Here is a 111,116-nt window from a genome sequence, read left to right as displayed (position 1 = left end):
AGGCGACGCTGCTGTTCTCCTCGGCAAAAATATGTTTGCAGGCCTTAAGATCGTTCAGCCACTTCGCGGTGGAGGGCCACATGGCACGGGCCCGCTCGGCGCGGCGTTTACCCAGATGAAGCTCACCGAAAGAAAGATAGGCAATAATTCCCACCAGCGGGAGAATGTAAATGATCAGAAGCCAGGCCATGGCAGAGGGTACGGCTCTGCGCTTCATCAGGATGCGTAATGTCACACCCGCGATTAACAGCCAGTATCCCAAAATGACCAGCCAACTCACCACGGTGTAGAAGGTTGTCATAGGTAAAAAAATCCTTTTGAAAGCGTATTGTTATGAGTGTACGCATCAGGATTCATCTGGCAAATAAAAACGCCAGGTAAAAGCGCTGGTTTGCTGCCGGGTTGGGTTTATAATGGCGACTCTGTAAGTTAAAGAGTTGTAGACATGAAGCGCAGTAGAACAGAAGTAGGGCGCTGGCGCATGTTGCGACAGGTGAGTCGTCGCAAGGCTCGTTGGCTGGAAGCACAATCCCGCCGCAATATGCGTATTCACGCCATCAGAAAATGTGGATTGACCAGGCACCGCAATGCGTTGCTGTTCGCAGTCCAGGATATCTGAAACCATGAGGGCACCGTAACGGGTGCCCGCTGATTTTATAGCGACTGATTTTTTAGGAATAGCGTATTTGCAGCGATATTCCTGTTGTGTTTAGCAAAAGGAGGGAGAAGTGTTTGCGGAGTTTGGCGTACTGAATTTCTGGACGTATGTTGTCGGCGCATTTTTTATCGTGCTGGTGCCAGGGCCGAATACCCTGTTTGTGCTAAAAACCGGGATCGGTCACGGCGTTAAAAAAGGGTATCTTGCCGCCACGGGCGTATTTATCGGCGATGCGGTTCTGATGTTTCTGGCCTGGGCGGGCGTCGCGGCATTAATCCAGACCACGCCGGTACTGTTTAATATCGTGCGCTATCTTGGGGCTTTCTATCTGCTCTGGCTGGGGGGCAAAATGCTCTGGTCAGTGGTGAACCGCCAGAAAAACGCGCATGAGAGCGGCCCCGAACCGGCCAGTATGATCATGAAACGTTCGCTGGTATTAAGCCTGACCAATCCCAAAGCGATTCTGTTCTACGTATCGTTCTTCGTTCAGTTCATTGACGTGAATGCGCAGAGCACCGGCACTTCTTTCCTGATCCTCGCGACGACGCTGGAATTAATAAGCTTTATGTATATGAGCTTCCTGATCTTCTCAGGCGCGTTTGTAACGCGTTATCTGAAAACGAAAAAGAAACTGGCAAAGCTGGGGAACGGGCTGATAGGGCTGCTGTTTGTCGGGTTTGCGGCGAGGCTAGCGTCGCTGCATTGATGGTTTGAAAGGCTCCTGAGGGAGCCTTTTTAATGTCTGGCGTAACTGGAAAGCCGCGCCAGACAAGGCTTCACGTTTTACTACTAGCAGTCAAAAGCCATAAAAAGCGGCTAGGGTGTGGACACATTGTGGACACTCTGACCACCATTTGCACCCTTCAACGGGTTAAGCGAAATCGCGTCCTGCAGGTACTGAGGAGCGAAGTGCGCATAGACCATTGTCTGCGCAATTTTCGTATGACCTAAGATCCTCTGCAGTGTAATGATGTTGCCTCCGTTAATCATAAAGTGCGTGGCGAAAGAGTGTCGTAGCGCATGTGTTGCTTGTCCCGCCGGTAAATCGGGCTTAACCTCTTTGAGGGTTCGCCTGAAGTCAGCATAACTGGCCTCAGGAAACAGAAAGCCTCGTGTTTTGCCGACTACGTAAGCCGCAACATCATCAGAGATCGGGACCGTGCGCGGTGTGTTGGTTTTCGTCTTAACGAAAGACACCCGGTTATGAATCACGTTCTCCGCCTTTAACCGTGCCGCTTCTCCCCATCTTGCCCCGGTACTCAAACACAAAACCGCAATTTTACGATTATCACCTGAGAGCGCTGCTAGTAAGGCGTCAATTTCTTCAAGAGTGAGATAGCCCGTTTCGGCTGTCTGCTCTTTCAGTTTTTTGAATCCCCTGAATGGATGCTCACCGTTATACAGTTCTGACTCAATCAGGGTTGTAAACATCCCACCTAGCGTGATCAGGTCGCGGTTGATGGTGGTTGGCTTAATACCTTCACCCCGGCGTTGAGCACAATATTGCGTTATCAGGCTCTTGGTGATCTGGAAAGCGCACGGATTTCCGGTCATCGTTTCGAAACGCTCAATTTTCCTGAGATAAGATTGACCGTGTTCCTCATGTTTACCTTTCAGCTTCCACCACAACTCTTTCAGTTCCGACAATTGGCGTTTGTCCGTTGGTTTTGAAAGCCATTCCTTTGAGTGATGGTTATATTGAGTATGCTTTTCAAAAGCCATCGCCTCGCTTTTCTTGTCGAACTTCCGACGGATGCGTTTTCCGTTACGCCCAGCCGGTCTAATGTCCACTTCATATCGACCATCATCGAGCTTTTTAACAGACATAAAGCCTCCCGATGATGTTACTGCGTACTTCAATTTCCTGATTTAGATAACAAAAACTCACAGTGCATTTTCTGCACAAATAAGCCCCGTAGATGGTTAGCCAGTTTTCTGGTCTGAGTGGGGTGACGTTGTTGTCTGCTGCCCAAAGTGCGCGAGAGCCGGTGCAATTTGCCCAGCTTCAGGTGTTATTTGATCGGCCATGAACCACAACGTGTACTTTGTGAACCGGGGGTGTTGCAGGATTTTCATGATTTGCTCAACTCCGGGCTTTTTGTCTCCGGACTCATAACCAGCAAGAGAGCTATAGGCTATTCCTGTTAACTCACTGAATTGCCTCTTATTTAATCTCTCTGATTCTCTAATCAGCTTTATCTTCTCAAATACCGGGGTTGACATAGTTACTCCTATGGAAGAATATTGCCCCTATCGGGACGTTTTACTCTTATTGGGTTATCTAGTGAGAGCAATTAAAGCCCATTAAGAGCAATTAATCACACTAAAGGAGAATCGTAGCAGATGAACAACCAGCTTGTAAGTAGAACAGATGCGGTTCCATACCAGGAATTCGCGCGCCTTATTGGTAAAACACCTGCAGCCGTTAAAGGCATGATTGAAAAGGGCAAGCTGCCTGTAGTCGAGATGACTGATCCACAGTCAACTAGTGGACGCGCAGGGGAATATTGGGTTTACCTGCCAGCTTGGAACAAGGGCATGAAGATGGCCTATGACAGCCGCCCGAAGGAAATTAGAGATGGTTGGCTGATGTGGCTCGGATTAGGTGAGCCAGTATGAAGAATGAACCTCGCTGTATCGCACAGCTGCTTCGAAGAGAAAGTCCTAAACCTACCAACTTCACTATCACTCACGGTCGTGGACGTAAGGGCATCATCATCCGAACCCGAAAGCCGGGCGTTATCGAGAAGCTTCGTCGCCTGGTCAAAAAGAGAGGACTGTGGTTATGACGGTAATGACACTTGATGTGATCCAGAAACAACCAACAGCGCTTCGTGGTCTGGTCTGCAAGTATCTGGCTCAGCCTCGCTGGCAAGACACTTGCGATTTTTACAATCAGATGATGGAACGGGAGCGTCTTACGGTTTGTTTCCACGCTCAATTAAAACAGCGTCACTCTGTCATGCGCTTAGAGGAAATGACCGAAGCCGATCGTGAGCGTCTTGTTTGCGCGCTTGATGAATTGAGAAATGCATTCACCCGGTATCGCCAACTTGGCACGTCAAAAGCAACTTTCATCAGCCGCCTGACCGTCAGCCAAAGACGCTCATTGTTTCTTCATGCGGGACTGACAGAGCAGGAATTTATGATGCCGCACTGGCGTTTGAATGAGGAGGACTGTTATTGGCGTGACAAACTTTTCCGCGCTCTGCGAGAGTTGTTCAGCCTTTTTGAGTACGCACCAACCATTTTAACCTCAGTAAAACCTGAGCAGTATTTACATTAATTAATCTGGATTCGTTTTATTACGCGCCTTACAGCGTGGGGACTCCTTTTGTCCGGAGATAGGCAAATGCAAAAACAAAATACAGCGCAGCGGGGGATGTATTCGGCACATCTGGCGCAGGCAGTAAGCGAGGCACAGCGCGACACGGCGACCCGTTTCTCTTCTCAGTTTGACGGACTTATCGCGTACATCAGTAAGTCAGAACTTAATCGCACCGAGATTATCGAGTTATTAGGGCAGGAGTCGGAAAAGTTAAACAACTCAATTTTCGGTAGAGCTGGCTAACCACTTTTAACAGGAAGCAAAAATGAGCATACGCATCGAGATTAATAACCAATACGTCATCACTAGTGACCGCTATCAATTCATTTTGCAGGAAAAAAAGACCGTTACATCCGGGAAGAATGAAGGTAAGGAATGGTTGGACGTTGTGGGTTACTACCCAACTATCCCTAAGCTTATCTCAGGCTTGGTTTTGCATGATCTTTTGACCAGCGATCTTACCGGCTTCTCAGCTTTGGAAGCTCGGATTGAACGCATGGGGAAGCAATGTCTGGACGCTTTTAAATAATATGTCCAACGAACCTCGGGGGCGTGTTGCCCCCTCGCCACCACCACCATTTTTGAAGGGCGCCAGTGATTCATTCGTTGGTGCTTATCCCTGGAATAACGTCACCAAAGAGGCCATTGGCCGCGACAGACCCCTTACACGTGCCGAACTCCGTCAGGTGCAAGGTGTTTTAAACCGGATTGACCGTCTGCCGTTTTTCCTGCAAACGCTGTTTACATCGCGTTATAACTTCATCCGCCGTAAAAAGAGCCCTTTAGGTGGGCTGTATTTCCTTAAAAACACGTTTGAGCGCAAGCTGCTGCCACGTCTTGAGCGTGTTAATGAGCTGTGCGGGATGAATGAAACCGCCTCGATTGGGTTTCTGTCCGAGCGCGACCAGTATGCGCGCTTACCAGATATGAATGACAAAGAGCTCAGGAAATTTGCGGCCAGAATTGCCTCTCAGCTCTGGAGCAAATACGAGGAGTTAAGCGACGCATGGGCGGAGGCTTACGGCGGGAAAGAGACACTTTTCACCGATGAAGCTCAGTCGCACCTATACGGGCAAGTGGCCGGTATTGCTCGCGCATTTAACATCACCCCGATGTTCTGGAAAAAATACCGTAAGGGTCAGATGACGATCCGCATGGCATTTTCCGCTATTTCACGACTGATTAAAGACGAGTGGTGGGTCAACCAGCTCAAGGCGCAGCGGATGCGCTGGCGCGAGGCGCTGTTCATCGCAGCAGGTGAGGTCAACAAAGACCGTTCACCTTACGCAAGCAAAATAGCGATCCGCGATGTTCACGCGCGCCGTCTGGCTAATCTCGAATACCTGAAATCCTGTGAGCTGGAAAACAAAATCACCGGCGAACGTATTGACCTCATAAGCAAGGTCATGGGGAGTATTTCGAACCCTGAAATACGTCGTATGGAGCTGATGAATACTATCGCCGGGATTGAACGCTACGCGACCAGCGTTGGTGACGTGGGAATGTTTATCACGTTGACCACGCCATCGAAGTATCACCCGACCCGTCAGGTTGGCAAAGTTGAAAGCAAAACGGTGCAGCTCAATCACGGCTGGAACGAAACAGCATTCACACCCAAAGACGGCCAGCGCTATCTGTGCCGAATCTGGAGCCTGATGCGTACAGCTTTCAAAGATAACGATTTAGAGGTTTACGGGATGCGCGTTGTCGAACCGCACCATGACGGCACGCCACACTGGCACATGATGCTGTTTTGCAAACCCGGTCAGCGTAAAGCCATTAACGAAATTATGCGTCGTTATGCCCTCAAAGAGGACGGACACGAAAAGGGCGCGGCAAAACAGCGCTTTGAGTCACGCCATCTTAATCAGGGCGGAGCGGCGGGTTATATCGCTAAATACATTGCAAAAAATATCGACGGTTACGCGCTCGACGGCCAGCTCGATAATGACACCGGCAAGCCTCTAAAAGACACGGCCGCAGCCGTCACCGCATGGGCGTCAACATGGCGCATCCCTCAGTTTAAACCGATTGGTCTCCCGACGATGGGCGCTTACCGCGAACTGCGCAAACTGCCACGTGGGGTGAGTATTGCCTGCGAGTTTGACGACAGGGTCGAGGCTGCGCGAGCTGCTGCAGATGAGGGTGACTTTGAGCGGTACATCATCGCGCAGGGTGGGGCAAACATGCCGCGTGATGCTCAGGCCGTCAGGGTCGCCCGTAAGGTGACGGATGAGGTTAACGAGTACGAGGAAGATATCGAGAGGGTGGTCGGTATTTATGCCCCTCATCTCGGGACTGACCGTGTCCATGTAACCCGTACAGCCGAATGGCGTATCGTTCCAAAGGTTTTGGCCGTTGAGCCTTTGACCTTAAAAAGCGGCTCTGCCGCGCCTCGGAGTCCTGTCAATAACTGTGGAAAGCACACCGGCGATGGCGATCCAGTTATGACCCCCACACCGTCTGAGCAAGCCGCAGCGGTGTTAAATCTAATTGATCGTGGGGTTATCGGCTGGAATGAGCCGGACGTGGTGAAGGTGCTTAACGGGGCGTTAAAAGCTGGCACACCGCGCAGAAATCGCCAGCAAAGAAGCAATACGCCGCTCAAAACCAGTGAACAAGCGCCATCAGCTAGGATGACAAAATCCGAAAGGGGTCGCGTCGCAAAAATTCGTTTCGATTTAGCTCAGAAGGGCATTACCCCGGAACGGTGGGAGCTCGATGCGCTGGCGCGTGGGGCAGCGGTGATTTATGGCGAAAAAAAATTCAAATACGCGGCTGCTGACGGGTGGCCGGGGTTTTCAATGCAAGAGGAGTGTAATGAGGGGCAACCACGGCGGATATAGCGACATCAGTAATCCAAAATCATATGCATTCACACCGGTAAACATGCCTAAATGTCGGCCACCATGGCAACCTAAAAACAGCACCGGTTCTTAAACTCGCATTCAGTGCCGGTGGTGTTGAATAACGAGCCCGGCGAGGCGTTAGCATTTCGTCTGCATACCTGCTAAAAATAGTGTATGTATATACAGTGTTTTTTGTGGGGGGCTATGGCGGGTCATGACTTGAATTTTCAAGTGGTCTATCGGGGTCAGACCTTAGAGTATTACCGTCCCGGAGGGTGGGTTTTCTTTCAGCGGCCCAAAGAGTGCGGCGGCGGGTACTGGTTAGGGCGCACTTATGATGGCGTTTTTATGATTGAGTACGAGCGACCGGTATCACTAAATGATGGTATGGATTTTCTGGCCTCAATGAAAAAAGCCGAGGCAAAAAGCGAGGAATTTGACCCGAATTATTCGCTTTTTTAACTGCGCGTGTATCAGGGGCAGAAGTCTGTATTTGCCTTTGATTTCAGGTTGTTGTAGGTAATCTCACAGTATCAGTAAGCTTGTTATCCTTGGTTATGCACAACTGGAGGTCCTCGTGATGAAGTTGAAGGTAAGAAGATGTTTATCGTTGGCATAATTGGAGCGAGAGCCTCTAGGAGCTAGACTGAGCTCATCACGTTGGCTTTTCACTGATTAAGTGAAAGTGATAAGATGAATTTTGTCTGTGAGAAATATTAAGGTTGGTTATATGTATATATATAAAAATGAAATCCTTTCAACGATGGAAAAGGATGAAGGATTTGAAGTTATTAAAGAGTATGATGATGGCGATGATGCTCAAGGAGGAGTCTTAGTTAAGTGGAAAGGCTTTGCGTTTTATATATCGTTTAATGATAAGTTAGCTTTAAATATAAAAAATAATAGTGATGCAGATGATGAGAGGATTTATAGGTCCACTGCCTATGATTTTCAAATTACATTTGTGATGGCTGCGAAAGACTTAAAGGGTGACTCGGTAGCTAAGTATAAAATTGCAAATTTTGCAAATATGAAAACTGACTTGGGGGCGGTTTATATTTATAGGGAAGATGCAGGTGTGTTTGAGGTTGCTGTCAGAAATACAGGTATTGTAAGGTATAAAACTGAAGATCATATCAGGTCTGTTGTTATTAGAATGATTTTGACAGGTTCAATTGCCGTTCAGGAGTTAACCGGGATCATCAATAGTTATATGGATGCTCCTAATGCCTTTTTGGATAGCTGCAAAGGTATTAGTTAATGAAAAAGCACACATTAACTGTTTTTATTTTGACTTTGTTTTTTAATATAATTATTTCTTTTTTGATTGGAGTTAAGTACAAGGCTGCTCTTGAGGCTTATTTGTCATCCTCTATCTACTATCAAATCGTTGTTTTTATTTCTTTGACCATTCCGCTTGCTATTTCAGCAGTGTATGGATGGGTGGCGAAAATGATTCTCATGTGGAGATTTAGCAGATTCAAGAAGAAGGAAATTGATGTTTCAAAACTTGACGAGGAAACGAAGGGTATGTATCAAGCTATGGTTAGCCAAGACATCCCTACAAAAGCACAGGTAAAAGATATGTTCCATGCTTTGAATGATCAATTTAAATAACATTATATTTGTACGTCCTTACAATCTGGTCGTTGTGCATGCATAAGATGCATTTTTTTGCATGCATAACGCTGATATACAATTGCTATCTAACACCTGTACTGGCATGGCTTTAGGCTTCTGATGCATCTGCATTAAAAGCGACCCATTAAGCGGGCAGGCGAGGCGGGGATAGCACTGCGCGCCAGACGTGGTGACGGGATTTATTTTGCGCGTCTGTGCGCGTCGTGGTGGCGTGCTGTGATGTGAAGTCGGTCAAGGTGGTGTCGGGGCGCTTGCGTCGCATGTGCGGCGTCTGGCTTGCTCTGAGGATGTGCCGCCCGGAGGCGGCATTTTGGGCGGGTTTAGTCGGTCTCGATGCTGTAATCCTTAAAGCGGATCACCTCCATCCCTAACCAATCGTTAATCTCTTTAAACCGCTCCTGCAGCGGCGTGAGCTCGTTACGCACAAATACCCGCGCCACCTTCTCGATATCGCCCATTGAGCCGATATTCTCGGGTTTGCCGCCCATTAGCTGGAAAGGTACGCGGTGCGCATCGAGCAGGTCGGCGGCGCTTACCTTTTTGATATTGAAGAAATCATCCTTTGTGGCGACTTCACTCAACGGCACGATCTTGATGCCATCCGGTTTTCCGTTCGGAGCATAGAAAAACAGGTTTTTAAAATTACCGAGCCCTTTCGAGTCCCTCATTGCGGAGCGCAGCGACTCAACGTCAGTGCTGCTCTGCGCCGCGTCGGTCACGTACATGATGTAACCCGCGTGCGCGCCGTTCTGGTAATACTTGCGACGAAACAGCGTGGCGGATTCATTCAGCCAGGCTGAATTTAGCGCGCTCAGGTATTCCGGCATCCCGTAGAGCTCCTGATTGATATCGGGCTCCAGCAAATGGCACACCGAGCCGGGCGCGAACTGGTGCGGGTGCGTGAAGTCCGACACGTACCAGTAAACGCCCTCCTCGACGCCACGGCGGGTGTATTTGGCCGGGGAGGTTTCCAGCTTAAATAGCTGGCCGGTGACGCTCATGCGTTTTTCAAGATAGCCGTTGGCAAAGACCAGATAATCGAGCACAAGGCGGCTGAAATCCTGACGTGAAAGCAACGGATGCGGGATGTAGGTACTCGACAGAATGTTGCGCTTCACGTAAATCGGGGAGCTGTGGTGCACGGCGGCGCGGAGGCTTTTCGCCAGCCCGGAGAAGTTGACCGGCGGCTCGTACCATTTGCCGTTGTTGATGCACTCGACATAGTCGAGGATATCGCGGCGATCCAGAACCGGTGACGGCTCGCCAAAGGTGAACGCCTCCATTTTCTGCGGTGCGCTGGCGGTCATGTTGGTCTGTTTTGGCTGTTTATTTTGGCGTTTTTTCATCTTAGTTAATGTCCAGAATTGAGCTTGATTGCATACCGCTACCTGCGGAAAGCGGCTCGTTTAACAGGGCGTGCATGGTCGCCCACGCGATATCCGCGTGGCTGGCTTCCTCACTGCGGCTGGCTTCATAGGTGGCGCTGCGGCCACTGCTGGTCATGGTTTTGCGGATAGCCATAAATGACTGAGTGATGTCGGTCGCACCGGCGTCATATTCCAGACACCCGCGTCGGATAGTGTCTTTCGCTTTAAGCACCATTGCGGTTTTCATTTCCGGCGTGTAGCGGATGGCGCGCGCTGCCGGGAAGAATGAGCGCACGAGCTGGTAAACACCCTGGCCGATGCCGGTCGCATCGATACCGATATAGTCGACGGTGTATTTTTCGGTGAGCGAGCGGATGGCCTCGGCCTGCGCGGCAAAGTCCATGCCTTTCCACTGGTGGCGCTCAAGGATGCGGAACTTGCCCCCGGCAACCAGCGGCGGAGCCAGTACCGCACAGCCTGCGCTGTCGCCGGTGTGTGACGGGTCATAACCAATCCAGACCGGACGCCAGTTAAACGGACGGTCGGCAAACGGTTCGAAGTCCTCCCATTCTTCCATCGCATCGACCATGCAGCGCTGCAGCTCCTCGAACGGGAATACCGACGCCTTATCGTCGACGAACTCGCACATAAACAGGTTACGGAAGTCATCCGCGCTGTTTTCCTGCTTAAGCTGGTCGAGATTAAACAGGGTGCAGCCCCCGGCGAGCGCGTCCTCGATGGTGACTATCTGCCGCCACTGGCCGTCACCGCACAGCATGCCACCGGCAAGCGCCTGATGGCTGATATCGATGTCGACACGTTCGTCGCGGTTGCTGCGGCCACGGTTAAACAGCTCGCCTGACCAGAACGGGTAAGCGCCGTGCGCCAGCGTCGACGGGGTCGAAAAATAGGTGGTGCGCAGGTGTGACTGCGAGGCCATGCCCGAGGCGACTTTGCGCAGCTTCTGGAAATTGGGGATCCAGAAAATTTCATCGACGTACAGGTCGCCGTTGTGGCTCTGCGCGGTGTTGGAATTGGTCCCGAGGAAAATCAGCTCTGCGCCGTTGTTGCCGATGACAATCGGGTCGCCTGACAGGTCAACGTCGACCAGACGCGCAAAGGCGATGATGTACTTACGGAATACGTAAGCCTGCGTTTTACTGGCTGATAAAAATATCTGGTTTTGCCCGGTTTTAAGGGCGCGCAGGAGCGACTCGCGTGCAAAGTAGAACGTCGCGCCAATCTGTCGGGATTTCAGGATATGACGGATGCGATGCTCTAACCCGGCTTTGTGCCACCTGAGCTGATAGTCAAACGACTGGTCGAAGAAAATCTCTTCCAGCTTCTCGATTGCCTCGTCGCTGAAATAATTGCGTTTTGCCTTTTTGCGATCCCCTTTGTTGCGGCTGGCAATGTTGGGATTTAAATCCACCTCGTTTCCGGTCTGGCCGTAGCGGTTTACGCGCGCGAGGCGCTCCATCTGGCGCGACAGAAAATCAGCGACTTTAAAGTCATGCGCCGTCATGTCGGGCTTGGCGTATATCTGGATGAGTCGCGCCTCTAACGTCGATTCCACGCGGTTAATCGGCGCGGTTTCCTCCCATCCATCACGCTGTTTCCAGCTTTGCACCGTCGGGCGCTTGAGCTGCAGCATGTCGCAGATTTGCGGCACGGCGAACCCCTGCCAGTACAACAGCCGCGCCTGTCGTCGAGGGTCATTGAGCAGTGAAAGGTCAGTTGAAATGGTCATGCTTACCTCGTTTTGATGTCACGAGGCAAGGCTAAGGAAATGGCCGTGTATTATCGCTAAACCCTTGTTGTGTAGGATCTAATCGGATCGTAAGCGGTGGCTGATACGGGTCAGAGTCGGGAAACTAACCCCGACCCGAAAACCCAACATCAGGACACCTGAACAATGGCAAAGAAAGTTTCTAAATGGTTTCGCATCGGCGTCGAGGGTGACACCTGCGACGGCCGCGTCATCAGCGGCGATGATATTCAGGATATGGCCGACACGTTCGACCCGCGCGTCTACGGCTGCCGCATTAACCTCGAACATATCCGGGGGCTGATGCCTGACAGCGCGTTTAAACGTTATGGCGATGTGATCGAGCTTAAGGCGGAGATTATCAGCGATGGCTCTGCGCTCGATGGCAAAAAGGCGCTGTTTGGCAAAATCCAGCCGCTCGATGAGCTGGTCAGCATGGTTAAGGCCGGGCAGAAGGTTTACACCTCCATGGAGATCCGCCCGAACTTTGCCAACAGTGGCAAGTGCTATCTGGTTGGCCTCGCCGTCACCGATGACCCGGCAAGCCTCGGCACGGAATACCTCGAATTCTGCAGCCGCGCCGCGCAGAACCCGCTAGCCGGTAAAAAAGACCAGCCGGACGACGTTTTTTCTGTGGCCTCACTGGCTGAACTGGAGTTTGAGGACGTTCCCGACACCATGCTCAACAGTCTGACCGATAAGGTGAGAGCCATTTTTGGCCGTAAGCAGGCCAGCGATGACGCCCGTTTCGCTGATGTGCATGAGGCTGTCACCACCGTCACCGAGCTGGTGCAAACCAACCTCACCGCCACCGACCAGCGCGTCACTGAGCTGGAAACCGAACTGGCGAAGCTTAAGCAGGACGTGACCAGCAAGGCCGATGAAAGCGCGCAGGCGTTTAATGACCTCAAAAACTCCCTCGATAGCACCGAAAGCCAGCGACAGCCGCGCCGCGAGCGTTCAAAAGGCGGCACGGGCGACGAGCTGCTGACCAACTGCTGATAACCCGCCGGGCGTGCAACCCGGCCTGATACCTATTACCCGAACAGGAATAACCATGCGTAAAGATACCCGCTTCAAATTCAATGCCTACCTGTCCCGCGTTGCGGAGCTGAACGGCGTTTCCACCGATGACGTGGCGAAGAAATTCACCGTCGAGCCGTCGGTCACGCAAACTCTGATGACCACCCTGCAGATGTCATCCGCGTTTCTGACCAAAATCAACATCGTGCCGGTCGACGAGCTGAAAGGCGAAAAAGTCGGGGTTGGCGTTAACGGTACGATTGCCAGCACTGCCGACACCACCGGTGACGACGAGCGTAAAACCGCTGATTTCACCGCGCTGGAGTCTAACAAATACGAGTGCGCGCAGATTAACTTTGACTTCCATATCCGCTACAAACAGCTCGACCTGTGGGCGCGATTCCAGGACTTCCAGACCCGTATCCGCGACGCGATTATCAAGCGTCAGTCGCTCGATTTCATCATGGCCGGTTTCAACGGCATCGAGCGCGCGGCGACGTCTGACCGTGCGAAAAACCCTATGCTGCAGGACGTGGCGACCGGCTGGCTGCAGAAGTACCGCAATGAAGCGCCAGCGCGCGTGATGTCAAAAATTACCGACGAGGAAGGGGTGGTAATTTCTGAAGTGATCCGCGTGGGTAAAAACGGCGACTATGCGAACCTCGACGCGCTGGTCATGGATGCCACCGGCAATCTGATTGACGAGATTTATCAGGATGACCCGGAGCTGGTTGTCATCACCGGGCGTAAGCTGATGGCGGATAAATATTTCCCTATCGTTAACAAAGAGCAGGCAAACACCGAGTCGCTGGCCGCTGACATCATCATCAGCCAGAAGCGAATCGGCAACCTGCCAGCTGTGCGCGTGCCGTACTTCCCGGCTAATGCCCTGATGGTGACGCGCCTCGACAACCTGTCGATTTACTTCATGGATGACGCACACCGCCGCGCCATCATCGAAGAGCCGAAAAAAGACCGCGTCGAAAACTACGAGTCAATGAATATCGACTACGTGGTCGAGGCTTACGCCGCCGGGTGCCTGATTGAAAACATCACGCTCGGTGACTTCACCGCACCTGCTGCACCGGAAGGCGGGGAGTAAGCCATGACGAGTCCCGCAGCGCGTCACATGATGCGGGTCTCGGCCTCTGAAACTGCGCAGCGGGCTGCAGTCCCGCTGCGTAATGCAACTGCCTATGAGCAGATGCTCGTTAAGCTGGCCGCAGACAACCGCACGCTAAAACAAATCAGTTCAAAAGAGCGTAAAGCCGCGAAAAAACGCGAGCTGCTGCCGTTCTATCTGCCGTGGGTGGCTGGCGTCCTCGACAGTGGTAAAGGGGCGCAGGATGACATCGTCATGACGGTCATGCTGTGGCGTCTCGATGCTGACGATATCGCCGGGGCGCTGGAGATAGCCCGTTACGCCATGACCTACGGCCTCACCATGCCGGTCGGTCGCCGTCCGACGCCGTGCCTGCTGGCCGAAGAGGTCACGCTCGCCGCGCAGCGCCTGCTCGCTGCTAAACAGCCGGTCGAACTGGCAAACCTGCTCGACACCATTGCGCTGACGGAGCGCGCGGATATGCCCGATATCGTGCGTGCGAAGCTGCACAAAATAACCGGCTACGTGCTGCGTGAGGCGAAGCAACTGCCGGAGGCGCTGGCGCACCTGCAGCGTGCGATCCAGTTAGAAAGCACTATCGGAGTGAAAAAGGATATCGAGCAGTTAGCGCGTCAGCTCAGGCCAAAACCTGAACCCGCCCCGAAAACCCAAAAGACTAAACCGCGCACGCGCAAACCTGCCGCTAAACCGGCGGCACGGCGCGGGCGTCCACCAAAGGCGGCAAAAGCCGCAGGTTAACCGAGCGCTCCCCGAGCCGGGCGGCACGCCGTTCAATGCGGGTATTCCTTACCCTGACTGCGAACGGCGTCCACCGCCCACCTATTACCCGAGGTTGTCATGACGACGCTGATTATTGAGCCAAAACAAGAGCCGCAGGATGTGCCGGGCGTGGTGATACCGCCACCGGGCGTGAGCGAGCCGGTAATCAAAAACACCCCGTTTTTTCCTGACGTGGATCCGAAGCGCGTGCGGGAGGAAATGCGGTTAGAACAGATCGTTTCCCCCGTGCGCCTGCGCCGGGCGATTAAGACCGCCATCGCGGAGACGAATGCGGAGCTGGGCGAATGGCGCGAGCGTCAGCTCGAAGCCGGTCACGCCACGCTGGCGGATGTCCCGACCGACCAGCTCGACGGCGAGAGCGTGCGCGTTTTCCACTATTTCAACGCCGTGTGTGCCATGACGACCGCCACGCTCTATGAGCGCTTTCGCGGCGTGGATGCGACCGCCAAAGGTGACAAAAAGGCCGACAGTATCGACAGCACTATCGATGAGATGTGGCGGGATATGCGCTGGTCAGTGGCGCGTATCCAGGACAAAGCGCGCTGCATTGTGGGGCAAATCTGATGAAAGCGTATGCGCTGCAGGGCGACACCCTTGACGCGATTTGCGCCCGGAATTACGGGCGAACTGAGGGCGTAGTCGAAACCGTCTTAGAAGCGAATCCCGGTCTGTCCGAGCTCGGCGTCATTCTGCCGCACGGCACGGCAATTGAGTTGCCCGAGACCGACAGCGCGGCCAGAACAGAAACGGTGAATCTATGGGACTGAGCATGGAAAAAATCACCACGTTTATCGCCTACTGGCTGGCCGTTGCGCTGGCGTATCTCGGGGCAATGTCACCCGAAAAGATGGCGCTTTACGTGGGCGGCGGATGCGCCATTTTTACCGCGCTGACGAACTACTGGTTTAAGCGCAAAACCTATCGCTATCTGACGTCACTCGGACTCGATAAGGGGGCTATTCGTGAAATCAATCGTTAAACGTTGCAGTGTGGCCGCAGTGCTGGCGCTGGCGGCGCTAATGCCTGACTTTCGACTGCTTAACACCTCGCCCGAGGGGCTGGCGCTGATTGCCGACCTCGAAGGTTGTCGCCTGACGCCTTACCAGTGCAGCGCGGGAGTGTGGACGTCAGGCATCGGCCACACTGCAGGCGTCGTCCCGAAAGGGGAAATCACCGAACGGCAGGCGGCGGCGAACCTCGTCGCGGATGTGCTGAACGTCGAGAAACGTCTCGCGGTCTGCGCGCCGGTGGAAATGCCGCAGCACGTTTACGACGCGCTGGTCAGCTTCTCATTCAACGTGGGAACCGGCGCGGCCTGCCGCTCAACGCTGGTCTCGTACATCAAGCGCCAGCAATGGCCGCAGGCGTGCGATCAGCTAACCCGCTGGGTTTACGTGAATGGCGAGGTTAACAAAGGGCTGGAAAACCGCCGCGCGCGTGAGCGTGCTTACTGCATCAGGGGAATTCAATGAAAGTGATGTTGTTTTTACTGGCCGCGCTGATGGCGGTTGTGCTGTGGCAACGCCACGAAAACGGCAACCTGACGCGCTCCTTTGAACGGGCGAACAAGGTCGCCACCGAACAAAAAAACGTAATCGGGATGCTGACAAATCAACTTTCCGTTTCGCAGGGGATTGCCAGGCGAAATGAAACCGCGCAGGTCAATTTACGCGGTGAACTGATTGCCGCCGGTGCGATGGCTGTGCGGCGCGAAGAGACTATAACGAGGCTGTTAAATGAGAATGAAACGTTGCGCCGCTGGTATAGCGACAGGCTGCCTGATGTTGTGCGCAGGCTGCACACCCGCGCCGGTTGCACCTCCGCCGGTCATTGTTTACAGCGCCTGCCCGAAGGTGAGCTATTGCCCGATGCCGGAAAGCGACCCGGCCACTAATGGCGACCTGAGCGCCGATATTCGCAGGCTTGAGCACGCGCTCGCCGCCTGCGCGCTACAGGTTGAAACCGTCAAAGACTGTCAGGATAAACTCAATGAAGAAAACACGCAGCCTGCGAGAAGCGCTGATTAAAGCCGTTCCGCAACTGGAAACGAACCCCGAAATGATGCGCATCTTTGCCGATGAGGGCAATATCGATGCGCGTCTCGCGGCCTCGCTGTCGCATGAGAAAATTTATACCCTGAATGTGATCGTGTGTGACTTTGTCGGCGACCCTGACCTGATTTTCGTGCCAGTGGCCGCGTGGCTCAGGGAAAACCAGCCGGATATCTGCACGCTCGATGACGGCCGCAAAAAGGGCTACCGTTTCCAGATGGATTTAAACGACGGAGACAGTGTCGATATTAGCATCAGCCTGCAGCTCACCGAGCGTACCCTCATCAAAGAGGAAAACGGCGCGCTGCACGTTAGCTATGCCCCTGAGCCGCCGCTGCCGGAGCCCGTCACCCGGCCAAAAGAGCTCTATATCAACGGCGAACTGGTGAGCAAATGGGATGAGTGAATTTAAGCCCTTTGACGACAGGCTCAATGGTCTTATTGCTGCCCTGTCACCGGCAGCGCGCCGGAAGCTGGCCGGGGAGATTGCAAAGGCGCTGCGCAAATCGCAACAGCAACGCATCAAACAGCAAAAAGCCCCAGACGGCTCGCCGTATCAGGCGCGAAAGCGTCAGCCTCTCAGGGCTAAGACCGGGCGCATTAAACAGGCGATGTTTCAGAAGCTTCGCACGAGCCGGTACATGAAAGCCACTGGCCGAGAAAACAGTGCGGTGGTGGAATTTACCGACAAAGTGCAACGCATCGCACGCGTCCATCAATACGGACTCAAAGACCAGCCAAACGCTCATTCTAAGGACGTACAATACCCGGGGCGTCAGTTGATGGGGTTTAGGATTGACGACGTAAAAAAAGTAGAAATTTTGTTAATAAAATATCTTAGTTGACTAATATTGGGTCTTGAAGGGGAGTTATAATTTTGTTAACCGCGTTTCGCGGTATTGACTCTATCCTTTTATATAGTATTGTGTCATCTGGCGTTGCGGTACCCGCAAGATAAAGGAGCCAGACCTTTTTTCTGGCACCGGTGATTTATTTCATGTCTGGGTTCAGTCAGAGCGCGAGTGTACCGCCAACGCCTATTTCCCTCTGCCCGGTTCGTAAACAGTATAAAACCAAAGCCTGGTTTTAGCAGTTGCATTTCCTTCGCTTGTTTTAAATTTTACCTCTCTTTTTAGAACAACCATTACTTCTGTTGATGTCCGATGCTTTAAAATAATTTTGGCCGTTAAACCTACAAAGTCAATGATTGAGGTGTAGCCATCCTTTCTATTATCATAAACCCTCGTTGGAGTTAGCATTCTCCACCTGGAAACTTCATTGATTATTCTGGCTGCAATTGGTAACAACCCAAAACTAGCTTCAATTCTTGTAATTGGTCGACCTTTTCGTGTTATATGACTCCATCCTGTTCTGTTAATTAAAATGTCTCCGAAGTAAGGGTTTTTTGCCCCTGCATTTTTCCATTGCTGGTAAAATTTTATTGCTCTATATTTTAGCGAGTCGTTTAAATTCCCTGGAAGGGTTGCGGGAATTACCCCTTTTAACGAGTCATTATTTCTAAAGTCTAAAACTGGTTTTTCAGCGTAATTTTTTGACACTTTTGCTAAACGCCTTAGTGGCCCTTGGCATTCCTTTGATTTAGCCAGACGGTTTTTTACAGGAATAGTAATTACAGAACTCTCTTTTGGATTGTATGTATCCTGAAGTTTCAAGTCAGCCCAGTAGGTGTGTGACGGTTCATCGTCATCATCCAGATTAACATGGATTAAAATGCAAGGAATAGGTGATATTTGCCATATTTCTTTTTTTTGCTCAAGTTTGTTGATTTTTATTTTAATTATGTCTTTATCTTTTTTCGTAATAAAGCTACTCCCTGTTTTGATTTGAACGTGAATCACTCCTCCAGTGAAGTTCCAGGACTGCTTGCTTTTATTGTTAGGTTCGGCTGGATCAGTCTTTTTTGTGCGGATGTATAGTAATCCGTCGAAACCGTCATCATTTTCTTGAGAAATAGGCTGAAATCCCCATCCCCATTTCGTGAAGATGCTTGTTATAAAGTTAACACCAATTGAGCCGATTCTATTGCTTTCAGATGTCATATACCATCCTAACAGAATTGATTAAAGTTTGTTTTGAAATGTCGTAAGTAAGGAATTTGATACTTTTCATTCGTTAGTTCGTGCGCGTTAAATATAGAGGCTTATACACGAAACATATCTTGCCTATAAGATACACTGTTCTTTGGTGATCTCAAAAGTGATTTTTATATCTATGCCCTCTAAATGGATACATTCTATCTTATTCACTATTACTAAGTATGTATCCCATAAATGCCGAGTAAGCTTTCAGTAGTTGGGTTGCTTAAGGTTTGCTGCGGTTGTCCCAATCATCGCAGAACTAGTCTCAATTGCCGCCGGTCTTGCCCGGCGGCATCCTTTCCCCATGAATAATTTAAATTCTCTGCAGGAAATCGCCCGCGCGATCCGCAACCTTATCCGCACAGGCATTGTGACCAACGTTAACCTTGATGAGGGGTTGTGTCGTGTCCAGACCGGCGGCATGCAAACCGCCTGGCTTAACTGGCTCACCTGTCGCGCCGGTCGCTCTCGCGTGTGGTGGGCTCCCTCGGTCGGTGAGCAGGTGTTATTGCTGGCCATCGGTGGCGAGCTCGATACGGCCTTTGTGCTGCCGGGCATTTTCTCTGACGACCATCCCGCGCCGTCAGCGTCACCTGATGCGCTTCATGTGTCCTTTCCAGACGGGGCGGTTATCGAGTACGAGCCCGAAAGCGGCGCGCTCACCGTGTCCGGTATCAAAACCGCCGACGTCACCGCGTCGGATTCCATTACGGCCACCGTGCCGGTAGTGCTGGTGAAAGCCGAAACCCGCATCACACTCGACACACCCGAGGTGGTATGCACCAACAAGCTGACAACCGGCACGCTCGAAGTGAAGAACGGCGGGACTATGTCCGGGAACATCGAGCACACCGGCGGGACACTGAAATCAAACGGCGTGCAGGTGGATAGCCACGCGCACGGCAACGTACAGAGCGGCGGAAGCTGGACTAAGGGGACGCAATGACGGTGCGTTATCTGGGAATGAACAGCCAGACCGGCCTCAGTATCTCTGAGGTCGAGCATATCAGGCAAAGCGTGCGTGACATTCTGGTCACGCCGATAGGCTCGCGCGTCATGCGCCGTGAATACGGCTCGCTCCTGTCGGCTCTGATTGACCAGCCGCAGACCCCGGCTCTGCGCCTGCAGATTATGGCCGCGTGCTATTCCGCGATCCAGAAATGGGAGTCCCGCGTCAGCCTGACAAGCATCACCTTTGAGCGGTCGGAGAATGACGGCGGGCTGTATGTCGACATCACCGGCACGCGCGCGGCTAACGGCCAGCCCTTTTCCCTCACCATTCCACTGAGTTAAACGCTATGGCAATTGTTGACCTGAACCAGCTCGCCGCGCCTGATGTCGTGGAAGTATTGGACTATGAGAGCATCCTGAGCGAACGCAAGGCAACGCTCGTCTCGTTATATCCCGAAGAGCAACAGGAGGCCGTCGCGCGCACCCTGACGCTCGAATCAGAGCCGATTGTTAAGCTGCTGCAGGAAAACGCCTACCGGGAAGTTATCTGGCGACAGCGCGTCAACGAGGCCGCGCGTGCGGTCATGCTGGCCTACGCTGCTGACAGCGACCTCGACCAGATAGGCGGAAATTACAACGTTGAGCGCCTCGTCATCACACCTGCAGACGACACGACGTTTCCGCCCACGCCAGCCGTTATGGAGTCGGACACCGACTACCGCCTGCGTATTCAACAGGCTTTTGAGGGGTTGAGTACCGCCGGGTCAACCGGCGCATATCAGTTTCATGGCCGCAGCGCTGACGGGCGTGTCGCAGATATTTCCGTCATCAGTCCCGAGCCTGCGTGTGTGACCGTGTCTGTGCTGTCGCGTGAAAATAACGGCGTGGCCTCTGACGAGCTGCTCGCCATTGTGCGCACTGCGCTTAACGACGAGGACGTCCGGCCGGTTGCCGACCGCGTGACCGTGCAGTCAGCAAAAATTGTCGACTATAAAATCACCGCGTCGCTTTACCTTTATCCCGGTCCCGAAAGCGAGCCGGTGCTCAGTGCGGCAAAAGCAAAGCTGCAGGCGTATATAACCTCGCAGCATCGCCTCGGGCGTGACATCCGTAAATCTGCAATCTATGCAGCGCTCCACGTCGAAGGTGTGCAGCGCGTCGAGCTGGCTGCGCCGGTGGCCGACATCGTGCTCGATGACACGCAGGCGTCATGGTGCAGCGAGTACAGCGTCACCATAGGGGGCAATGATGAATGACACCCGCCTGTTGCCGGTGGGCTCCTCGCCGCTTGAGGTTGCCGCCGCGCGCGCCTGCGCTGAAATCGAAAACACCCCCGTTCCCCTGCGCCGTCTCTGGAGCCCTGACGACTGCCCGGCAAACCTGCTGCCGTGGCTGGCGTGGGCGTTTTCCGTTGACCGCTGGGATGAGAGCTGGCCGGAGGACACAAAGCGGGAAGTGATCCGCGCGGCGTGGTTTATCCACGCACACAAGGGGACGATTGGCGCAGTGCGCCGCGTGGTGGAGCCGCTCGGCTATCTGATTAACGTCTCTGAGTGGTGGGAGACAAACGACCCGCCCGGCACGTTTCGCCTCGATATCGGCGTGCTGGAGACCGGCATCACCGAGGAAATGTATTACGAAATGGAGCGGCTTATCGCCGATGCAAAGCCAGCCAGCCGCCATTTAATCGGCCTCAATATTATTCAGGACATCCCCGGCTACCTCTACACCGGCGCTCTGTCCTATGACGGCGACATCATCACGGTTTACCCCGGATAAGTGAGAGCACAATGACAGTGAAATACAAAACAGTCATCACCAAAGCCGGTGCAATCAAACTGGCTGCAGCGACCCTCCCGAACGGGAAAAAGGTGAACCTGACGGCGATGGCCGTGGGTGACGGTGGCGGCACGCTGCCGGTGCCTGACCCGAACCAGACAAAACTCGTCAAAGAGGTCTGGCGTCACGCGCTGAACAAAATCAGCCAGGACAAAAAGAATAAAAATTACGTCGTGGCGGAGCTGCTTATCCCGCCGGAGACCGGCGGTTTCTGGATGCGCGAACTCGGGCTCTATGATGACACCGGCACGCTGATAGCGGTCGGCAATATGGCCGAAAGCTACAAGCCAGCGCTGGCGGAGGGGTCAGGCCGCGCACAGACCGTGCGTATGGTTATCATGGTGAGCGACATCGAGTCAGTGGAGCTGACGATTGATACCTCAACGGTGATGGCAACGCAGGACTACGTCGACGACAAAATTGCGGAGCATGAGCAGTCCCGCCGCCATCCTGACGCCACGCTCACCGCAAAGGGTTTTACTCAGCTCAGCAGCGCGACCGACAGCGCGTCTGAGAGGGTCGCAGCGACGCCGAAAGCGGTTAAGGCGGCGTATGACCTTGCGAAAGGTAAATACACGGCGCAGGACGCCACCACGGCGCAAAAGGGTATCGTCCAACTCAGCAGCGCGACCGACAGCACGTCTGAGAGCGTCGCAGCGACGCCGAAAGCGGTTAAGGCAGCGTATGACCTTGCGAAAGGTAAATATTCGGCTCAGGACGCCACCACGGCGCAAAAGGGCATCGTTCAGCTCAGCAGCGCGACCGACAGTACGTCGGAGGCGCTGGCGGCGACACCGAAAGCAGTTAAGGCTGCGTTTGATGCCGCTAAGTCTGCTAATCAAAATGCTGAAGGTCGCGTGCCAAAGGGTGCTGGCCTGAATACCTATGCTGAATCATTTGCCGATGTTGCTGTTGATTTGAGGACGCGAAGCGGCTTTTTTAACGGCTCCTCTGTAAAAAATGGCATGCCCGGCGGACATACGTGGAAGCAATACATCAACGCCGCACACTCTAATACTCAGGGCTATAACACCGTCATTGGGATTGATTTTGATGGCAATGTTATTGGTTTTGCCGCTGTTACGGCAGGCGTTTTTAAGGGCTGGAAACTTATTCATCATGATGGATATAACAATTACCCGGTAGGTGCGCCTATTCCGTGGCCGTCTGATACGGTGCCAGCCGGTTACGCCATCATGGCCGGTCAGGCGTTTGATAAATCTGCATATCCACTTCTGGCGGCGGCATTTCCTTCAGGAGTCATCCCGGATATGCGCAGCTGGACGATTAAGGGGAAACCCGCCAGCGGTCGCGCAGTGCTGTCACAGGAGCTGGACGGCGTTAAGTCGCACACCCACGGCGCATCGGCTTCATCAACCGATCTCGGCACGAAAAATACCAGCGCTTTTGACTACGGGACGAAAACGACCAGCGCCTTTGACCACGGAACAAAGTCATCAAACAGCACGGGTGCACACACGCACAGTGTTTCCGGTACAGCAGCAAGCGCGGGTGCTCATAACCACTCCGTCCCTGTGTGGGTTGGCAGCGGGGGGGCTGGTGCTGGCCGATATGTGGATCGTAATGAGTTTAATAACGCACAGAACAACAATCCAAATGGTCCGCCAACAACAACTTCGGGCGCTCATACCCATACCGTTTCAGGAACGGCGGCCAGCGCTGGCGCACATGCGCATACGGTAGCTGTAGGCGCTCACACGCATACGGTGGCTGTCGGTTCGCACACTCACTCGGTTGTTATGGGGGCGCACACACACACCATCACCGTTGCCGCCGCCGGTAACGCAGAGAACACCGTCAAAAACATTGCTTATAACTACATTGTGAGGCTTGCATAATGGCTTTTAAATTCTCAGAAAAAGACCGAACTATCCGAATTTATAACCTCCGCGCAGACACCCGGGAGTTTATTGGCGCGGGTGATGCCTATATACCGGCGAATACGGGTCTACCGGCAGACTGCACCAATATTGCACCCCCCGACGTGCCGGAGGGAAAGGTCGCCGTATTCAACGGAACAACGTGGGCGCTTGTCGAGGACTACCGAAATCAAACGCTCTACAGCAAAGAAACAGGCGAGCGCGTTTATATCGCCGCGCCCGGTGCTTTACCTGCCGATGTGACGACCATTGCCCCTGACGGAAACTTTATGCGCTGGGGTGGCGAAAGCTGGGAGAAAGACATGGAGGCAGAACGCGCCGCAGCGGTGTTATTTGCGGAAGGTGAAAAAAAACGGCTGATGCAGGAAGCTACGCTCACGATTGAAACATTACAGGATGCTGTCGATTTGGGGGAGGCGAGCGAGAACGAGGTCAGCATGTTGACGGTGTGGAAAAAGTACCGTGTTTATCTTAGCCGGGTTTCCCCTGATGCCGCGCCGGATATTGAATGGCCTGCACTCCCGGTGTGAAAGGTTTCTGACAGATATAAAAAACCCGCGTTAAGCGGGTTTAGTCATAGGGGCATTCTTCATAGTCATTTTCTGCTTCATCACCGGCAAACAGTCTGAGCCAGCAAAAGCCAAAGAGACACCATGCAGTCAGACTACCAACAATACAGAGTAAAATCGTCATTCTCGCTCCCTCGTTAATGGCGCAACGATAGCGACAATATCCCTTCATTGATAATGGTTATCGGCGATCAATTTCCCCCGATTGATCGCTGAAAACGATCAATCATCTTTCCCGCACGCCCCGACCGCTCGCTGACCGTTGTGCTGTCACTCCTCCAACGGCATTACGTTTCGCACGCCTCTTACACATCAGAAAATAGTTGCACCCCTTAACCACGGAGTTAAACGGATGAGCGACTATCATCACGGCGTCGAGGTCATCGAGATTAACGATGGCACTCGCACCATTTCCACCGTCTCGACGGCCATCATCGGCATGGTCTGCACGGCCAGCGATGCTGACGAAAAGACATTTCCACTCAATGAGCCGGTGCTGATTACCAGCGTGCAAAACGCCATCGGTAAAGCCGGTAAACTTGGCACCCTGTCAAAATCCCTGCAGGCCATTGCCGACCAGTGCAAGCCGGTCGTTGTGGTTGTGCGCGTTGCCGAAGGTATCGACGACCCGGATAACCCGGAGGCGGCGCAGAAAGAGACCATTTCCAACATCATCGGCACCACCGACGAAAACGGCAAATACACCGGGCTTAAGGCGCTGCTGGCTGCAAAAACCGTGACCGGCGTTAAGCCGCGCATTCTCGGCGTGCCGGGGCTGGATTCTCAGGAAGTGGCGACTGCGCTCGCGGCGATCTGTCAGAGCCTGCGCGGGTTTGGCTATATCAGCGCGTGGGGCTGCAAGACCATTTCTGAAGCCATTGCCTACCGCGAGAATTTCAGCCAGCGCGAGCTGATGGTCATTCACCCTGATTTTCTGGCATGGGACACCACGGCGAACGATACCGATATTGCATGGGCGACCGCCCGCGCGCTCGGCCTGCGTGCCAAAATCGACCAGGAGACCGGCTGGCACAAAACGCTGTCTAACGTCGGCGTGAATGGCGTCACCGGCGTCAGCGCCTCGGTCTCGTGGGATTTGCAGGAGAAAGCCACCGACGCAAACCTGCTTAATCAGGCCGGAGTCACCACGCTTATTCGTAACGACGGCTTTAAATTCTGGGGCAACCGTACCTGCTCAGATGACCCGCTTTTCCTGTTTGAGAACTACACCCGCACGGCGCAGGTGCTTGCCGACACGATGGCGGAGGCGCACGCGTGGGCGATTGATAAACCCGTCACCGCGACGCTTATCCGCGACATCGTCGCCGGTATGAATGCGAAATTCCGCGAGCTGAAAAACAATGGTTATATCGTTGACGGCTCCTGCTGGTACGACCCGGAGTCAAACAGCGTGGAATCGCTCAAGGCGGGGAAACTGTACATCGATTACGACTACACCCCCATCCCGCCGCTGGAAAACCTGACCCTGCGCCAGCGCATCACCGATACCTATCTGGCGAACCTGTCAGACTCGGTCAACAGCTAAGGAGCTCAGAGCATGGCGTTACCACGCAAACTGAAATACCTGAACATGTTTAACGACGGTCTCAGCTACATGGGCGTCGTTGAATCCGTCACCCTGCCAAAGCTGACCCGTAAGCTTGAGAAATATCGCGGCGGCGGGATGCCGGGCTCGGTGTCGATTGACCTCGGCCTAGATGACGACGCGTTGTCACTTGAGTGGACGCTCGGCGGTCTGCCTGATATCGAGCTGTGGGCGCAGTACGCGTCACCGGGCGCGGATAGCGTGCCGCTGCGTTTTACCGGCTCATACCAGCGCGATGACACCGGCGCAATTTCTGCCGTTGAGGTGGTCATGCGTGGCCGTCACAAAGAGTATGACGGCGGCGAAAACAAACAGGGCGAAAGCGGTACGACCAAAATCTCGACCGAGTGTACTTACTACCAGCTCACGATTGACGGCAAAGAGGTCATCGAGATTGACGTCATCAACATGGTGATGAAAGTCGACGGCGTCGACCGTCTGGCGGAACACCGTAAGGCCATCGGCCTGTAACCCCTTAACCGGTCAGTCAGGCTGGCCGGTCAGTTAACTTTGACGAGACCAACATCATGGAAAACATCAACGAAACAGAAAACTCAAACATTGTGATCCTCGATAACCCCATCATGCGCGGTGAGCAGAAAATCGAGCAGGTGACCGTCACAAAACCCAACGCGGGAACCCTGCGCGGTGTGAGTCTGGCCTCTCTGGCAAACTCTGACGTCGATGCGCTGATTAAGGTGCTGCCGCGCATGACGTACCCGGCGCTCACCGAGCATGAGGTCATGCGTCTGGAAGCGTCAGACCTGATTTTGTTCGCCGGTAAGGTGGTCGGTTTTTTGTCGCCATCTTCGGCTCGCTGACGTTCCCCGATAACCTTTCGGTCGATGACCTGATGGCGGATATCGCGGTGATTTTTCACTGGCCGCCATCAGAGCTTTATTCCCTGAGCGTGACCGAGCTCATCACATGGCGCGATAAGGCGCTGCAGCGAAGCGGAAACCACCATGAGCAATAACGTCAGACTTGAGGTGCTGCTTAACGCAGTAGACCGGGCAAGCCGACCGCTCAAAGCTATCCAGAACGCCAGTAAATCCCTTGCTGGCGATATCCGCACTTCTCAAAACACCCTGCGCGATCTGAATGCGCAGGCGTCCCGAATTGACGGATTCAGGAAAGCGAGCGCACAGCTTGCCGTAACCGGTCAGTCGCTTAACAAAGCGAAACAGGAGGCCGCAGCGCTGGCCGTCCAGTTTAAAAACACCGAAAACCCCACTAACGCGCAGGCGCGCGCGATGGAGGCGGCAAAGAAATCCGCCGCTGACCTGCAGCTCAAATATAACGGGCTCAGCCAGTCGGTACAGCGCCAGCGCACCGAGCTCGCGCAGGCTGGCATAAACACCCGCACGCTGTCGGCGGATGAGCGCCGTCTGAAATCCAGCATCAGCGAAACAACCGCGCAGCTTAACCGGCAACGTGATGCACTGGCGCGCGTCAGTCAGCAACAGGCCAGACTCAGCGCGGTAAAAAGCCGCTATGAATCCGGGCAACAGCTCGCCGCCGGTGCGCGTAATGCCGGGATGGTGGGCGTCGGGGTGGCGACCGCCGGGCTTTATGGTGCGTCACGCTTTATTGCGCCGGGTATCGGTTTTGATAAGCAGATGTCAGGCACGCAGGCGATCCTCGGGCTCGATAAGGGCGACGATAAGCTCGCGGCCATTCGTCAACAGGCGCGTGATATCGGCGCGACAACCGCCTTTTCGCCGGGTGATGTAGCGCGCACGCAGACCACGCTCGCACGCTCGGGCTATAACGCCGATGACGTGCTGGCTGCGACCGGTTCGACCGTAAACCTGAGCCTCGCGGCCGACGTGGATATCGCAGAAGCCGCCGACATTATCACTAACATGCAGTCGGCATTTAACCTGCCTACCACGGAGATTGAGCGCGTCGCGGATGTGATGACGAAAGGCTTTACGTCATCAAACACCGGCCTCGTCGAGCTGGGCGAGGCGATGAAATATGTCGCGCCAATTGCTGAGGCTGCAGGTGCGAGCATCGAAGACACGACCGCCATGCTCGGCATTCTGGCGGATAACGGGATTAAAGGCTCGATGGCCGGGACGGGGGCTAGTGCCATATTCAACCGCCTGCAGGCTCCAATGGGGAAGGCCGTTGAGGCCATTTCAGAATTAGGCGTGAAAACCCGAGACTCAAAAGGGAACATGCTGCCGGTCGAGAAAATCCTTAAAGATATTCACAAGTCCTTTGCGAAAAACAAGCTCGGTACGGCGGAGCAGGGCGAATATCTGAAAGTCATCTTTGGTGAGGAGGCCATGAAGGGGGCGATTAAACTCGTCGCCGCTGCCGGTGATGGCTCGCTCGATAACAAGCGCCAGCAAATCCGCGACTCAAAAGGCACGACCGAGCGCATTGCGAAAATACAAACGGATAATCTCGACGGCGATCTGAAAAACCTGCAGTCAGCATGGGAAGACCTGCAGATTGAGGTTTTCGAAAAAGAAGATTCAGCACTGCGCCGCCTGACGGTTTCCGCGACAAACTGGCTCGGCAAGGTGGCTGCATGGGCTAAAGCGAATCCAGAACTGACGCAAACCCTGTTTAACCTTGTCGCCGGTGGTCTGGCGCTGGTTGGGGTGCTCGGCGGGATTGGTCTGATTGCATGGCCTGTCATCGCAGGAATAAACGCGATTATCGCTGCTGCTGGCATGCTGAGCGTCGTTTTCACTACTGCCGGAAGTGCCATTGTCGCGGCATTAGGGGCAATCAGTCTGCCGGTGGTCGCGGTGGTCGCTGCCGTGGTGGCCGGTGCGCTGCTCATCCGTAAATACTGGGAACCCATCAGCGTATTCTTCTCGGGTGTGGTAGAGGGATTAAAATCGGCCTTTGCGCCGGTGGCGGAAATCTTCTCGCCGCTCGCGCCGGTGTTTGATTCCATCATCGAAAAACTGCGCGGGGTCTGGCAGTGGTTCACTAACCTGATAGCGCCGGTTAAGGCAACGCAGGAGACGCTCGACAGCTGCAAAAATGCGGGGGTGTTGTTCGGTAAGGCACTGGCCGACGCGCTGATGTTACCGCTCAATAGTTTTAACAAACTGCGCGGCGGCGTTAACTGGTTACTTGAGAAACTCGGGGTTATCAATAAAGAGTCGAGCGACCTTGACCAGAAAGCCGCAAAAGCCAATGCCGCAACGGGTTCAGTTAAAGAGTCCAGTATCAGACCAACCCCGTTGTTTGGCGATTCTCAGTGGTATCACCCGGTGCCGGCTCCTGCCGGAAAGACCTATGTTGACCAGAGCAAACCTGAATATCACATCACTTTACAGGGGGGCGTCGCCCCGGGCAGTGACCTCGACCGCCAGCTCAGGGAGGCCGTCGATAAACTCGACCGGGAAAACCGTGCGCGTCAGCGCTCAAGTATGCGTCACGATGGATGAGGGCTAAAGCATGTTAATGGTTTTAGGTTTATTTGTGTTTGAGCGCCGCACGCTGCCGCATCAGTCGATGCAGTATTCGAAGGACTACCGCTGGGCGTCTAACGACCGCATCGGCAAACCACCGGCCTATCAGTTTCTCGGGGAGGGGGAAACCTCGCGCACGCTTTCGGGCGTGCTGTTCCCCGAAATCACCGGCGGTCGCCTCTCACTGACCGCCATCGAGCTGATGGCCGACGAAGGCAGGGCGTGGCCGCTGATTGACGGAACCGGCATGATCCACGGCATGTATGTCATCGATAAAGTGACCCACACGCACAGCGAATTATTCAGCGACGGCGCGGCCAGAAAAATCGAGTTTAGCCTCTCGCTGAAACGGGTCGATGAGTCGCTCGCGGCGATTTACGGCGACCTGAAAACGCAGGCCGACAATCTGGTGACATCTGCCGGTAACTGGCTGGGAGGGCTGGCGGGATGATTACGGGTATGAATATTCAGGCCGGTACAAAGATTGCCCCGGCGTTTATGCTCAAGCATGATAACGAAGATATTACGCAGGATTTCAGCGACAGGCTAATCAGCCTGACCATGACGGACAATCGCGGATTCGAGGCCGACCAGCTCGATATCGAGCTCGATGATACCGACGGGCAAATCGCTATGCCTCCGCGCGGCGCAACGTTAACGCTGTGGCTGGGCTGGCAGGATAGCGCCCTGATAAAAAAAGGCACCTTTACGGTAGATGAAATCGAGCACCGTGGCGCGCCAGATACGCTGACTATCCGGGGGCGCAGCGCTGATTTTCGCGGGTCGCTGAACTCACGCCGGGAACAGTCATGGCACGACACCACGCTCGGCGTCATTGTTGAGACTATCGCAGCGCGCAATAAGCTTGAGGCCAGCGTGGCCGATACGCTGAAAGCGATCCCTGTCCATCATATTGACCAGACCCAGGAATCCGACGCGGTGTTTCTGTCCCGTCTGGCTGACCTTAACGGTGCGGCGGTTTCGGTAAAAGCGGGAAAACTTCTGCTACTGAAAGCCGGTAGCGGCAGGACGGCCAGCGGCAAGCCCATCCCGCAGTTGACGATCGAACGCGGCGACGGCGACCGTCATCAATTTGCGATTGCTGACCGGGAAGCCTACACCGGCGTAACGGCAAAATGGCTGCACACCAAAGACCCGAAACCGCAAAAGCAAAAGGTGAAGCTCAAACGCAAGCCAAAGGTACAGCACCTGCGCGCGCTGCAGCATCCGAAAGCGACCAAAACCACTGCAAAGGTAAAAGCCAAAAAAGAGCAGGAAGCCCGCGAGGGTGAGTATATGGCCGGTGAGTCTGACAACGTGCTGGAGCTGACAACCATCTACGCGACAAAGGCGCAGGCCATGCGCGCCGCTCAGGCAAAGTGGGACAAGCTGCAGCGCGGCGTCGCGGAGTTTTCAATCTCGCTGGCTATTGGCCGCGCCGATTTATTTCCTGAAACGCCGATAGCGGTGAAAGGCTTTAAGCGCGTTATAGACGAGCAGACTTGGATAATCAGCCGGGTGGTGCATAACCTTAACGGGAACGGCTACACGACGGGCTTAGAGCTTGAGGTAAAGGTTTCGGATGTGGAGTATGAAAGCGAAGAGATTACACAATAAATGTTGTTTATGTGTTTGATATATATGGTTTTAATGGTTAAAATTGATGCATCAATCACGCTCTGAGGTGCTCGCCATGTTTCACTGTCCAAAATGCCATTACGCCGCCCACGCTCGCACTAGTCGCTATTTTTCCGATACGACAAAAGAGCGTTATCATCAGTGCACAAACATCAACTGCAGTTGCACGTTCGTCACCACTGAGACGATCGAGCGGTTTATTGTTTCACCAGGTGAAATAGTGCCGGCGCCGCCTCATCCGACATCGTCAGGTCAGCATCAAATGCAGTGGATTTAAAACGATAGTCGCAGCATGATAGATACTGATTTGTGTTACCAATGATAATAATTCATGTGGTATATTGCATATCACATGAAGTTACTCAATCATTAATCTTTAGTTAATATCTATCGTCAGTATAAGGAATTCGACTTGAAATTAATTCATCTGAAAATTGATAAATTATTTGGACTTCTGGATTATGAGATTCCGCTAGATCATCATGAGATTACTATGCTTACAGGTCCTAATGGGTATGGTAAGACGATGATTTTGAAGATTATAAATAGCATCATTACTAACGAATTAAACATATTTTGTAAACTAAAATTTGGTTCTGTTAAAATTGATTATCAAGGTGGTTCTGTTTATATTGCGCAAGATGCTAAGAAAGATACTTTGATATTGAATCATCTGGATAATCACTCGGGGAAAACTATCACTGAGAAGCTCAAATTAGAAAAAGCTGAGCCTAGTATGGAGGAGGTTTTCTATATACGTTGGAATGGAGGGGAAGCAAAACCGAAACAAAAAACCCAACCTGATAAACCACTAGTTTCCAAACTATTAAGTGCGATTACATCGAGTGAAGACGTTTCCTTTATTTGTGCTGACCGATTACAGGTCAAGGCTGATGATGAAACTGTAATCGATTTATGTGCAAGAAAATTAAAAGATTTAATGGAAAGTGCTCAAGATGATTCTGCTGAATTATCTCAAAGATTGGATGCAACATTTCCAATTCGATTGTTTGATCGTTTAGAACAACAAAAGCGATTTTCATCAGAGAATATTCAAGCACGTTTAAATGGTATTCAAGATAAACGTCGCCATTATATGAGATATGGTCTTATTCAGGGTGAGAATGACCTCATGCCTGAAAAAAGCACAAGCCTCTATAGCAGTAATGAATATTTAGGTGTTTTAGATCTTTATATTGAAGATGCGCTCGGGAAATTATCTCCGTTCCAGATGTTACATCAAAAAATTGATCTATTTGAAACAATATTGCATGAAAAGATCTTGGCATTTAAAAAAGTGATGATCGATAGAGAGGATGGTTTTTATTTCGAAAGTTTAAACGGCGATTCGATTGACCGAAATATGCTTTCATCAGGTGAACAGAACCAAGTGGTACTTTTATTTAATCTTATTTTCGATCTGGTTTCTCAAAAAGTAATCCTAATTGATGAGCCTGAGATATCGCTGCATGTTGCTTGGCAACAAACTTTCTTGGATTCGCTTAAAAAAATACAAAAAATAAATCAATATGAGAAAGTGATTATCGCTACACATTCTCCTCAGGTTATCAGTAAAAATTGGGATCTGACCTATGATCTTTATGAGATGATTAAAAATAAGGATGGAAAGCAACAATCTTCAGAAGGTAATGAATGATGATATCGTTACGTGATGCCCTTAGCGAGGATAATTGGCTTAGTGGTGTGAGGTTAATGTTTAATAATGAAATGCATCGTCATAGCATACTAATTGTTGTAGAAGGGATTACTGATATAAGATTTTTCAATACCTATCGGTTAGACAATCGATTGATATATGAATCTCCAGAAAATGGTAAAAGAGAAGTTATATCTGCAGTAAATGAGTTGCGACAAGCTGGGAATGATGCTGTTTACGGCGTGTGTGATGCTGATTTTGATGGATTGAGTGGAATAACTTATGAAGGGGTATTTTATACAGATGCCCATGATTTAGAAATGATGCTAGTTAAAGGCGGCGTAGTTGATAAGTTTATAATGTCGCACACGAAGCGTAAGCTTGTTCAAGGTGATTTAGCAGAATCATTCTGCCGTAAGGTTAAAGAAAATATTCTTTGTGTATGCTATCGTGTCGGCTTGTTGAAGTGGTACAGCTATCTTACTCGCAGTAATCTAATTTTCAAGGGAATGAATTTTAGAGATTTTATTACCATAAATGGCAGTGATGTGATTATAGATGAAATTGCCTTCGTGCGTCATATCTTGACTAAGAATAGAGCTTATGCCGGGTTAAGTGAGTATGAATTGCACAATGAAATGCGTAAACTGGAAATAATGTCACCAGAGCATTTTTCAATATGTAATGGTCATGATTTTACTAGTATTCTTAAGCTGTTATATGAAACAGATCTTTCTGTAAACAAAAATATGCGATTGGATGAAATAGACGGTTACATGCGCCTGAGTTATGATCAACCTACATTTAGAACAACGAATTTACATTCTTCATTGAAAAATCTCTTACGGTTGCATTGATTTTATGTTGATAACTAGTAATAAAAACAAAACTTAGTACCCTCTTGCATGACTGCAGAAACACTCAAGGTACACTTAGCCAACATATAAGTATTAGCCCCGAAAATTCGGGGCTTTTAGTATCGATGTGGTCAACATGTGGACGCGACCTGAAATAAATCCTTTTATTTCATTGTTTTGAGGCGTTTTAAAAAGCTCCTGAGGGAGCCTTTTTTATTATGTTTGACAACCCCTCATTGGTTAGTTGTATAGTGCAACTAAATGATGAGGGCACAACATGCACAGCGAAACCCCGGTAGTCAGTGTTATTCGACGTTCCTCGCGCCTGATGGTGCGGGAGTTAGGTTTTATGGCCTCGACCCTGGCCTCAACGAATTACTCACCGTCGGCCGTCCATACTCTGGTCGAAATAGCCCTACGCAAAGAGATGACGGCGAGTCAGCTGGTGCAGCTGCTGGGTCTGGATAAATCCAGCGTCAGCCGGATGCTGGCTCGCCTGATTGCCGCGGGCGAACTCGAGGAAGTGACTTCACCTGAAGATGCGAGAGCGAAGAGCCTCAGGCTGACCGCGAAAGGTCATGAGACGGTCAGTAAAATTAATACCTTTAGCAACGAGCGCGTGGTCTCAGCAATAAAGAGTCTTGCTCCTGTCCAGCAGCAGACCATCTCTGAAGGACTCTCCCTTTATGCCAACGCGCTGCTGGCGTGCCGTGAGACGGGTAGCGACACGCGGCCCGACGAGCTCTCGATACTGGAGGGATATATTCCCGGTATGATTGGCCGTGTCGCGGAGATGCACGGGGTCTATTACGCGCGCGAGCACCATTTTGGCCGCTTTTTTGAGGCTAAAGTGGCTACGGGAGTTGCGGAATTTAGTGACCGCCTGGATAAGCCATGCAACCAGATCTGGCTGGCAGTGATGAACGGCAGGATAGTGGGGTCAGTGGCGATAGACGGCGAGGATTTAGCGCCAGGTGAAGCCCATCTGCGCTGGTTTATTCTCGACGATGGCTGCCGGGGACACGGGGTGGGGAAAAAGCTGCTGACCGAAGCTATGCGCTTTTGCGACAGCGCTGGTTTCTCTGCCGTGCATCTCTGGACATTCAATAAGCTGAGCGCCGCACGGCGTTTATACGAATCGTTTGGATTTACGCTCGTCAAGGAGTGGGAGGGCGATCAGTGGGGAACCCTTATAACGGAGCAGCAGTTTACCCGGCGCAGAGACGCGTAACCTCTACTATAAAAAAGGCTCCTTTCGGAGCCGCTTTGGTATCAGAACACTTTCTTATACGGTCGAACCGTTACTTTCGCATACACACCTGCGGCAACATACGGATCTGCGTCAGCCCATGCCTGAGCGCTTTCCTGAGATTCAAACTCAGCAATCACTGTGGAACCGGCAAAACCGGCGGCGCCAGGATCGTTGCTGTCTACTGCAGGCATTGGGCCGGCGGTCAGTAAACGGCCTTCATCCTGGAGCAGCTGCAAACGTGCCAGATGCGCAGGGCGCACAGACTGGCGTTTTTCGAGCGAATCAGCAACATCTTCAGAGTAAATCACGTAAAACACGGCGAAGCTCCTTAACCGGTAAAAGTGTCAGTTACGTTATGTGAAAGGGCAAACGACTGCAATGTAAAATAAAAACAATGTTAATACCCTGATCTGAATGCGCCTTTTTTGGCCTCTCATGCGCTAAAGTTGCGCCAGAACAAAGTGTCTTATTGAATATGATTGCTATTTGCATTTAAAATCAGTGTTCGGTTTTTTAACGTTGATGATTATGACTTCGATGACCCTTGATTTACCTCGCCGCTTCCCCTGGCCGACGTTGCTTTCTGTCGTGATTCACGGTGCTGTTGTGGCGGGTTTGCTGTATACCTCGGTTCATCAGGTTATTGAAATGCCCGCGCCCGCGCAGCCGATTTCGGTGACGATGGTATCGCCAGCGGATCTCGAACCGCCGCAGGCTGCACCTCAGCCACCGCAGCCGGTGGCTGAACCTGAGCCAGAGCCCGAGCCTGTTCCGCCGCCACCGAAGGAAGCGCCGGTGGTGATCCACAAGCCTGAACCGAAGCCAAAACCTAAGCCGAAGCCAAAACCGGTGAAGAAGGTCGAGGAGCGTCCGAAACGCGAGGAACGTCCGGTTGAACCACGTGCGACCCAGACGGTCGAGAATGCGGCGCCTTCGCGTCCGGTGATGAATAACACCGCAACCGCGCCTAAGCCGACAGTCAGTGCCCCTGCGGGCCCGCGCGCGCTGAGTCGCAACCAGCCTCAGTATCCGGCGCGGGCGCAGGCCTTACGTATTGAAGGCCGCGTACGGGTTAAATTTGACGTCACTGCCGATGGCCGCGTGGATAACGTGGAAATCTTGTCCGCTCAGCCTTCCAATATGTTTGAGCGCGAAGTGAAATCGGCGATGCGCAGATGGCGCTATGAAGCCGGAAAACCGGGCAGCGGACTGATTGTGAATATTGTTTTCCGCCTGAACGGCGGGGCGCAGATGGAATAAAAAAAGCCTCCTGATGGAGGCTTTTTTTTGCCTGTCAATCAGGCCTGCGGAAGTTGACGAGGTTTTCCCTCGCTATCCACCGCAACATAAATAAACAGCGCTTCGGTGGCCTTATAACGCTGCCCAATGGGTTCCGAAGAGACTTTCTTAACCCACACTTCGATGTTGATTGAAATAGAGGTGTTGCCGCGTTTGACGCAGCGCGCGTAGCAGCAAACCACATCTCCCACCGCAACCGGGCGCAGGAAGGTCATGCCGTCCACTCGCACAGTCACCACGCGCCCGTGGGCAATCTCTTTAGCCAGAATTGCGCCGCCCATATCCATCTGCGACATCAGCCAGCCGCCAAAAATATCGCCATTGGCATTTGTGTCAGCGGGCATTGCCAGTGTGCGTAAAACCAGTTCGCCCTGCGGGGCGTTAGTTGTTGTCATTGTTTTAACTCGTAACGGAAGACTTCAGGCGGGATGCTACTATGATTTCACAGCGGAGAGAATAGACCAGAACGCCTGTCATAGACGTTCTGGTCAGTCATTAATCAGTGCTTGTCGTCTTGCGGCATGTGGCGATAGATGTATACGCCGCTTAACAGCGTGAAGATAAGCGTCAGCGCGGTCAGGCCGAAGACCTTAAAGTTGACCCAGATATTCTGCGGCAGCCAGAAGGCAATATAGATATTGGCAAGACCACAGAGAATAAAGAAGACCGCCCAGGCGATATTCAGACGGGACCAAACTTCCTGAGGCAGCGTCAGCTCTTTGCCCAGCATGCGCTGGATCAGCGGCTTTTTCATGACCCACTGGCTAATTAACAATGCGCCCGCAAACAGCGCGTAAATAACGGTCACTTTCCACTTAATAAATTCATCGTTGTGGAAGAACAGAGTCAGCCCGCCGAATACGGCGACCAGGACGAACGTTATCAGCGCCATCTTTTCGACTTTGCGATAGCGCACCCAGCTGTAGATGAGTACAACAGCGGTCGCAACGATCAGCGCAGTGGTCGCGGCATAAATATCGTACAGCTTATAAAAAGCAAAAAAGACCACGAGCGGTAAAAAATCAAGAAACTGCTTCATTCTATGATTCCATCTTCTGAGCGGGGCGGGAGGCAGCGATGCCACCCGCCTCAGGATTACTGACGAATTAACATATACAGGCGGAACAGATAGACCAGCAGTACCGCTGAAATCAGATTGCTCAGCGTATTCGCCACTACCGCACCAACGTTCGGCGTTAATACCGCAAAATTCGGTGCAAACAACAGCAGGAGCGTTTTGGCGAGCAGCCAGCCGATCACGGCGGGAGCCACCAGACGCATATTCGCCCATGCCAGTCTGATGCTGCTGCGCATCGCGGTAAAAATCCCCATTTTATCCTGCACCACCATCACAGGCGCAAATGAGAGCACGATAGCCAGTAATACGCCCGGCACCACGACCAGCATAATCCCCATTTGCACCAGCATGGTGGTTAAAAAGATCAGAATAAACAGCTTAGGTAAGACTGGCGCACTCGCACCAATCGCCCGTAAGGCGCTGACCCGGTGACCCGCCGATACCAGCTGAATCATCAGCAAAACGCCGCCCGCCAGAACCGCATTACCAATCAGGCCTGAGAACGTGGATGCGGCAGACGCCCGCAGCAGAATTTGCTGCTGCTCCGGCGTCATGTTTTGCACCAGTTCAAACAGCCCCACGCTTCCGGCAAGGTGGTCACCCTGGCTCAGGCTGGCAATCTGTTCTTCACTCGGTGAGAAGGCATGGCCCAGCACCACCGTGATAAAGGCACATAGCAACGCGATCAGTAAAAAGGTTATGAACTGATTGCGGAAAAAGTTTCCCGTGTCACGGTAGACAGACTTCGCCGTGATAGACATGCACTCTCCTTGAGTATTGCAGGTGTTAATTAGCCGGCAATTGTACACCGGATGCACCTGCTGTGGCAGCATCAAGGCTTGTATGGAAAAGCATATCTTTGTAAAGCGGCGGTAATCCAACGCGCGCCCGGGCGCGATTACAGGCTTCGTTGACCTGCCCATCTTCCCCCGACATGGCAAATTCCCGGCACGGGCTGGGCCGATCCTCATAAATGGAACATCGGGTAGAGACCCCTGGCTCACCCTGTAGCGCGACGCAGCGGGCCTGCTTTTGGTTTGTGCCGCTCATGCAGCGCAGAAAGGGCGTTAACGGCTCAGTAAGATGAACCGGAACGGTACCGCCGCCATCGCTGGCTTCGGCCCAGTAGAAAGAGACTCGAAAATACGCACAACAGGCTCCGCACGTCATGCACGGGTTGATATCACTCATGGCACACCTGCAAAAGAAGAACGCATCAAATCAACTTGTTAGAGCGATAAATTATCCAGCCGTCAGAGGAAGAGCAAGAGGGGAAAAAGGGAAAATTTTGTAACCGTGAAATGCCAAAAATTGACATGGAAACAACTTATCGCTTTTGGATGCGTAACAAAAAATTAATCCAGATCAATGAATGTTAAGTTACTGGTTTTAATGTGATCTGTAACAGATCACTTATTACTCATTTGTGAGTATATTCTCATCCGCGATTAAAACCACAACGATGGAGCGGATATGAAAAAATTAGCGGTGGCAGCCCTTGTATTAAGCAGTCTCTCTGGCGGCGCGTATGCGCATGAAGCAGGCGAATTCTTTATTCGTGCCGGTTCGGCTACGGTTCGCCCGACTGAAGGATCGGATAACGTGCTGGGTATGGGCGGTTTTAACGTCAGTAATAACACCCAGTTAGGGTTAACGTTCACCTATATGGCGACGGAAAACGTTGGTGTTGAGCTTCTGGCTGCAACGCCGTTCCGTCATCGCGTGGGTCTGGGCGCAACCGGTGATATCGCTACGGTTCACCATTTACCGCCAACGCTGATGGCGCAATGGTACTTTGGCGATGCCAGCAGCAAGGTGCGTCCTTATATTGGCGCCGGTGTGAACTACACCACCTTCTTCGACGAGAAGTTTAACGATACCGGTAAAGAGGCCGGTCTGACTAACCTCAGCCTGAAAGATTCGTGGGGTATGGCGGGGCAGGTCGGTCTGGACTATCTGATTAACCGCGACTGGCTGATTAACGCCTCGGTCTGGTACATGGATATTGATACGGACGTACGCTTCAAGGCGGGCGGTCAGCAGCAAAGTATCAATACTCGCCTGGATCCGTGGGTGTTTATGTTCTCTGCGGGTTATCGTTTCTGATCCCCCGTCAAACTGGCCACAGGGTGGCCAGTTTGCTTTGCTCACTTCAAAACGACGGATAAACCGGCCGCTCATCAAGCTTTACGCAGTGCCTCAGGATATTTTCCCCATCATATAAATAGCTGAAAGCGTCGCTGGACAGGGAATGAAAAAGAATATCGCCGTTGGCAAACGGGATGATTTCGGTATCTCCCGCACGTTTATGTCCCGCACCGGTTTCAAAATGACCGTGCCATCGCTCCTGGGTATGCTCATAAACGTGCAGAATGACCTCGACAAGTCCTCTTTGCGGACAATTAAGGCGCAGGAAGGTAGAAGAGAAATTCAGGGGCAGCGCATGGAAGGGAATTAATAAGGCGAAAACCAGTAAAGCTCGTAAATACATCAAACCGCGAAAACCTCCTTCAAAAGGGAAGTGAGATTTTACTTAAGTCAAAGATCGCGTTTTTGCCGTGGATCAAGATGTCTTATAATTCAATGCGATAAAGGCCCCTCGCGAGGCCCTTAGCGATCATTTTTGAATCAAATAGCGAATGGTCGGGCCATCCTGCTGGATATCCAGCACCGTGTAGCCGTGGTTTTTCGCATCCAGCGGAATGTTGTTGATGGACTGCGGACAGTCGCTGACCACTTCCAGAATTTCCCCTTTTTTGAGCTGCGGTAGGGCTTCAAGCGTGGCAACAGCCGGATAAGGGCAGGGTTCACCAACCATATCCAGACGGTAATCGGGCACGATCTCTTTCATGCAGCATTCTCCTGGGTTTCTGTTTTAACACTCGCGCGACGGAAGAAGCGTTTCTCCTGCGCGACAACCAGTAAAAAAGCGACCAGCAGCAGGGCGTAGGTGACCAGCAGGCCGCCGAGAGGGCCGAAGGTGCTCAGCAGATTGACCTTGTCCCAGCTCGTGGCAAGCGCCGGGGACAGATCGTCCCAGAAGTACGCCAGGATCGTCGAGCCGATAACATTTCCCAGGCCCACCCACCAGTAATGCACCTGACCTTCAACGGCGCGGTACATCCAGCCGGTTTCGCATCCGCCAGCCAGCACGATCCCGAAGCCAAACAGCAGGCCGCCAATGACCGCGTTAGGACCGGCCCACATGATTTTCGGTTCAACGCCCAGCTGAACATAGCTGAAGATACCGATGGCGCTGACCGCCATCCCGGCGATAATCGCCTTTGCCATCATCGTGCGGCCGGTGATCCACATATCGCGAAACGCGGAGGTAAAGCAGATCTGCGCGCGTTCAATGAGCAGACCAAAACCCACGCCGAACAGCATCGCCAAGCCGAGTTTGGGCTGATTCATCGCAGTGCAAAGCGCCCAGGCGACCATAGCCAAAAAGACCAGCATACCGAGGCGGAAACGGCGACGCGCCTGGTCCGGCTTCTGGGTTAACGGAGACGCTGCGCTGACTTTTGTCATTTTCACCGGAATGCGGAACAGCGGCAGCAGGGTAAATTTGGCACCGAAGTAAGAGCCGATGGCCGTGGCGACTGCAAAGAACCAGGCGTGAAGCGAAAACTGAGGAATACCCGTAAAGAAAGCGGCCAGGTTACAGCCCATCGCCAGACGGGCGCCAAACCCGGCAATGATACCGCCGACTACCGCCTGCATTATGCGAATACGGCTTTTGGGCATCCGCAACTTAACGTTGTTTGCCCACAGCGCCGCCGCGAAACAGCCGCCGAACATGCCGACGATCATCATCCCGTCGATGCGGGTAAGTGGCGTACCGTCCAGATGAATGAGTTTAAAGTAACCCCACTCTTCAGTATGCACGCCAGCGAGCTGTAGCAATTGACCACCCCAGCGGGTGAACTCGCCGGTCACGGCCCAGAAGGTGCCGGTAATACCGAAATAGTAGGTAGAGAGAATGCCTGCCGCGATAACGGCCGGAACAGGTGACCAGAACTTAACCAGGTAAGCCTGTTTAAAGGATTGCCATGACATGAATAAGCCTCTGAACTCAGAAGGATTAAAGATAAAAAAGAGTCCAGATCATACGCTTGCACGCCAGAATGGAAAGCCATTCACGCCGAAAATATCGACGGGATCAATTTTGAGGTAATCCGTTGTAGAAGGTGTGGAAGGAAGGGTAACCGTCTGGCAGGGAGCCAGACGGTGGAAGGGTTATGCTTTGCGCGTCGCCGCTTTCATTGCGGTCACAAACGCTTTCAGCTCGGCCAGCATCTGCTCTGGCTTGTCCACGTTCTTCTCGATGATCTTCACAATCGCGGAGCCGGAGATGGCACCAGCCGCCTTCGCGTCAATCGCTGCGCTGACCTGATCCGGGGAGGAAATCCCGAACCCCTGCAGCGGAGGTGCGGCATGGTACTCGGCCAGCTTCTCCACCAGATGATGCAGCGGCAGGGCGGCTTTATTCTCGGCACCGGTCACGCCCGCGCGGGAGAGCAGGTAGGTATACCCGCGTCCGTAAGAGGCAATCTGGCGCAGCAGGGCGTCATCGGCGTTCGGCGGGCAGATGAAAATCGGGGCGACGTTATGGCGCATGGCCGCCTGACGGAATGGCGCTGATTCCTCGACCGGCACGTCTGCCACCAGAACGGAGTCGACGCCCACGCGCGCGCACTCGGCGTAGAACTCATCGATACCGCGGTTGAACACCAGGTTGGCGTACATCAGCAGACCGATCGGAATGGTCGGGTGCTTCTGGCGAATCGCCGCCAGCATCTCGAAGCACTGGGTCGGCGTCACACCGGAGGCGAATGCGCGCAGCGTCGCGTTCTGGATGGTCGGGCCATCCGCCAGCGGATCGGAGAACGGAATACCCAGCTCCAGCGCGTCAGCACCGGCTTCAATCAGGGTGTCGATAATCTTCAGCGACTGTTCCGGGCCCGGATCGCCCAGGGTGACGAAGGGAACGAACGCGCCTTCCTGGCGGGATTTCAGCTCTGCAAATACGTTATCGTAGCGTTCCATCAGATTTCCCCTCGTGCTTTCAGAATATCGTGAACGGTGAAGATATCTTTGTCACCGCGTCCGGAAAGGTTCACCACCAGCAGCTGCTCTTTTTCCGGGTTTTCTTTCATCATTTTCAGCGCGTGCGCCAGCGCGTGCGAAGACTCCAGCGCCGGGATGATCCCTTCGCTGCGGCACAGCGTTTTAAAGGCTTCCAGCGCTTCGTCATCGGTAATGGAGACATAGTCCGCGCGGCCGGTGCTGTTCAGATACGCATGCTGCGGCCCGACGGACGGGAAGTCGAGGCCGGCAGAAATAGAGTAAGACTCTTCAATCTGGCCTTCATCTGTTTGCATCATCGGGGATTTCATCCCGAAGTAGATCCCCACGCGGCCATGCTTCAGCGGCGCGCCGTGTTCACCCGATTCAATGCCGTGCCCGGCTGGCTCGACGCCAATCAGGCCGACGCTGGTGTCGTCGATAAAGTCTGCGAACATGCCGATGGCGTTAGATCCGCCGCCAACGCAGGCGATCACCGCATCCGGCAGGCGACCCTCTTTATCGAGGATCTGCGCTTTGGTCTCTTCACCGATCATGCGCTGGAATTCGCGCACGATAGTCGGGAACGGGTGCGGGCCCGCCGCGGTACCGAGCATATAGTGCGCGGTTTCATAGCTGCCAGACCAGTCGCGAAGCGCTTCGTTACAGGCATCCTTCAGCGTCGCGGAGCCGCTGTGCACCGGGATCACTTCCGCTCCCATCAGACGCATACGGAAGACGTTCGGAGACTGACGCTCAACGTCTTTCGCTCCCATATAGATGCGGCATTTCAGACCGAGCAGGGCGCTGGCAAGCGCAGAGGCCACGCCGTGCTGACCCGCACCGGTTTCGGCGATGATTTCGGTTTTGCCCATACGCTTCGCGAGCAGCGCCTGGCCCAGCACCTGGTTAGTTTTATGCGCGCCGCCGTGCAGCAGGTCTTCACGCTTCAGATACAACGTGGTTTTGGTGCCTTCCGTCAGGTTGCGGCATTTGGTCAGCGCGGTCGGACGACCGGCGTAATTTTTCAGCAGGTCGGTAAATTCAGCCTGAAACGCCGGATCTTTCTGCGCGCTGACAAACGCTTCTTCCAGCTGGCGCAGCGCGGGCATCAGGATTTGCGGGACGTACATCCCGCCGAACTCACCAAAATACGGGTTAAGTAATGTCGTCATCTTCTCTTCCTTAATATGCACGCAGAGTTTTAAAAACCGAGGCCAGCTTGCTGGCATCTTTGATACCCGGTTGGGACTCTACGCCTGAATTGAAATCGAGGCCTGCGCAGCCGGTTTTAGCGGCTTCTACGCAGTTATCCGGGCTTAATCCGCCCGCCAGCAGGACGTTGTCCAGTTTCTCGCCGTTCAGCAGCGACCAGTCAAAACGCTGGCCGGTACCGCCCTGGCCGTTATCGAGGACGTATTTATCCACATGGTTCAGGTTACGCGAGGGCAAAGTATCGCCTACGCTTTGCGCTTTCCAGATTTGCACCTGTGGTGCCAGCGCGGCGCGCAGGGCATCGATGTAGCTCTGGTCTTCATCGCCGTGGAGCTGCACCGCGCTCAGGGATAACGCGTCGGCTTTTGCCGCAACGTCTGCAATATCTGCATTGCGGAAAACGCCCACGTAGCTGAGCGGAGCCGCTGCGATGACCTTACGCGCCTGCTCTTCACTGACCGCGCGAGGAGATGAATCCACAAAGATCAGCCCGCCATAAATCGCCCCGGCTTCATACGCGGCTTGGGCATCCTGTTCGCGGGTTAAGCCGCAGACTTTGTTTTCACCCAGCAGCACGCGACGTACCGCCGCATTGAGATCGTCATGTTCCATCATGGCGGAGCCAATCAGGAATCCGTTGGCGAAGTGGCTCAGCTCGCGCACCTGGGCGTAGCTGTTAATGCCGGATTCGCTGATCACCGTAACGCCAGACCCCAGACGCGGCGCCAGCTGGCGGGTACGGTTAAGGTCAATGGACAGGTCACGCAGATCGCGGTTGTTAATGCCGACCACTTTGGCTTCCAGCGCAATCGCGCGCTCCAGCTCCTCTTCGTTGCTCACTTCGGTCAGTACGCCCATGTTCAGGCTGTGCGCCACGGCGGAAAGCTGGCGATACTGCTCGTCGTCGAGCACTGAGAGCATCAGCAGGCAGGCGTCGGCCTGGTAAAAACGCGCCAGCCAGATCTGATACGGGTCGATAATAAAGTCTTTGCACAGGATCGGCTGCGGCGCGATGCCGCTGACGATCGGCAGAAAATCGAAGCTGCCCTGAAAATATTTCTCATCCGTCAGCACGGAGATGGCTGAAGCATGATGCTTATAAATGCCGGCAATACGCGCCGGGTCGAAATCGTCACGAATAACGCCTTTGGACGGGGACGCTTTTTTGCACTCAAGAATAAACGCGGTGCGCGTACCCCGCAGGGCGTCATAGAAACGACGGCTGCTCGGGACGACGTCATTCTGGAAACTGGCAAGCGGCTGCTGTTGCTTGCGGGCTTCCACCCAGATGGCCTTATCGGCAACGATTTTCGCTAAAACGGTCTGCATTCTTTACCCTCTTGCCGCAAGTGCGGTAACGCGATCGTAAGCTGCACCGGAGCGCAGTACATCCAGAACTTTTTGAACGTTGGCCTTCAGGTCTTCCTCACCGTGCAAACGCATCAGCATGGCGACGTTGGCAGCAACGGCGGCCTCATGGGCAACCTCTCCTTTACCTTGTAATAAGCGAGTCAGAATGTCACGGTTTTCTTCCGGCGTACCGCCTGCCAGCGCTTCCTGATGGTATGGCGCAAGGCCGAAGTCGGCAGCCTCCAGCTGATAGCTCAGAATTTCGCCGTCGCGCAGTTCGGCCACCAGCGTTGGTGCATGAAGAGAAACCTCATCCATACCGCCGCTGTGCACCACGGCGGCACGCTGATAACCCAGCACGCGCAGCGTCTCGGCAATCGGCAGAACCAGCTCAGGGCTGTAAACGCCAATCAGCGCCAGCGGCGGGTGGGCCGGGTTGATCAGCGGGCCGAGCACGTTAAACAGCGTGCGGGTTTTGAGCTGCTGACGAACCGGCATCGCGTGGCGGAAACCGGTGTGGTACTTCGGCGCAAACAGGAAGCAGACGCCCAGGTCATCCAGCGCTTCACGGGAACGCTCGGCGTTCATATCGAGGTTAATACCGAATGCGGCGAGCAGATCGGAAGAACCTGACCGGCTGGAAACGCTGCGGTTACCGTGCTTCGCGACCTTCAAACCACACGCCGCCGCCACGAAGGCGCTGGCGGTGGAGATATTGATGCTGTTACTGCCGTCACCGCCGGTACCGACAATATCGGCAAACTGATAGTCCGGGCGCGGGAACGGGGCGGCATTTTCCAGCAGGGCCGTAGCGGCACCGGCGATCTCCTGCGGGCTTTCGCCGCGCACCTTCATGCTCACCAGCGCGGCTGCAAGCTGCTCAGGCTTCAGCTCGCCGCGAACCACGGCGGAGAAGAGCTGATGGCTCTCCTGCTGGCTCAGGGTCTGCGCCTGATACAGTTTTTCCAGAATCGGCTGCAGGGTATTGGTCTGCTCCAGCTTCTGTAACGCCCAGTCCAGCGTCTGCTCCAGCAGGCGGGCGCCGTGGGAGGTCAGGATTGATTCCGGGTGGAACTGCAGGCCGCAGACGCGGTCCGCATCGTGGCGCACCGCCATCACCATGCCTTCAAACGAGGCGTTGATCGTCAGCCCGGCGGGAATATTGCTGCCAACCAGCGAGTGATAGCGCGCGACCGGGAGCGGGTTCGGCAGGCCGGCAAACATCGCCTGGCCGTCATGTTCAATGCTGGACGCTTTACCGTGCAGGATCTCACCCGCCTGGCCAACGTAGCCGCCATAGGCTTCAACAATCGCCTGATGGCCGAGGCAGATGCCGACGATCGGCAGCTTGCCGCGCATGCGGGTCAGCAGCTCCGGCATACAGCCCGCTTCGCTCGGCGCGCCTGGCCCCGGGGAGAGCATCAGCACCGGGTTTTGCATGGTGGCCAGACGGTCAATCAGGGTCTGCGCAGGAACGTGGTTGCGGTAGATAACGACGTTGTGGCCATTCGCACGCAGCTGATCTGCCAGGTTATAGGTAAAGGAGTCGATATTATCGAGCAGCAGAATGTCAGCCATCAGAAAATCTCCTGTGCATGGTGTGCGGTAGCAATGGCGCGAAGGACCGCACGGGCTTTACTGCGCGTTTCGTCAGCTTCAGACTGCGGAACAGAATCAAGAACAATCCCGGCACCCGCCTGGACGGTGGCAATACCGTCTTCGACATAGGCGGAGCGGATTACGATGCAGGTGTCGAGATCGCCGTGGGCGGTGAAGTAACCTACCGCGCCGCCGTAGCTGCCGCGACGGCGTCCTTCGGCGGCGGCAATCAGCTGCATGGCGCGCACTTTCGGCGCGCCGCTCAGGGTGCCCATGTTCATGCAGGCGCGGTAGGCGTGCAGCACGTCGAGATCGTGGCGCAGCTCGCCGACCACGCGGGAGACCAGGTGCATCACGAACGAATAGCGGTCGACTTTGGTCAGGTCCGCCACGTAGCGGCTGCCTGGGGTGCAAATGCGTGCCAGATCGTTACGCGCCAGGTCAACCAGCATCAGGTGCTCGGAGAGTTCTTTGTGGTCGGTACGCATTTCAAGTTCGATGCGGCTGTCCAGATCGCGGTCCAGCGAGCCATCGGCGCGACGCCCGCGCGGACGGGTTCCTGCAATCGGGTAGATCTCAATCTGACGGCTGGTGGCATCGTACTTCAGCGAGCTTTCCGGCGAGGCGCCGAACAGCGTGAATTCGTTGTCCTGCATGAAGAACATGTACGGGCTTGGGTTACTCTTTTTCAGCACGTCGTAGGCTGCGAGCGGCGACGGGCAGGGCAGCGAGAAGCGACGGGACGGCACGACCTGGAAAATTTCCCCGGCGCGAATCGCTTTTTGCATCTGGCGAACCACGGCGCCGTACTGATCGTCAGTCTGGTTAACGTCGCAGGTCATTTTTTCCACGCGCTGCACCGGCAGCGCGGGCGGCGCTTCCGTCATCTGCTGCTGCAGCTGAGCGATGCGGTGCTCAAGACGGTTTTTCTCAGCGGCAGACGGCGTGAACAGGCTTGCCTGGATGCGGGTGTATTGCTTCTGGTGGTCGATCACCAGCAGAGTTTCAGCAAGATAGAAGCAATAATCCGGGCAGCGATTACCCTGCTCGGTTTCCGGCAAATATTCAAAACCGGCAACAAGGTCGTAAGCAAACAGCCCGCCGAAGAACATCGCTTCACGCTCGTCTTCCGGCACGGTGACCAGATTCTGCAGCAGGCGGAAGGCATCGAAAACGGACAGGGAGCAGAGGCGCGCGTCTTCGTCCAGCAGCTGGCTCACCGGCGGGAAATGCAGAATGCGCATTTCTGGATGACGTTCATTTTCAATGCCCGACGGCAGGGCGGCATCCAGCAGCGGCAGCAGCGATGCGCCATTGTCTGATAATGCCTTGATGGTGACAGTGTCACCTAAAGCGGTAATGCGCAGCGCGCTGTCGACCAGCAGCAGGCTCTTGAGATCGTCCTTGCTGTCGATATCCGCCGATTCCAGCAGCAGCGTTGCCGGACGAGCCCCGCACACCTGATGAAACAGCGCGGTCGGGTTGTGGCGATAGGCCGCCTCGCAGGTCAGCAGTTCGAGATGAGGTTTGGCTGTTTGCATGTTGTTGTTCTCATATTTTGTTCAAAAAAAAGCCCGCTGGGTAGCGGGCGGGTATCTGTTTGCATTTCGCAGACGCGTGACACTGCCCGAAGATCAGGAAGTGCGCCACCAGCCGTGCAGAGTGAAATGTGCTGTCATTTTCAGATACCTTTCTCGTGTGAACTTTCGTACTAGTTAACTAGTTCGATGGCAAGTTGTCAACCCTTGATTTCAGAATTTCGCGTTAAGTCGGTATCATGGTGTTTTCGGATGTCTCCAACCTGTTATGGGAAGTGCTTTGAGCGATACCACCTACGCCATTATTTATGATTTACACAGCCATACTCAGGCCTCTGACGGCCTGCTGACACCCGAAGCCCTGGTTCATCGCGCCGTTGAAATGCGTGTCGGCACGCTGGCGATAACCGATCACGATACGACAGATGCCATTCCGGCGGCGCGCGCCGAGATCGCCCGCAGCGGGCTGGCGCTGAATCTGGTGTCCGGCGTCGAGATCTCGACCGTCTGGGAAAACCATGAGATTCATATTGTTGGCCTGAATATCGATATAGACCATCCGGCACTTACGGCATTTTTGCAAGAACAAAAAACGCGCCGCAATCAGCGCGCAGAGATGATCGGCGAGCGTCTGGAAAAGGCGCATATTCCGGGCGCGCTGGAAGGCGCGCAAAAGATGGCGAACGGCGGGGCGGTCACCCGCGGTCATTTCGCCCGTTTTCTGGTCGACGCGGGCAAAGCGACGACTATGGCGGACGTCTTTAAAAAGTATCTGGCGCGCGGTAAAACCGGATACGTTCCGCCACAGTGGTGTACAATAAAACAAGCTATTGATGTGATTCATCATTCTGGCGGTAAGGCCGTGCTGGCCCATCCTGGGCGGTATAATCTTTCTGCTAAATGGCTGAAAAGGCTGCTGGCACACTTTGCCGAATGCGGTGGCGAGGCGATGGAAGTCGCCCAGTGTCAGCAGGCGCCCAACGAGCGCGCGCAGCTCGCGACCTATGCCCGCCAGTTCGGCCTGCTTGGGTCACAGGGCTCTGATTTCCATCAGCCCTGCGCGTGGATCGAACTGGGGCGCAAGCTCTGGCTGCCCGCTGGCGTTGAGCCGGTCTGGCAGCTCTGGGAACAGCCGCAGCAAATTGAAGAGAGGGAAGTATGAGTCAGTTTTTCTATATCCATCCGGATAACCCGCAGCCACGTCTGATCAACCAGGCCGTGGAGATCGTCCGCAAAGGCGGCGTGATTGTCTACCCGACCGATTCAGGCTACGCGCTGGGCTGTAAAATTGAAGATAAAGGGGCAATGGAACGCATTTGCCGTATTCGCCAGCTGCCGGACGGCCATAACTTTACCCTGATGTGCCGCGATCTCTCTGAGCTGTCGACCTATGCGTATGTTGATAACGTGGCGTTTCGCCTGATTAAGAACAACACGCCGGGCAACTACACCTTCATCCTGAAGGGCACGAAGGAAGTACCGCGTCGTCTGCTGCAGGAGAAACGCAAAACCATCGGCATGCGCGTGCCGTCGAACCCGATTGCGCAGGCGCTGCTGGAAACCCTCGGCGAACCGATGCTTTCTACCTCGCTGATGCTGCCCGGAAGCGAGTTTACCGAGTCCGACCCGGAAGAGATCAAAGATCGTCTGGAGAAGGTGGTCGAGCTGATTATTCACGGCGGCTATCTCGGCCAGCAGCCGACCACCGTGGTCGACTTAACCGAAGATGCACCGGAAGTGATTCGTGAAGGCGTGGGTGACGTAAAGCCTTTCTTGTAAAGGTATAAGCAGATATACTACGCGGCCATCAAAGCAGGGCTCAGCCCTCTTTTGACCTGATTCGACGCCTGTGAAGGCGACTCCTGAGGAAGCTCAATGAGCGAGAAGTTACAGAAAGTGCTGGCGCGTGCCGGCCACGGTTCACGCCGTGAAATCGAAGCCATTATTGAAGCGGGCCGCGTGAGTGTGGACGGTAAAATCGCCACGCTGGGTGACCGCGTAGAAATCGTACCGGGGCTGAAGATCCGCATCGACGGTCATCTTATCTCCGTTAAAGAGTCCGCGGAACAGATCTGCCGCGTGCTGGCTTACTACAAGCCGGAAGGCGAGCTGTGCACCCGCAACGACCCGGAAGGTCGTCCGACGGTGTTTGACCGTCTGCCTAAACTGCGTGGCGCTCGCTGGATTGCCGTCGGCCGCCTGGACGTGAACACCTGCGGTCTGCTGCTGTTCACCACCGATGGTGAACTGGCAAACCGTCTGATGCACCCAAGCCGTGAAGTGGAACGTGAATACGCGGTGCGCGTATTTGGCCAGGTTGACGAAAATAAACTGCGCGATCTGTCGCGTGGCGTTCAGCTGGAGGACGGTCCTGCGGCGTTCAAAACCATCAAGTTTACCGGTGGGGAAGGCATTAACCAGTGGTACAACGTGACCCTGACCGAAGGCCGTAACCGCGAGGTGCGTCGTCTCTGGGAAGCGGTAGGCGTGCAGGTTAGCCGCCTGATCCGCGTCCGTTACGGCGACATTCTGCTGCCGAAAGGTCTGCCGCGCGGTGGGTATACCGAACTGGATCTGACCCAAACCAACTACCTGCGCGAGCTGGTCGGCCTGACGCCGGAAACCACCTCAAAAGTGGCGGTGGAAAAAGATCGTCGACGCATGAAGGCGAATCAGATCCGTCGCGCAGTGAAGCGACACAGCCAGGTGAGCAGCAGCCGCCGCTCCGGCAGCCGTAACAACAACGGTTAATATAAAAGCCCGGTCAACGAACCGGGCTTTTTTCTTTAGTAATCAATTCCAATTTGCGCTTTGATGCCTGCATCAAACGCATGTTTGACCGGACGCAGCTCGCTGACGGTATCGGCCATCTCCAGAATATCCCGATGACATCCGCGCCCCGTAACGATAACCGTCTGGTGTACAGGACGATTCATCAGAGCATCCAGCACGGCTTCCAGCGGCAGGTAGTCGTAGGCGACCATGTAGGTGATCTCATCCAGCAGAACCATATTCAGAGAGGGATCGGCCAGCATTCTCTTTGCATGCTCCCAGACGGCGAGACAGGCGGCGGTGTCGGTTTCCCGGTTCTGAGTATCCCACGTAAACCCGGTCGCCATCACCTGAAACTCAACGCCGTGAGGCTCAAGTAAATTCCGCTCACCGTTGGGCCATTCGCCTTTGATAAACTGGATCACGCCCACTTTTTGCCCGTGTCCAACGGCGCGTGTCGCCGTGCCGAATGCGGCGGTGGTTTTCCCTTTTCCGTTGCCGGTAAAAACGATGACGATCCCACGTTCGTCCTGGGCTGCCGCGACGCGCGCATCGACCTGTTCTTTCAGACGCTGCTGGCGCTGCTGATGACGTTCTTCACTCATTGCGAAATTCCTGGTTTACGTCCCGGCTGGGCGTCAAAGGTCATCCCGGTTTTGCGGCGGCTGTCGTCGCCCATCAGCCAGAGATAGAGCGGCATAATGTCTGCCGGGGTTTTCAGCTTCTGCGGATCTTCGCTCGGGAACGCGCTGGCGCGCATTTTGGTGCGCGTACCGCCCGGGTTAATGCAGTTTACGCGCAGATGGCGGCTCTGGTACTCCTCCGCCAGCACCTGCATCATGCCTTCGGTCGCGAATTTTGAAACGGCATAGGCTCCCCAGTTTGCGCGTCCTTCACGGCCAACGCTGGACGAGGTAAAGACCAGTGACCCGGACTCGGATTTGAGTAATAAAGGAAGCAATGCCTGTGTGAGGAAAAACGTGCCGTTGACGTTGACCTGCATCACCTGCTGCCAGATATCTGGATCCTGTTCATCCATCGGACGCACTTCACCTAGCAAACCGGCGTTATGCAGCACGCCGTCGAGTCTCGGATAGTGAGCGCTGATGCGCTGGGCTAATTCCTGGCACACCGCAGGCGTGCAGGTCAGTAAATCGAGCGTATACCACGGGGCCGGCGTGCCGCATACGGCCTCAATCTCCTGGGCGACGTTTTTCAGTTTTTCTTCGTTGCGCCCGATCAGAATGACGTTGGCGCCATATTCGGCGTATGTCAGGGCTGCCTCGCGGCCAATCCCGTCGCTGGCACCGGTGACAAGAATAATCCGGTTTTGCAGCAGATTTTTTTGCGGTTGATAATGCACGGTGACTCCTCAGGCGACCGGTGACGCAATGGCGCCTTTATGATGACTTTTCGGCTTTATGCCCGAATTAGCCTAATAATTCAATCAGTCTACAGGACGCATTACTGTAAAATTAACAATTTGCAAATATTTAAACTCCAGTCCGGGGATTCCTGAAGGCGGCTCGCAGAGGTAATGTCACGAGCGAGACGCATGGGCAGGGCTGTTGTACACTGCCGTGAAAGATTCGTGGTTAAATCAAGGTGGAACGCGTGGAATTACTTTCTCAATATGGGTTGTTTTTGGCCAAAATCGCGACGGTGGTGGTTGCCATTGCGGTGGTAGCCGTTCTGATTGCCAACCTGACGCAGCGCAAGCGTCAGCGTGGGGAGTTACGCATCACCCGCCTGAGCGAGCAGTATAAAGAGATGCAGGAAGAGATGTCTCTGGCGCTGCTTGATAGTCATCAACAGAAACTCTGGCAGAAAGCGCAGAAGAAAAAGCATAAACAGGAAGCCAAAGCGGCAAAGGCAAAAGCAAAGCTCAATGCGCCGCAGGATAAGGCCACGCCGCGCGTCTATGTGCTCGATTTTAAAGGCAGTATGGATGCGCATGAAGTGTCTTCTCTGCGGGAAGAAGTGACTGCCGTTCTGGCCGTGGCGACACCGCAGGATCAGGTTGTCGTGCGTCTTGAAAGCCCGGGCGGGGTCGTTCACGGTTACGGACTGGCCGCCTCACAGCTGCAGCGCCTGCGTGAAAAACAGATCCCGCTGACCGTTGCCGTGGATAAAGTGGCCGCGAGCGGTGGCTACATGATGGCCTGCGTGGCGGACAAAATTGTTGCCGCGCCGTTCTCCATTATTGGCTCGATCGGCGTGGTCGCGCAAATTCCGAACTTTAACCGCTTCCTGAAAAATAAAGAGATTGATATCGAACTTCACACGGCGGGTCAGTACAAACGTACCCTGACGCTGCTGGGGGAAAACACGGAAGAAGGGCGTCAAAAATTCCGCGAAGATCTCAACGAAACGCATCATCTCTTTAAAGATTTCGTACACCGTATGCGCCCAACGCTCGATATTGAACAGGTCGCGACGGGCGAGCACTGGTACGGCGTCCAGGCGCAGGAGAAAGGGCTGGTGGATGAAGTCGGAACCAGCGACGATCTGCTGCTCAATCTGATGGAAGGCCGGGAACTGGTGGGCGTGCGCTTTACCCAGCGTAAGCGACTCCTTGACCGCTTTACCAACAGTGCGGCAGAAAGCGCGGACCGTCTGCTGCTGCGCTGGCTACAGCGCGGACAAAAACCGCTGCTGTAAACAAAAACGCGAGGCATATGCCTCGCGTTTTGCATTAATCGACCAGGTGATATTTCTCTGAAAGCGTATGCGCCAGGTATTTGAACATGTTAAAAACGGCGGTGCTTTTCGGGGTCGGTAAACCCTGTTCGTCAAGGAAGTATTCGCCGCTGAAAATCAGCACGCCATTACGCTGCTCTACGCCGGTGGCTTCAATGCCCGCCAGCGTATCTTCATGGTCACGGATAAGCTTGTTTGCTTCGATAAGCAGAGAGGCTCGGTCAATAGGTTGGGTCGTATTCTGCATAATCCACTCCTTAAACAGTGACAATAGTCTACGCCGAGGGCGCTTTGGGGGCAAATTTTCCCTGTAATGTGAGGGGATAAGGTGCAGGGTCCCGGCTGGCGGGATCTGCTTTTGCATGCTAATAAAGTTGCGTAACGAATTTTATCAGGTAGAGTGTGCGCTTTCGTCATTCTGGCAACAGAATTGCTTGACATTCAACCGGGAATTCGTCACGAATTACACGAGATGTGAGAAAAATACCCGAAAACTCAATCACCTGGGCGTCTTCTCATTAACGTCCGGTAAGTCAAAGGGGTTGATATCTCCTGACGCAGTCGCAATATCATTGGCTCGTCGTCAGCGGAAGGGAAATCAACGTGCGGCGTATTCCTGGAAGAATTAAATTAGGTAAAGGTGAATATGGGTAAAGCTCTCGTCATCGTTGAGTCCCCGGCAAAAGCCAAAACGATCAATAAGTATCTGGGTAATGACTACGTGGTTAAGTCCAGCGTCGGTCATATCCGCGATTTGCCGACCAGTGGCTCAGCCAGCAAAAAGAGCGCAGACTCTACCTCCACCAAAGGGGCTAAAAAGCCTAAAAAGGATGAACGTAGCGCGCTTGTCAACCGCATGGGTGTTAACCCATGGCATAACTGGGATGCACAATATGAAGTGCTGCCCGGGAAAGAAAAAGTCGTTAACGAGCTGAAGCAGCTTGCTGAAAAAGCAGACCACATCTATCTCGCAACCGACCTTGACCGCGAAGGGGAAGCCATTGCGTGGCACCTGCGGGAAGTGATCGGTGGTGATGACAAACGCTACAGCCGTGTAGTGTTTAACGAAATTACGAAGAATGCGATTCGTCAGGCGTTTGAGAAGCCGGGCGAACTGAATATTGACCGCGTAAACGCACAGCAGGCTCGTCGCTTTATGGACCGCGTTGTGGGCTACATGGTCTCTCCACTGCTGTGGAAGAAGATTGCCCGTGGCCTGTCCGCAGGGCGTGTGCAATCCGTCGCCGTACGTCTGGTCGTTGAGCGTGAGCGCGAAATTAAAGCCTTCGTGCCGGAAGAGTTCTGGGAAGTCGATGCCAATGTGACCACGCCGGGCGGTGACGCTCTGCCGCTGCAGGTGAGCCATCACAACGATAAGCCTTTCCGTCCGGAAAACCGCGACCAGACCATGGCCGCCGTAGCGCTGCTGGAAAAAGCACGCTATCAGGTGCTGGAACGTGAAGACAAACCGACCAGCAGCAAGCCGGGGGCACCGTTTATTACCTCCACGCTGCAACAGGCTGCAAGCACGCGTCTGGGTTATGGCGTGAAGAAGACCATGATGATGGCGCAGCGCCTGTATGAAGCGGGCTACATCACCTACATGCGTACCGACTCAACCAACCTGAGCCAGGACGCGGTCAACATGGTCCGCGGCTACATCAGTGACAATTTCGGTAAGAAATACCTGCCGGAAAGCGCTAACCAGTTCGCCAGCAAAGAGAACTCTCAGGAAGCACACGAAGCGATTCGTCCTTCTGACGTCTCGGTGTTAGCGGAATCGCTGAAAGACATGGAAGCCGACGCGCAGAAGCTGTATCAGCTGATCTGGCGCCAGTTCGTGGCGTGCCAGATGACGCCAGCGCAGTACGACTCCACCACGCTGACCGTTGGTGCGGGTGAGTTCCGTCTCAAAGCGCGCGGTCGTATCCTGCGTTTCGACGGCTGGACGAAGGTGATGCCAGCGCTGCGTAAAGGTGATGAAGACCGAACGCTGCCGGCGGTGAACAAAGGTGACGAGTTGTCGCTTGTCGATCTGGTTCCGGCACAGCACTTCACCAAGCCGCCTGCGCGCTTCAGTGAAGCGTCCCTGGTGAAAGAGCTGGAAAAACGCGGTATTGGTCGTCCATCGACCTACGCGTCCATCATCTCGACGATCCAGGACCGTGGCTACGTACGCGTTGAAAACCGCCGTTTCTATGCGGAAAAAATGGGTGAGATCGTCACTGACCGTCTGGAAGCAAACTTCCGTGAGTTGATGAACTACGATTTCACCGCGCAAATGGAAGACAGCCTCGACCAGGTTGCCAGCCATCAGGCGGAATGGAAAAAGGTACTCGACAGCTTCTTCAGCGACTTTACCGACCAGCTTGAAAAAGCGGAGAAAGACCCTGAAGAGGGCGGCATGCTGCCTAACCAGATGGTGCTGACCAGCATCGACTGTCCAACCTGCGGCCGCAAGATGGGGATCCGCACCGCAACCACGGGCGTATTCCTTGGCTGCTCCGGCTATGCGCTGTCACCAAAAGAGCGCTGCAAAACCACCATCAACCTGGTGCCTGAGAACGAAGTTCTCAACGTGCTGGAGGGTGACGATGCGGAAACTAACGCTCTGCGTGCCAAACGCCGCTGCAAGAAATGCGGCACGGCAATGGACAGCTACCTGATCGATCCAAAACGTAAGCTGCACGTCTGCGGTAATAACCCAACGTGTGACGGGTATGAGATCGAAGAGGGCGAGTTCCGCATTAAAGGCTATGACGGCCCGATTGTGGAATGCGAGAAGTGCGGCTCTGAAATGCACCTGAAAATGGGGCGTTTCGGTAAGTACATGGCCTGTACCAACGACGAGTGTAAAAACACGCGTAAAATTCTGCGTAACGGCGAAGTGGCTCCTCCGAAGGAAGATCCGGTTCCGCTGCCAGAACTGCCGTGCGAGAAATCCGACGCGTACTTCGTGCTGCGTGATGGTGCCGCAGGTGTCTTCCTGGCCGCCAACACCTTCCCGAAATCGCGTGAAACGCGCGCGCCGCTGGTGGAAGAGTTGCATCGCTTCCGCGATCGTCTGCCTGAGAAACTGCGTTATCTGGCCGATGCGCCACAGCAGGATCCGGAAGGCAACAAAACCGTGGTACGGTTTAGCCGTAAAACTAAGCAGCAGTATGTTGCGGCCGAGAAAGAGGGTAAAGCGACCGGATGGTCTGCCTTCTTTGTCGATGGCAAATGGGTTGAAGGCAAGAAATAATCTTCCCTTACCGTAACTTACCTGTAAAAGGGCCGGATTTCCGGCCCTTTTTTATTACCTTGTTATTATTTTTTGTTCCGTACTATACAGTCAGGCTATAAATGATATAGTGGTTATAGTTAACCTGTTTCTTATTATTAAATCGTCTTAAGCGATTGACCGCATGCGCTAAATCGGATGGACTGGCATGAAATTACAGCAGCTTCGTTATATCGTTGAGGTGGTGAATCATAACCTTAACGTCTCTTCTACCGCCGAGGGGTTGTATACCTCGCAACCGGGCATCAGCAAACAAGTTCGTATGCTGGAGGACGAGTTAGGTATCCAGATATTTGCCCGCAGCGGTAAGCATCTCACCCAGGTGACGCCTGCGGGGCAGGAAATCATCCGCATTGCGCGTGAAGTCCTCTCCAAAGTCGATGCGATTAAGTCTGTGGCGGGAGAACACACCTGGCCGGATAAAGGTTCGCTGTATATTGCCACGACGCATACCCAGGCGCGCTATGCGCTACCCGGCGTTATCAAAGGCTTTATCGAGCGTTATCCTCGCGTCTCTTTGCATATGCATCAGGGCTCGCCAACGCAAATTGCTGAAGCCGTTTCCAAGGGGAATGCAGATTTTGCCATCGCCACCGAAGCGCTTCACCTGTATGACGATCTGGTGATGCTTCCATGCTATCACTGGAACCGTTCTATCGTGGTGACCCCCGATCATCCCCTGGCGGGTAAAGGGTCGGTCACTATCGAAGAGCTGGCGCAATATCCGTTGGTGACGTATACGTTTGGCTTTACCGGACGGTCCGAGCTTGATACGGCCTTTAACCGGGCAGGGTTAACGCCGCGCATTGTCTTTACCGCGACGGACGCCGACGTGATTAAAACCTATGTGCGGCTTGGTCTGGGGGTGGGCGTTATTGCCAGCATGGCGGTGGATCCGGTGTCAGACCCTGACCTGGTGCGTCTTGATGCGCATGATGTTTTCAGTCATAGCACCACAAAGATTGGCTTCCGTCGCAGCACCTTCCTGCGCAGCTATATGTATGATTTTATTCAGCGCTTTGCCCCTCATTTAACGCGTGACGTGGTTGATACCGCCGTTGCATTACGCTCAAATGAAGATATTGAAGAGATGTTTAAAGACATCAAACTCCCCGAAAAATAATCACACCCGGTATCTTTCCCTTAGGGAAAGATACCGAAATAACGCCTCAAAGCTAAATTAGAATTATCATCATCTGCGTATCCCCTGTCATATAATGTCGTTATCCATTTAATCCGTATGGTTATAATGTCGTGAATTGGCGACAAAAGTAGAAACTAATTTACGCCTTCGCAAATTTTTCTTTTCAATTATTTATTTCTGGTCAAAAGATTGAATATTTCATACCTTCCGGTGCGTAAATTCACTGGCTTTTCGGCTAAAGTTTCTTTAGGATTTATCTCAACGGATGATTAATTGTACCAATTGTTTGGTCCTAAATGATAAGCGATGTCGATTGTATGAGGTTAGCAATGCCTTCAGGAAGTGAAGAACCGCAAAGGGATCCTGCGCTCAAGCGTAAAGCCTGGCTGGCGGTCTTTCTCGTCTCTACCCTGTTTTGGGTGGTGGTTGCTCTCCTGGCCTGGAAATATTGGGGTTAAATATGGCAGTGACGGTACGTACAGAAACGGTAAAACAGATGTGTCAGCATCGTGACAACGGCCACAGAGGGCGTAAAGCACCTGCGACTGTTGTACCCGCGTCCTGGAAACTGACGCCGCAGCAGCAAGCGTTTATTGATGTGTTCGCAGAAGACGAACCCAAAAAACAATAATTTAGTTAATTGCGTAATGATGCAACTAGTCTGAATATCGACTCTGCACTTTCGTACTCTTTAATAAATACACATCAGCAATATAGCACTGAGGACTTACCTCGGAACTTTTAATAAATAATGCCTGGTGTCCCTATGATGAATAACATGACGTCTCACAAATACTGGTCATGGATCGGCGTTTTTACCGTGTCGATTCTGTTCTGGAGTCAGCTCATCTGGTTGGCCCTCCACTAAATTGTAAAACCTCGCTACGGCGGGGTTTTTTGTTTTCCCTTTCTGGACCAATCCTAAATTTATCAATTTGGGTTGTTATCAAAACGTTACGACATCTTTGTGTTATCTTTAATTACGGCCCTGATGATTGTCGGGGCATCTCTGTGATTAAGGAGGAGCTTATGTCGTTAACCCTACGCGAAGCCAGTAAGGATACGTTACAGGCAGAAAATAAAACCTGGCATTACTACAGCCTGCCGCTGGCTGCCAGAACGCTTGGGGACATTTCGCGTTTACCCAAGTCATTGAAAGTTTTACTGGAAAATCTATTGCGCTGGCAGGACGGAGACTCTGTCACCCTCGATGATATCCAGGCGCTGGCAGGGTGGCTGGAAAATGCCCATGCCGACAGAGAAATCGCCTACCGCCCGGCCAGGGTGCTGATGCAGGACTTTACCGGTGTTCCTGCCGTCGTTGATTTAGCCGCGATGCGCGAGGCCGTTAAGCGTCTCGGCGGAGATACGGCAAAAGTGAATCCGCTTTCCCCCGTTGACCTCGTCATTGACCACTCCGTAACCGTTGACCGCTTTGGTGATGACGACGCCTTTGGCGAGAACGTGCGTCTGGAGATGGAGCGCAACCACGAGCGCTATGTGTTCCTGAAGTGGGGGCAGCAGGCGTTCAGCCGGTTTAGCGTGGTCCCGCCGGGGACCGGTATTTGTCACCAGGTTAACCTTGAATATCTTGGTAAAGCCGTCTGGAGTGAATTGCAGGATAAAGAGTGGGTCGCCTATCCGGACACGCTGGTGGGCACGGACTCCCATACCACCATGATCAACGGTCTGGGCGTGCTCGGCTGGGGCGTCGGGGGTATCGAAGCGGAAGCGGCCATGCTCGGCCAGCCGGTGTCCATGCTTATCCCTGACGTGGTGGGCTTCAAGCTCACCGGCAAGCTGTCTGAAGGCATTACCGCCACCGATCTGGTGCTCACCGTCACTCAGATGCTGCGTAAGCATGGTGTGGTGGGCAAGTTTGTAGAATTCTACGGGGATGGTCTGGATTCGCTGCCGCTGGCTGACCGCGCCACCATTGCCAATATGGCGCCGGAATACGGTGCAACCTGCGGCTTTTTCCCCATCGATGACGTCACGCTGGAATACATGCGCCTTAGCGGGCGCAGCGAAGAGCAGGTCGCGCTGGTGGAGGCCTATACCAAAGCGCAGGGCTTGTGGCGAAACCCGGGCGATGAACCGGTCTTCACCAGCACGCTTGAACTCGATATGGGAAGCGTCGAGGCGAGCCTCGCCGGACCGAAACGTCCGCAGGATCGGGTTGCGCTGAGTGACGTGCCAAAAGCCTTTGCCGCCAGCAATGCCCTGGAAGTGAACGTGGCGCAGAAAGATCACCGTCCGGTCGACTATGTTCTGAACGGACATCAGTATCAGCTCCCGGATGGCGCGGTTGTGATTGCGGCCATTACCTCCTGCACCAACACCTCGAACCCCAGCGTATTAATGGCGGCCGGTCTGCTGGCGAAAAAGGCGGTAGAGCTTGGGCTAAAACCTCAGCCATGGGTCAAGGCCTCGCTGGCACCGGGTTCCAAAGTGGTATCGGATTACCTGGCGCAGGCCAAACTGACGCCGTACCTTGACGAACTGGGCTTTAACCTCGTGGGCTACGGCTGTACGACCTGTATTGGTAACTCCGGCCCGCTGCCTGAACCCATTGAAACGGCGATCAGGCAGGGTGACCTGACGGTAGGCGCGGTCCTGTCCGGTAACCGAAACTTTGAAGGGCGTATTCACCCGCTGGTGAAAACCAACTGGCTCGCCTCGCCGCCGCTGGTCGTGGCGTATGCCCTTGCAGGGAACATGAATATCAACCTGGCGACCGATCCGATTGGTCACGATCGCAAGAACGATCCTGTCTACCTGAAAGATATCTGGCCATCTTCGCGTGAAATCGCGCTGGCCGTTGAAAAGGTCTCAACCGAGATGTTCCGCAAAGAGTATGCGGAGGTCTTTGAAGGCACGCCGGAGTGGAAAACCATCAACGTCGTGGGCTCAGATACCTACGACTGGCAGGATGACTCGACCTATATTCGTCTGTCGCCGTTCTTTGATGAGATGCTGGCCGAGCCGGCACCGCTTAAGGATATCCACGGCGCGCGCATACTGGCGATGCTGGGAGATTCCGTCACGACCGACCATATCTCTCCGGCGGGGAGTATCAAAGCCGATAGCCCGGCAGGCCGTTATCTGCAGAGCCGGGGCGTCGAACGCCGCGATTTTAACTCCTACGGCTCGCGTCGCGGCAATCATGAGGTCATGATGCGCGGAACGTTTGCCAACATCCGCATTCGTAACGAAATGGTACCGGGCGTGGAAGGGGGCATGACGCGCCATCTGCCGGGGACGGAAGTCGTTTCGATCTATGATGCGGCGGTCAAATATCAACAGGAAGGTACGCCGCTGGCGGTGATCGCCGGGAAAGAGTACGGTTCCGGCTCCAGCCGCGACTGGGCGGCGAAAGGTCCGCGTCTGCTTGGCGTTCGCGTGGTTATCGCCGAATCGTTTGAACGTATTCACCGCTCGAATCTGATCGGTATGGGGATCCTGCCGCTCGAGTTCCCGCAGGGCGTGACGCGTAAAACGCTGGGACTGACCGGGGAAGAGCAGATTGAGATTAGCGGTTTGCAAAACCTGCAGCCGGGTAAAACGGTGCCGGTGAAGTTAACGCGGGCAGACGGGAAAATCGAGGTGCTGGATTGCCGGTGCCGTATTGATACGGCAACCGAGCTGACCTATTACCAGAACGACGGCATTTTACATTATGTGATTCGTAAGATGCTGGACTGATGAAACGAGCCCGGCACCCGTGCCGGGCTTTAGCATCACTCTTTCAGCAGATGGCCCATTTTGGCGGCTTTGGTATCCAGGTAGTGGGCGTTTTTCGGGTTTCGGCCGACAATCAGCGGTACGCGCTCGACGATGTTGATCCCCGCTTCGGTCAGGATCTCCACTTTTTTCGGATTATTGGTCAGCAGGCGAACTTCGTCCACGCCCAGCAACTTGAACATATCGGCGCACAAGGTGAAGTCGCGTTCGTCAGCGGCAAAGCCAAGCTGATGGTTTGCTTCAACCGTATCGTAGCCCTGGTCCTGAAGCGCGTAAGCGCGGATTTTATTCAGCAGACCAATATTACGACCTTCCTGACGGTGATAAAGCAGCACACCGCGACCTTCTTCTGCAATATGAGACAGGGCGGCTTCCAGCTGGAAACCACAATCACAGCGCAGGCTGAACAGCGCGTCGCCGGTAAGACACTCTGAATGGACGCGGGACAGAACCGGCGTCTGCCCTGAAATGTCACCATAAACCAGCGCGACATGATCCTGTCCGGTTGCCAGTTCTTCAAAACCCACCATCAGGAAATCGCCCCATGGGGTTGGCAGTTTGGCTTCTGCCACACGTTTAAGCTGCATGTGATTCTCCAGAGTAGGCTGACACGTTTCGTGCCTTTGCCCTGTTTTGCTTTCTGTATCAGTTCATTTTGCCACAAGCTCAGCAGGTTCGCCTAATGGGCACCATGCTATATGAACGTTAAACGCACGATCCGACATATCCACCCGGATGATTAATTTCAGTTATGATTGTGACGCTTAGCGAAAAAGGAGAAGACATGCTTTCAATCGCCAGACGTACGGCAGCAGGTGCGGCCATTTTACTGATTATGCCTCTGGCCGTATGGCTTTCAGGCTGGATGTGGCAGCCCGGGCATAATGCCACGTGGCTGAAAACGTTATACTGGATAACGGAAACGGTCACCCAGCCGTGGGGGATTATTACCCACGTACTCCTCTGCGCCTGGTTTCTGTGGTGCCTGCGCTTTCGTCTGCGCGCGGCGCTGATGCTCTTTGCGATCCTCGGGGGCGCTATCCTTGTCGGTCAGGGCGTGAAGTCCTGGGTTAAAGATCGCGTGCAGGAGCCGCGTCCTTTTGTCGTCTGGCTGGAAAAAACGCATCATGTTCCGGTAGATGAGTTCTACAATTTAAAGCGTAAAGATCGCGGCGCGCTGGTGAAAGAACAGCTTGCGGAACAGCAGGATATCCCGAAATTCTTGCGTAAACACTGGCAGAAAGAGACCGGGTTCGCGTTTCCTTCCGGCCACACCATGTTTGCGGCCAGCTGGGCGTTGCTGGGAGTTGGGCTGCTTTGGCCAAGGCGTCGAACGATCACTATCGTGATTTTACTGATCTGGGCGACCGGGGTTATGGGAAGCCGCCTGCTGCTGGGGATGCACTGGCCGCGGGACCTGGTCGTCGCCACGCTCATCTCATGGCTGCTGATTATGATGGCGACCTGGCTCACTGAACGATTCTGCGGCCCGCTAACGCCACCGCCAGAAGAGAAAGAAGAAATAGCCGAAAGGGACCAGACAGACGCCTGACGGTTGATATTCCGTATTTTGCCCATAGATCCATGACCTGCGCGACACTTTTTCCGTTTCGCGCTCGTCGCTAAAATGGTAGTTTATAAGGCTGATTGCGGTGAATTGAACACACTTTATTCGCTTGAACCACATAACGGGAAGTAATGTGAAATATTTACTCATTTTCTTACTGGTATTGGCGATTTTTGTCATTTCAGTCACGTTGGGTGCACAAAACGATCAGCAGGTGACGTTTAACTATCTGCTGGCTCAGGGTGAGTATCGCGTCTCGAGCCTGCTGGCGGTCTTATTTGCTGCCGGCTTTGCCATTGGCTGGCTGGTTTGCGGTCTGTTCTGGCTGAAAGTCCGTGTTTCTCTTGCGCGCGCTGAACGTAAAATTAAGCGACTCGAAAATAACATTGCCCCTGCGTCTGACATTCCGGAAAGCTCTGGTGTGCCGGTCGTGAAGGAATAATCGACTATGCTGGAGTTGTTGTTTCTGCTTTTGCCTGTAGCCGCAGCCTATGGCTGGTATATGGGCCGCAGAAGTGCGCAACAAACAAAACAGGATGAGGCCAACCGGCTCTCCCGCGACTACGTTGCGGGGGTGAACTTCCTCCTGAGCAATCAGCAGGACAAAGCGGTAGATCTGTTCCTCGATATGCTGAAAGAGGATACGGGGACGGTTGAAGCGCATCTCACCCTGGGCAACCTGTTCCGCTCGCGCGGCGAGGTCGATCGCGCCATTCGTATTCATCAGACTCTGATGGAAAGCGCCTCGCTGACCTACGATCAACGTCTCCTTGCGGTGCAACAGCTGGGGCGGGATTACATGGCCGCGGGGTTGTACGATCGCGCTGAAGATATGTTCGCGCAGCTGGTGGATGAAACAGATTTTCGCATCGGGGCATTGCAGCAACTCCTGCAGATTTATCAGGCCACCAGCGACTGGCAGAAAGCCATTGATACCGCTGAACGTCTGGTGAAGCTGGGTAAAGATAAGCAGCGCGTTGAGATCGCCCATTTCTACTGTGAGCTTGCGCTTCAGCAGATGGGCAACGACGACATGGATAAAGCCATGGCGCTGCTGAAGAAAGGCGCCGCGGCGGACCGCAACAGCGCGCGCATCTCCATCATGATGGGGCGCGTCTTTATGGCGAATGGCGACTACGCCAAAGCCGTTGAAAGCCTGCTGCGGGTTATCGACCAGGACAAAGAGCTGGTCAGTGAAACGCTGGAAATGCTGCAAACCTGCTATCAACAGCTCGACAAGCAGGAAGAGTGGGTAGCATTCCTGCGTCGCTGCGTGGAAGAAAATACTGGCGCCACCGCTGAACTGATGCTCTCAGACGTCGTTGAGCAGTATGAGGGAAGCGACACCGCGCAGGTTTATATTACGCGTCAGCTGCAGCGTCATCCGACCATGCGGGTGTTCCATAAGCTAATGGATTACCACCTGAACGACGCTGAAGAAGGGCGCGCCAAAGAGAGCCTGATGGTGCTGCGCGACATGGTTGGCGAACAGGTGCGCAGCAAGCCGCGCTATCGTTGCCAGAAGTGTGGTTTTACCGCGTATACGCTCTACTGGCACTGTCCTTCCTGCCGCGCCTGGTCCACCATCAAGCCAATCCGCGGCCTGGACGGGCAATAATTTTTTAAAATGCCGCATTTTAGTTACAACATACTGATGGTTTTTCCACTGTCCTGTGCTCCGTGCGGTTTGCCGGCCTGGCAGGCGCGTAAATGGATCCTGTCAATTTGCGGCGTCGGCAGGTAGAATGCTGGCCGTTTATCTGTTCCGCGCCGCTGCGCGCCCATAGACGAAAAGGGCTGGTCATGACGTCTGTTACATCCTCCACTTCCCGCGTAATTACGGATTCTCCTGTTGTTGTTGCGCTCGATTACAATAAGCGTGACGCTGCACTGGCGTTTGTCGACGGCATCGACCCTCGCGACTGCCGTCTGAAAGTTGGCAAAGAGATGTTCACGCTGTTTGGACCGCAAATCGTTCGCGATCTGCAGCAGCGCGGCTTTGACGTTTTCCTCGACCTGAAATTCCACGATATCCCGAATACCACGGCGCACGCGGTTGCCGCAGCCGCAGAGCTGGGCGTATGGATGGTCAACGTCCACGCATCGGGTGGGGCAAGAATGATGACGGCCGCCCGTGAGGCGCTCCTGCCGTTCGGTAAAGATGCACCGTTGCTGATTGCGGTCACCGTGCTAACCAGTATGGACGAAAACGATCTACGCGACCTGGGCGTGACGTTGTCACCCGCCGAGCATGCCGAACGTCTCGCGCGTCTGACGCAGCATTGCGGCCTGGATGGCGTCGTCTGCTCCGCGCAGGAAGCGGTACGTTTCAAATCAGCGCTGGGCCAGGATTTTAAACTGGTTACGCCGGGTATTCGTCCTGCAGGCAGCGAAGTGGGCGATCAGCGCCGTATTATGACGCCTGAGCAGGCGTTGGCTGCTGGCGTTGACTACATGGTCATCGGGCGTCCGGTAACGCAGTCTGCCAACCCGGCTGAGACGCTTAAGGCTATCAACGCATCGCTGAAAAAGGGGGCCTAATGACCGATTCCAACAGCCGTCTGGTCTATTCAACCGATGGCGGGCGTATAGACGAACCGAAAGCGAAAGTGGAACGTCCAAAGGGAGACGGCATCGTTCGGATCCAGCGTCAAACCAGTGGACGAAAAGGGAAAGGGGTTTGCCTAATCTCCGGCATTGACCTGGATGATGCTGAACTGGCAAAGCTGGCGGCCGAGTTGAAAAAAAAATGTGGCTGCGGCGGCGCCGTGAAAGACGGCATTATTGAAATCCAGGGAGATAAGCGCGATTTAATAAAATCTCTGCTGGAAGCCAAAGGTATGAAAGTCAAACTGGCAGGCGGTTAAAATAAATGAGCCACGGCAAATGCCGTGGCTCGTGTTATATACGTGCGTATGTCAGACCTGAAATGCGTTCAAATATCGCAATACCGGGGAAGGCTTAGATAATAATTATTTGCCAACCTGGTGACCGATAATACCACCGACAGCAGCGCCACCTAATGTACCCAGCGTACTACCATCCGTTAATACTGCACCACCGAGAGCACCGGCACCGGCACCAATAGCGGTGTTACGGTCACGTTTAGACCAGTTAGAGCACGCGCTCAGGGACATTGCTACAGTGATTGCCAGAACAGCGGCGGCTAATTTTTTGCTGGTTAAGGTCATAATACTTTCTCCTGAATTATCGATTCACGGAAAGATGTACACGTTAAGTATAGACGAATCGAATACTTAATTCTGTTCTCCGTGAAAGCTGGTCGCGCAGGCGTTACGTAATCACGCAAGTGATAGTCACTTCCTGTTATATCGCTAACATTAATTTTACGACTTTAATGCAGGTTAAACAGGTAAAAACTCTTAAAGGAGTACCAGGAATCATCTCAGAGAAAGAAGGGCGTTTGCGCCCGAAATTCGGGCGCGGAGGGAACTCAGGCGGTCGTTTTAATAATATTGACGATCAGCCCGTCATCTTCCAGTTTATTACGGTGCGCATCGCTCAACCGTTCATCGGTAATCACGCGGCTAAAGCGTGAAACCGGGCCCATCGTGTATGGGTGAACGGCGCCAAATTTAGAGCTGTCGGTCAGCACAATGGCTTCACACTCTTTTTCCAGCACGGCATTCACCACGTCGGAGCGCATCATATCCCGGCCGGTAAAACCTGTCTCCGGCTGCCAGCCGTCAATCCCGATAAAGGCCTTGCTGAAATGTACCTGCTGGACATACTGACGGGTCAGCGGGCCTACCATGCTTTCACTTTTTTTCTGGTAAATACCGCCCAGCAGAATCACCTCACAGCGCGTCTCTTTGAGCAAGTGCGCGATATAGCTGCTGACGGTGATGATGGTAACGTCTTTTTGATCGGCAAGCGTGCGCGCCAGAAGGGCATTGCTGCTGCCGTTTTCAATAAAGACGGTCTCGCCGTTGTTCACCAGGGACGCGGCAAATTCCGCCAGTTCACGTTTGAGCGCGTAGTTATTCATCATGCGCGTCTCAACGTCGTCACTGTCCAGCGGGACAGCATATCCGTGCGCGCGACGCAGGTAGCTCTGTTTTTCCAGCAGATTAAGATCCTGGCGGATGGTGACTTCAGACACGCCAGTGGTTTTAGCGAGGTCGACTACGCTTACGCGTCCCTGATCGATGACCATCTGCAAAATGAGTTGTTGTCGGGAATTCATAGCATCCATTTAATAAAGCGAAACGAGGTCGGAGACGGTGGGATTAAACTTCCCACGGCGCTTTTGGCTGTCTGTTTTCTGGCGCATTGTCAGCACCATTCTGAGCAAGAAGTTCAGACTTCAGGATCTCGAGATTACGGATAGCAGAGTGATAATCGCCCGCCACCAGGATATCCAGCACGGTATCAATTCGTTGTGCTACAGCTTGTGCGTCAATAGTCGACATAATCTCACCCCAGGCGCGAAAAGTTAATATTTTCAATGATGCAGAAAATAGGATCAAAAGAGAAGGGAAAAAATGCAATAACTAAATTACATAAACGTAAGTGATAAATTTATTCCCCCTCATGCAGCAGGCTTAATGACTGGATTAGTCTAAAACTGCGCGCAAGGCGCTTTTTTATAAGAGGAATTAGACTATGACAGTTATCAATCAGCCTACCTGCACACTGTTTACCGATACTGAACGGTTCACGCAGCTGTCAGGATATTACGAGGCGGAGCGTCACACGGTCTGGATGATGCTGCGGGCTCAGCCACGTCCTTGCTTTAACCATGCGTTAATAGAGGAGATCATGAACTTTTCATGGCTGGTTCGCCAGTCTGGGTTTGCGGTTGATTTTTGGGTAACCGGATCGCTGGTTCCCGAGATGTACAATACGGGCGGAGATTTACAGTTCTTCGTCGAGTGCATTCAGAACGGACGTCGGGAAGCGTTACGGGCGTACGCTCGCGCCTGCGTTGATTGCGTCCATGCGGCCTCACGGGGGTTTGATACGGGAGCCATCACTCTGGCAATGGTAGAAGGCAGTGCGTTAGGGGGCGGGTTTGAGGCCGCTCTGGCGCACCATTTCGTCCTGGCTCAGCGCGATGCCCGTTTAGGTTTCCCGGAGATAGCCTTCAACCTGTTTCCGGGTATGGGAGGATATTCCCTGGTTGCACGCCGTGCAGGCATGAAGCTGGCGGAGGAACTCATCTACAAAGGGGAATCCCATACGGCTGAATGGTACGAACAGCACGGGCTGGTGGATGTCCTGTTTGAACCGGGACAAAGCTATGTCTCCACCCGAACCTTCATCGATACGCTGCGGCCAAAACTGAATGGCGTAAGGGCGATGCTGCGCGCCCGTACGCGCGTTCTGCAATTGCCCCGCAGTGAACTGATGGACATCACGGAAGACTGGGTTGATGCCGCTTTCTGCCTGGAGCCGAAAGATATCGCCTACATGGAGCGTCTGGTCACGCTGCAAAACCGCCATCACGCGGCGGGCCTGCGTAAAGCCAGTTAACGTTGATTTCGCACTTGATATCGTTTTAGCCATCGCTCGAATGCGGCAGCGGGCATCGGCTTAGCAAACAGAAAACCCTGCCGTTCGTTGACGCCGTTCTTGGTCAGAAAGGCGTCTTCTTTTGCATTCTCCACACCCTCGGCAATCACCTGCAGATTTAACGCCTGCGCCACCGCGACGATAGCGCGCACCAGCGACTGGGAAATAGACTGCTTATGAATATCCCTGACGAAAGATTGATCGAGCTTAATGGCGTCGATAGGGAAGCGGGCCAACTGAGAAAGGGAAGAGTAGCCGGTGCCAAAATCATCCAGATGAATTTGCGCCCCGAGTCTGCTGAACTGCTGGATCACGGACAGCGCCAGCTCTTCATTTTCGATAAGACAGCTTTCGGTCAACTCAACGTCGACCGGGCAGTATTCAAAATTCAGATCCTTCAGCGCCTGCTTTAAGTCGCTGAAGATGGTCTGGTCGGCCAGCTGGCGTGCAGAGACGTTCACCGCCACGCGCAGGTTTATTCCCTTATCGCGCCATTTTGCCACCTGGCGAACCACATCGAGCATCACCCAGCGGCCCAGCGGCACAATCAACCCCGACTCCTCGGCATAAGAGATAAACTCCAGCGGCGGGATCAGGCCGCGTTCTGGCGATTGCCAGCGGACCAGCGCTTCAAGGCTTCTGACTTCTCCGCGCCAGGTTATTTTCGGCTGATAGTGGATCAGAAGCTGATCGTTATCCAGCGCCTTGCGCAGGTTGGTATCCAGCCAGAGATACTCAAACACGCGCTGGTTCATCTCGGGTGAGAAGACGCAGAACTTGCCCCGGCCGTTCTCTTTGGCGGTGTACATGGCGGTATCGGCGTTGCGAATAACGCTTTCCCGGTCGTTTCCGTGCTGCGGGGCGAGGGCAATACCCAGAGAGCAGCCGGTATAAATCTCAATCAGACCGATTCGGAACGGCTGGCGCAGACGGGTTAAAATGCGCGACGCCATCGCCTCCAGAGAGCCCTGAGAGGTATTGGTGGCCATGACGATAAACTCATCGCCGCCAAGACGCGCCAGCACCTGTTCCTCGTCCAGACAGCTCAAAATGGCGAGGGCGACAGCCTGCAACAGCTGATCGCCAAACATATGCCCGTAAGCGTCGTTGACCTTTTTAAAGTTATCCAGATCGAGATACACCACGCCCACCTGCGTGTCGCCGCGGTTATCGATGGCGTCAGAAATCAGATCGTGGATCGCATTGCGGTTTGGCAGGCCGGTGATGGTATCGGTATTGGCCAGCACGCGCAGCCGCTCCTGAGCGCGGCGCTCCTCGGTAATATCGGTCCCGGAACAGATAAGGAAAATTTCATTTTTACCGCTGCCGCTGTGCACGAATTTGTTTCTGAACAGAAACAGCCGCTGCCCTTTACGCGTTTTGATCCAGCGTTCAACTTCGTAGGAGCTGCCGTTGCGAAAAAAACCGGTAATATTGCGCTTTGAGGCTGCCGCTTCGCTGCGGCTCATAAACAGCTTAAATACGTTCTGACCAATGACCTCTTGCTCTTTCAGGCCGGTGTACTCTTCGCTAAGCCGGTTAAAACGCTGAATATTGCCGTGCTGATCGAGGATAACAATGACGGAGTTGGCCTCTGAGACAACCTGTTCCGCGAATGAAAGTCCCTGAGCCAGATCGCGCGCCACGGAGGGCGTATCGTTCCAGGCGGAAGCGGTGCCTGCCCACTCGTTGCGGGTAATTTTACGGCCCACAAGATGAACCGGGACATCTTCTCCGTACAGGGAGAGCGACATGGAAATACTGGAGGTAATAACGGTTAAATGACGGATGAGATCGGCCTGTTCATCGTCCAGCGCCACGACCTGAGTGACATCGGCATTTTCGCTGGTGGAAAGGTGCAGAGCGTTGCTGTCAGCTGACAGGCGCCACCACGGGCTGTGAGTCCCCATGTAGCGAAACAGCAAATTCTGCTCCAGATCGTCCATCATGTTTTCTCCCGCAGCTGTTCATTAGCGCACAAATTATTCATTTGCTGTCGACTTTTCCGTTGAGAAACAGCGGCAAAACCGAAGTGAACCTGTTGTTTTTCCCTGCTTTCTTATAATAAAACGAGTCAGGTTAAAAAGGATACTGAGCGTATAGAAATTCACGTAACCGAATATAACAACACTCTTTTACTGTAGATAATTATGGCGGCTTTGGGCGAAGGGATACTGAAAATAGTAAGGAAAAATAATGATTTTGTGGCGGAGATAAAAAGAAAAATTGTCGGCCCTTCCGGAAAGGAAATGACCGACAATTGAACCGGTTATCAGGCGACAGGGCGCGCGATAATACTGCGGGTTTCCATGCGAACTTCGGCGATAGTGACGTCAATCACGTCGGTGACTTTGTAAACTGTTTCACCTTTAATTTGCACGGTACCGTTTTCCTGGCTACAGACCATTTCGTCACGAACCGCATGCAGGAACGGCGCAGGAATAAACGCGACAGCACCGTTATCGACCAGACGGACGCGCATGCCCCCGCGGCTGATATCGATGATCTCTGCGGCGAAACGGGTATCCGTACCGGCTTTATCCTGCAGGAAGCGCGCGTACAGCCAGTCTCCAACGTCACGTTCCGCCATGCGGTTCAGGCGACGACGATCGGCCATCTGCAGCGTGGTGTCCTCCTGAGGACGGGCAATGGTTTCACCTTTGATAATCGCTTTCAGCAGACGGTGGTTAACCATATCGCCATACTTACGGATCGGCGATGTCCAGGTGGCGTAAGCTTCGAGTCCAAGGCCAAAGTGCGGGCCAGGCTCGGTGCTGATTTCAGCGAAGGACTGGAAGCGACGAATGCGGCTGTCCAGGAAGCCCGACGGCTGCGCGTCCAGCTCGCGACGAAGCTTGCAGAAGCCCGGCAGCGTCAGCACTTCTTCCGGATCAACGTGCACATCGTGAGTCTTCAGCAGGGCCGCCAGCGCTTCGGTATTCGCCGGATCAAAACCGGTGTGGACGTTGTAAATGCCAAAGCCCAGCTTGTCGCGCAGCACGCGTGCGGCGCAGATGTTGGCGGAAATCATCGCCTCTTCAACGATGCGGTTCGCAATGCGTCGCGGTTCGGCCACGATGTCCAGCACTTCGCCTTTATCGCCCAGAACAAAGCGATAATCCGGGCGGTCTTTGAATACCAGCGCATGGGTTTTACGCCACTCGCCGCGGTTCAGGCAGATGCGATGCAGCAGACGGATTTGCGCGGCAATGGCGTCTGATTCAGGTTTCCAGCTACCGGTATTTTCAAGCCAGTCGGAGACGTTATCATAGGCCAGCTTGGCTTTCGATTCGATGGTGGCGGCAAAGAACTCGATATCGTCTTCAATCGCGCCGTCTGCGGCGATAGTCATGCGGCAGGCAAGGACCGGGCGCACTTCATTTGGACGCAGCGAGCAGAGATCGTCTGACAATTCGCGCGGCAGCATCGGAATATTGAAGCCCGGCAGGTAGTTGGTGAACGCACGGATTTTCGCCGCGTCATCCAGCTTGCTGCCTTCGGCAATCCAGGCGGTTGGATCGGCAATGGCGACGGTCAGATGCAGTTTGCCATCGGCGCTCTCTTCAGCGTACAGCGCGTCATCCATATCTTCCGTGCTGGCGCTGTCGATGGTGACAAACTCCAGCGCGGTGAGATCGCGGCGCGTCAGACCTTCGTCCTGCATATCGGTCGCTACGCCGTTCGGCGCTTCTTTTTCAAGATTGTGGCGTGCCAGCGTGACCCACCATGGTACGAAATGATCGGCGCCAAAGGTGATGAACTGGGTCAGCTCAGCATAAAAACCGCGATCGCCTTTCAGAGGATGACGGCGCATTTCTGCTACGGCCCAGTCACCTTCTTTAAAATCATGCTCAACGCCACGGGCGGCGCGGCAGGGAATAGCATCTTTCAGCAGGGGATGATCCGGCACGATAGCAAGACGATCGTCTTTTCTCTGCACCTTGCCCACAAAACGGGTCAGGAACGGTTCGATCAGTTCTTCCGGCTCGGCAGACTCGCGGTCCTTCTCGGTATGAATGACGGCCATGACGCGATCGCCATGCATCACTTTCTTCATCTGCGGAGGCGGAATGAAGTAGCTTTTCTGCGCGTCAACCTCAAGGAAGCCAAAGCCCTTTTCCGTGGCTTTTACGACCCCTTCTGCACGCGGCGTCTGGGAATGCAGTTGCTGTTTAAGCTGCGCTAGCAGCGGGTTGTCCTGAAACATAATGTTCTATTTTCGTAGCCATTGAGCGGCTGACAGTTTTACGCGATTCTCACTGTCTCAGCAAGCGCTCTTTGGGTAATTAGTATGGTTATTCCTCTTTACCAAACGCGACTTTCAGACGATTGAGCCAGCCATCAAACGCGCTCCGGGTAAGCAGCGTGATGGCATGTTCGCCGGGGAGTCCCTGATCCGTGAGCGGGGTAAACTGCGCGGCGCTGAAGCGGTCCGGAGAGCGCGTCAGCAGTTCGACCGCCGCCGAAAGCGCGGGAGACGTCAGCGGGATCGCTTCGCGGGTGTTTAACAGGATTTCTCCGGTCAGGTCGAGCAGCGAAGGCTCATGGCAAAGGACCGGCGTCAGCGCCTCCAGCGCGGGTTCTGCCTGCCAGCGGGACAGCGACTCAAGCTGATGCGCACTCGCATAGCGCAGCTCGACGACGGGCAACAGCGGCACCCAGGCGGCGTGGCTCGCGGGCAGCGTGTGCGGCTGAATATGATGGCCTGGCAACCAGCGAACGGGGTGTCCTAACAGCGCCTGAAAAACCGCGACCACGCGCGCCTGAAAACCGATAAAGCCGATAATCTGGTTAATCACCACAATGTCATATATTGACAGGCCAACCTCATCAAGCTGGTTCTGCGCTTTATCATCAATCACATCAGGAGAGCTGGCGAGCTGGCGGGCATACTGCGTAATTTGCGCCAGACGTCGGTTGCTTTCACGCGAGGAGTCGGGGCCGGGAAGCGGGGCGAGGAGGGCGGCGTAATGGTTACAGAGCCGCTGAACGCCACAGGCCTGGGCGACCGTTAGCGCGGTGCTGAGCCGATCGTAGGCGCTGAGCGTATGCAGGCGGTTCACGGGAATCGAGAGCGGAAACAGCTGGTGGCACAAGGCTCTGGCAGGGGTAAGCCAGCCAGAACAGGCGGCGACAATCTCATCAGGCAGGGCTAAATCGAGCAAAAAACGATCGTCGACGTTAGCGGCTTCGGGCACCAGAGGCAGAACATCTGTCTGCGCGTGGTTCGACTGGGTCTCGTGATACCAGTGGCCTTTGCCGGAAAAACGGCGTTGTTCCATGTGCGTTCCTTGATCTCAAAATGGCGATCAATATCCTGGCGTAAGGCAGATAAAGGGAAAAATATTGTTAGGTGATAACAAATAGCAGAACGGAATAACGAAGGGGTGGTGCGGGGGGAAAACTCTCTTCCCGTGCGGGAAGAGAGTCACAGCTTATTTAATTTCCAGCTCGTTCATTGCAGCGATGTTGAAGCCGCCGTCAACGTGAACCACTTCACCGGAGATACCAGCGGAAAGGTCAGAGCACAGGAATGCTGCAGAGTTACCCACATCTTCAATGGTAACAGTACGACGAATCGGGGTAACCGCTTCGCAGTGTGCCAGCATTTTACGGAAATCTTTAATACCGGAAGCTGCCAGGGTGCGGATAGGACCTGCAGAGATGGCGTTAACGCGCACGCCTTCAGGACCCATTGCGTTCGCCATGTAGCGTACGTTGGCTTCCAGAGAGGCTTTCGCCAGGCCCATAACGTTGTAGTTAGGGATAGCACGCTCAGCGCCCAGGTAGGACAGGGTCAGCAGGGCTGCGCCCGGGTTCAGCATCGCGCGGCAGGATTTCGCCATCGCAACGAAGCTGTAGGAGCTGATGTCGTGAGCGATTTTGAAGCCATCACGGGTAACCGCGTTCACGTAGTCGCCGTCCAGCTGGTCGCCAGGAGCGAAGCCAATGGAGTGAACGAAACCGTCGAATTTCGGCCATGCTTTTGCCAGTTCAGCAAACATGCCGTCGATGCTTTCGTCTTGTGCAACGTCACATTCCAGAACAATGCTGGAACCCAGCTGCGCGGCAAACTCTTCAACACGGCCTTTCAGCTTGTCGTTCTGGTAGGTGAACGCCAGCTCAGCGCCTTCGCGATGCATTGCCTGTGCGATGCCGTATGCGATGGACAGTTTGCTGGCAACGCCAGTCACCAGAATGCGCTTACCGGAAAGAAAACCCATAGCTTTAATCCTTATATTCATTGCTAATTTTGCCTTGTAATTCATAGCGTTACAGGCAGTATTTCAAAATCATTCGAAATTAGCTCGAAATTATAGCCCACTCACAGCCCCTTGTGTCACGATATTTCTCGCTGTTCTCCGAAGACGCCTGCCCCGAAGAATGCGCCGCGGACTCGCGGGGGCTCAAAATTTCAGCATTCGTCCAGTATATCACCCGGCAACAGGTTCACCTCATCCAACCAGCGAGGAAGCGCGATCCCGCGAGGGTATTCACGCTTTCCTGAGGTTGTCGATGAAGCGCGCGATGACGATAAAGAAAACCGGTACGAAGAAAATGGCGAGAAGCGTACCGCTAATCATGCCGCCAAATACGCCGGTACCGATGGCATGCTGCGTACTGTCGCTCGCCCCACGGGCCAGCATCAACGGAACAACCCCTAAGGTGAAGGCTAACGACGTCATCAAAATAGGGCGCAGGCGCTGGCCGGCGGCATGAATGGTTGCCGCCAGCAGGGGCTGCCCCTGGCGATGGAGCTGCCTCGCAAATTCAACAATCAGAATGGCGTTCTTGGCCGACAGGCCGATAAGCGTAATCAGGCCGACCTTGAAGAAAACGTCATTCGTCATGCCGGCAACGGACACCGCGATCACCGCGCCAATAAGACCCAGCGGAACGACCAGCATGACCGCAAACGGAATAGACCAGCTCTCGTACAGGGCGGCGAGCACCATAAACACGACCAGTATCGACAGGACGATAAGGCCCGGAAGCTGAGATTCCGATTTTCTCTCCTGCAATGAACTCCCTGCCCACTCGCCAGCCATGCCCTGAGGTAAATCTCTGGACAAACTCTCCATAACCTTCATTGCGGTGCCGCTGGACTCTCCCGGCGCCGCATTTCCGGTAATGCGAATAGCCGAATATCCCTGATAACGCGTCAACTGCTGCGGCGCAACGTGCCAGGAAAGCGTGGCAAACGTCGATACCGGCACCATCTGTCCCATCCGGTTTTTCACTGATAATGTCAGCATCTGCTCAGGCTGCATTCGGTAGGGCGCATCGGCCTGAATGATCACCTGCTGAACGCGGCCGTTGTTCGTATAGTCGTTGACGTAATTTGAGCCCAGGGTGACGGAGAGCGTCTGGTTGATTTCATCAAATGAGACGCCCATTGCTTCCGCCTTTTCTCTGTCCACCTGGAGCGCAAGGCTTGTTCCTTCCGGCAGACCGTCTATATACACGTCACTCAGTTCAGGACGCTGATTGGCCTGCAGGACCAGAGCGTCGGCAGCGCGCTTTAACGCCTCGTAGCCCAGTCCCGCTCTGTCCTGCACGTACCAGGTGAAGCCCGACGAGGTGCCCATATCCGAAATGGCCGGCGGGAGCAGGCTCATCGTGACGGCATCAGAGACGTTCGCCATGCTGGCCTGTATATGGTCGGCTTCACCCTGAGCCGTCGAACCCTGCCGATTTTTCCAGTCCTTCAGCGTGGTGAAGGCCATAGCCGAGTTAGGTCCTGAACCTGAAAATCCAAACCCCAGGATCATAATGTTGCTTTCAATATCCGGCCGGGCCGCAATTTCCTCTTCAAATTTTTTAACCACGTTGAGGGTACGCTGCATCGTGGCATCAGAAGGCAGCTGGATTGAGGACATAAAGTAGCCCTGATCTTCATCCGGCAGAAAAGAAGACGGTAGCGAAGACAATCCCAGAAACAGCGCAGCACAAAGCGCAGCGTACAGGAGCAGCATACGTCCGGTTCGCTTCAGAACGGCACCCAGCCCGGCTTCGTAACTGGCGGTGAGCGAACGAAAGCGCGCGTTAAACCCGACCGCGAACCTTCCGCCTCTCTTTCCTGGCTTATGCGGCTTGAGTAACGTTGCGCACAGGGCAGGCGTCAGCGTCAGGGCAAGAAACGCGGACAGCAGTATGGAGACCGCCATGGAAATACAAAATTGTCGGTAGATAATCCCGACGGATCCTTCCGCAAATCCCATGGGAATAAAGACGGCGGTCAGCACCAGCGTGATGCCAATAATCGCCGGGGTGATTTCCTGCATGGCTTGCCGCGTGGCGTCACGCGGGGACAGGCTTTTTTCCTCCATCAGTCGTTCAACGTTCTCCACGACCACGATGGCATCATCAACGATAATCCCTATCGCCAGCACCATGCCGAACATCGTCAGAATATTGATGGAGTAGCCGCTCAATAGCATCACGGTGAAGGTGCCAAGAAGGGCGACGGGAGCAACAATCGCCGGGATAAGCGTACAGCGTATCTTGTGCAGAAACAGCAGCATAACCAGGAAGACCAGGACCATCGCTTCCACAAATGTCTGAACAACCTTCATGATAGAAAGTTTCACGAACGGCGCGGTGTCGAAGGGGATCGTAAACGCCATTCCTTCGGGTAACACCCGGGAAAGTTCGTCGATGCGCGCCCGTACGCCGGAAGCCGTGCTCATCGCATTCGCGCCAGGCGAGAGCTGGATTGCTGCCGCCGTTGCGGGCACGCCATTTTCACGGATACCAAAGGCGTAGCTTTGCAGGCCAGATTCAATCCGCGCAATGTCGGACAGTTTCAGGCGGGCACCGGATGCGTCAGATTTCAGGGTGATATTTCTGAACGCCTCTACCGAGGAGAGCTGTCCCTTCACGGTGATGGGATACGTCACCCCTTGTCCTGCAGAGGCTGGCTCATCTCCCGTTTTGCCGGGCGAAACCAGGGCATTTTGCTGGCCAACGGCGGTAAGAACATCGCTTACCGAAAGCCCGTAGCCGTGGAGCTTCATGGGATCCAACCAGATGCGCAGCGCTTTTTCGCCGCCAAAGAGCTGAACTTTCCCTACGCCGGGCACGCGACGAAGCTCGTCACTGACGTTTCTGGCAAAATAGTCGCTTAAATCGGCTTCCTCAAATTGACCCGTCGCCGACTTCAGCCCCACCATCATTAAAAAGCCAGAGTTAGCGGCCTCGACGTTGATGCCGTTTTGCCTTACCGCCTGAGGCAGACGAGGCTCGACGATCTTAATCTGATTCTGCAGATCCATCTGCGCCAGCTTGATGTCCGTGCCCGGTTTAAAGGTGACGGTAATCGATGCCGAACCGGTTGTGTCACTGGATGATTCAAAGTAGAGCAAATTATCTACGCCGGAGATTTCGCGCTCGATTAACGATACCACCGACGTGTTCATGATATCGGGGCTGGCCCCGGGGTAACTGACGGAAATAATGATTCCAGGCGGCGCCACCGCCGGATACTGCGCAACCGGCAAACGGGGAATAGACAGGAGCCCTGCCAGGACGATAAAAAGCGCTACAACCCAGGCGAAAACGGGGCGTTCAATAAAAAAATGCGGCATTAAATTAACGTCCGGTTACGTGAATTTCATCATCAGTGGATACGCGCTTGCCGATATCCCTGAGCTGCGAAAATTTCTCAAGAAGCTGCGGCGCGTCATCGAGGCTCGTCGCGAACATCCACATGTAGGTCATCACCGAGTAAATATGTCCGGCGGTGATGCCGGTTGAGCGCGTCATCCAGACGATGGTCAGCGTAAAAAGCGCGGCAACAAGCACGCCGACCCACAAATAACCCCACGCCTCGCGGTCAGATAATGCGATACGCAAACGCGCCAGCGTGGAGTAATGGCGGTGAAGGGTAGCCGTGCCCGCCTTATGAACATAATCCACTTCTTTTTCCAGCCGATTATTCAGGCGCATGAACAGCCATTCATTTTTACGGGCATATCCTGAGACAAATCCGAGCAGGATAAATACAATCGCAAAGCACATGACGCCGGCCCAAAATTCAATAAACAGCAACATGATTGCGGCACCAAAAAGTGAGCTCAGCGAGGTAATAAGCAGGGGAAGGTGCATTTCAAAGAAATCCACATATTCACGCGAGAGCGTTACCCTGGCGGCGATCGCCGAATGGTTGAGCTGGTATTTGCGCTGTGCCAGGACGACGGAAACCGCGAGTCCGGCATAAATGCGTGCAAACGTGCGCGTGTCTACGCTTCGTCTGGCCGCTCCGATGAACCACATGCAAAGCACCATCAGGCCATACAGCGCGGCGTTAAGCGTTTCACCGGCGAGGATGGCATTTATCGCGATGCCAGCCAGAACGGGATAAAGTAAAAACGTCACGTTTTCGGCCACCACCAGGAAAAAAGTGACAACCAGTTTTTTCCGGTGCCGTATCGCGAGTTTTTTTAGCGAGTGCATCACTCCGGCAGGTTCAGAAGAACGAAGATTATTACGGTTCATCATTATGGATAAGTTTTATCAGATTCTTAGGTGAGTTATTTTTGTGCAAAATAGCGTGAGGGAGAGTCTACCGCGCGCCTGTTTAGCGGAAATGGGCGGTTTGTGGAGGCTATGTGGAGCAACGGCTCAAATCATTCTCATAATAAGGTACAGCGGGGCTCCACCAAAAAAAATGATCAAATAACACTCGTAGTAAAAGATCAGATCCTCGATATCGGGCATCGCGTTTAACAGCACGGTGAACGTAATAATGAGATAAACAAAAATCACCAACAGCCAGAAGGCGACGACGAGTAGCTCAGTCAACGCGCCGGCTTTATTCTGGACTATCAGAGAGACAACCGACAATGCGATGCAACTATAAATGATGGGTGAAGAGAGCAGCGTAGAGGCGACTTTTTCATCCATTTTGTGTACCAGCATCAGCCAGATATAAAGTAATCCCCAGGACAGCAGCAGGAACAGGGAATATATGCCCAGCTTTTTAGGGGAGAAATATTTAGAAAGTTCCATGTTCATTATTTCAGCCAACTTCATAAAGTCTTTAAGTAACAGGGATAATGTGCAACGCTAAATGTAAAAAGAGTTTTGTCTCAATAGCGATTTTGAACGGGCATTGTCGAGTCATTATTGACGGAATGTGTAGGCTATATGGAGAAATAACCGGGCAGGTAAATCAGCCGGGAAATTTTCTTAGCTACGGCACTTTTTCCCGTAGGCTGTGTCTTATTGTGCTAAAGATATCTGATAGCGAGCTCAAAGGGATTTCACCCGCGGAGATAAAATGCACAAAAATACGCTGATCCTTGTTGTTGAAGATGAAGACGAAATTGCCGATATACTGATGAGCTACCTGGATCGTTCGGGAATGAAAACGCTCCGAGCCAGGCAGGGCGAACAGGCCATAGCGCTCAATCGCCTCCATAAACCGGATCTCATATTGCTGGACATTCACCTGCCCGTATGTGACGGCTGGAGCGTACTTACCACGCTTCGTCAGGAAAGTACTGTCCCCGTCATCATGGTTTCCGCTCTCGATCAGGATGTCGATAAGCTCATGGGGCTGAGGCTGGGCGCGGATGATTACGTGATCAAACCCTTCAACCCTTCTGAAGTTGTCGCCCGGGTTGAGGCGGTGCTGCGCAGGACAAAACCCGCGCTTCAGCAGGCGGGTTCCCAGCCGCTCAGAACGCCCTTTATAACGGTCTATCCGGATGACTTCTACGTGGAAGTCACCGTGGGCGCAGAGGTTGTCTCCCCGGTATTAACGACGACCGAATTTAAATTGCTCACATACCTGGTGAGATATCCGCGAAAGGTCTGCTCCCGCGAAGAGCTGCTCAACGCGTGTCTGCCGGAAGGGGATACGCTCGACAGAACGGTCGACAGCCATATGAGCAAGTTGCGTAAAAAACTGGAGCTTGCCGGCCTCTACGGTGTTCCCGAGAGCATCAGAGGCATGGGCTACCGGCTTGGGGAAAAGAAATGAACAAAGAGTCTGTTCTGAGCCGTCAGATCTTAACGTATATGCTGTTGCTGACGTTTACGATCATTGCCATCGCCATACTCGGCTCCTGGTTTTTTTACACCTTTATTCTGGATCACCTCCCGGGCGGCCCTGCTGCGGGCGATGACGAGCAGATGACGATGTGGGACTGGGTATGGATTGGGACCGCGACAACGATCAGTATGATTATCGCGCTCTTTTTCACGATCAAACTGTCATCGCGGATCCTCACCCCGCTAAACGCGGTAGCGTCCAGCCTGAAAAAGATTTCTCAGGGCGATCTGGACGCCCGGGCATTCTGCGCCAGTTCCCGGCTGGGTGAGATCAATCACCTGGTGACGGATTTCAATGAAATGGCGGAAAAATTACAGACGCTGGATATTCAGAGGAAATCCTGGAATGCCGCTATCGCGCATGAGCTGAGAACCCCGGTCACGATCTTACGCGGACGGCTTCAGGGGTTGGTTGACGGCGTTTTTACCCCGGATCCGGTGCTGTTTAATAATCTTCTCAAACAGACGGAAGGGTTAACCCGCCTGATTGAAGATCTCCGGGTTATCAGTTCGGATGGCGGGGCGGGATACACGTTATGCCAGTCAAGAACGGATCTAAAAGGGACAATACAGAACGCACTCGATACGTTCATGCCCGAGTTCAGCCGTAAGGCGTTTACCGTCAATACAGACCTGAGGGAGCAGCAATGCGTATTCGATCCATTGCGCATCAATCAGTGTTTGACCGTTTTATTTGATAATGCCTTACACTATTCAACCTCGCGCACGCTCATCGTGAAAAATGGCGTTTCTGATAAAGGCAATTTTATCCTTATTCAGGACGGGGGACCGGGCATCCCCAGAGAGTTTCATGATTTCCTGTTTCAGCCCTTTCAGCGCGATAATGGCGCCAGACATGTGAACCCGGAAGGCTGTGGTTTGGGCTTGTCGGTGGTAAAAGCCATCATGCTGGCTCATGGTGGCGATGTTACCTATACCCTATCGACGCAAAACCACTCGATATTTAAACTCACCTGGCCCGACTCGTGAGCTTCAGCGGCAGGTCAAATGTGCCTGCCGGCGATAAATGCCATATTTTTCCTAACTTAGCATCCCACTCCTGCGGGGTAATCGTCAGCTTACCGCGTCTCGGGCTTAAGGTTATTTCGCTGAAGTAGATTTCATCTTTTTTTAGCATAAGGTCAACGCGGCAGTAGTCAATTCCATCCGCCAGCTCCTGGGAGGCCAACAAAGCCTGGCGGAATAAGAGCGGTTCGCCTGGTTCTGCTGAAGTATTTGGATATTCCATCCGGAAGGGTTGTAAGTTCCAGTACCTGTCATAAACGTTGATAAACCCTTTGCCGTTATCATCCGTAAAATCCGCTTCTACATAGTGGGCAACGCCGTGAAAACAATGGATCCTCAGCATTTCGGGCGTTGTATTCCTGTCAGCGTCGTCGAAGAGATCGACAAACGGCTCGCAAAGTATACTCGGCGTAATGTTTTTGTACTGCCATTCGCGCGTGGTGTAGTAAAGATTTTTCTTTAACGCGAGGCTCAGCTTTTTACACGCTTCTTTTTCATTAAATTGCGCTTTGTTTGTACATATTATTGTGCTGCCGCTGTCATGGTTGCACTTAAGGACGAATTTGTCAGGAAGAACTGAAAAATCAATCTGCGACGGCCTGGTATAAACGCCGATTAATGGCACCGTTTTCACGCGCGTTGTTCTGGAGGAAACGTATGCCCGAACGGCGAGTTTATCGGCAAGCATCGTGTAGAAGTTATTATGGTCATAGACCAGACGATGACATATTTTTTCACTCAACGTCGTGGGCGAGTTAATGTCAGGGGTTTCCCCGGTTGTTTTCTTAAGCCTCACGGTATGAAAATGCAGGTCCGTCATTAAAAATGAGCGGCATTTTCTGATGAGATACTCTGTGTATTTTAAAATGTAAGTGGCGGTGTTCATTTCTTCTCCTCCGTAATGTCCGGATATTCTGGAGAAGAACTGTTGATTGATATTGCTTAAAATATGGAGCAGGGATGGAGACGAAAAATTAAAGGATTAAATAGCGCACGCAGGCTATTTAATCCTTAATTTAGTGGGGCAATTTGTGTTGAGCGTCGCGCTTAGCGGTCCTTTCTCCACGCATCGGCGGTTAATGCTTCACCAAAATGACCGGCAATCAGCCGTTTTGTCAGCTCATGAAGCGGAGAGGCCATCACATCCGCCGTGCTGCCGCGCTCGACCACTTCGCCCTGGTGCATGACCATCACCTGATCGCTGATGTGCTTCATCATTCCCAGATGCTGGGTGACGTAGATATACGAGATCCCCTGTTTTTCCTGCAATTCCAGCATCAGGTTAATCAGCTGCGAGCGCATCGACATATCCAGCGAGGCAAGCGCTTCATCCGCAATGATCACTTTTGGCCGCAAAATCAACGCACGCGCCAGGCCCAGGCGCTGTTTCTGGCCGGGGGCCAGCATATGCGGGTAGTAGCTTTCGTGATCCGGTAACAGCCCAACCATACGCAGGGTTTCAAATACGCGCTTACGGCGCGCCTCTGGCTCCAGGTCGGTGTTCAGGCGCAGCGGAAAATCGAGGATCTGAGAGATGCGCTGGCGCGGGTTAAGCGAGGTTGAGGGATCCTGGAAAATCATGCGGATGCGCTGGCTGCGAAAAGAGTAATCGCCGAACGTCAGAGGATGATCGTCAATCAACACTTCGCCTGCAGTGGGTTCAACCATGCCGGCGAGCATTTTCGCCAGGGTGGATTTCCCGGAACCGTTCTCGCCGATGATCGCCAGGGTCTGTTTTTCACGCAGCGTAAAGCTCAGCGGCTTCACCGCGTCGACAGTTTGACGATGAAACAGCCCCGTACGGTAGCGAAAGGTCTTACTCAGGTTGCGAACTTCCAGTAAGGTTTCGACCATTTCACTCTCTCTCCATGTTCAGCGGGAAATGACAGGCGTACAGATGATTCTTGGCCCCGGTCAGGCGTGGCGTCTCGATACATTTACGCTGAGCATAGGGGCACCTTGGCCCCAGACGACAGCCTATCGGCAGGGATTCCAGCAGCGGAATCGCCCCCGGCAGGGTATTTAGGCGGCTCTTATGCGGCATCGCGCTGCCAAAATCCGGAATGGCGCGGATAAGCGCCTGCGTATACGGATGATGCGGCGCGCCGATCAGATCTTCACTCGGCGCGGTTTCGACCGTTTGCCCGCAGTACATGACGTCAATTTTATCCGCCCATTTGCTGAGCATTTGCAGGTCATGGCTGATCAGCAAAATGGTGGTGTTGTTATTCTGGTTGAGACGCGACAGCAGGCGGAAAATTTGCGCCTGCGTGGTGGGTTCCATCGCGTTGGTGGGCTCATCCGCAATCAGCAAACGCGGCTGATTTGCCAGCGCGATTGCAATCATCACTTTCTGACATTCGCCGTCGGTCAGCTCATAGGGGAAGCTGCGCATCGCATCTTTGTGATCTTTAATCCCAACGCGGTGTAAAAGCTCGATGGCGCGGCGCTTGCGCCAGCCAACGCGTTGCCACCAGCGGCCTTTATAGGTCCAGCCGGGAATGTTCTGCATGAGCTGTTTACCCACGCGTTCGGACGGGTCGAGACAGGACTGCGGCTCCTGGAAAATCATCGAGACGTTATGCCCGACCAGCTTTCTCCGCTCGCGGGGGGAGAGGCGCAGCAGATCGATATCATCAAAACGCATACGGTCTGCCGTCACGCGCCAGTTGTCTTTCGCCACGCCGCAGATAGCCTTGGCAATCAGGCTTTTTCCCGAGCCGGATTCCCCCACCAGCCCGCGTATTTCTCCCTCTGCAAGAGTGATACTGATGCGATCGACGGCTTTAACCCAGCCTTCACCGGTTTTGAATTCGATGGTGAGGTTGCGAATATCAAGAAGCGGCATTATTGCACCCCCGCGTTAATTGCACGGCGAATACCGTCGCCCAGCAGGTTGATAAGCAGCACGCTCACCATAATGGCCGCACCCGGCAGCATGACCGTCCACGGTGCCACGTAGATCAACTCCAGCGCGTCGCCGAGCATCGCACCCCATTCGGGCGACGGCAGCTGTGCACCGAGGTCGAGAAAGCCGAGCGCCGCGATGTCCAGGATCGCCATCGACAGGGCGCGGGTGATCTCAGTGACCAGCCCGGCGGCGATGTTGGGCAGTACGGCAAACCACAGAATGTTGAAGGTTGTCGCGCCGTCCAGACGCGCGGCAACGACGTACTCTTTTTCCAGTTCATCATGCACCATGCTGTAAACCGAGCGCACGATGCGGGGCAGGATAGCCAGCCATACGGCGAACATGGCATGCGACAGGTGCGGGCCGGCAAAGGCAACAACAATGATCGCCAGCAGCAGGGATGGAATCGACAGCAGCGTATCCAGAATGTGGTTAAGGACCGCCGAACGCAGGCCATGGGTGGATCCCGCAAAAATACCGAGCGCCAGCCCGCAGATCGTAGCCGCGAGCGTCACCACAAATGCGCCGCCGACCGTCGGGGCTGCACCGCTCAGCAGGCGGCTCAACACGTCACGTCCGAGGTCGTCCGTTCCCAGGAAGAAAGAGACTTCGCCGTAGCGCGACCAGGACGGCGGCAGCAGCTGATAGCCAAGGAACTGCTGGTCGATGCCGTACGGCGCAAACCACGAGCCAAAGACGCAAAGCAACACCAGGCCGGCACAGCCGTAAAGGCCGATCATCGCCGTGGTGTCACCATAGAACTTACGCCACACGGTACGCAGCACGCCGGGCGTGCGCTTTTCACTGTATACGCTATCGTAAGGCATACCATTCCTTATGCTTCAATGGGTTAGCCATGGCACCCAGAATATCGGACAACACGTTAACAATAATCACCAGCGAACCAATCACCATCACGCCCGCAGAAATAGCGGCGTAGTCCTGCTGGCGGATGGCGTTAATCAGCCATCGCCCCAGGCCCGGCCAGCTGAAGACCATCTCGGTGATCATCGCCAGCGTCAGCATGGTGGAAAACTGTAATCCCAGACGCGGAATTACCGGCGGCAGCGCGTTGTGCAGGACGTTGCGGCGCAGTATGGTCAGGCGTGACAGCCCGCGCGTGGCCGCGGCTTTGACATAGTTCTGGTCAAACACTTCAATAGTGCTCAGGCGCATCAGGCGGATCACTTCGGTTGTTGGCGCAACCGCCAGCGTCAGTACCGGCAATACCATATGGCGCACGGCGCTGACGATCATCTCATGGCGCCACACCGAATCGGACAGCCACGCGTCAATGATGGCAAAACCCGTCACCGTTTTAACCGTATAGAGCAGGTCAAAGCGACCTGAAACCGGCAGCCAGCCCATCGTCAGCGAGAAGAACAGCGTCAGCAGCAGCGCCAGCCAGAATACCGGGATGGAGAAGCCGAACAGGGCGAGGGCGCTGATAAACTTATCCTGCCATTTATTGCGATAGATCCCGGCCAGCATGCCCACGGGAATGCCGACCATCAGGGCAAAGCCGAAGGCCAGAATACACAGCTCCATCGTGGCCGGGAAAACCTCTTTCAGCTGCTGGGAAATCAGCTGTCCGTTAATGCTGGACACGCCGAAATCCCAGTGCAACAGCCCGTTAAACCAGAACAGCCAGGCATCCCACAGCGACGACCCCTGGAGCGGGGCGTGGGGCGTGAAATAGCTCAGGCTGAAGCCGACAAAGTTCAGGAAAAAGAGCGTCACCAGCAGCAAAAGGAGCCGACGTAAGGTAAAAATAATCATGGTTTTTTCACCTCTTGTTCTTTTTCACGCGACACGCCGGCGAACGAGGCGTTGCCGAACGGACTCAGCACCAGGCCTTTAATATCGTAACGATAGGCCTGAAGACGCAGGGAAGAGGCCAGCGGCAGCACCGGCAGTTCCTGGGCAAGGATCTTCTGCGCTTCATCATAGGCGTCGATGCGTGAGGCCAGCTGCTGGGAAGCCAGCGCTTTTTGCAGCACGGCGTCAAACTCCCGGTTACACCAGTGGGCGTAGTTGGTCTGCGAATTTATCGCCGCACAGCTCAGGAGCGGCCGGAAGAAACTGTCCGGATCGTTACTGTCGGTCGCCCAGCCGGTCAGGGTTAAATCATGATTCATGTCCATCAGGCGCGCCTCCTGAAAACGGCCCTCAACCGGTACGATGATCACTTTGACGCCCACCTGCGCCATATCTGCCTGCAGCAGTTCGGCGGTCTTGAGCGGGCTCGGGTTCCACGCCTGGGAGCTGGTTGGCACCCAAAGCTGCAAAGTGAGGTTTTCCGCCCCCAGCGCCTTCAGCTGTTCACGCGCTTTTGCCGGATTGTATTCCGTAATTTTAGCTTCACCGTCATAGGCCCACGAGGCGCGCGGTAAAATTGAGGCGGCGGTTTCCGCCGTGCCGTAGTAGATCGACTGCATCAAACGCTGGTTGTTAATCGCCAGCGCCAGAGCGTGACGAACGGCAGGGTTATTCAACGGCGGCTTATCCGTGTTAAAGGCCAGATAAGCGATATTCATGCCGGGGCGTAACGTCAGGCGCAGGCGCGGATCGTCACGCAAAATGGTGAGCTGGCTGGCCGCGGGCCAGGCGAGCACGTCGCACTCCCCGGTGAGCAGTTTCGACAGACGTCCCGTTCCGCCTGAACCGAGATCGACCACCACCTGCGGCATCAGCGGGGTGCCGCGCCAGAAATGCTCATGACGCTGCAGACGAATATACTGCCCGGCGCGGTATTCAGCGAGCTGGAACGGACCGGTGCCGACCGGCTGACGATCGAGCAACTCCTGACGATCTTTTTTCGTCAGGTTCGCCGCATATTCAGCGGACATGACTGACGCATAGTGGGTCGCCAGGTGCCAGAGGAAGGAGGCATCCGGGCGCGTCAGCGTAAATTCAACCGTCCGGTTGTCCAGCTTGCGCACGCTCTTGACGGTGTCGGCAAACTGCAGGCTGTCGAAATAGGGGAAATTATCCCCGTTAACGTTATGCCACGGGTGGTTGCGGTTAAAGATGCGCTGGAAGGTAAAGACCACGTCATCTGCGTTCAGCCTGCGCGTGGGGGTAAACCAAGGCGTGCGCTGAAACGCGACGTCATCGCGCAGGTGAAAACGGTAGGTTGCGCCGTTATCCAGCACTTCCCAGCTTTCCGCCAGCTCAGGCACCAGACGGTAGGTGTATGGGTCAACATCAAGCAGACGGTCGTAAAGCTGCGCGGCCAGGGTATCCACGATCAGGCCGCTGCCCGCTTTTTGCGGGTTGAAGGTATCCACCTGGCCGCTTACGCAATAGACAAAGCCGCTGTCACGAATGTCAGGCTGGGGAGTTTGCCCGGGCGCGGCAAAGGCCAGGCTGCTAAACAGACCGAGTGCTAAAAAGGACGATAAAACCAGACGCATAATTTTTAAGGTTTTTAGGTTCGATCTGCAAAGTGTATCGCACTTACGCCTGCTTCGTAAAAATGTCTGCAGGTAAGTGCTGATATTGTCAGCGCATTTGATGCTTTTTGAGCAATGCCCTTAACTGATGGTAGGTCAGACCCAGCAGTTCAGCCGCCCGTTTCTGGTTATATTTTGCCGTCTTCAGGCTTTGCTCCAGCAGCTGTTTCTCCTGATCGTTCTGGAACTGGCGTAAATCAAGGGGGAGAGTAGGGCGATCGCCTGAAGACGCTGGTGTGGGTAGCGGCGCTGCGCTGCGCTGAAAAGGATCGATAATGATATTGTCCAGCTCCGTCTCGCTGCTGCCGTGGCGATAGACGGAGCGCTCCACGACGTTTTTCAGTTCACGGATATTTCCCGGCCAGTGGTAAGCCAGCAGCGTCTCCTGCGCATAATCGCTGAAGCCGGGGAACAGCGGCAGTCCGAGCTCGCGGCACATCTGAATCGCAAACTGGTCAGCCAGCAGCATGATGTCGCTTCTGCGCTCGCGCAGGGGAGGAAGTTGAACGACGTCAAAGGCCAGGCGGTCAAGCAGGTCGGCACGGAATTTCTCCTCCGCCACCATCTCCGGCAGGTTGGCGTTCGTGGCGCACACCAGGCGTACGTTAACCTGCAGCGGCTGGCTGCCGCCGACTCGCTCCAGCTCGCCGTACTCAATCACGCGCAGCAGTTTTTCCTGCACCAGCATGGGCGCGGTGGCCAGCTCATCCAGAAACAGCGTACCGCCGTCGGCGCGCTCAAAGCGTCCGGGATGGCGTTTCTGGGCACCGGTAAACGCCCCCGCTTCATGGCCGAAGAGCTCGGTGTCGAGCAGGTTTTCATTCAGCGCCGCGCAGTTAAGGGAAATGAAGGGGCCATCCCAGCGCCCGGAGAGGTAATGCAGACGGTTGGCTATCAGCTCTTTCCCCGTTCCGCGTTCACCGACGATCAGCACCGGTTTATTGAGCGGCGCCAGGCGAGAGACCTGTTCCAGCACTTCGAGAAAGCTGTTTGCTTCGCCGAGTAAATTGTCTTTGTATCCGGGCATGATGAAATTAACCACTCCTTAGCGATATTCACCAGGGAAGAATAGTCCGTTGCTGCGCAAAAATCAATCAGGCTCTGTAAAATCAATAAGATAAAAACCTGGCATGATGTTTGTATTATCCGTACAGCAGGGCATAGCCCGATAACAGAACTATGAGGATTTGATTATGGGTATTTTTTCTCGTTTTGCCGACATCGTGAACGCCAACATCAACTCACTGCTTGAGAAAGCGGAAGATCCGCAGAAGCTGGTCCGCCTGATGATTCAGGAGATGGAAGACACGCTGGTTGAAGTGCGTTCAACCTCCGCCCGCGCGCTGGCGGAGAAAAAACAGCTTACGCGTCGTATTGAACAGGCAACCGCTCAGCTGAACGAATGGCAGGATAAAGCGGAGCTGGCGCTGCGTAAAGACAAAGAGGATCTGGCCCGTGCGGCGCTGATCGAAAAACAGAAGCTGGCTGATATGGTCGCGACGCTCGAGCATGAAGTCACGCTGGTGGATGACACGCTCACCCGTATGAAGAAAGAGATTGGTGAGCTTGAAAATAAACTTAACGAAACCCGCGCGCGTCAGCAGGCGCTGACCCTGCGTCACCAGGCGGCAAGCTCTTCCCGCGACGTGCGTCGTCAGCTGGACAGCGGTAAGCTTGATGAAGCGATGGCGCGTTTTGAATCGTTTGAACGTCGTATCGACCACATGGAAGCGGAAGCCGAAAGCCACGGCATCGGCAAGCAGAAGTCGCTGGATCAACAGTTCGCCGATCTGAAGGCTGATGATGAAATCAGCGAGCAGCTGGCGGCACTGAAAGCCAAAATGAAGCAAGACAACCAATAATAATTCCTGCGGCACCTGAGCGTGCCGCATCATAAGACAAGGAGTACACATGAGCGCGCTTTTTCTGGCCATTCCCCTGACAATTTTCGTGCTGTTCGTTTTGCCGATTTGGCTATGGCTGCACTACAGCAACCGTTCTTCTCGGGGCGAACTCTCCCAGAGTGAACAACAGCGTCTGGTACAGCTCTCCGACGAGGCGAACAAAATGCGCGAACGCATTCAGGCGCTGGAAGCCATCCTGGATGCTGAGCATCCAAACTGGAGGGACCGTTAATGTCTGGACTGAATCTGAACAAAAAGCTGTGGCGTATTCCACAGCAGGGCATGGTGCGCGGCGTTTGTGCCGGGCTGGCTCACTATCTTGATGTCCCGGTCAAGCTGGTCCGCGTGGTCGCGGTGCTATCGATCTTCTTTGGCCTGGCGTTTATTACCCTGGTGGCATACATCGTCCTGTCCTTTGTTCTTGACCCGATGCCCGAAGGAGAACTGGCTGCGGAGGGAGCCCCGACCAGCAGCGATCTTCTCAATGCCGTTGATGAGCAACTCGCCGCCGGTGAGAAGCGGCTACGGGAAATGGAACGCTATGTCACGTCGGATACCTTTACGCTGAGAAGTCGCTTTCGTCAGCTTTAAGAGAGAGATGAGATGAAACAACACTGGCAACAGGCCGGTCAGAAGGTAAAACCCGGCCTGAAAATCGCAGGTAAACTGGTCCTGCTGACCGCGTTACGGTTCGGCCCGGCAGGTGTGGCGGGTTGGGCGATCAAATCCGTTGCCCGCAAACCGGTCAGAATGGTGCTGGCCGTGCCGCTCGAACCACTGCTGCAAAAGGTGGCAAAACGGCTTTCTCGCCGTTACTTATCCCAATAATTCCTGCTGGCGTTAGCCCTTTCCCTAACGGGGGAGGGACTGGCGACGGTTAACCGCATTTCCTCTTTTCCCGGTTCTTTCTTTGCGGCAGCTCACAATATTGCGCTGAGCTGCTTTGCAATCACCTTTTTCTCCTTTCTGGTCCGTTGACAGATATTTTTCATGGGAGTAGATTGCCACTCCGTGGGACCGCTACCATGGAAAATGAAATGAATACAAAAATTAAAGAACTCATTAATCTTGTTTACGGGGAAACGTTTTCTGACGCCCATCTTAATGTGCTGCTGGAAAATATTGGAAAGGCCGCTTCTGTTATTACGGAAAAACGTAAAACGGGTTGGGATGAAAAAGACGTTGTCCTGATCACCTATGCCGATCAGTTTTCAGCGAAAGGGGAGAAGGCGCTACCGGTGTTTACACGTTTTTATAACAGGTGGCTTTCTCGTTCTTTTTCTCATGTTCATCTCTTGCCTTTTTATCCATGGTCTTCGGACGACGGTTTTTCTGTTATCGATTATCACGAGGTTGCACCGGAAACCGGAACGTGGCGAGACGTTGCTGAATTAAAACAGTCAGCCAGTTTAATGTTCGATTTCGTATGCAACCATATGTCAGCCAAAAGCAAATGGTTCGCTAATTATCTGAAGCAAATGCCAGGATATGAAGATTTCTTTATTTCTGTCGATCCTGAAACAGATTTATCCGCGGTGACGCGTCCGCGTGCCTTACCGCTTCTTACACCTTTCACGCTGCATGACGGCAGCGTGCGACACCTGTGGACCACCTTCAGCGAGGACCAGGTCGATCTCAATTTCGCCTCTCCGCAGGTGCTGATCGCGATGGTCGACGTGCTGCTGCATTACCTGATTGAAGGGGCGCGATACATTCGTCTGGATGCGGTGGGATTCATGTGGAAAATACCCGGAACAAATTGCATCCACCTTGAGCAAACTCACCAGCTCATCCAGCTTTTCCGCGCGATTACCGAGGCTGTCGCCCCTGGAACGGTGATTATTACCGAGACGAACGTTCCGCATAAAGATAACGTTGCTTACTTCGGTGACGGCGAAAATGAAGCGCAGATGGTTTATCAGTTCTCTTTGCCCCCGCTGGTGCTGCATGCGGTGCATTCTCAGGACGTCGGGACGCTGAGCCAGTGGGCAGCGTCGCTGACGTTGCCTTCCACTAAAACCACCTGGTTTAACTTCCTGGCCTCGCATGACGGGATTGGTCTGAATCCGTTACGCGGAATTTTACCCGAGTCGGAAATCCTCTCGCTTGTGGAAAAACTTCAGGCTGAAGGGGCGTTGGTTAACTGGAAAAATAACCCGGATGGTACACGCAGTCCTTATGAAATTAATGTGACCTATCTGGATGCTTTAAGTACGCGTGACAGTCTTGATAGCCAACGGATTGCCCGGTTTATTCTGGCGCATGCCGTCCTTTTAAGCTTCCCAGGCGTGCCTGCGGTTTATATCCAGAGCATTCTCGGTTCCCGTAATGATTATGCAGGTGTTGAACGCCTGGGATATAACCGTGCGATTAATCGTGAGAAATACACGGCAGGGCAAATTGATAGCCTGCTTGAAGATAAAAATAGCCTGCGTTCTCAGGTCTATTGCTCGCTAAGCCAGTTAATCACGCTGCGTCGGGCGGAGAAAGCATTCCATCCTGACAGTGAAGCTTATTTCAGTGCGTCAGGTAAACATGTTTTAAAAATCGTTCGCGTGGCGGGTTGTGGTGAGAAAGTAACGGCGCTGTTTAATTTCAGTGACGGCATTCAAACGGTGGAATCCGATATTCATTCCGGAACGGAGTTGATTTCCGGGAAAGATATTACAGATAAAACGCTGACCCTATATCCATGGCAGGTGTTGTGGATTAAAGAAAACTAAAAAGGACCTTAAAAATGAAAATGCCCAGAATTGTGCTGATTTCAGCACTGGTTTCGTGCGCCTTGTTATCAGGATGCAAGGACGACAAAAAGTCTGCTGTCACCATTGAGTTTATGCACTCGTCAGTCGAGCAGGAGCGCCAGGCGGTTATCACGAAGCTTATCGAAAAGTTCGAGAAAGAGAACCCCGGCATCACGGTGAAACAGGTGCCGGTCGAAGAGGATGCCTACAACACCAAGGTTATTACGCTCGCCAGAACGGGCGCGCTGCCAGAGGTGATTGAAGTCAGCCATGACTACGCGAAAGTCATGGACAAGGAACAGCTGCTGGATCGCAAAGCTATCGGCGAAGCCATTAAAGCGGTAGGCGAGGACACCTTCTATGACGGCATCTTGCGTGTTGTTCGTACGGAAGACGGTTCTGCCTGGACGGGTGTGCCAGTCAGCGCCTGGCTATCCGGCGTCTGGTATCACAAAGATGCGCTGGCTGCGGCGGGTATCCAGGAGCCGCATAACTGGGCGCAGCTGCTGAAAGCCAGCCAGAGCCTTAACGACCCGGGCAAAAAACATTACGGCATTGCACTGCCCACCGCGGAAAGCGTGATGACGGAGCAGGCATTCTCCCAGTTTGCGCTTTCTGGCGGCGCGAACGTTTTTGATGCCAAAGGGAACGTTAACATCGATACCCCTGAAATGGCAAAAGCCCTGGCGTTTTATAAAGATCTGGCCGCGACCACCATGCCGGGTTCAAACGACGTCATGGAGATCAAAGATGCCTTCATGAACGGTTCTGCGCCGATGGCGGTTTACTCCACCTACATCCTTCCGGCGGTATTCCAGGACGGAAACCCTGCCAACCTGGGCTTCGTCGTCCCAACAGAAACCTCTTCTGCCGTTTACGGCATGGTCACGTCGCTGACGATTACCACCGGTCAAACCGAAGATGAGACCCAGGCGGCTGAAAAGTTTGTGACCTGGATGGAGCAGGCTCAAAACGCAACCGACTGGGTCATGATGTCGCCCGGCGCGGCACTGCCGGTGAACAAGCTGGTGGTGGGCACCGATACCTGGAAAAACAACGATGTGATTAAAGCGTTTGGGCAATTGCCTTACGAACTGATTGCGCAGTTCCCTAATGTGCAGGTGTTTGGCGCCGTGGGCGACAAAAACTTCACTCGCATGGGCGACGTTACCGGGTCCGGCATCATCAGTTCCATGGTGCATAACGTCACGGTGGGGAAAAAAGATCTCAGCAACACGCTTAGTGACAGCCAGAAGCGTTTGACCGATCTGATTTCACAACGATAGGAGCGCTCTGCGGAAGGAAATTATGAAGACGTTGTTTTCTGGTCGTTCAGATATGCCTTTCGCCATGCTGCTGTTGGCCCCCAGCCTGATTTTGCTGGGGGGCCTGGTGGCCTGGCCAATGATTTCCAATATTGAAATCAGTTTCTTACGTCTGCCGCTTAACCCGCGCATTAGCGCTGTGTTTGTCGGGCTGGATAATTACATTCGCATTCTCAGTGATGCAGCATTCTGGCACTCGCTGTGGATGACGTTCTGGTACACCGCACTGGTGGTGATCGGCAGCACGGGGTTGGGGCTGGCGGTGGCGATCTTCTTTAACCGTGAATTCCGTCTGCGGAAAACGGCACGTTCACTGGTGATTTTGTCCTACGTCACCCCGTCCATTTCGCTGGTTTTTGCATGGAAATACATGTTCAACAACGGCTACGGCATTGTGAACTATCTGGGCGTTGACCTGCTGCATCTGTATGACCAGGCGCCGCTGTGGTTCGACAATCCTGGCAGCAGCTTTGTACTGGTGGTGCTGTTCGCCATCTGGCGCTACTTCCCGTACGCGTTCATTTCGTTCCTCGCGATTTTGCAGACCATTGATAAGTCGCTGTATGAAGCGGCGGAAATGGACGGCGCGAATGCCTGGCAGCGTTTCCGAATCGTTACGCTGCCCGCGATTATGCCGGTGCTGGCAACGGTGGTGACGCTCCGCACTATCTGGATGTTCTACATGTTTGCGGATGTCTACCTGTTGACGACCAAGGTCGATATTTTGGGCGTCTACCTCTACAAAACCGCATTCGCTTTCAATGATTTGGGTAAGGCTGCGGCGATCTCCGTCGTGCTGTTCGTGATCATCTTCGCGGTGATTCTGCTGACCAGAAAAAGGGTAAACCTCAATGGCAACAAATAAACGCGTACTGAGCCGTATTGGTTTTTATCTCGGGCTGGCGGTGTTTCTGGTCATCACGCTGTTCCCGTTCTTCGTGATGCTGATGACGTCGTTTAAGAGTGCGAAAGAGGCGATATCGCTTAACCCGACCATTTTGCCGCAGGCGTGGACGCTACAGCATTACGTCGACATCTTTAACCCTCTGATTTTCCCGTTCGTGGACTATTTCAAAAACAGCATGGTGGTGTCGCTGACCTCCTCGGTGATTGCCGTATTTCTCGGCACGCTGGGGGCTTACGCCTTGTCCAAACTGCGTTTTAAGGGCCGCACGACGATCAATGCGAGTTTCTACACCGTCTACATGTTCTCCGGGATATTGCTGGTGGTGCCGCTGTTCAAAATCATCACTGCCCTTGGGATCTACGACACCGAGCTGGCGCTGATTATCACCATGGTGACCCAAACGTTACCGACAGCGGTGTTCATGCTGCGCAGCTATTTCGACACCATCCCGGACGAAATCGAAGAAGCCGCGATGATGGACGGCCTTAACCGCCTGCAAATCATCTTTCGCATCACCGTGCCGCTGGCGATTTCCGGGCTCGTGTCGGTGTTTGTCTACTGCTTCATGGTGGCGTGGAACGACTATCTGTTTGCGTCCATTTTCCTGTCCAGCGCCAGCCATTTCACCTTGCCGGTTGGGCTGAACACGCTCTTTAGCACGCCAGATTATATCTGGGGTCGCATGATGGCGGCATCGCTGGTGACGGCGCTTCCGGTGGTCATCATGTACGCCCTGTCTGAACGTTTTATTAAAAGTGGTTTGACCGCCGGTGGCGTGAAGGGCTGAGGCGGCCAATTTTAACAAGGAGTCAGTCATGAAAAAATTAGTTGCGACAGCGCCACGCGTGGCGGCGCTGGTGGAATATGAAGATCGTCCGGTTGCCGTCCATGAAGTGAAAATTCGCGCCCGCTTTGGCGCGCCTAAACACGGTACCGAAGTGGTGGATTTCCGCGCCGCCAGTCCGTTTATTGACGAAGAGTTCAACGCGGAGTGGCAGATGTTCACGCCGCGTGAAGAGGGGGCGGCCCGCGGGATCGAATTCGGTAAGTTCCAGCTGGGTAATATGATTGTTGGCGAGATTATCGAATGCGGTGCTGACGTCACGGAATACCAGATCGGCGACAGCGTCTGCTGCTACGCACCGCTGCAGGAAACGGTGATCGTTAACGCGGTGAATAACTATAAGCTGCGCAAAATGCCGCAGGGCGCCTCCTGGAAAAACGCCGTTTGCTACGATCCGGCGCAGTTCGCCATGAGCGGCGTGCGTGATGCCAACGTTCGCGTGGGCGACTTTGTTGTCGTGGTCGGTCTGGGAGCCATTGGGCAAATTGCGATCCAGCTGGCCAAAAAAGCCGGTGCGTCAATCGTCATCGGCGTCGACCCTATCGAACACCGCTGTGAGATTGCCCGCCGTCATGGGGCTGACCACTGTCTGAACCCAATCGGCACCGATGTCGGTCTGGAAATCAAAAAGCTGACCGGGAAGCAGGGCGCGGACGTGATCATCGAAACCAGCGGCTTTGCAGATGCGCTGCAGTCCGCGCTGCGCGGGCTCGCCTATGGCGGCACTATCTCCTACGTAGCCTTCGCGAAACCGTTTGCGGAAGGTTTTAACCTCGGCCGCGAAGCGCATTTCAATAACGCGAAGATTGTCTTCTCCCGCGCCTGCAGCGAACCCAACCCGGATTACCCGCGCTGGAACCGTAAACGTATTGAAGAGACCTGCTGGGAACTGCTGATGAACGGCTATCTGAATTGTGAAGATCTCATCGACCCGGTCGTCACCTTCACCACCAGCCCGGAAAGCTACATGAAGTATGTCGATCAGCACCCGGAACTGAGCATCAAAATGGGCGTTACTTTTTAAGCTAAGGAAAGCAAAACATGAAAATCGCAACACAAAATCAGGCCTTTTTCCCGGTCAATATCATGGAGAAATTCCAGTACATCAAAGCGATGGGTTTTGATGGCTACGAAATTGACGGCAAGCTGCTGGTGGAAAACCTCGCCGAGGTAAAAGCGGCGATTAAGGCCACCGGTCTGCCGGTGACGACGGCCTGTGGCGGATACGATGGCTGGATTGGCGACTTCATCGAAGAACGTCGTCTGAACGGGTTAAAGCAGATTGAACGTATCCTGGAAGCGCTGGCTGAAGTGGGCGGCAAGGGCATTATCGTGCCTGCTGCCTGGGGGATGTTTACCTTCCGTCTGCCGCCAATGACCTCCCCGCGCAGCCTGGACGGTGACCGCAAGGCCGTAAGCGCCTCCCTGCGCTGGCTGGATGAGGTGGCGGCGCGCACCGGAACGACCGTCTATCTGGAGCCGCTGAACCGCTATCAGGATCACATGATCAACACCCTGGCTGACGCGCGTCGCTATATCGAAGAGAACGGCCTGAAGCACGTGCAGATCATCGGCGATTTCTATCATATGAACATCGAAGAAGACTCGCTGACGGATGCGTTGCATCAGCACCGCGATCTGCTGGGCCATGTGCACATCGCAGATAACCACCGCTACCAGCCGGGCAGCGGCAGCCTCGATTTTGCCAGCCTTTTCGATCGGCTGCGTGCTGATAACTACCGGGGTTACGTGGTGTATGAGTGCCGTGTTCGCGCCGAGGATCCGGCTCGGGCATACCGGGACTCGCTCACTTACTTGCGTAAATGCTAAGGATGACGAGCGTGATGAGTGCTTCTACACCTTCGCCTCTGCGCGTCGCCATCATTGGTGCCGGACAGGTCGCGGATAAAGTGCATGCCTCGTATTACGCCACGCGCAGGGATGTTCAGATGGTGGCTGTCATGGACAGCCATCCTGAACAGGCTCGGGCGTTTGCGGAACGTCATGGTATTTCCTCGGCATGGCAGGATGCGCGAGAGATGCTCGAGGCGGTTAAACCGGATGTGGTGAGCGTCTGTTCGCCTAACCGGTTCCATTTCGGGCACGTCATGGCAGCGCTGGAAGCAGGCTGCCACGTGATGTGTGAAAAACCGCCTGCAATGACGCCGCAGGAGGCAGATCGGATGCGCATGGCCGCGCGCAAGGCGGGAAAAGTGCTGGCGTATGATTTTCACCATCGTTTTGCTCTCGATACGCAACTGCTGCGTGAAGCTGTGATGAAGGGGGCGCTGGGCGAAATTTATTACACCACGGCGCAGGCGTTACGCCGCTGCGGGGTTCCCGGCTGGGGCGTCTTTACCAACAAAACGCTTCAGGGCGGTGGGCCGCTGATTGATATCGGCATCCATATGCTCGATGCCGCGATGTACGTGCTGGGGTTCCCGGCGGTAAAAAAGGTGACGGCACACAGCTTCCAGAGGCTGGGAAATCGTAAAAGCAGCGGCCAGTTTGGCGAGTGGGATCCCACGCAGTTTACCGTTGAAGATGCTCTGTTTGGCACCATTGAATTTTGTAACGGCGGCATTCTGCGTCTGGACACGTCGTTTGCGCTCAATATCCGTGAACAATCCATCATGAACGTCGCATTTTGCGGTGAAAAGGCGGGCGCCATGCTGTTCCCGGCGCACATCTACAACGACGAAGCCGGTACTTTAGTCACCCTCACGCAGCGTGAAGAGGCTGACGATCGGCGTCATATGCGCAGTATGGATGCCTTCGTACGGCATGTGCAGGGAGAGCCCGTCATGATCGCTGATGCGGAGCAGGGGCTGGTTATCCAGCAGCTCGTCGCCGCGCTGTATGAATCAGCAGAAACAGGGGAAAGCGTGACGTTATGCTAAACGTGTCTGTATTAACCGACCCGGACTTTTGTCCACACAGCCTGAATAAATACGCCTCCATCATGGCCTGCGGTAATGGCTACATGGGGATCCGGGCTGCGCACGAAGAAGATTACACCCAGCAAACCAGAGGCATGTATCTTGCGGGCCTCTATCATCGTGCTGGTCGCAACGAGACCACTGAGCTAATCAATCTGCCGGATATCATCGGTATTGATGTTGAGCTGGATAGCGTCAATTTCACGCTCCTGTCAGGCGAAATCCTCGAGTGGCGGCGCGAGCTGGCGTTTGCTAATGGCGAGCTTCGTCGCAGCGTCGTCTGGCGCTCGCCTGCCGGGAAACGCTATCGTCTGGAGAGCCGTCGTTTTGTGTCGCTAGACCAGTTGCCCTTAGTGGCCATGCAGCTTTCGATTACACCGCTCGATGCCGCCACGCAGGCCGTGCTGCAAACCGGCATTGACGCAACGCAAACGAACAGCGGCAGACAGCATCTGGATGAAGTGTCGGTCAGAGTGTTCGACCAGCAATATATGCAGGGCGTATATGAAACGCAGGACCGCGCGTCTGAGATTGTTGTTTCAGCGTATTGTCAGCTCTCAGCGAAGAGCGACAGCTGTTTCACCGCCAAAAATCGTCGTCTCAGCGTTCATCATTCGCTGACGATTGCTAAGGGTGACACTGTCACGCTTGAAAAAATCGCCTGGGTGGCACATCGCAGCGATAAAGCACTGTCGCAGGCGTCTTTTGCCCGCAACGCGCTGGCCGATCTTAAGGTCTGTGCGGCAAGAGGCTACGACGCGTTGCTTGAGAGTTCGGCGTGTGCCTGGCAAGAGGTCTGGCGTAACGCTCGGGTGGAGGTGGACTCTACGGAACATCAGGATCAGATGGCGCTGGATTACGCCGTCTGGCATTTGACGACCATGACGCCAGCCCATGATGAGCGAAGCAGTATCGCCGCCAAAGGGCTGACGGGAGAGGGGTATAAAGGCCACGTCTTCTGGGATACCGAAATTTTCCTGCTGCCTTTCCATCTCTTCACGCGACCTCAAATCGCTCGTAGTCTGCTGCGCTATCGTTGGCTCAACCTGGCCGGGGCGCGGGAAAAAGCCCGTCGCAACGGCTGGCCCGGCGCGTTGTTCCCATGGGAAAGCGCCGCCAGCGGGCTGGAAGAGACGCCGGAGTTCGCGGCTATCAACATCCGAACCGGCACGCGCCAGAAGGTGGCCTCCGCGCTGGCGGAACACCACATCGTGGCGGACATTGCCTGGGCCGTCGTCGCTTACTGGCAGGCGACGCACGATGAGACCTTTATGCGGAATGAAGGTCTGACGCTCTTGATGGAAACCGCTGCGTTCTGGATGGGCCGCGCGACGGAAATTAATGGTCGTCTCGAAATCCATGACGTTATCGGACCGGACGAATACACCGAGCATGTGAACAACAACGCGTATACCAACTATCTGGCCTGGCACAACGTCGCCTGCGCTCGCCAGTTTATGGCGATGTTTGGGCGCGAGGATGAAGGTTTTACGCAGAAAGCGACACGGTTTCTGACGTGCTTATGGCTGCCGGAGGCCAATTCAGACGGTGTGATCCCGCAGGATGATACCTTCATGGTCAAACCGGCCATTGATCTCAGCCGCTACAAAGCCAAAGCGGGTAAGCAGACCATTCTGCTCGATTATTCCCGCGCGGAAGTCAACGACATGCAGATCCTTAAGCAGGCTGATGTGGTGATGCTTACCTACCTGTTGCCGGAGCGGTTTACCCCGCAGCAGTGTGCCGCCAATCTGGCGTTCTACGAGCCCCGCACGATCCATGACTCTTCGCTGAGCAAGGCCATTCACGGCATTGTGACTGCCCGCTGTGGTGACGTCGAAGGTGCCTACGCCTTCTGGCGCGATGGCGTCGCCATCGATCTTGGGGACGACCCGCACAGCTGCGATGACGGAATTCACGCCGCTGCGACCGGCGCTATCTGGTCCGGCGTCATTCAGGGCTTTGCCGGTATGCAGATTGTAGAAGGGGAGCTGCATCTTGCGCCTAAACTGCCAGCTCACTGGCAAAAACTCACATTCCCGCTGCGATGGCGGAATGCAACGCTGCACTTCACCTGTGAAAACGAGGTGTTAACCATTGAAGCTTCGGCACCTTCCATGCTGACGCTGTGGGGCAAGACGCTACACGTATCGGGGCGGACAGTTTGCGCTTATAAGGATTTTCTTGCACCTGTTAATGGGACCGCTACCACGGAGAGGCGCCATGACGCTTAAGGCGGTTGTATTCGATCTGGACGGTGTGATCACCGATACCGCACACCTCCATTTTCTGGCCTGGCGTGCAGTGGCGGATGAAATCGGCATCACCTTCGACGAAGTATTTAACGAACAGCTGAAGGGCATTAGCCGCATGGATTCCCTGCAGCGCATCCTGAAGCATGGCGGGAAAGAGGGAATGTTCAGCCATGAGCAGTGCCTCGCGCTGGCGACGAAAAAGAACGCGCTCTATGTCCAGTCTCTGGCGTCGCTGACGGAGGATTCACTGCTTCCGGGTATTCGCGACGTGCTGGCGGATATCCGTGCGGCGAAGGTCAAAATTGGGCTCGCCTCCGTATCCCTGAATGCCCCGGGGATCCTGCACGCGCTGGGCATTCATCAGGCCTTCGATTTTTGCGCCGATGCTTCCCGTATTCGCCGCTCAAAGCCAGACCCGGAGATCTTCCTTGCTGCCTGTGCAGGCCTGAATGTGCGTCCTGACGAGGCTATAGGTATCGAAGATGCACCTGCAGGCGTTGAGGCGATCAACGCGGCGGGAATGCTATCGGTTGGGATTGGATCTGGCCTGAACCATGCGGGTTTACAACTTCATTCAACGCGGGAACTGACCTGGAAATGCCTGACCGAGTTTTGGGCATCCCGGACGTATTGATAAGGAATTAACAATGGCTCAACTGTCCCTGAAACACATTCAGAAAATCTATGATAACCAGGTCCACGTGGTTAAGGATTTCAGTCTCGAAATCGAAGACAAGGAGTTCATCGTCTTCGTCGGGCCTTCGGGCTGCGGGAAATCCACGACGCTGCGCATGATTGCCGGTCTGGAGGAGATCAGCGCGGGTGAACTGATTATTGACGGGGTGTGCATGAATGACGTGCCCGCCAAGTCACGCGATATCGCGATGGTGTTCCAGAACTATGCGCTTTATCCGCATATGACGGTCTACGACAACATGGCGTTCGGCCTGAAGATGCAAAAAATTGCGCCTGTGGTTATCGACGAGCGCGTTAACTGGGCGGCACAGATCCTCGGATTACGCGAGTACCTCAAGCGTAAACCGGGCGCGCTGTCCGGCGGCCAGCGACAGCGCGTGGCGTTGGGCAGGGCGATCGTGCGCGAAGCGGGTGTGTTCCTGATGGATGAACCGCTCTCCAACCTTGATGCCAAGCTTCGCGTGCAGATGCGGGCTGAAATCAGCAAGCTGCACCAGAAGCTCAACACCACGATGATTTACGTGACCCACGACCAGACGGAAGCCATGACGATGGCGACCCGCATCGTGATCTTAAAAGACGGAATTATTCAGCAGGTCGGCGCTCCGAAGCAGGTATACAACGAACCGGCAAACATGTTTGTTGCTGGGTTTATTGGATCGCCAGCCATGAACTTTATTCGCGGTGCTATCGACGATCGCTATTTCGTCACGGAAACGCTGCGTCTGGCGATCCCGGAAGACAAACTCGCTTCACTGAATGCCGCAGGGTATCAGCGCAAAGCGGTGGTATTTGGGATCCGCCCGGAAGATATTCTCACTCTGCAGAGCAGTGGTAAAAATATCGCGGCGAAAGTCAGCGTAGCCGAACTGACCGGCGCGGAATTCATGCTTTACGCCACCGTTGGCGGTCATGAGCTGGTGGTTCGCGCTGGCGCGGCGAATGATTATGCCGCAGGGGATAATATCAACATCCAGTTCGATATGAATAAGTGCCATTTCTTCGACGCTGAAACCGAAGCGGCTATTAGATAAGAAAGGTGTTCGCCGGAAATGAAAATTTCCGGTTTTTTTGTTTGTTACTTATAAAGGGAAAATTAAATGAGTACTCTACTAAGAAGTGCTGCGCTCGTTCTGTGCGCAGGAGTTAGCTGTGCACAAGCATCAGAAGCAGCTAAACAGTGGGAATTTAATATTGGCGCAATGTATGAAATCGAAAACGTTGAGGGGCAGGGCGACGATAAAGATGGATTATATGAACCTTCCGTGTGGTTTAATGCAACCTGGGATGCGTGGACTATTTCGCTGGCGATGTATCAGGAGGGGCCGGTTGATTACAGCAGTATGACCCGTGGAACCTATTTCGATCGTCCTGAATTTCAATTACGCTATCGCTTTATCGGAACCGATAATTTCACCTTCGGTCTGACCGGCGGCTTCCGTAATTATGGTTATCACTTTAAAGATGAGCACGGTGCCAAAGACGGCAGCGCTAATATGCAGCGCTACAAAGTTCAGCCTGACTGGGATATTAAATTAACCGATGACTGGCGTTTTGGCGGCTGGTTTGCCATGTATCAGTTTGCTAACGATCTGCAAAAAACCGGCTATGCCGACAGCCGCGTTGAAACCGAAACGGGCTTTACCTGGACCATTAACGAAACCTTTGCGGCTAAAGTGAATTATTATTTAGAGCGCGGCTTCAATATGGACAGTTCCCGTAATAACGGCGAGTTTTCTACTCAGGAAATTCGTGCCTATCTGCCCATTTTGTTAGGCCAGACCACCTTAACGCCTTATACCCGCCTGGGGCTCGATCGCTGGTCGAACTGGGACTGGCAGGACGATCCTGAGCGTGAAGGACACGATTTCAACCGACTCGGTCTCCTCTACGCTTACGATTTCAACAATGGTTTATCCATGACGCTGGAATACGCGTATGAGTGGGAAAACCACGATGAAGGCGAGAGCGACCGCTTCCACTATGCGGGGGTTGGCGTAAACTACGCGTTCTGACCGACTGCACGCCAGGGGCACTTCGCCCCTGGCTTTAGCGAAGGGAAGCAGCCAACAAAAAGTGGGTATCAACCAGCACTTTTTGCGGGGCGGGATGACCCGCAATACGCCTGAAAAGAAGATCGCAGCTCTCTTCCCCCAGTTTTCGGGTGGGGATATCAAAGCCGCCAGGCGAGGGCGTTAAAATGAGAGACAGCATCGGGTCACTGTATCCGGCTATCACCACCTGCTCCGGGATCATCAGGTTCAACTCATCCGCCGCGCGATAGAGGCTAAGTAACTTCATGCTGTCGGTAGCGAATACTGCATCAGGCGGCGTGGGTGAAGACAACAATTCCAGCGCTGCCGTAAGCGCACTCTCATGGGTATAACCGCCATCCCTGATCCAGTCCGGGTTAAGGGCAATATGGTGCTTTTCCAGACTGGCTTTATAGCCCGCAAGGCGGTCGATCGAAACATGATAATCAAGCGGGGCATGCAGACAGGCAATTTTACGGCGTCCGTTTTTAATAAAGGTTTCGGTCAGCGTGGCGCTGTCATGGAAATTATCCGTGTCGACGGAATAGATATTTTGATACTCACCTTCCACTTTACCGATAACCACCACCGGTACGCCATACGCATCCAGCGTGGTGAAAAAGGATTCATTTGCCGGTGAGCTCAGCATAATGATCCCTTTGATCATCTTCTGTTTTATTTTACTCACGCATTTCAGCAAATCATCTTCGCTGCTTTTTGACGTTTGTAAAATAACGTCAAATCCTTCTTCTTCCGCTTTTGCCGTAATGGCATGCAGGACATCGGAAAAAAAAGGATTACCGGCAGTGGTTTTGGTTGAACGGGTCGAAATAACCATAATGGCATCGAAGCCTGAAGAGGTCAGGGCGCGGGCCAGTTTGTTGGGCTGATAATTTAATTCGTCAATCGCCTTCAGCACTTTTTCACGCGCTTCTGGAGAAATATTCGTTTGTTTATTCAGAACGCGGGAAACGGTTGATTTCGATACGCCCGCAACCCGTGCGATATCATAGATGGTGGGTGACATACACCTTACTCACTCCGGACTGACAGCAATACCGTTCATCTTACTGGAGAGAAAACGGCAATAGCAATAAATAAGAATTGATAATCAACGATCTGCCCCCATTTATTGTATTCTGAAGCCATGCATTCAAGGCTTCCAGGCAACGAAGGACGGCGATGAAGCGACTTAAAAACGAAATCAATTCACTGGTGAACCGTGGCGTTGACCGTCATCTGCGTCTGGCCGTGACGGGGCTGAGCCGCAGCGGTAAGACGGCGTTTATCACCGCGATGGTGAACCAGCTCCTGAACCTGCACGCCGGGGCGCGTCTGCCGCTGCTCAGCGCGGTGCGGGAAGAACGCCTGCTGGGCGTGAAGCGCGTTCCTCAGCGTGATTTTGGGATTCCACGTTTTACCTATGACGAAGGGCTGGCGCAGCTCTATGGCGATCCGCCCATGTGGCCGACGCCGACGCGAGGGGTGAGTGAAATTCGCCTCGCGCTGCGCTTTCGCTCCAATGAATCCCTGATGCGCCACTTCAAGGATACTTCTACGCTGTACCTTGAAATCGTCGATTACCCCGGTGAATGGTTGCTCGACCTGCCGATGCTGGCGCAGGATTACCTCAGCTGGTCCCGCCAGATGACGGGCTTGTTGCAGGGGCAGCGCGCCGGGTGGTCGGCCAAATGGCGACAGCTGTGCGAAGGCCTGGACCCGCTTGCGCCGGCCGATGAAAACCGTCTGGCGGCCATTGCCGAATCCTGGACGGCGTATCTGCACCAGTGCAAACAGGAAGGGTTGCACTTCATTCAGCCGGGTCGCTTTGTCCTGCCGGGTGATTTAGCGGGCGCGCCTGCGCTTCAGTTCTTCCCCTGGCCGGACGTGGATGGAGTGGGCGAGTCGAAGCTGGCGCAGGCCGACAGGCACACTAACGCCGGGATGCTGCGCGAGCGTTACAATTACTACTGTGAAAAAGTGGTCAAGGGATTCTATAAAAACCATTTCTTGCGATTTGACCGTCAGATTGTGCTGGTGGATTGTCTGCAGCCGCTCAACAGCGGGCCGCAGGCCTTCAACGATATGCGCCTGGCGCTGACGCAGCTGATGCAAAGTTTTCACTACGGGCAGCGGACGCTGTTTCGCCGTCTGTTCTCACCGGTGATCGATAAACTGCTCTTTGCGGCCACCAAGGCCGATCACGTCACGGTCGACCAGCATGCCAATATGGTATCGCTGCTGCAGCAGCTGGTGCAGGACGCCTGGCAAAACGCCGCCTTCGAAGGGATCGGCATGGATTGCCTTGGGCTTGCGTCCGTGCAGGCAACGCAAAGCGGGCTGATTGATCTTAACGGCGAGAAAATACCGGCATTACGCGGGAACCGGCTCAGCAACGGTGAACCGCTTACCGTCTATCCGGGCGAAGTGCCTGCGCGGCTGCCGGGCCAGGCCTTCTGGCAGAATCAGGGTTTCCAGTTTGAAGCCTTCCGCCCGCAGGCAATGAGCGTCGATAGGCCATTACCACACATCCGTCTGGATGCGGCGCTGGAGTTTTTGATTGGAGATAAATTGCGATGACGGAACCGTTAAAACCGCGCATAGACTTTACCGGAACGCTTGAGCAGGATCCTCAGGAGGCGTTCAAAACCGCGCAGACGTTCAGCGGCACGCAGGCTGATAACTTTGCTCCGGCCCTGACAGAGGAGCCCGGCGTCGAGGAAGGCCCGGCAGAGGCGGTTGTGGAAGCCGCCCTGCGTCCAAAACGCAGCCTGTGGCGCAGGATGGTCACCGCCGGTCTGGCGCTGTTTGGCGTAAGCGTGGTTGGGCAGGGGGTGCAGTGGACGATGAATGCCTGGCAAACTCAGGACTGGGTCGCGCTGGGCGGATGTGCCGCGGGCGCGCTGATTGTGGGAGCGGGTATCGGGTCGGTTGCCACCGAGTGGCGGCGGCTCTGGCGTTTACGCCAGCGCGCGCACGAGCGTGATGAAGCGCGGGATCTGCTCCACAGTCACGGCACCGGTAAAGGCCGCGCGTTCTGTGAAAAGCTGGCCAGCCAGGCCGGAATCGATCAGTCGCATCCGGCGCTTCAGCGCTGGTATGCCGCCATCCATGAAACCCAGAATGACCGGGAAGTGGTGACGCTCTATTCCCATATGGTTCAGCCAGTGCTGGATGCCCAGGCACGGCGCGAGATAAGCCGTTCTGCGGCGGAATCCACCCTGATGATTGCCGTCAGCCCGCTGGCGCTGGTCGATATGGCCTTTATCGCCTGGCGTAACCTGCGCCTGATCAACCGTATCGCGAACCTTTACGGCATAGAGCTGGGTTACTACAGTCGACTCCGGCTGTTCAAGCTGGTCCTGCTCAATATCGCGTTTGCCGGGGCGAGTGAACTGGTGCGCGAAGTCGGAATGGACTGGATGTCGCAGGATCTGGCGGCGCGTCTTTCCGCTCGTGCCGCCCAGGGGATCGGCGCGGGATTATTGACGGCGCGTTTGGGGATTAAAGCGATGGAGGTCTGCCGTCCGCTGCCGTGGATTGACGGCGATAAGCCCCGTCTGGGGGATTTCAGGCGCGAGCTGATCGGCCAGCTCAAAGAGACGCTCAATAAAAAACCGGCTCCGTGAGGTTTTGTTCACTTATCGTGCTGGCTGTCAATATTTGTTGACAGCCATCTTCCCGATCACCGTGTTCTGGCATATCATTTTACTGTTATTGGCTTAAAACGGTGAATTTCCCATGCGTCTTGAAGTCTTCTGTGAAGACCGTCTCGGTCTGACCCGCGAGTTACTCGATCTTCTTGTTTTACGTAGCATTGATTTACGTGGCATTGAGATCGATCCTGTCGGGCGAATTTACCTCAATTTTGCCGAAATTGAATTTAATACCTTCAGCAGCCTGATGGCGGAAATCCGCCGTATCGCTGGCGTTACGGATGTACGCACCATTCCCTGGATGCCCTCTGAACGTGAGCACCTGGCGCTGAGCGCGCTGCTGGAAGCGATGCCTGAGCCGTTCCTCTCCCTGGATTTGAAAAGCAAAGTTGAGCGCGTTAACCACGCGAGCTGCCAGCTTTTCGCGCAGAGCCAGGAGAAGCTCAGCAATCATAACGCCGCGCAGCTGATCCCCGGCTTTAACTTCCAGCGCTGGCTGGACAGCAATCCGCAGAACACGCTTAGCGAGCATGTGGTGATTAACGGGCAAAATTTCCTGATGGAGATCACGCCGGTCTATCTGAAAGGGGAAGGGAATACCCGCGTGTTGACCGGGGCGGTGATTATGCTGCGCTCAACGTTACGCATGGGGCGCCAGCTGCAAAACCTCTCCAGTCAGGATGTCGGCGCGTTCAGCCAGATTATTGCCGTCAGCCCGAAAATGCGTCATGTGGTTGACCAGGCGCGCAAGCTCGCAAGCCTGACCGCGCCGCTGCTGATTACCGGGGATACCGGCACCGGGAAAGACCTGCTGGCTCACGCCGTGCATCTGGCGAGCCCGCGTGCGGCTAAGCCTTATCTGGCACTTAACTGCGCCTCTATTCCGGAAGATGCCGTTGAAAGCGAGCTGTTTGGTCACGCGCCGGAAGGCAAGAAAGGGTTCTTCGAGCAGGCTAACGGTGGCTCCGTGCTGCTGGACGAAATCGGCGAAATGTCGCCGCGCATGCAGGCTAAGCTGCTGCGTTTCCTGAACGACGGAACCTTCCGCCGCGTCGGTGAGGATCACGAAGTGCATGTGGACGTGCGCGTCATTTGCGCCACCCAGAAAAACCTGGTGGAACTGGTGCAAAAGGGGATCTTCCGCGAAGATCTCTATTACCGCCTCAACGTCCTGACGCTGAATATTCCCCCGCTGCGCGATTGCCCGCAGGACATCATGCCGCTCACGGAGCTGTTCGTCGCCCGCTTTGCCGACGAGCAGGGGGTGCCGCGTCCGAAGCTGTCTGCCGATCTCGGCACGGTGCTGATGCGCTACGGCTGGCCGGGCAACATTCGCCAGCTTAAAAACGCCGTTTATCGCGCGCTGACCCAGCTGGAAGGCTATGAACTGCGTCCGCAGGATATTCTGTTGCCTGATTACGACGCGGGGACGGTATCGGTTGGCGAAGAGGCGATGGAAGGTTCGCTGGACGATATTACCAGCCGTTTTGAGCGTTCAGTGCTGACGCAGCTGTACCGCAGCTATCCCAGCACCCGCAAGCTGGCAAAACGCCTTGGCGTCTCGCATACCGCGATCGCGAACAAGCTGCGTGAGTATGGGTTGAATCATAAGAAAGGCGACGAATAACAAAAAGCCTCTGTAAAGAGGCTTTTTACTTTGCGTTTATTCCTTCGCCATCGGCGTGTTAACGATGTCTGTTTTTGTCTCTCCCTGAATCGATGCAATCCTGTTTTCGACCTCTTTCACCTGCTGCGGGCTGTGCAGCAGGGTATAGGTCAGGTCAAACTGCGCGCTGGCACCGGGCTGCAGCTGCTTAACCCGCTTCTGCTCGCGTTCAATCGTAACGGGGTAGGCGTAGCTGGTGCCCGGCTCAATGCCCGTGACGTAGCCCTGCTTCAGCGTATCGGTGTTCTTCCATAAGGTCAGCACGGGCAGCTGGCGGGTATCAAACTGGATTGACGCGCCTTTATCTCCGGCTTTATTGACCACCGCCGCAAGCGTTTCGTGGTTATTGTCCGAGAGTGGTTTAATGTTAAAGACCATCTCATCAAAGCCTTTTGTCGGCCCGGCATAGGTTTGCCAGTCGTTAACGCCCGCCTTGGCGTAGTCATTGAACGGGCTCACGCTCGCCGCCGGCGCAAGGAAGCGGGCGCCTTCTTCGAGGATCGGCGTGCCGAAGTTGCTGTGATAGATGATTTGGTAATCATGAGGGTAATCCGCATGGTTGGTCAGAACATCATGCAGACTGAACTGGTTGGTTCCGGGAACGTAGCGCAGTTCGGTCATGGTTTGCAGATCCGATTTTTTAAACGTGCTCTCTTTGATCAAACCCCGAACGCGGATCTCATGCGGGGCGGCATCGGCGATTTCAACCTCGACCTGCGAAACGGGGGTATTACCGGCCCTGCCGTGCAGGGTGTAAATTTGCCCGTCAGCGGTGACCGGATGTCCTGTCCACTCATAGCCACAGCGCACCATCATCTCGTTGAAACCATCCAGCCAGCCGAGACCGTTGCGGCTCTCAAGATTGATATATGCCGGATTAACGACCTCTTTAACGGGCGAATTCCACCCCAGTCGGGTACCAAAGCCTTCTACATGCAGAAGGTTCATCCCGCGGGTCGGGCTCAGGGTAATTGTCAGGCCGTCTTTACTGCTGATTATGATGACTTTGCTGCCTTCCTGTTTACCACCGTGCAAGACTTTTTGCTCAATGCTGAACGTTTGGTCTTTAACTTTCAGCTCATCACTGGAAATCTTCCAGTTTCCTTTCTCTACGCTGCTTTCAGCGCTTGTCAGCACCCAGGTTTTGGCCGCTGCATGGCCAGAAATCAGTACCGCAAGGAGCGTAAAAGCGAATTTAATTTTCATATTTTATCCTTTTTGCTGAAACGATTATTTTCTTTCGTAAGCAAATCTAATGTTTAGGCAAAAAGGGAAATGTGATGTGCTTCACTGCGGTCGAAAATAGAGAATTTTAACGATTATTATGCGTTATTGATCACGTTAATGTTACGCGTCGACGTTTTTATTGCATGACTAATGTGATTTGTGAGCATTTATGCTTTAACGATTCAGCTTTATTATAATAAAAAACCCCGCCGCGGCGAGGTTGAGAATAAGTTGTATAGAATGCTAAGTACTTATTATGCTTTCAGCACGTCCAGCGCGGCAGTGTAGTCCGGCTCGGTGGTGATTTCGTTAACCAGTTCGCTGAAGACAACGGTGTCGTTTTCATCCAGAACCAGTACGGCACGTGCTGCCAGACCTTTCAGTGGGCCTTCCGCGATGCTGACGCCGTATTTCTCGAGGAAATCTGCGCTGCGCAGGGTGGAGAGGGTAATAACGTTGCTCAGGCCTTCGGCACCGCAGAAACGGGACTGGGCAAACGGCAGGTCAGCGGAAATGCACAGCACAACGGTGTTGTCCATTTCAGTCGCCAGCTGGTTGAATTTACGCACGGACGCGGCACAAACGCCGGTATCAATGCTTGGGAAAATGTTCAGTACTTTGCGTTTACCCGCAAACTGAGCCAGTGTGACGTCAGACAGATCTTTAGCCACCAGAGTAAAAGCCTGCGCTTTGCTGCCAGCCTGCGGAATGGAACCTGCAACAGCAACCGGGTTGCCCTGAAAATGAACGAGTTGTGACATAGATATCTTCCTGTTTACATATAGTTAACGTCGGGGCTAGTGTATGCCATCAGCGGATAACACGGCAAACCAAATTTTTCGCCTTTCCGGGCCGCAAGGAGTCAGTGATGAGAAGCGTTAAGGTCTATGAAGAAGCCTGGCCATTGCATACCCCGTTTGTGATCTCCCGCGGCAGTCGAAGTGAAGCCAGCGTGGTCGTGGTTGAAATCGAAGAAGAGGGGGTTAAAGGCGTTGGGGAATGTACGCCTTACCCGCGCTATGGAGAAAGTCCTGCGTCGGTGATGGCGCATATCATGACCCTGGTGGCAGAGCTGCAAAAAGGGCTCACGCGCGAGGCGTTACAGCAGCGTTTACCCGCCGGGGCGGCGCGTAACGCCATCGACTGTGCGCTCTGGAGCCTTGAGGCCGCCAGGCAGCAACAA

The 111,116-nt window shown here is 54.0% G+C and carries 122 protein-coding genes and 1 other annotated feature (2 of these 123 running past the window's edge); of the genes, 77 read left to right on the top strand and 45 right to left on the bottom strand.

Features of this window, described 5'->3' with window-relative positions:
* Nucleotides 1-301, bottom strand: partial view of a cardiolipin synthase gene (cls, locus tag SPH27_RS03600; protein WP_029741729.1) — the beginning only. It extends 1,160 nt beyond the left edge of the window; 301 of the gene's 1,461 nt are visible here — the first part of the coding sequence; it begins with the start codon at nucleotides 299-301; the stop codon falls past the left edge of the window.
* Between the two features lie 144 nt (nucleotides 302-445).
* Between cls and SPH27_RS03595 the strand changes: the two genes are divergently transcribed.
* Nucleotides 446-619 carry a YciY family protein gene (locus SPH27_RS03595; protein ID WP_086379783.1) on the top strand — a complete coding sequence of 58 codons (174 nt, stop codon included), beginning with the start codon at nucleotides 446-448 and terminating at the stop codon, nucleotides 617-619.
* Between the two features lie 109 nt (nucleotides 620-728).
* Nucleotides 729-1,364, top strand: coding sequence for a leucine efflux protein LeuE (gene leuE, locus SPH27_RS03590; RefSeq protein WP_023312092.1), 636 nt, complete (start codon nucleotides 729-731; stop codon nucleotides 1,362-1,364).
* Between the two features lie 110 nt (nucleotides 1,365-1,474).
* On the opposite strand, the gene SPH27_RS03585 is transcribed toward leuE, so the two are convergent.
* Together SPH27_RS03585 and SPH27_RS03580 are read right to left on the bottom strand one after the other, a co-directional pair.
* Entirely contained in the window at nucleotides 1,475-2,485 is a 1,011-nt protein-coding gene (locus SPH27_RS03585) for a tyrosine-type recombinase/integrase (protein ID WP_000111939.1), read from the bottom strand.
* A 96-nt stretch (nucleotides 2,486-2,581) separates the two neighbouring features.
* The gene (locus SPH27_RS03580) at nucleotides 2,582-2,881 is read right to left on the bottom strand and encodes a helix-turn-helix domain-containing protein (protein ID WP_032667448.1); all 300 of its coding nucleotides are present in this window, start codon (nucleotides 2,879-2,881) and stop codon (nucleotides 2,582-2,584) included.
* Between the two features lie 120 nt (nucleotides 2,882-3,001).
* Here SPH27_RS03580 and SPH27_RS03575 point away from each other — a divergent pair, with 120 nt between their 5' ends.
* The 8 genes from SPH27_RS03575 (at nucleotide 3,002) to SPH27_RS03540 (ending at nucleotide 8,452) form a co-directional block, all read left to right on the top strand.
* Nucleotides 3,002-3,277, top strand: a complete 276-nt coding sequence (locus SPH27_RS03575; RefSeq protein ID WP_032667449.1) for a regulatory phage cox family protein — start codon at nucleotides 3,002-3,004, stop codon at nucleotides 3,275-3,277.
* 166 nt (nucleotides 3,278-3,443) lie between these two features.
* Nucleotides 3,444-3,944, top strand: coding sequence for a replication protein B (locus SPH27_RS03570; protein WP_180256425.1), 501 nt, complete (start codon nucleotides 3,444-3,446; stop codon nucleotides 3,942-3,944).
* A gap of 66 nt (nucleotides 3,945-4,010) precedes the next feature.
* The gene (locus SPH27_RS03565; protein WP_322435607.1) at nucleotides 4,011-4,229 is read left to right on the top strand and encodes a DUF2732 family protein; all 219 of its coding nucleotides are present in this window, start codon (nucleotides 4,011-4,013) and stop codon (nucleotides 4,227-4,229) included.
* Nucleotides 4,230-4,251: 22 nt separating this feature from the next.
* Entirely contained in the window at nucleotides 4,252-4,515 is a 264-nt protein-coding gene (locus tag SPH27_RS03560; protein ID WP_322435606.1) for a DUF5405 family protein, read from the top strand.
* 1 nt (nucleotide 4,516) lies between these two features.
* On the top strand, nucleotides 4,517-6,832 hold the full coding sequence (locus SPH27_RS03555; protein WP_322435605.1) for a replication endonuclease: 2,316 nt from the start codon (nucleotides 4,517-4,519) through the stop codon (nucleotides 6,830-6,832).
* A 207-nt stretch (nucleotides 6,833-7,039) separates the two neighbouring features.
* Nucleotides 7,040-7,297 (top strand): hypothetical protein, encoded by a 258-nt coding sequence (locus SPH27_RS03550; RefSeq protein ID WP_322435604.1) that lies wholly within the window; start codon nucleotides 7,040-7,042, stop codon nucleotides 7,295-7,297.
* Between the two features lie 268 nt (nucleotides 7,298-7,565).
* The gene (locus SPH27_RS03545; RefSeq protein WP_322435603.1) at nucleotides 7,566-8,096 is read left to right on the top strand and encodes a hypothetical protein; all 531 of its coding nucleotides are present in this window, start codon (nucleotides 7,566-7,568) and stop codon (nucleotides 8,094-8,096) included.
* Nucleotides 8,096-8,452, top strand: a complete 357-nt coding sequence (locus tag SPH27_RS03540) for a hypothetical protein (RefSeq protein ID WP_322435602.1) — start codon at nucleotides 8,096-8,098, stop codon at nucleotides 8,450-8,452. Before SPH27_RS03545 ends, SPH27_RS03540 begins: the two co-directional genes overlap by 1 nt.
* A 344-nt stretch (nucleotides 8,453-8,796) precedes the next feature.
* Here the strand turns inward: SPH27_RS03540 and SPH27_RS03535 are convergent, their stop codons facing one another.
* Together SPH27_RS03535 and SPH27_RS03530 are read right to left on the bottom strand one after the other, a co-directional pair.
* Nucleotides 8,797-9,822 carry a phage portal protein gene (locus SPH27_RS03535; RefSeq protein ID WP_322435601.1) on the bottom strand — a complete coding sequence of 342 codons (1,026 nt, stop codon included), beginning with the start codon at nucleotides 9,820-9,822 and terminating at the stop codon, nucleotides 8,797-8,799.
* Between the two features lies 1 nt (nucleotide 9,823).
* On the bottom strand, nucleotides 9,824-11,593 hold the full coding sequence (locus tag SPH27_RS03530; protein WP_322435600.1) for a terminase ATPase subunit family protein: 1,770 nt from the start codon (nucleotides 11,591-11,593) through the stop codon (nucleotides 9,824-9,826).
* A 165-nt stretch (nucleotides 11,594-11,758) separates the two neighbouring features.
* Between SPH27_RS03530 and SPH27_RS03525 the strand changes: the two genes are divergently transcribed.
* From SPH27_RS03525 to SPH27_RS03475, 11 genes are all read left to right on the top strand, one after another.
* Nucleotides 11,759-12,613 (top strand): GPO family capsid scaffolding protein, encoded by an 855-nt coding sequence (locus SPH27_RS03525; RefSeq protein ID WP_322435599.1) that lies wholly within the window; start codon nucleotides 11,759-11,761, stop codon nucleotides 12,611-12,613.
* A 55-nt stretch (nucleotides 12,614-12,668) separates the two neighbouring features.
* Nucleotides 12,669-13,736, top strand: a complete 1,068-nt coding sequence (locus tag SPH27_RS03520) for a phage major capsid protein, P2 family (RefSeq protein WP_322435598.1) — start codon at nucleotides 12,669-12,671, stop codon at nucleotides 13,734-13,736.
* A gap of 3 nt (nucleotides 13,737-13,739) precedes the next feature.
* Nucleotides 13,740-14,495 (top strand): terminase endonuclease subunit, encoded by a 756-nt coding sequence (locus SPH27_RS03515; protein ID WP_322435597.1) that lies wholly within the window; start codon nucleotides 13,740-13,742, stop codon nucleotides 14,493-14,495.
* Nucleotides 14,496-14,594: 99 nt separating this feature from the next.
* A complete protein-coding gene (locus SPH27_RS03510; RefSeq protein WP_322435596.1) occupies nucleotides 14,595-15,101 on the top strand; it encodes a head completion/stabilization protein in 507 nt (168 codons plus the stop codon).
* Nucleotides 15,101-15,304, top strand: a complete 204-nt coding sequence (locus SPH27_RS03505; protein WP_126498604.1) for a tail protein X — start codon at nucleotides 15,101-15,103, stop codon at nucleotides 15,302-15,304. The genes SPH27_RS03510 and SPH27_RS03505 overlap by 1 nt, the downstream gene beginning before the upstream one ends.
* Complete coding sequence (locus SPH27_RS03500; protein ID WP_126498603.1) at nucleotides 15,295-15,516, top strand: primosomal protein; 222 nt, start codon at nucleotides 15,295-15,297, stop codon at nucleotides 15,514-15,516. The genes SPH27_RS03505 and SPH27_RS03500 overlap by 10 nt, the downstream gene beginning before the upstream one ends.
* Nucleotides 15,500-16,009, top strand: coding sequence for a lysozyme (locus tag SPH27_RS03495; RefSeq protein WP_126498602.1), 510 nt, complete (start codon nucleotides 15,500-15,502; stop codon nucleotides 16,007-16,009). Before SPH27_RS03500 ends, SPH27_RS03495 begins: the two co-directional genes overlap by 17 nt.
* Nucleotides 16,006-16,431, top strand: coding sequence for an Rz-like lysis system protein LysB (lysB, locus tag SPH27_RS03490; RefSeq protein WP_126498601.1), 426 nt, complete (start codon nucleotides 16,006-16,008; stop codon nucleotides 16,429-16,431). Before SPH27_RS03495 ends, lysB begins: the two co-directional genes overlap by 4 nt.
* Entirely contained in the window at nucleotides 16,319-16,564 is a 246-nt protein-coding gene (lysC, locus tag SPH27_RS03485) for an Rz1-like lysis system protein LysC (protein ID WP_232964214.1), read from the top strand. The genes lysB and lysC overlap by 113 nt, the downstream gene beginning before the upstream one ends.
* Entirely contained in the window at nucleotides 16,527-16,994 is a 468-nt protein-coding gene (locus SPH27_RS03480; protein ID WP_126498599.1) for a phage tail protein, read from the top strand. Before lysC ends, SPH27_RS03480 begins: the two co-directional genes overlap by 38 nt.
* The gene (locus SPH27_RS03475) at nucleotides 16,987-17,433 is read left to right on the top strand and encodes a phage virion morphogenesis protein (RefSeq protein WP_126498598.1); all 447 of its coding nucleotides are present in this window, start codon (nucleotides 16,987-16,989) and stop codon (nucleotides 17,431-17,433) included. The genes SPH27_RS03480 and SPH27_RS03475 overlap by 8 nt, the downstream gene beginning before the upstream one ends.
* Before the next feature lie 192 nt (nucleotides 17,434-17,625).
* On the opposite strand, the gene SPH27_RS03470 is transcribed toward SPH27_RS03475, so the two are convergent.
* Nucleotides 17,626-18,648 (bottom strand): DUF4365 domain-containing protein, encoded by a 1,023-nt coding sequence (locus SPH27_RS03470; protein ID WP_126498597.1) that lies wholly within the window; start codon nucleotides 18,646-18,648, stop codon nucleotides 17,626-17,628.
* 343 nt (nucleotides 18,649-18,991) lie between these two features.
* On the opposite strand from SPH27_RS03470, the gene SPH27_RS03465 reads away from it, so the two are divergent.
* Genes SPH27_RS03465 through SPH27_RS03440 form a run of 6 tightly spaced genes read left to right on the top strand, consistent with a single transcriptional unit; the run spans nucleotide 18,992 to nucleotide 23,908 of the window.
* A complete protein-coding gene (locus tag SPH27_RS03465) occupies nucleotides 18,992-19,633 on the top strand; it encodes a phage baseplate assembly protein V (RefSeq protein WP_126498596.1) in 642 nt (213 codons plus the stop codon).
* Nucleotides 19,630-19,980 (top strand): GPW/gp25 family protein, encoded by a 351-nt coding sequence (locus SPH27_RS03460; protein ID WP_322435595.1) that lies wholly within the window; start codon nucleotides 19,630-19,632, stop codon nucleotides 19,978-19,980. Before SPH27_RS03465 ends, SPH27_RS03460 begins: the two co-directional genes overlap by 4 nt.
* 5 nt (nucleotides 19,981-19,985) lie before the next feature.
* The gene (locus tag SPH27_RS03455; RefSeq protein ID WP_322435594.1) at nucleotides 19,986-20,894 is read left to right on the top strand and encodes a baseplate assembly protein; all 909 of its coding nucleotides are present in this window, start codon (nucleotides 19,986-19,988) and stop codon (nucleotides 20,892-20,894) included.
* Entirely contained in the window at nucleotides 20,887-21,417 is a 531-nt protein-coding gene (locus SPH27_RS03450; protein ID WP_058686971.1) for a phage tail protein I, read from the top strand. The genes SPH27_RS03455 and SPH27_RS03450 overlap by 8 nt, the downstream gene beginning before the upstream one ends.
* An 11-nt stretch (nucleotides 21,418-21,428) precedes the next feature.
* Nucleotides 21,429-23,336 (top strand): phage tail protein, encoded by a 1,908-nt coding sequence (locus SPH27_RS03445; protein ID WP_322435593.1) that lies wholly within the window; start codon nucleotides 21,429-21,431, stop codon nucleotides 23,334-23,336.
* A complete protein-coding gene (locus tag SPH27_RS03440) occupies nucleotides 23,336-23,908 on the top strand; it encodes a tail fiber assembly protein (protein ID WP_322435592.1) in 573 nt (190 codons plus the stop codon). Before SPH27_RS03445 ends, SPH27_RS03440 begins: the two co-directional genes overlap by 1 nt.
* Nucleotides 23,909-23,948: 40 nt before the next feature.
* Here SPH27_RS03440 and SPH27_RS03435 read toward each other — a convergent pair whose 3' ends face one another.
* Nucleotides 23,949-24,071, bottom strand: coding sequence for a hypothetical protein (locus SPH27_RS03435; RefSeq protein WP_256135052.1), 123 nt, complete (start codon nucleotides 24,069-24,071; stop codon nucleotides 23,949-23,951).
* Nucleotides 24,072-24,299: 228 nt separating this feature from the next.
* Here SPH27_RS03435 and SPH27_RS03430 point away from each other — a divergent pair, with 228 nt between their 5' ends.
* From SPH27_RS03430 to SPH27_RS03380, 11 genes are all read left to right on the top strand, one after another.
* The gene (locus SPH27_RS03430; RefSeq protein ID WP_322435591.1) at nucleotides 24,300-25,493 is read left to right on the top strand and encodes a phage tail sheath protein; all 1,194 of its coding nucleotides are present in this window, start codon (nucleotides 24,300-24,302) and stop codon (nucleotides 25,491-25,493) included.
* A 12-nt stretch (nucleotides 25,494-25,505) separates the two neighbouring features.
* A complete protein-coding gene (locus SPH27_RS03425; protein ID WP_006175773.1) occupies nucleotides 25,506-26,024 on the top strand; it encodes a phage major tail tube protein in 519 nt (172 codons plus the stop codon).
* A gap of 56 nt (nucleotides 26,025-26,080) precedes the next feature.
* Nucleotides 26,081-26,374, top strand: a complete 294-nt coding sequence (locus tag SPH27_RS03420; protein ID WP_032658725.1) for a phage tail assembly protein — start codon at nucleotides 26,081-26,083, stop codon at nucleotides 26,372-26,374.
* 32 nt (nucleotides 26,375-26,406) lie between these two features.
* Nucleotides 26,407-26,529, top strand: coding sequence for a GpE family phage tail protein (locus SPH27_RS03415; protein ID WP_006175769.1), 123 nt, complete (start codon nucleotides 26,407-26,409; stop codon nucleotides 26,527-26,529).
* Nucleotides 26,519-28,969, top strand: coding sequence for a phage tail tape measure protein (locus SPH27_RS03410; protein ID WP_322435590.1), 2,451 nt, complete (start codon nucleotides 26,519-26,521; stop codon nucleotides 28,967-28,969). Before SPH27_RS03415 ends, SPH27_RS03410 begins: the two co-directional genes overlap by 11 nt.
* 10 nt (nucleotides 28,970-28,979) lie before the next feature.
* Nucleotides 28,980-29,444 (top strand): phage tail protein, encoded by a 465-nt coding sequence (locus SPH27_RS03405; protein ID WP_322435589.1) that lies wholly within the window; start codon nucleotides 28,980-28,982, stop codon nucleotides 29,442-29,444.
* A complete protein-coding gene (locus SPH27_RS03400; RefSeq protein ID WP_322435588.1) occupies nucleotides 29,441-30,610 on the top strand; it encodes a phage late control D family protein in 1,170 nt (389 codons plus the stop codon). The genes SPH27_RS03405 and SPH27_RS03400 overlap by 4 nt, the downstream gene beginning before the upstream one ends.
* 76 nt (nucleotides 30,611-30,686) lie before the next feature.
* On the top strand, nucleotides 30,687-30,908 hold the full coding sequence (locus SPH27_RS03395) for a DNA-binding transcriptional regulator (RefSeq protein WP_322435613.1): 222 nt from the start codon (nucleotides 30,687-30,689) through the stop codon (nucleotides 30,906-30,908).
* Between the two features lie 135 nt (nucleotides 30,909-31,043).
* A complete protein-coding gene (locus SPH27_RS03390) occupies nucleotides 31,044-32,288 on the top strand; it encodes an AAA family ATPase (RefSeq protein ID WP_322435587.1) in 1,245 nt (414 codons plus the stop codon).
* Nucleotides 32,285-33,145 carry a DUF4435 domain-containing protein gene (locus SPH27_RS03385; protein ID WP_322435586.1) on the top strand — a complete coding sequence of 287 codons (861 nt, stop codon included), beginning with the start codon at nucleotides 32,285-32,287 and terminating at the stop codon, nucleotides 33,143-33,145. Before SPH27_RS03390 ends, SPH27_RS03385 begins: the two co-directional genes overlap by 4 nt.
* Nucleotides 33,146-33,422: 277 nt before the next feature.
* On the top strand, nucleotides 33,423-34,376 hold the full coding sequence (locus tag SPH27_RS03380) for a bifunctional helix-turn-helix transcriptional regulator/GNAT family N-acetyltransferase (protein WP_207167512.1): 954 nt from the start codon (nucleotides 33,423-33,425) through the stop codon (nucleotides 34,374-34,376).
* Nucleotides 34,377-34,417: 41 nt separating this feature from the next.
* Here the strand turns inward: SPH27_RS03380 and SPH27_RS03375 are convergent, their stop codons facing one another.
* Nucleotides 34,418-34,714 (bottom strand): YciI family protein, encoded by a 297-nt coding sequence (locus SPH27_RS03375; protein WP_023312090.1) that lies wholly within the window; start codon nucleotides 34,712-34,714, stop codon nucleotides 34,418-34,420.
* A 220-nt stretch (nucleotides 34,715-34,934) separates the two neighbouring features.
* Here SPH27_RS03375 and tonB point away from each other — a divergent pair, with 220 nt between their 5' ends.
* Nucleotides 34,935-35,657, top strand: coding sequence for a TonB system transport protein TonB (tonB, locus tag SPH27_RS03370; protein WP_048979137.1), 723 nt, complete (start codon nucleotides 34,935-34,937; stop codon nucleotides 35,655-35,657).
* A gap of 38 nt (nucleotides 35,658-35,695) precedes the next feature.
* Here tonB and yciA read toward each other — a convergent pair whose 3' ends face one another.
* The 4 genes from yciA to SPH27_RS03350 all read right to left on the bottom strand — a co-directional run bounded on the left by yciA (nucleotide 35,696) and on the right by SPH27_RS03350 (nucleotide 37,965).
* Nucleotides 35,696-36,091: an acyl-CoA thioester hydrolase YciA gene (gene yciA, locus SPH27_RS03365; protein WP_008502796.1), complete on the bottom strand. Its 396-nt coding sequence runs from the start codon at nucleotides 36,089-36,091 to the stop codon at nucleotides 35,696-35,698.
* Between the two features lie 104 nt (nucleotides 36,092-36,195).
* Entirely contained in the window at nucleotides 36,196-36,735 is a 540-nt protein-coding gene (locus SPH27_RS03360; protein WP_023312088.1) for a septation protein A, read from the bottom strand.
* Nucleotides 36,736-36,791: 56 nt separating this feature from the next.
* Entirely contained in the window at nucleotides 36,792-37,535 is a 744-nt protein-coding gene (locus tag SPH27_RS03355) for a YciC family protein (RefSeq protein WP_032656704.1), read from the bottom strand.
* 25 nt (nucleotides 37,536-37,560) lie between these two features.
* Nucleotides 37,561-37,965, bottom strand: a complete 405-nt coding sequence (locus tag SPH27_RS03350; RefSeq protein ID WP_021240310.1) for a YkgJ family cysteine cluster protein — start codon at nucleotides 37,963-37,965, stop codon at nucleotides 37,561-37,563.
* 282 nt (nucleotides 37,966-38,247) lie between these two features.
* On the opposite strand from SPH27_RS03350, the gene ompW reads away from it, so the two are divergent.
* Nucleotides 38,248-38,880 carry an outer membrane protein OmpW gene (gene ompW / locus SPH27_RS03345; RefSeq protein ID WP_182071750.1) on the top strand — a complete coding sequence of 211 codons (633 nt, stop codon included), beginning with the start codon at nucleotides 38,248-38,250 and terminating at the stop codon, nucleotides 38,878-38,880.
* A 46-nt stretch (nucleotides 38,881-38,926) separates the two neighbouring features.
* On the opposite strand, the gene SPH27_RS03340 is transcribed toward ompW, so the two are convergent.
* The 9 genes from SPH27_RS03340 to trpL all read right to left on the bottom strand — a co-directional run bounded on the left by SPH27_RS03340 (nucleotide 38,927) and on the right by trpL (nucleotide 47,684).
* On the bottom strand, nucleotides 38,927-39,265 hold the full coding sequence (locus SPH27_RS03340; protein WP_182071748.1) for a hypothetical protein: 339 nt from the start codon (nucleotides 39,263-39,265) through the stop codon (nucleotides 38,927-38,929).
* Between the two features lie 126 nt (nucleotides 39,266-39,391).
* The gene (gene yedF / locus SPH27_RS03335; protein WP_003856774.1) at nucleotides 39,392-39,625 is read right to left on the bottom strand and encodes a sulfurtransferase-like selenium metabolism protein YedF; all 234 of its coding nucleotides are present in this window, start codon (nucleotides 39,623-39,625) and stop codon (nucleotides 39,392-39,394) included.
* Nucleotides 39,622-40,833, bottom strand: coding sequence for a selenium metabolism membrane protein YedE/FdhT (gene yedE / locus SPH27_RS03330; protein ID WP_048979139.1), 1,212 nt, complete (start codon nucleotides 40,831-40,833; stop codon nucleotides 39,622-39,624). The genes yedF and yedE overlap by 4 nt, the downstream gene beginning before the upstream one ends.
* Before the next feature lie 180 nt (nucleotides 40,834-41,013).
* Nucleotides 41,014-41,823, bottom strand: a complete 810-nt coding sequence (trpA, locus tag SPH27_RS03325; RefSeq protein ID WP_033145748.1) for a tryptophan synthase subunit alpha — start codon at nucleotides 41,821-41,823, stop codon at nucleotides 41,014-41,016.
* Nucleotides 41,823-43,016 (bottom strand): tryptophan synthase subunit beta, encoded by a 1,194-nt coding sequence (gene trpB / locus SPH27_RS03320; protein ID WP_048979140.1) that lies wholly within the window; start codon nucleotides 43,014-43,016, stop codon nucleotides 41,823-41,825. The genes trpA and trpB overlap by 1 nt, the downstream gene beginning before the upstream one ends.
* Nucleotides 43,017-43,026: 10 nt before the next feature.
* A complete protein-coding gene (trpCF, locus tag SPH27_RS03315) occupies nucleotides 43,027-44,385 on the bottom strand; it encodes a bifunctional indole-3-glycerol-phosphate synthase TrpC/phosphoribosylanthranilate isomerase TrpF (protein WP_048979141.1) in 1,359 nt (452 codons plus the stop codon).
* Between the two features lie 3 nt (nucleotides 44,386-44,388).
* Nucleotides 44,389-45,984, bottom strand: a complete 1,596-nt coding sequence (gene trpD, locus SPH27_RS03310; RefSeq protein ID WP_023312079.1) for a bifunctional anthranilate synthase glutamate amidotransferase component TrpG/anthranilate phosphoribosyltransferase TrpD — start codon at nucleotides 45,982-45,984, stop codon at nucleotides 44,389-44,391.
* Nucleotides 45,984-47,546 carry an anthranilate synthase component 1 gene (locus SPH27_RS03305; RefSeq protein WP_182071746.1) on the bottom strand — a complete coding sequence of 521 codons (1,563 nt, stop codon included), beginning with the start codon at nucleotides 47,544-47,546 and terminating at the stop codon, nucleotides 45,984-45,986. The genes trpD and SPH27_RS03305 overlap by 1 nt, the downstream gene beginning before the upstream one ends.
* A 23-nt stretch (nucleotides 47,547-47,569) precedes the next feature.
* Nucleotides 47,570-47,663 (bottom strand) — a sequence feature (Trp leader region).
* Entirely contained in the window at nucleotides 47,640-47,684 is a 45-nt protein-coding gene (gene trpL / locus SPH27_RS23090; RefSeq protein WP_106993556.1) for a trp operon leader peptide, read from the bottom strand. It overlaps the preceding feature by 24 nt.
* A gap of 139 nt (nucleotides 47,685-47,823) precedes the next feature.
* Between trpL and rnm the strand changes: the two genes are divergently transcribed.
* The 3 genes from rnm to rluB all read left to right on the top strand — a co-directional run bounded on the left by rnm (nucleotide 47,824) and on the right by rluB (nucleotide 50,294).
* Complete coding sequence (gene rnm, locus SPH27_RS03300) at nucleotides 47,824-48,705, top strand: RNase RNM (protein ID WP_032656720.1); 882 nt, start codon at nucleotides 47,824-47,826, stop codon at nucleotides 48,703-48,705.
* Entirely contained in the window at nucleotides 48,702-49,322 is a 621-nt protein-coding gene (locus SPH27_RS03295) for an L-threonylcarbamoyladenylate synthase (RefSeq protein ID WP_003856793.1), read from the top strand. Before rnm ends, SPH27_RS03295 begins: the two co-directional genes overlap by 4 nt.
* A 96-nt stretch (nucleotides 49,323-49,418) precedes the next feature.
* A complete protein-coding gene (gene rluB / locus SPH27_RS03290; protein ID WP_023312076.1) occupies nucleotides 49,419-50,294 on the top strand; it encodes a 23S rRNA pseudouridine(2605) synthase RluB in 876 nt (291 codons plus the stop codon).
* A 35-nt stretch (nucleotides 50,295-50,329) separates the two neighbouring features.
* On the opposite strand, the gene cobO is transcribed toward rluB, so the two are convergent.
* Both cobO and SPH27_RS03280 read right to left on the bottom strand, forming a co-directional pair.
* Nucleotides 50,330-50,920 carry a cob(I)yrinic acid a,c-diamide adenosyltransferase gene (gene cobO, locus SPH27_RS03285; RefSeq protein ID WP_033145744.1) on the bottom strand — a complete coding sequence of 197 codons (591 nt, stop codon included), beginning with the start codon at nucleotides 50,918-50,920 and terminating at the stop codon, nucleotides 50,330-50,332.
* Nucleotides 50,917-51,678, bottom strand: coding sequence for a YciK family oxidoreductase (locus SPH27_RS03280; protein ID WP_039263558.1), 762 nt, complete (start codon nucleotides 51,676-51,678; stop codon nucleotides 50,917-50,919). Before SPH27_RS03280 ends, cobO begins: the two co-directional genes overlap by 4 nt.
* 251 nt (nucleotides 51,679-51,929) lie before the next feature.
* On the opposite strand from SPH27_RS03280, the gene sohB reads away from it, so the two are divergent.
* A complete protein-coding gene (gene sohB / locus SPH27_RS03275) occupies nucleotides 51,930-52,976 on the top strand; it encodes a protease SohB (RefSeq protein WP_048975113.1) in 1,047 nt (348 codons plus the stop codon).
* A gap of 34 nt (nucleotides 52,977-53,010) precedes the next feature.
* On the opposite strand, the gene SPH27_RS03270 is transcribed toward sohB, so the two are convergent.
* On the bottom strand, nucleotides 53,011-53,262 hold the full coding sequence (locus SPH27_RS03270; RefSeq protein WP_023312072.1) for a YciN family protein: 252 nt from the start codon (nucleotides 53,260-53,262) through the stop codon (nucleotides 53,011-53,013).
* A 399-nt stretch (nucleotides 53,263-53,661) separates the two neighbouring features.
* Here SPH27_RS03270 and topA point away from each other — a divergent pair, with 399 nt between their 5' ends.
* The 6 genes from topA to acnA all read left to right on the top strand — a co-directional run bounded on the left by topA (nucleotide 53,662) and on the right by acnA (nucleotide 61,147).
* On the top strand, nucleotides 53,662-56,259 hold the full coding sequence (gene topA / locus SPH27_RS03265; protein ID WP_047651111.1) for a type I DNA topoisomerase: 2,598 nt from the start codon (nucleotides 53,662-53,664) through the stop codon (nucleotides 56,257-56,259).
* A 187-nt stretch (nucleotides 56,260-56,446) separates the two neighbouring features.
* Nucleotides 56,447-57,421: an HTH-type transcriptional regulator CysB gene (cysB, locus tag SPH27_RS03260; protein ID WP_008502814.1), complete on the top strand. Its 975-nt coding sequence runs from the start codon at nucleotides 56,447-56,449 to the stop codon at nucleotides 57,419-57,421.
* 338 nt (nucleotides 57,422-57,759) lie between these two features.
* A complete protein-coding gene (locus SPH27_RS03255) occupies nucleotides 57,760-57,900 on the top strand; it encodes a YmiA family putative membrane protein (protein WP_213327741.1) in 141 nt (46 codons plus the stop codon).
* 2 nt (nucleotides 57,901-57,902) lie between these two features.
* Entirely contained in the window at nucleotides 57,903-58,073 is a 171-nt protein-coding gene (locus SPH27_RS03250) for a hypothetical protein (RefSeq protein ID WP_032656727.1), read from the top strand.
* Between the two features lie 138 nt (nucleotides 58,074-58,211).
* Nucleotides 58,212-58,310: a small membrane protein YmiC gene (ymiC, locus tag SPH27_RS03245; protein ID WP_032623144.1), complete on the top strand. Its 99-nt coding sequence runs from the start codon at nucleotides 58,212-58,214 to the stop codon at nucleotides 58,308-58,310.
* A gap of 161 nt (nucleotides 58,311-58,471) precedes the next feature.
* Complete coding sequence (acnA, locus tag SPH27_RS03240) at nucleotides 58,472-61,147, top strand: aconitate hydratase AcnA (protein ID WP_182071744.1); 2,676 nt, start codon at nucleotides 58,472-58,474, stop codon at nucleotides 61,145-61,147.
* A 35-nt stretch (nucleotides 61,148-61,182) separates the two neighbouring features.
* Here acnA and ribA read toward each other — a convergent pair whose 3' ends face one another.
* Nucleotides 61,183-61,773 carry a GTP cyclohydrolase II gene (gene ribA, locus SPH27_RS03235; RefSeq protein WP_008501210.1) on the bottom strand — a complete coding sequence of 197 codons (591 nt, stop codon included), beginning with the start codon at nucleotides 61,771-61,773 and terminating at the stop codon, nucleotides 61,183-61,185.
* A gap of 197 nt (nucleotides 61,774-61,970) precedes the next feature.
* Between ribA and pgpB the strand changes: the two genes are divergently transcribed.
* From pgpB to yciH, 5 genes are all read left to right on the top strand, one after another.
* Nucleotides 61,971-62,738, top strand: coding sequence for a phosphatidylglycerophosphatase B (gene pgpB, locus SPH27_RS03230; RefSeq protein WP_048979149.1), 768 nt, complete (start codon nucleotides 61,971-61,973; stop codon nucleotides 62,736-62,738).
* 148 nt (nucleotides 62,739-62,886) lie between these two features.
* On the top strand, nucleotides 62,887-63,195 hold the full coding sequence (locus SPH27_RS03225) for a LapA family protein (protein ID WP_023312067.1): 309 nt from the start codon (nucleotides 62,887-62,889) through the stop codon (nucleotides 63,193-63,195).
* 6 nt (nucleotides 63,196-63,201) lie between these two features.
* Entirely contained in the window at nucleotides 63,202-64,371 is a 1,170-nt protein-coding gene (gene lapB, locus SPH27_RS03220; RefSeq protein ID WP_023335944.1) for a lipopolysaccharide assembly protein LapB, read from the top strand.
* 185 nt (nucleotides 64,372-64,556) lie between these two features.
* Nucleotides 64,557-65,294 carry an orotidine-5'-phosphate decarboxylase gene (pyrF, locus tag SPH27_RS03215; RefSeq protein ID WP_045355906.1) on the top strand — a complete coding sequence of 246 codons (738 nt, stop codon included), beginning with the start codon at nucleotides 64,557-64,559 and terminating at the stop codon, nucleotides 65,292-65,294.
* Nucleotides 65,294-65,620, top strand: a complete 327-nt coding sequence (gene yciH / locus SPH27_RS03210) for a stress response translation initiation inhibitor YciH (protein WP_182071742.1) — start codon at nucleotides 65,294-65,296, stop codon at nucleotides 65,618-65,620. The genes pyrF and yciH overlap by 1 nt, the downstream gene beginning before the upstream one ends.
* A gap of 105 nt (nucleotides 65,621-65,725) precedes the next feature.
* Here the strand turns inward: yciH and osmB are convergent, their stop codons facing one another.
* The 3 genes from osmB to SPH27_RS03195 all read right to left on the bottom strand — a co-directional run bounded on the left by osmB (nucleotide 65,726) and on the right by SPH27_RS03195 (nucleotide 67,186).
* On the bottom strand, nucleotides 65,726-65,944 hold the full coding sequence (gene osmB / locus SPH27_RS03205) for an osmotically-inducible lipoprotein OsmB (protein ID WP_008501216.1): 219 nt from the start codon (nucleotides 65,942-65,944) through the stop codon (nucleotides 65,726-65,728).
* A gap of 263 nt (nucleotides 65,945-66,207) precedes the next feature.
* Nucleotides 66,208-66,960: a DNA-binding transcriptional regulator YciT gene (locus SPH27_RS03200; RefSeq protein WP_023312063.1), complete on the bottom strand. Its 753-nt coding sequence runs from the start codon at nucleotides 66,958-66,960 to the stop codon at nucleotides 66,208-66,210.
* Nucleotides 66,961-67,003: 43 nt separating this feature from the next.
* Nucleotides 67,004-67,186, bottom strand: a complete 183-nt coding sequence (locus tag SPH27_RS03195; RefSeq protein ID WP_024907126.1) for a hypothetical protein — start codon at nucleotides 67,184-67,186, stop codon at nucleotides 67,004-67,006.
* A 193-nt stretch (nucleotides 67,187-67,379) separates the two neighbouring features.
* On the opposite strand from SPH27_RS03195, the gene SPH27_RS03190 reads away from it, so the two are divergent.
* On the top strand, nucleotides 67,380-68,249 hold the full coding sequence (locus SPH27_RS03190; RefSeq protein WP_039263551.1) for a crotonase/enoyl-CoA hydratase family protein: 870 nt from the start codon (nucleotides 67,380-67,382) through the stop codon (nucleotides 68,247-68,249).
* Here the strand turns inward: SPH27_RS03190 and pdeR are convergent.
* From pdeR to SPH27_RS03155, 7 genes are all read right to left on the bottom strand, one after another.
* Nucleotides 68,246-70,237, bottom strand: coding sequence for a cyclic di-GMP phosphodiesterase (gene pdeR / locus SPH27_RS03185; protein ID WP_182071739.1), 1,992 nt, complete (start codon nucleotides 70,235-70,237; stop codon nucleotides 68,246-68,248). The genes SPH27_RS03190 and pdeR overlap by 4 nt on opposite strands.
* Nucleotides 70,238-70,560: 323 nt before the next feature.
* Complete coding sequence (locus tag SPH27_RS03180; RefSeq protein WP_182071738.1) at nucleotides 70,561-72,495, bottom strand: exoribonuclease II; 1,935 nt, start codon at nucleotides 72,493-72,495, stop codon at nucleotides 70,561-70,563.
* Between the two features lie 88 nt (nucleotides 72,496-72,583).
* Nucleotides 72,584-73,570, bottom strand: a complete 987-nt coding sequence (locus SPH27_RS03175; protein ID WP_045143074.1) for a CMD domain-containing protein — start codon at nucleotides 73,568-73,570, stop codon at nucleotides 72,584-72,586.
* Nucleotides 73,571-73,723: 153 nt separating this feature from the next.
* On the bottom strand, nucleotides 73,724-74,512 hold the full coding sequence (gene fabI / locus SPH27_RS03170) for an enoyl-ACP reductase FabI (RefSeq protein ID WP_003856831.1): 789 nt from the start codon (nucleotides 74,510-74,512) through the stop codon (nucleotides 73,724-73,726).
* Nucleotides 74,513-74,782: 270 nt separating this feature from the next.
* On the bottom strand, nucleotides 74,783-77,875 hold the full coding sequence (locus tag SPH27_RS03165) for a multidrug efflux RND transporter permease subunit (RefSeq protein ID WP_182071737.1): 3,093 nt from the start codon (nucleotides 77,873-77,875) through the stop codon (nucleotides 74,783-74,785).
* 4 nt (nucleotides 77,876-77,879) lie between these two features.
* Entirely contained in the window at nucleotides 77,880-78,788 is a 909-nt protein-coding gene (locus SPH27_RS03160; protein ID WP_063441951.1) for an ABC transporter six-transmembrane domain-containing protein, read from the bottom strand.
* Nucleotides 78,789-78,911: 123 nt separating this feature from the next.
* On the bottom strand, nucleotides 78,912-79,298 hold the full coding sequence (locus SPH27_RS03155) for a transporter (protein WP_176690043.1): 387 nt from the start codon (nucleotides 79,296-79,298) through the stop codon (nucleotides 78,912-78,914).
* 271 nt (nucleotides 79,299-79,569) lie between these two features.
* Between SPH27_RS03155 and SPH27_RS03150 the strand changes: the two genes are divergently transcribed.
* Nucleotides 79,570-80,274 carry a response regulator gene (locus SPH27_RS03150; protein WP_182071736.1) on the top strand — a complete coding sequence of 235 codons (705 nt, stop codon included), beginning with the start codon at nucleotides 79,570-79,572 and terminating at the stop codon, nucleotides 80,272-80,274.
* On the top strand, nucleotides 80,271-81,335 hold the full coding sequence (locus SPH27_RS03145) for an ATP-binding protein (RefSeq protein ID WP_322435585.1): 1,065 nt from the start codon (nucleotides 80,271-80,273) through the stop codon (nucleotides 81,333-81,335). Before SPH27_RS03150 ends, SPH27_RS03145 begins: the two co-directional genes overlap by 4 nt.
* Here SPH27_RS03145 and SPH27_RS03140 read toward each other — a convergent pair.
* From SPH27_RS03140 to pspF, 7 genes are all read right to left on the bottom strand, one after another.
* Nucleotides 81,316-82,257 carry an ATP-grasp fold amidoligase family protein gene (locus tag SPH27_RS03140; RefSeq protein WP_094935682.1) on the bottom strand — a complete coding sequence of 314 codons (942 nt, stop codon included), beginning with the start codon at nucleotides 82,255-82,257 and terminating at the stop codon, nucleotides 81,316-81,318. The two genes, SPH27_RS03145 and SPH27_RS03140, sit on opposite strands and share 20 nt — an antisense overlap.
* Nucleotides 82,258-82,418: 161 nt before the next feature.
* Complete coding sequence (gene sapF / locus SPH27_RS03135; RefSeq protein ID WP_023312051.1) at nucleotides 82,419-83,225, bottom strand: putrescine export ABC transporter ATP-binding protein SapF; 807 nt, start codon at nucleotides 83,223-83,225, stop codon at nucleotides 82,419-82,421.
* Between the two features lies 1 nt (nucleotide 83,226).
* The gene (gene sapD / locus SPH27_RS03130) at nucleotides 83,227-84,219 is read right to left on the bottom strand and encodes a putrescine export ABC transporter ATP-binding protein SapD (protein ID WP_033145732.1); all 993 of its coding nucleotides are present in this window, start codon (nucleotides 84,217-84,219) and stop codon (nucleotides 83,227-83,229) included.
* Nucleotides 84,219-85,109, bottom strand: a complete 891-nt coding sequence (sapC, locus tag SPH27_RS03125) for a putrescine export ABC transporter permease SapC (RefSeq protein ID WP_032656751.1) — start codon at nucleotides 85,107-85,109, stop codon at nucleotides 84,219-84,221. The genes sapD and sapC overlap by 1 nt, the downstream gene beginning before the upstream one ends.
* Nucleotides 85,096-86,061 carry a putrescine export ABC transporter permease SapB gene (gene sapB / locus SPH27_RS03120; RefSeq protein ID WP_023312049.1) on the bottom strand — a complete coding sequence of 322 codons (966 nt, stop codon included), beginning with the start codon at nucleotides 86,059-86,061 and terminating at the stop codon, nucleotides 85,096-85,098. Before sapB ends, sapC begins: the two co-directional genes overlap by 14 nt.
* Nucleotides 86,058-87,698, bottom strand: a complete 1,641-nt coding sequence (gene sapA / locus SPH27_RS03115; protein ID WP_033145731.1) for an ABC transporter substrate-binding protein SapA — start codon at nucleotides 87,696-87,698, stop codon at nucleotides 86,058-86,060. Before sapA ends, sapB begins: the two co-directional genes overlap by 4 nt.
* Nucleotides 87,699-87,786: 88 nt before the next feature.
* The gene (gene pspF, locus SPH27_RS03110; protein ID WP_182071734.1) at nucleotides 87,787-88,764 is read right to left on the bottom strand and encodes a phage shock protein operon transcriptional activator; all 978 of its coding nucleotides are present in this window, start codon (nucleotides 88,762-88,764) and stop codon (nucleotides 87,787-87,789) included.
* A 166-nt stretch (nucleotides 88,765-88,930) separates the two neighbouring features.
* Here pspF and pspA point away from each other — a divergent pair, with 166 nt between their 5' ends.
* From pspA to SPH27_RS03035, 15 genes are all read left to right on the top strand, one after another.
* Nucleotides 88,931-89,599 (top strand): phage shock protein PspA, encoded by a 669-nt coding sequence (gene pspA / locus SPH27_RS03105; RefSeq protein WP_182071733.1) that lies wholly within the window; start codon nucleotides 88,931-88,933, stop codon nucleotides 89,597-89,599.
* Between the two features lie 49 nt (nucleotides 89,600-89,648).
* Nucleotides 89,649-89,873, top strand: coding sequence for an envelope stress response membrane protein PspB (gene pspB, locus SPH27_RS03100; RefSeq protein WP_023312045.1), 225 nt, complete (start codon nucleotides 89,649-89,651; stop codon nucleotides 89,871-89,873).
* On the top strand, nucleotides 89,873-90,232 hold the full coding sequence (gene pspC, locus SPH27_RS03095) for an envelope stress response membrane protein PspC (protein WP_023312044.1): 360 nt from the start codon (nucleotides 89,873-89,875) through the stop codon (nucleotides 90,230-90,232). The genes pspB and pspC overlap by 1 nt, the downstream gene beginning before the upstream one ends.
* 12 nt (nucleotides 90,233-90,244) lie before the next feature.
* Nucleotides 90,245-90,469, top strand: coding sequence for a phage shock protein PspD (gene pspD / locus SPH27_RS03090; RefSeq protein WP_322435584.1), 225 nt, complete (start codon nucleotides 90,245-90,247; stop codon nucleotides 90,467-90,469).
* Between the two features lie 197 nt (nucleotides 90,470-90,666).
* Nucleotides 90,667-92,364, top strand: a complete 1,698-nt coding sequence (locus tag SPH27_RS03085; protein WP_284593357.1) for a sugar phosphorylase — start codon at nucleotides 90,667-90,669, stop codon at nucleotides 92,362-92,364.
* 14 nt (nucleotides 92,365-92,378) lie between these two features.
* Nucleotides 92,379-93,671, top strand: coding sequence for an ABC transporter substrate-binding protein (locus SPH27_RS03080; protein WP_182071731.1), 1,293 nt, complete (start codon nucleotides 92,379-92,381; stop codon nucleotides 93,669-93,671).
* Between the two features lie 22 nt (nucleotides 93,672-93,693).
* Nucleotides 93,694-94,575, top strand: a complete 882-nt coding sequence (locus SPH27_RS03075) for a carbohydrate ABC transporter permease (protein ID WP_023312040.1) — start codon at nucleotides 93,694-93,696, stop codon at nucleotides 94,573-94,575.
* A complete protein-coding gene (locus SPH27_RS03070) occupies nucleotides 94,562-95,404 on the top strand; it encodes a carbohydrate ABC transporter permease (protein WP_033145725.1) in 843 nt (280 codons plus the stop codon). Before SPH27_RS03075 ends, SPH27_RS03070 begins: the two co-directional genes overlap by 14 nt.
* Nucleotides 95,405-95,432: 28 nt before the next feature.
* Nucleotides 95,433-96,485 carry a zinc-dependent alcohol dehydrogenase gene (locus SPH27_RS03065; RefSeq protein WP_033145724.1) on the top strand — a complete coding sequence of 351 codons (1,053 nt, stop codon included), beginning with the start codon at nucleotides 95,433-95,435 and terminating at the stop codon, nucleotides 96,483-96,485.
* A gap of 17 nt (nucleotides 96,486-96,502) precedes the next feature.
* Nucleotides 96,503-97,291, top strand: a complete 789-nt coding sequence (locus SPH27_RS03060; protein ID WP_182071730.1) for a sugar phosphate isomerase/epimerase family protein — start codon at nucleotides 96,503-96,505, stop codon at nucleotides 97,289-97,291.
* An 11-nt stretch (nucleotides 97,292-97,302) separates the two neighbouring features.
* Entirely contained in the window at nucleotides 97,303-98,361 is a 1,059-nt protein-coding gene (locus tag SPH27_RS03055; protein ID WP_182071729.1) for a Gfo/Idh/MocA family protein, read from the top strand.
* Nucleotides 98,355-100,634, top strand: a complete 2,280-nt coding sequence (locus SPH27_RS03050) for a glycoside hydrolase family 65 protein (RefSeq protein ID WP_182071728.1) — start codon at nucleotides 98,355-98,357, stop codon at nucleotides 100,632-100,634. Before SPH27_RS03055 ends, SPH27_RS03050 begins: the two co-directional genes overlap by 7 nt.
* Nucleotides 100,624-101,289: a beta-phosphoglucomutase gene (gene pgmB, locus SPH27_RS03045; RefSeq protein ID WP_047061000.1), complete on the top strand. Its 666-nt coding sequence runs from the start codon at nucleotides 100,624-100,626 to the stop codon at nucleotides 101,287-101,289. Before SPH27_RS03050 ends, pgmB begins: the two co-directional genes overlap by 11 nt.
* A 13-nt stretch (nucleotides 101,290-101,302) precedes the next feature.
* On the top strand, nucleotides 101,303-102,385 hold the full coding sequence (locus SPH27_RS03040; RefSeq protein WP_039262901.1) for an ABC transporter ATP-binding protein: 1,083 nt from the start codon (nucleotides 101,303-101,305) through the stop codon (nucleotides 102,383-102,385).
* Nucleotides 102,386-102,451: 66 nt separating this feature from the next.
* Nucleotides 102,452-103,366 carry an OmpG family monomeric porin gene (locus SPH27_RS03035; RefSeq protein ID WP_033145718.1) on the top strand — a complete coding sequence of 305 codons (915 nt, stop codon included), beginning with the start codon at nucleotides 102,452-102,454 and terminating at the stop codon, nucleotides 103,364-103,366.
* A gap of 34 nt (nucleotides 103,367-103,400) precedes the next feature.
* Here the strand turns inward: SPH27_RS03035 and SPH27_RS03030 are convergent, their stop codons facing one another.
* Nucleotides 103,401-104,411, bottom strand: a complete 1,011-nt coding sequence (locus SPH27_RS03030; RefSeq protein ID WP_033145717.1) for a LacI family DNA-binding transcriptional regulator — start codon at nucleotides 104,409-104,411, stop codon at nucleotides 103,401-103,403.
* 155 nt (nucleotides 104,412-104,566) lie between these two features.
* Between SPH27_RS03030 and SPH27_RS03025 the strand changes: the two genes are divergently transcribed.
* The 3 genes from SPH27_RS03025 to tyrR all read left to right on the top strand — a co-directional run bounded on the left by SPH27_RS03025 (nucleotide 104,567) and on the right by tyrR (nucleotide 108,667).
* Nucleotides 104,567-105,964, top strand: coding sequence for a YcjX family protein (locus SPH27_RS03025; protein WP_182071727.1), 1,398 nt, complete (start codon nucleotides 104,567-104,569; stop codon nucleotides 105,962-105,964).
* A complete protein-coding gene (locus SPH27_RS03020) occupies nucleotides 105,961-107,013 on the top strand; it encodes a YcjF family protein (RefSeq protein ID WP_045400123.1) in 1,053 nt (350 codons plus the stop codon). The genes SPH27_RS03025 and SPH27_RS03020 overlap by 4 nt, the downstream gene beginning before the upstream one ends.
* Nucleotides 107,014-107,125: 112 nt before the next feature.
* A complete protein-coding gene (tyrR, locus tag SPH27_RS03015; protein WP_023312028.1) occupies nucleotides 107,126-108,667 on the top strand; it encodes a transcriptional regulator TyrR in 1,542 nt (513 codons plus the stop codon).
* Between the two features lie 36 nt (nucleotides 108,668-108,703).
* Here tyrR and SPH27_RS03010 read toward each other — a convergent pair whose 3' ends face one another.
* Nucleotides 108,704-109,912 carry an aldose 1-epimerase family protein gene (locus SPH27_RS03010; RefSeq protein ID WP_182071726.1) on the bottom strand — a complete coding sequence of 403 codons (1,209 nt, stop codon included), beginning with the start codon at nucleotides 109,910-109,912 and terminating at the stop codon, nucleotides 108,704-108,706.
* A 275-nt stretch (nucleotides 109,913-110,187) separates the two neighbouring features.
* Nucleotides 110,188-110,694, bottom strand: coding sequence for a thiol peroxidase (gene tpx / locus SPH27_RS03005; protein ID WP_023335907.1), 507 nt, complete (start codon nucleotides 110,692-110,694; stop codon nucleotides 110,188-110,190).
* 107 nt (nucleotides 110,695-110,801) lie between these two features.
* Between tpx and ycjG the strand changes: the two genes are divergently transcribed.
* Nucleotides 110,802-111,116 carry the beginning of an L-Ala-D/L-Glu epimerase gene (ycjG, locus tag SPH27_RS03000; protein ID WP_182071725.1) on the top strand. The gene runs 651 nt beyond the window's last position, so only the first 315 of its 966 coding nucleotides appear in the window; it begins with the start codon at nucleotides 110,802-110,804; its stop codon lies off the right edge, out of view.

Source organism: Enterobacter sp. A103 (assembly GCF_034427535.1).
Classification (GTDB): domain Bacteria; phylum Pseudomonadota; class Gammaproteobacteria; order Enterobacterales; family Enterobacteriaceae; genus Enterobacter; species Enterobacter asburiae_B.
Note: the sequence above shows the minus strand (reverse complement) of the source record. Positions and strands in the feature narration are given on the sequence as shown.

Excerpts from the sequence above, each read along its gene's own strand:
- SPH27_RS03595 (WP_086379783.1), top strand. The coding sequence starts at position 446 with ATGAAGCGCAGTAGAACAGAAGTAGGGCGCTGGCGCATGTTGCGACAG.
- SPH27_RS03585 (WP_000111939.1), bottom strand. The coding sequence starts at position 2,485 with ATGTCTGTTAAAAAGCTCGATGATGGTCGATATGAAGTGGACATTAGA.
- SPH27_RS03580 (WP_032667448.1), bottom strand. The coding sequence starts at position 2,881 with ATGTCAACCCCGGTATTTGAGAAGATAAAGCTGATTAGAGAATCAGAG.
- SPH27_RS03575 (WP_032667449.1), top strand. The coding sequence starts at position 3,002 with ATGAACAACCAGCTTGTAAGTAGAACAGATGCGGTTCCATACCAGGAA.
- SPH27_RS03570 (WP_180256425.1), top strand. The coding sequence starts at position 3,444 with ATGACGGTAATGACACTTGATGTGATCCAGAAACAACCAACAGCGCTT.
- SPH27_RS03565 (WP_322435607.1), top strand. The coding sequence starts at position 4,011 with ATGCAAAAACAAAATACAGCGCAGCGGGGGATGTATTCGGCACATCTG.
- SPH27_RS03560 (WP_322435606.1), top strand. The coding sequence starts at position 4,252 with ATGAGCATACGCATCGAGATTAATAACCAATACGTCATCACTAGTGAC.
- SPH27_RS03555 (WP_322435605.1), top strand. The coding sequence starts at position 4,517 with ATGTCCAACGAACCTCGGGGGCGTGTTGCCCCCTCGCCACCACCACCA.
- SPH27_RS03550 (WP_322435604.1), top strand. The coding sequence starts at position 7,040 with ATGGCGGGTCATGACTTGAATTTTCAAGTGGTCTATCGGGGTCAGACC.
- SPH27_RS03545 (WP_322435603.1), top strand. The coding sequence starts at position 7,566 with ATGTATATATATAAAAATGAAATCCTTTCAACGATGGAAAAGGATGAA.
- SPH27_RS03540 (WP_322435602.1), top strand. The coding sequence starts at position 8,096 with ATGAAAAAGCACACATTAACTGTTTTTATTTTGACTTTGTTTTTTAAT.
- SPH27_RS03535 (WP_322435601.1), bottom strand. The coding sequence starts at position 9,822 with ATGAAAAAACGCCAAAATAAACAGCCAAAACAGACCAACATGACCGCC.
- SPH27_RS03530 (WP_322435600.1), bottom strand. The coding sequence starts at position 11,593 with ATGACCATTTCAACTGACCTTTCACTGCTCAATGACCCTCGACGACAG.
- SPH27_RS03525 (WP_322435599.1), top strand. The coding sequence starts at position 11,759 with ATGGCAAAGAAAGTTTCTAAATGGTTTCGCATCGGCGTCGAGGGTGAC.
- SPH27_RS03520 (WP_322435598.1), top strand. The coding sequence starts at position 12,669 with ATGCGTAAAGATACCCGCTTCAAATTCAATGCCTACCTGTCCCGCGTT.
- SPH27_RS03515 (WP_322435597.1), top strand. The coding sequence starts at position 13,740 with ATGACGAGTCCCGCAGCGCGTCACATGATGCGGGTCTCGGCCTCTGAA.
- SPH27_RS03510 (WP_322435596.1), top strand. The coding sequence starts at position 14,595 with ATGACGACGCTGATTATTGAGCCAAAACAAGAGCCGCAGGATGTGCCG.
- SPH27_RS03505 (WP_126498604.1), top strand. The coding sequence starts at position 15,101 with ATGAAAGCGTATGCGCTGCAGGGCGACACCCTTGACGCGATTTGCGCC.
- SPH27_RS03500 (WP_126498603.1), top strand. The coding sequence starts at position 15,295 with ATGGGACTGAGCATGGAAAAAATCACCACGTTTATCGCCTACTGGCTG.
- lysB (WP_126498601.1), top strand. The coding sequence starts at position 16,006 with ATGAAAGTGATGTTGTTTTTACTGGCCGCGCTGATGGCGGTTGTGCTG.
- lysC (WP_232964214.1), top strand. The coding sequence starts at position 16,319 with ATGTTGTGCGCAGGCTGCACACCCGCGCCGGTTGCACCTCCGCCGGTC.
- SPH27_RS03480 (WP_126498599.1), top strand. The coding sequence starts at position 16,527 with ATGAAGAAAACACGCAGCCTGCGAGAAGCGCTGATTAAAGCCGTTCCG.
- SPH27_RS03475 (WP_126498598.1), top strand. The coding sequence starts at position 16,987 with ATGAGTGAATTTAAGCCCTTTGACGACAGGCTCAATGGTCTTATTGCT.
- SPH27_RS03470 (WP_126498597.1), bottom strand. The coding sequence starts at position 18,648 with ATGACATCTGAAAGCAATAGAATCGGCTCAATTGGTGTTAACTTTATA.
- SPH27_RS03465 (WP_126498596.1), top strand. The coding sequence starts at position 18,992 with ATGAATAATTTAAATTCTCTGCAGGAAATCGCCCGCGCGATCCGCAAC.
- SPH27_RS03460 (WP_322435595.1), top strand. The coding sequence starts at position 19,630 with ATGACGGTGCGTTATCTGGGAATGAACAGCCAGACCGGCCTCAGTATC.
- SPH27_RS03455 (WP_322435594.1), top strand. The coding sequence starts at position 19,986 with ATGGCAATTGTTGACCTGAACCAGCTCGCCGCGCCTGATGTCGTGGAA.
- SPH27_RS03450 (WP_058686971.1), top strand. The coding sequence starts at position 20,887 with ATGAATGACACCCGCCTGTTGCCGGTGGGCTCCTCGCCGCTTGAGGTT.
- SPH27_RS03445 (WP_322435593.1), top strand. The coding sequence starts at position 21,429 with ATGACAGTGAAATACAAAACAGTCATCACCAAAGCCGGTGCAATCAAA.
- SPH27_RS03440 (WP_322435592.1), top strand. The coding sequence starts at position 23,336 with ATGGCTTTTAAATTCTCAGAAAAAGACCGAACTATCCGAATTTATAAC.
- SPH27_RS03435 (WP_256135052.1), bottom strand. The coding sequence starts at position 24,071 with ATGACGATTTTACTCTGTATTGTTGGTAGTCTGACTGCATGGTGTCTC.
- SPH27_RS03430 (WP_322435591.1), top strand. The coding sequence starts at position 24,300 with ATGAGCGACTATCATCACGGCGTCGAGGTCATCGAGATTAACGATGGC.
- SPH27_RS03425 (WP_006175773.1), top strand. The coding sequence starts at position 25,506 with ATGGCGTTACCACGCAAACTGAAATACCTGAACATGTTTAACGACGGT.
- SPH27_RS03420 (WP_032658725.1), top strand. The coding sequence starts at position 26,081 with ATGGAAAACATCAACGAAACAGAAAACTCAAACATTGTGATCCTCGAT.
- SPH27_RS03415 (WP_006175769.1), top strand. The coding sequence starts at position 26,407 with ATGGCGGATATCGCGGTGATTTTTCACTGGCCGCCATCAGAGCTTTAT.
- SPH27_RS03410 (WP_322435590.1), top strand. The coding sequence starts at position 26,519 with ATGAGCAATAACGTCAGACTTGAGGTGCTGCTTAACGCAGTAGACCGG.
- SPH27_RS03405 (WP_322435589.1), top strand. The coding sequence starts at position 28,980 with ATGTTAATGGTTTTAGGTTTATTTGTGTTTGAGCGCCGCACGCTGCCG.
- SPH27_RS03400 (WP_322435588.1), top strand. The coding sequence starts at position 29,441 with ATGATTACGGGTATGAATATTCAGGCCGGTACAAAGATTGCCCCGGCG.
- SPH27_RS03395 (WP_322435613.1), top strand. The coding sequence starts at position 30,687 with ATGTTTCACTGTCCAAAATGCCATTACGCCGCCCACGCTCGCACTAGT.
- SPH27_RS03385 (WP_322435586.1), top strand. The coding sequence starts at position 32,285 with ATGATGATATCGTTACGTGATGCCCTTAGCGAGGATAATTGGCTTAGT.
- SPH27_RS03380 (WP_207167512.1), top strand. The coding sequence starts at position 33,423 with ATGCACAGCGAAACCCCGGTAGTCAGTGTTATTCGACGTTCCTCGCGC.
- tonB (WP_048979137.1), top strand. The coding sequence starts at position 34,935 with ATGACCCTTGATTTACCTCGCCGCTTCCCCTGGCCGACGTTGCTTTCT.
- yciA (WP_008502796.1), bottom strand. The coding sequence starts at position 36,091 with ATGACAACAACTAACGCCCCGCAGGGCGAACTGGTTTTACGCACACTG.
- SPH27_RS03360 (WP_023312088.1), bottom strand. The coding sequence starts at position 36,735 with ATGAAGCAGTTTCTTGATTTTTTACCGCTCGTGGTCTTTTTTGCTTTT.
- SPH27_RS03355 (WP_032656704.1), bottom strand. The coding sequence starts at position 37,535 with ATGTCTATCACGGCGAAGTCTGTCTACCGTGACACGGGAAACTTTTTC.
- SPH27_RS03350 (WP_021240310.1), bottom strand. The coding sequence starts at position 37,965 with ATGAGTGATATCAACCCGTGCATGACGTGCGGAGCCTGTTGTGCGTAT.
- ompW (WP_182071750.1), top strand. The coding sequence starts at position 38,248 with ATGAAAAAATTAGCGGTGGCAGCCCTTGTATTAAGCAGTCTCTCTGGC.
- SPH27_RS03340 (WP_182071748.1), bottom strand. The coding sequence starts at position 39,265 with ATGTATTTACGAGCTTTACTGGTTTTCGCCTTATTAATTCCCTTCCAT.
- yedF (WP_003856774.1), bottom strand. The coding sequence starts at position 39,625 with ATGAAAGAGATCGTGCCCGATTACCGTCTGGATATGGTTGGTGAACCC.
- yedE (WP_048979139.1), bottom strand. The coding sequence starts at position 40,833 with ATGTCATGGCAATCCTTTAAACAGGCTTACCTGGTTAAGTTCTGGTCA.
- trpA (WP_033145748.1), bottom strand. The coding sequence starts at position 41,823 with ATGGAACGCTACGATAACGTATTTGCAGAGCTGAAATCCCGCCAGGAA.
- trpB (WP_048979140.1), bottom strand. The coding sequence starts at position 43,016 with ATGACGACATTACTTAACCCGTATTTTGGTGAGTTCGGCGGGATGTAC.
- trpCF (WP_048979141.1), bottom strand. The coding sequence starts at position 44,385 with ATGCAGACCGTTTTAGCGAAAATCGTTGCCGATAAGGCCATCTGGGTG.
- trpD (WP_023312079.1), bottom strand. The coding sequence starts at position 45,984 with ATGGCTGACATTCTGCTGCTCGATAATATCGACTCCTTTACCTATAAC.
- SPH27_RS03305 (WP_182071746.1), bottom strand. The coding sequence starts at position 47,546 with ATGCAAACAGCCAAACCTCATCTCGAACTGCTGACCTGCGAGGCGGCC.
- SPH27_RS03295 (WP_003856793.1), top strand. The coding sequence starts at position 48,702 with ATGAGTCAGTTTTTCTATATCCATCCGGATAACCCGCAGCCACGTCTG.
- rluB (WP_023312076.1), top strand. The coding sequence starts at position 49,419 with ATGAGCGAGAAGTTACAGAAAGTGCTGGCGCGTGCCGGCCACGGTTCA.
- cobO (WP_033145744.1), bottom strand. The coding sequence starts at position 50,920 with ATGAGTGAAGAACGTCATCAGCAGCGCCAGCAGCGTCTGAAAGAACAG.
- SPH27_RS03270 (WP_023312072.1), bottom strand. The coding sequence starts at position 53,262 with ATGCAGAATACGACCCAACCTATTGACCGAGCCTCTCTGCTTATCGAA.
- topA (WP_047651111.1), top strand. The coding sequence starts at position 53,662 with ATGGGTAAAGCTCTCGTCATCGTTGAGTCCCCGGCAAAAGCCAAAACG.
- cysB (WP_008502814.1), top strand. The coding sequence starts at position 56,447 with ATGAAATTACAGCAGCTTCGTTATATCGTTGAGGTGGTGAATCATAAC.
- SPH27_RS03255 (WP_213327741.1), top strand. The coding sequence starts at position 57,760 with ATGAGGTTAGCAATGCCTTCAGGAAGTGAAGAACCGCAAAGGGATCCT.
- SPH27_RS03250 (WP_032656727.1), top strand. The coding sequence starts at position 57,903 with ATGGCAGTGACGGTACGTACAGAAACGGTAAAACAGATGTGTCAGCAT.
- ymiC (WP_032623144.1), top strand. The coding sequence starts at position 58,212 with ATGAATAACATGACGTCTCACAAATACTGGTCATGGATCGGCGTTTTT.
- acnA (WP_182071744.1), top strand. The coding sequence starts at position 58,472 with ATGTCGTTAACCCTACGCGAAGCCAGTAAGGATACGTTACAGGCAGAA.
- ribA (WP_008501210.1), bottom strand. The coding sequence starts at position 61,773 with ATGCAGCTTAAACGTGTGGCAGAAGCCAAACTGCCAACCCCATGGGGC.
- pgpB (WP_048979149.1), top strand. The coding sequence starts at position 61,971 with ATGCTTTCAATCGCCAGACGTACGGCAGCAGGTGCGGCCATTTTACTG.
- lapB (WP_023335944.1), top strand. The coding sequence starts at position 63,202 with ATGCTGGAGTTGTTGTTTCTGCTTTTGCCTGTAGCCGCAGCCTATGGC.
- pyrF (WP_045355906.1), top strand. The coding sequence starts at position 64,557 with ATGACGTCTGTTACATCCTCCACTTCCCGCGTAATTACGGATTCTCCT.
- yciH (WP_182071742.1), top strand. The coding sequence starts at position 65,294 with ATGACCGATTCCAACAGCCGTCTGGTCTATTCAACCGATGGCGGGCGT.
- osmB (WP_008501216.1), bottom strand. The coding sequence starts at position 65,944 with ATGACCTTAACCAGCAAAAAATTAGCCGCCGCTGTTCTGGCAATCACT.
- SPH27_RS03200 (WP_023312063.1), bottom strand. The coding sequence starts at position 66,960 with ATGAATTCCCGACAACAACTCATTTTGCAGATGGTCATCGATCAGGGA.
- SPH27_RS03195 (WP_024907126.1), bottom strand. The coding sequence starts at position 67,186 with ATGTCGACTATTGACGCACAAGCTGTAGCACAACGAATTGATACCGTG.
- SPH27_RS03190 (WP_039263551.1), top strand. The coding sequence starts at position 67,380 with ATGACAGTTATCAATCAGCCTACCTGCACACTGTTTACCGATACTGAA.
- pdeR (WP_182071739.1), bottom strand. The coding sequence starts at position 70,237 with ATGATGGACGATCTGGAGCAGAATTTGCTGTTTCGCTACATGGGGACT.
- SPH27_RS03180 (WP_182071738.1), bottom strand. The coding sequence starts at position 72,495 with ATGTTTCAGGACAACCCGCTGCTAGCGCAGCTTAAACAGCAACTGCAT.
- SPH27_RS03175 (WP_045143074.1), bottom strand. The coding sequence starts at position 73,570 with ATGGAACAACGCCGTTTTTCCGGCAAAGGCCACTGGTATCACGAGACC.
- fabI (WP_003856831.1), bottom strand. The coding sequence starts at position 74,512 with ATGGGTTTTCTTTCCGGTAAGCGCATTCTGGTGACTGGCGTTGCCAGC.
- SPH27_RS03165 (WP_182071737.1), bottom strand. The coding sequence starts at position 77,875 with ATGCCGCATTTTTTTATTGAACGCCCCGTTTTCGCCTGGGTTGTAGCG.
- SPH27_RS03160 (WP_063441951.1), bottom strand. The coding sequence starts at position 78,788 with ATGATGAACCGTAATAATCTTCGTTCTTCTGAACCTGCCGGAGTGATG.
- SPH27_RS03155 (WP_176690043.1), bottom strand. The coding sequence starts at position 79,298 with ATGGAACTTTCTAAATATTTCTCCCCTAAAAAGCTGGGCATATATTCC.
- SPH27_RS03150 (WP_182071736.1), top strand. The coding sequence starts at position 79,570 with ATGCACAAAAATACGCTGATCCTTGTTGTTGAAGATGAAGACGAAATT.
- SPH27_RS03145 (WP_322435585.1), top strand. The coding sequence starts at position 80,271 with ATGAACAAAGAGTCTGTTCTGAGCCGTCAGATCTTAACGTATATGCTG.
- SPH27_RS03140 (WP_094935682.1), bottom strand. The coding sequence starts at position 82,257 with ATGAACACCGCCACTTACATTTTAAAATACACAGAGTATCTCATCAGA.
- sapF (WP_023312051.1), bottom strand. The coding sequence starts at position 83,225 with ATGGTCGAAACCTTACTGGAAGTTCGCAACCTGAGTAAGACCTTTCGC.
- sapD (WP_033145732.1), bottom strand. The coding sequence starts at position 84,219 with ATGCCGCTTCTTGATATTCGCAACCTCACCATCGAATTCAAAACCGGT.
- sapC (WP_032656751.1), bottom strand. The coding sequence starts at position 85,109 with ATGCCTTACGATAGCGTATACAGTGAAAAGCGCACGCCCGGCGTGCTG.
- sapB (WP_023312049.1), bottom strand. The coding sequence starts at position 86,061 with ATGATTATTTTTACCTTACGTCGGCTCCTTTTGCTGCTGGTGACGCTC.
- sapA (WP_033145731.1), bottom strand. The coding sequence starts at position 87,698 with ATGCGTCTGGTTTTATCGTCCTTTTTAGCACTCGGTCTGTTTAGCAGC.
- pspF (WP_182071734.1), bottom strand. The coding sequence starts at position 88,764 with ATGCCCGGATACAAAGACAATTTACTCGGCGAAGCAAACAGCTTTCTC.
- pspA (WP_182071733.1), top strand. The coding sequence starts at position 88,931 with ATGGGTATTTTTTCTCGTTTTGCCGACATCGTGAACGCCAACATCAAC.
- pspB (WP_023312045.1), top strand. The coding sequence starts at position 89,649 with ATGAGCGCGCTTTTTCTGGCCATTCCCCTGACAATTTTCGTGCTGTTC.
- pspC (WP_023312044.1), top strand. The coding sequence starts at position 89,873 with ATGTCTGGACTGAATCTGAACAAAAAGCTGTGGCGTATTCCACAGCAG.
- pspD (WP_322435584.1), top strand. The coding sequence starts at position 90,245 with ATGAAACAACACTGGCAACAGGCCGGTCAGAAGGTAAAACCCGGCCTG.
- SPH27_RS03085 (WP_284593357.1), top strand. The coding sequence starts at position 90,667 with ATGGAAAATGAAATGAATACAAAAATTAAAGAACTCATTAATCTTGTT.
- SPH27_RS03080 (WP_182071731.1), top strand. The coding sequence starts at position 92,379 with ATGAAAATGCCCAGAATTGTGCTGATTTCAGCACTGGTTTCGTGCGCC.
- SPH27_RS03075 (WP_023312040.1), top strand. The coding sequence starts at position 93,694 with ATGAAGACGTTGTTTTCTGGTCGTTCAGATATGCCTTTCGCCATGCTG.
- SPH27_RS03070 (WP_033145725.1), top strand. The coding sequence starts at position 94,562 with ATGGCAACAAATAAACGCGTACTGAGCCGTATTGGTTTTTATCTCGGG.
- SPH27_RS03065 (WP_033145724.1), top strand. The coding sequence starts at position 95,433 with ATGAAAAAATTAGTTGCGACAGCGCCACGCGTGGCGGCGCTGGTGGAA.
- SPH27_RS03060 (WP_182071730.1), top strand. The coding sequence starts at position 96,503 with ATGAAAATCGCAACACAAAATCAGGCCTTTTTCCCGGTCAATATCATG.
- SPH27_RS03050 (WP_182071728.1), top strand. The coding sequence starts at position 98,355 with ATGCTAAACGTGTCTGTATTAACCGACCCGGACTTTTGTCCACACAGC.
- pgmB (WP_047061000.1), top strand. The coding sequence starts at position 100,624 with ATGACGCTTAAGGCGGTTGTATTCGATCTGGACGGTGTGATCACCGAT.
- SPH27_RS03040 (WP_039262901.1), top strand. The coding sequence starts at position 101,303 with ATGGCTCAACTGTCCCTGAAACACATTCAGAAAATCTATGATAACCAG.
- SPH27_RS03035 (WP_033145718.1), top strand. The coding sequence starts at position 102,452 with ATGAGTACTCTACTAAGAAGTGCTGCGCTCGTTCTGTGCGCAGGAGTT.
- SPH27_RS03030 (WP_033145717.1), bottom strand. The coding sequence starts at position 104,411 with ATGTCACCCACCATCTATGATATCGCACGGGTTGCGGGCGTATCGAAA.
- SPH27_RS03025 (WP_182071727.1), top strand. The coding sequence starts at position 104,567 with ATGAAGCGACTTAAAAACGAAATCAATTCACTGGTGAACCGTGGCGTT.
- SPH27_RS03020 (WP_045400123.1), top strand. The coding sequence starts at position 105,961 with ATGACGGAACCGTTAAAACCGCGCATAGACTTTACCGGAACGCTTGAG.
- tyrR (WP_023312028.1), top strand. The coding sequence starts at position 107,126 with ATGCGTCTTGAAGTCTTCTGTGAAGACCGTCTCGGTCTGACCCGCGAG.
- SPH27_RS03010 (WP_182071726.1), bottom strand. The coding sequence starts at position 109,912 with ATGAAAATTAAATTCGCTTTTACGCTCCTTGCGGTACTGATTTCTGGC.
- tpx (WP_023335907.1), bottom strand. The coding sequence starts at position 110,694 with ATGTCACAACTCGTTCATTTTCAGGGCAACCCGGTTGCTGTTGCAGGT.